The sequence below is a fragment of the Actinomadura rugatobispora genome (assembly GCF_055379765.1).
The window spans coordinates 9,314,437-9,429,779 of record NZ_AP029191.1 but is presented as its reverse complement, the minus strand read 5'-3'; the positions used below and the strand labels follow the sequence as shown (position 1 = coordinate 9,429,779).

At 71.9% G+C, this 115,343-nt stretch carries 91 protein-coding genes, 3 rRNA genes and 1 pseudogene (2 of these 95 only partly in view); 36 read left to right on the top strand and 59 right to left on the bottom strand.

The features are described 5' to 3' along the window. From ACZ466_RS42450 to ACZ466_RS42440, 3 genes are all read right to left on the bottom strand, one after another. On the bottom strand, window positions 1-907 hold the 5' portion of the coding sequence (locus ACZ466_RS42450) for an FAD-dependent monooxygenase (protein ID WP_378282402.1). Its footprint begins 617 nt before the window's first position; only the first 907 of its 1,524 coding nucleotides appear in the window; its start codon is at window positions 905-907; the stop codon falls past the left edge of the window. 79 nt (window positions 908-986) lie between these two features. After that, on the bottom strand, window positions 987-2,606 hold the full coding sequence (locus ACZ466_RS42445; RefSeq protein ID WP_378282403.1) for a long-chain-fatty-acid--CoA ligase: 1,620 nt from the start codon (window positions 2,604-2,606) through the stop codon (window positions 987-989). A 111-nt stretch (window positions 2,607-2,717) separates the two neighbouring features. Further along, window positions 2,718-3,425, bottom strand: a complete 708-nt coding sequence (locus ACZ466_RS42440) for a TetR/AcrR family transcriptional regulator (protein WP_378282404.1) — start codon at window positions 3,423-3,425, stop codon at window positions 2,718-2,720. Window positions 3,426-3,526: 101 nt separating this feature from the next. Between ACZ466_RS42440 and ACZ466_RS42435 the strand changes: the two genes are divergently transcribed. Further along, a complete protein-coding gene (locus ACZ466_RS42435; RefSeq protein WP_378282405.1) occupies window positions 3,527-4,696 on the top strand; it encodes an FAD-dependent oxidoreductase in 1,170 nt (389 codons plus the stop codon). Here ACZ466_RS42435 and murA read toward each other — a convergent pair whose 3' ends face one another. From murA to ACZ466_RS42415, 4 genes are all read right to left on the bottom strand, one after another. After that, the gene (murA, locus tag ACZ466_RS42430; protein ID WP_378282406.1) at window positions 4,697-5,998 is read right to left on the bottom strand and encodes a UDP-N-acetylglucosamine 1-carboxyvinyltransferase; all 1,302 of its coding nucleotides are present in this window, start codon (window positions 5,996-5,998) and stop codon (window positions 4,697-4,699) included. A gap of 289 nt (window positions 5,999-6,287) precedes the next feature. After that, a 5S ribosomal RNA gene (rrf, locus tag ACZ466_RS42425) occupies window positions 6,288-6,404 on the bottom strand. 156 nt (window positions 6,405-6,560) lie between these two features. Then, window positions 6,561-9,666: ribosomal RNA gene (locus ACZ466_RS42420) — 23S ribosomal RNA — on the bottom strand. Between the two features lie 449 nt (window positions 9,667-10,115). Further along, window positions 10,116-11,631, bottom strand: a 16S ribosomal RNA gene (locus ACZ466_RS42415). The 16S, 23S and 5S rRNA genes sit together here, the layout of an rRNA operon. Before the next feature lie 679 nt (window positions 11,632-12,310). On the opposite strand from ACZ466_RS42415, the gene ACZ466_RS42410 reads away from it, so the two are divergent. Continuing rightward, complete coding sequence (locus ACZ466_RS42410; protein WP_378293273.1) at window positions 12,311-13,108, top strand: hypothetical protein; 798 nt, start codon at window positions 12,311-12,313, stop codon at window positions 13,106-13,108. Here ACZ466_RS42410 and ACZ466_RS42405 read toward each other — a convergent pair. The 3 genes from ACZ466_RS42405 to trxA all read right to left on the bottom strand — a co-directional run bounded on the left by ACZ466_RS42405 (window position 13,043) and on the right by trxA (window position 14,939). Beyond that, the gene (locus ACZ466_RS42405) at window positions 13,043-13,876 is read right to left on the bottom strand and encodes a putative RNA methyltransferase (RefSeq protein WP_378293275.1); all 834 of its coding nucleotides are present in this window, start codon (window positions 13,874-13,876) and stop codon (window positions 13,043-13,045) included. The genes ACZ466_RS42410 and ACZ466_RS42405 overlap by 66 nt on opposite strands. Before the next feature lie 50 nt (window positions 13,877-13,926). Then, entirely contained in the window at window positions 13,927-14,298 is a 372-nt protein-coding gene (locus ACZ466_RS42400; RefSeq protein ID WP_378293277.1) for an Hsp20/alpha crystallin family protein, read from the bottom strand. Between the two features lie 284 nt (window positions 14,299-14,582). After that, window positions 14,583-14,939: a thioredoxin gene (gene trxA, locus ACZ466_RS42395; RefSeq protein WP_378293279.1), complete on the bottom strand. Its 357-nt coding sequence runs from the start codon at window positions 14,937-14,939 to the stop codon at window positions 14,583-14,585. Window positions 14,940-15,072: 133 nt separating this feature from the next. Between trxA and ACZ466_RS42390 the strand changes: the two genes are divergently transcribed. Together ACZ466_RS42390 and ACZ466_RS42385 are read left to right on the top strand one after the other, a co-directional pair. Further along, complete coding sequence (locus tag ACZ466_RS42390; protein ID WP_378293281.1) at window positions 15,073-16,113, top strand: sigma-70 family RNA polymerase sigma factor; 1,041 nt, start codon at window positions 15,073-15,075, stop codon at window positions 16,111-16,113. Window positions 16,114-16,357: 244 nt separating this feature from the next. Beyond that, window positions 16,358-17,698, top strand: coding sequence for a class II 3-deoxy-7-phosphoheptulonate synthase (locus tag ACZ466_RS42385; RefSeq protein ID WP_378293288.1), 1,341 nt, complete (start codon window positions 16,358-16,360; stop codon window positions 17,696-17,698). Between the two features lie 286 nt (window positions 17,699-17,984). On the opposite strand, the gene ACZ466_RS42380 is transcribed toward ACZ466_RS42385, so the two are convergent. The 3 genes from ACZ466_RS42380 to ACZ466_RS42370 all read right to left on the bottom strand — a co-directional run bounded on the left by ACZ466_RS42380 (window position 17,985) and on the right by ACZ466_RS42370 (window position 21,136). After that, complete coding sequence (locus ACZ466_RS42380) at window positions 17,985-18,353, bottom strand: ATP-binding protein (protein WP_344588797.1); 369 nt, start codon at window positions 18,351-18,353, stop codon at window positions 17,985-17,987. A gap of 133 nt (window positions 18,354-18,486) precedes the next feature. Beyond that, a complete protein-coding gene (locus ACZ466_RS42375; protein ID WP_378293284.1) occupies window positions 18,487-18,816 on the bottom strand; it encodes an STAS domain-containing protein in 330 nt (109 codons plus the stop codon). A gap of 31 nt (window positions 18,817-18,847) precedes the next feature. Continuing rightward, window positions 18,848-21,136 carry a SpoIIE family protein phosphatase gene (locus ACZ466_RS42370; RefSeq protein ID WP_464041901.1) on the bottom strand — a complete coding sequence of 763 codons (2,289 nt, stop codon included), beginning with the start codon at window positions 21,134-21,136 and terminating at the stop codon, window positions 18,848-18,850. 310 nt (window positions 21,137-21,446) lie between these two features. Here ACZ466_RS42370 and ACZ466_RS42365 point away from each other — a divergent pair, with 310 nt between their 5' ends. Continuing rightward, a complete protein-coding gene (locus ACZ466_RS42365; RefSeq protein ID WP_378291064.1) occupies window positions 21,447-25,685 on the top strand; it encodes a HAMP domain-containing protein in 4,239 nt (1,412 codons plus the stop codon). Between the two features lie 98 nt (window positions 25,686-25,783). Continuing rightward, a complete protein-coding gene (locus ACZ466_RS42360) occupies window positions 25,784-26,467 on the top strand; it encodes a response regulator (protein ID WP_378291062.1) in 684 nt (227 codons plus the stop codon). Window positions 26,468-26,639: 172 nt separating this feature from the next. On the opposite strand, the gene gltX is transcribed toward ACZ466_RS42360, so the two are convergent. Together gltX and ACZ466_RS42350 are read right to left on the bottom strand one after the other, a co-directional pair. Further along, the gene (gene gltX / locus ACZ466_RS42355; protein ID WP_378291060.1) at window positions 26,640-28,067 is read right to left on the bottom strand and encodes a glutamate--tRNA ligase; all 1,428 of its coding nucleotides are present in this window, start codon (window positions 28,065-28,067) and stop codon (window positions 26,640-26,642) included. Window positions 28,068-28,144: 77 nt separating this feature from the next. Further along, window positions 28,145-28,729, bottom strand: a complete 585-nt coding sequence (locus ACZ466_RS42350) for a TIGR03086 family metal-binding protein (RefSeq protein ID WP_378291058.1) — start codon at window positions 28,727-28,729, stop codon at window positions 28,145-28,147. Between the two features lie 127 nt (window positions 28,730-28,856). Between ACZ466_RS42350 and ACZ466_RS42345 the strand changes: the two genes are divergently transcribed. Beyond that, on the top strand, window positions 28,857-29,699 hold the full coding sequence (locus ACZ466_RS42345) for a DUF6597 domain-containing transcriptional factor (protein WP_378291056.1): 843 nt from the start codon (window positions 28,857-28,859) through the stop codon (window positions 29,697-29,699). Window positions 29,700-29,767: 68 nt separating this feature from the next. Then, window positions 29,768-30,394 carry an NUDIX hydrolase gene (locus tag ACZ466_RS42340; protein WP_378291054.1) on the top strand — a complete coding sequence of 209 codons (627 nt, stop codon included), beginning with the start codon at window positions 29,768-29,770 and terminating at the stop codon, window positions 30,392-30,394. 48 nt (window positions 30,395-30,442) lie between these two features. On the opposite strand, the gene ACZ466_RS42335 is transcribed toward ACZ466_RS42340, so the two are convergent. Further along, complete coding sequence (locus tag ACZ466_RS42335; RefSeq protein ID WP_378291051.1) at window positions 30,443-31,453, bottom strand: methyltransferase; 1,011 nt, start codon at window positions 31,451-31,453, stop codon at window positions 30,443-30,445. A gap of 186 nt (window positions 31,454-31,639) precedes the next feature. Here ACZ466_RS42335 and ACZ466_RS42330 point away from each other — a divergent pair, with 186 nt between their 5' ends. Continuing rightward, a complete protein-coding gene (locus ACZ466_RS42330) occupies window positions 31,640-32,272 on the top strand; it encodes a GmrSD restriction endonuclease domain-containing protein (RefSeq protein WP_378291049.1) in 633 nt (210 codons plus the stop codon). Window positions 32,273-32,326: 54 nt separating this feature from the next. Here the strand turns inward: ACZ466_RS42330 and ACZ466_RS42325 are convergent, their stop codons facing one another. Then, entirely contained in the window at window positions 32,327-32,833 is a 507-nt protein-coding gene (locus ACZ466_RS42325) for an HAD domain-containing protein (protein WP_378291047.1), read from the bottom strand. A gap of 98 nt (window positions 32,834-32,931) precedes the next feature. Between ACZ466_RS42325 and ACZ466_RS42320 the strand changes: the two genes are divergently transcribed. Further along, complete coding sequence (locus ACZ466_RS42320; RefSeq protein WP_378291045.1) at window positions 32,932-33,786, top strand: class II glutamine amidotransferase; 855 nt, start codon at window positions 32,932-32,934, stop codon at window positions 33,784-33,786. A gap of 71 nt (window positions 33,787-33,857) precedes the next feature. Then, a complete protein-coding gene (locus ACZ466_RS42315) occupies window positions 33,858-34,676 on the top strand; it encodes a PIG-L family deacetylase (RefSeq protein WP_378291043.1) in 819 nt (272 codons plus the stop codon). Window positions 34,677-34,688: 12 nt separating this feature from the next. Here the strand turns inward: ACZ466_RS42315 and ACZ466_RS42310 are convergent, their stop codons facing one another. The 5 genes from ACZ466_RS42310 to ACZ466_RS42290 form a co-directional block, all read right to left on the bottom strand. After that, complete coding sequence (locus ACZ466_RS42310) at window positions 34,689-35,855, bottom strand: ARPP-2 domain-containing protein (RefSeq protein ID WP_464041900.1); 1,167 nt, start codon at window positions 35,853-35,855, stop codon at window positions 34,689-34,691. Beyond that, window positions 35,852-37,291, bottom strand: a complete 1,440-nt coding sequence (locus ACZ466_RS42305) for a hypothetical protein (protein WP_378291038.1) — start codon at window positions 37,289-37,291, stop codon at window positions 35,852-35,854. The genes ACZ466_RS42310 and ACZ466_RS42305 overlap by 4 nt, the downstream gene beginning before the upstream one ends. 187 nt (window positions 37,292-37,478) lie before the next feature. Further along, window positions 37,479-37,838, bottom strand: coding sequence for a VOC family protein (locus ACZ466_RS42300; RefSeq protein ID WP_378291036.1), 360 nt, complete (start codon window positions 37,836-37,838; stop codon window positions 37,479-37,481). A gap of 52 nt (window positions 37,839-37,890) precedes the next feature. Next, on the bottom strand, window positions 37,891-38,646 hold the full coding sequence (locus ACZ466_RS42295; protein WP_378291034.1) for a TetR/AcrR family transcriptional regulator: 756 nt from the start codon (window positions 38,644-38,646) through the stop codon (window positions 37,891-37,893). Continuing rightward, complete coding sequence (locus ACZ466_RS42290) at window positions 38,643-39,935, bottom strand: acyl-CoA dehydrogenase family protein (RefSeq protein ID WP_378291032.1); 1,293 nt, start codon at window positions 39,933-39,935, stop codon at window positions 38,643-38,645. The genes ACZ466_RS42295 and ACZ466_RS42290 overlap by 4 nt, the downstream gene beginning before the upstream one ends. Window positions 39,936-40,086: 151 nt before the next feature. Here ACZ466_RS42290 and ACZ466_RS42285 point away from each other — a divergent pair, with 151 nt between their 5' ends. Continuing rightward, the gene (locus ACZ466_RS42285; RefSeq protein WP_378291030.1) at window positions 40,087-41,157 is read left to right on the top strand and encodes a phosphotransferase family protein; all 1,071 of its coding nucleotides are present in this window, start codon (window positions 40,087-40,089) and stop codon (window positions 41,155-41,157) included. Between the two features lie 15 nt (window positions 41,158-41,172). Here ACZ466_RS42285 and ACZ466_RS42280 read toward each other — a convergent pair whose 3' ends face one another. From ACZ466_RS42280 to ACZ466_RS42250, 7 genes are read right to left on the bottom strand one after another with little or no spacing between them, the layout of a single operon-like run. Continuing rightward, the gene (locus tag ACZ466_RS42280; RefSeq protein ID WP_378291028.1) at window positions 41,173-41,580 is read right to left on the bottom strand and encodes a DUF1257 domain-containing protein; all 408 of its coding nucleotides are present in this window, start codon (window positions 41,578-41,580) and stop codon (window positions 41,173-41,175) included. A 14-nt stretch (window positions 41,581-41,594) separates the two neighbouring features. Next, entirely contained in the window at window positions 41,595-43,202 is a 1,608-nt protein-coding gene (locus tag ACZ466_RS42275; protein ID WP_378291026.1) for an Hsp70 family protein, read from the bottom strand. Window positions 43,203-43,251: 49 nt separating this feature from the next. After that, the gene (locus ACZ466_RS42270) at window positions 43,252-45,660 is read right to left on the bottom strand and encodes a hypothetical protein (RefSeq protein WP_378291024.1); all 2,409 of its coding nucleotides are present in this window, start codon (window positions 45,658-45,660) and stop codon (window positions 43,252-43,254) included. Beyond that, window positions 45,657-47,714, bottom strand: coding sequence for a hypothetical protein (locus tag ACZ466_RS42265; protein WP_378291022.1), 2,058 nt, complete (start codon window positions 47,712-47,714; stop codon window positions 45,657-45,659). The genes ACZ466_RS42270 and ACZ466_RS42265 overlap by 4 nt, the downstream gene beginning before the upstream one ends. A 3-nt stretch (window positions 47,715-47,717) precedes the next feature. Further along, the gene (locus ACZ466_RS42260; RefSeq protein WP_378291020.1) at window positions 47,718-49,256 is read right to left on the bottom strand and encodes an AAA family ATPase; all 1,539 of its coding nucleotides are present in this window, start codon (window positions 49,254-49,256) and stop codon (window positions 47,718-47,720) included. Next, window positions 49,253-49,873, bottom strand: coding sequence for a 4Fe-4S single cluster domain-containing protein (locus ACZ466_RS42255; protein ID WP_464041899.1), 621 nt, complete (start codon window positions 49,871-49,873; stop codon window positions 49,253-49,255). The genes ACZ466_RS42260 and ACZ466_RS42255 overlap by 4 nt, the downstream gene beginning before the upstream one ends. Continuing rightward, window positions 49,870-50,082, bottom strand: a complete 213-nt coding sequence (locus ACZ466_RS42250) for a DUF2997 domain-containing protein (protein ID WP_378291016.1) — start codon at window positions 50,080-50,082, stop codon at window positions 49,870-49,872. Before ACZ466_RS42250 ends, ACZ466_RS42255 begins: the two co-directional genes overlap by 4 nt. A 205-nt stretch (window positions 50,083-50,287) precedes the next feature. Here ACZ466_RS42250 and qcrB point away from each other — a divergent pair, with 205 nt between their 5' ends. Then, window positions 50,288-51,754, top strand: coding sequence for a cytochrome bc1 complex cytochrome b subunit (gene qcrB, locus ACZ466_RS42245; protein WP_464044046.1), 1,467 nt, complete (start codon window positions 50,288-50,290; stop codon window positions 51,752-51,754). Between the two features lie 16 nt (window positions 51,755-51,770). Here qcrB and ACZ466_RS42240 read toward each other — a convergent pair whose 3' ends face one another. Continuing rightward, window positions 51,771-52,394, bottom strand: a complete 624-nt coding sequence (locus ACZ466_RS42240) for an SDR family NAD(P)-dependent oxidoreductase (RefSeq protein ID WP_464041898.1) — start codon at window positions 52,392-52,394, stop codon at window positions 51,771-51,773. A 304-nt stretch (window positions 52,395-52,698) separates the two neighbouring features. Between ACZ466_RS42240 and ACZ466_RS42235 the strand changes: the two genes are divergently transcribed. Further along, entirely contained in the window at window positions 52,699-53,421 is a 723-nt protein-coding gene (locus tag ACZ466_RS42235) for a DUF2625 family protein (protein ID WP_378293113.1), read from the top strand. 480 nt (window positions 53,422-53,901) lie between these two features. Here the strand turns inward: ACZ466_RS42235 and ACZ466_RS42230 are convergent, their stop codons facing one another. Continuing rightward, on the bottom strand, window positions 53,902-54,012 hold the full coding sequence (locus tag ACZ466_RS42230; protein WP_378293115.1) for an epoxide hydrolase N-terminal domain-containing protein: 111 nt from the start codon (window positions 54,010-54,012) through the stop codon (window positions 53,902-53,904). Beyond that, window positions 54,009-54,404 carry a hypothetical protein gene (locus tag ACZ466_RS42225; protein ID WP_378293117.1) on the bottom strand — a complete coding sequence of 132 codons (396 nt, stop codon included), beginning with the start codon at window positions 54,402-54,404 and terminating at the stop codon, window positions 54,009-54,011. The genes ACZ466_RS42230 and ACZ466_RS42225 overlap by 4 nt, the downstream gene beginning before the upstream one ends. Window positions 54,405-54,515: 111 nt before the next feature. On the opposite strand from ACZ466_RS42225, the gene ACZ466_RS42220 reads away from it, so the two are divergent. After that, window positions 54,516-55,511 (top strand): TIGR03621 family F420-dependent LLM class oxidoreductase, encoded by a 996-nt coding sequence (locus ACZ466_RS42220; RefSeq protein WP_378293119.1) that lies wholly within the window; start codon window positions 54,516-54,518, stop codon window positions 55,509-55,511. A 131-nt stretch (window positions 55,512-55,642) separates the two neighbouring features. On the opposite strand, the gene ACZ466_RS42215 is transcribed toward ACZ466_RS42220, so the two are convergent. Continuing rightward, window positions 55,643-56,605, bottom strand: coding sequence for an AraC family transcriptional regulator (locus tag ACZ466_RS42215; RefSeq protein ID WP_378293121.1), 963 nt, complete (start codon window positions 56,603-56,605; stop codon window positions 55,643-55,645). 89 nt (window positions 56,606-56,694) lie between these two features. Here ACZ466_RS42215 and ACZ466_RS42210 point away from each other — a divergent pair, with 89 nt between their 5' ends. Next, window positions 56,695-57,741: a saccharopine dehydrogenase NADP-binding domain-containing protein gene (locus ACZ466_RS42210; RefSeq protein WP_378293123.1), complete on the top strand. Its 1,047-nt coding sequence runs from the start codon at window positions 56,695-56,697 to the stop codon at window positions 57,739-57,741. Window positions 57,742-57,895: 154 nt separating this feature from the next. On the opposite strand, the gene ACZ466_RS42205 is transcribed toward ACZ466_RS42210, so the two are convergent. Continuing rightward, window positions 57,896-58,705, bottom strand: a complete 810-nt coding sequence (locus tag ACZ466_RS42205) for an SAM-dependent methyltransferase (protein ID WP_378293125.1) — start codon at window positions 58,703-58,705, stop codon at window positions 57,896-57,898. A gap of 277 nt (window positions 58,706-58,982) precedes the next feature. Between ACZ466_RS42205 and ACZ466_RS42200 the strand changes: the two genes are divergently transcribed. Further along, complete coding sequence (locus tag ACZ466_RS42200) at window positions 58,983-59,879, top strand: hypothetical protein (protein ID WP_378293127.1); 897 nt, start codon at window positions 58,983-58,985, stop codon at window positions 59,877-59,879. Here the strand turns inward: ACZ466_RS42200 and ACZ466_RS42195 are convergent. The 8 genes and pseudogenes from ACZ466_RS42195 to ACZ466_RS42160 form a co-directional block, all read right to left on the bottom strand. After that, the gene (locus tag ACZ466_RS42195) at window positions 59,869-60,558 is read right to left on the bottom strand and encodes a cutinase family protein (RefSeq protein ID WP_378293129.1); all 690 of its coding nucleotides are present in this window, start codon (window positions 60,556-60,558) and stop codon (window positions 59,869-59,871) included. The genes ACZ466_RS42200 and ACZ466_RS42195 overlap by 11 nt on opposite strands. 158 nt (window positions 60,559-60,716) lie before the next feature. After that, on the bottom strand, window positions 60,717-61,058 hold the full coding sequence (gene mnhG / locus ACZ466_RS42190) for a monovalent cation/H(+) antiporter subunit G (protein WP_378293131.1): 342 nt from the start codon (window positions 61,056-61,058) through the stop codon (window positions 60,717-60,719). Continuing rightward, a complete protein-coding gene (locus tag ACZ466_RS42185; RefSeq protein WP_378293133.1) occupies window positions 61,055-61,333 on the bottom strand; it encodes a monovalent cation/H+ antiporter complex subunit F in 279 nt (92 codons plus the stop codon). Before ACZ466_RS42185 ends, mnhG begins: the two co-directional genes overlap by 4 nt. Continuing rightward, a complete protein-coding gene (locus ACZ466_RS42180; RefSeq protein WP_378293135.1) occupies window positions 61,330-61,887 on the bottom strand; it encodes a Na+/H+ antiporter subunit E in 558 nt (185 codons plus the stop codon). The genes ACZ466_RS42185 and ACZ466_RS42180 overlap by 4 nt, the downstream gene beginning before the upstream one ends. Beyond that, on the bottom strand, window positions 61,884-63,428 hold the full coding sequence (locus ACZ466_RS42175; protein WP_378293137.1) for a Na+/H+ antiporter subunit D: 1,545 nt from the start codon (window positions 63,426-63,428) through the stop codon (window positions 61,884-61,886). Before ACZ466_RS42175 ends, ACZ466_RS42180 begins: the two co-directional genes overlap by 4 nt. Further along, a complete protein-coding gene (locus ACZ466_RS42170; RefSeq protein ID WP_464044045.1) occupies window positions 63,425-64,588 on the bottom strand; it encodes a Na(+)/H(+) antiporter subunit C in 1,164 nt (387 codons plus the stop codon). Before ACZ466_RS42170 ends, ACZ466_RS42175 begins: the two co-directional genes overlap by 4 nt. Next, on the bottom strand, window positions 64,585-66,825 hold the full coding sequence (gene mbhE / locus ACZ466_RS42165) for a hydrogen gas-evolving membrane-bound hydrogenase subunit E (protein WP_464041897.1): 2,241 nt from the start codon (window positions 66,823-66,825) through the stop codon (window positions 64,585-64,587). Before mbhE ends, ACZ466_RS42170 begins: the two co-directional genes overlap by 4 nt. 82 nt (window positions 66,826-66,907) lie before the next feature. Continuing rightward, a pseudogene (locus ACZ466_RS42160) lies at window positions 66,908-67,195 on the bottom strand (proton-conducting transporter transmembrane domain-containing protein); the annotation flags it as partial. On the opposite strand from ACZ466_RS42160, the gene ACZ466_RS42155 reads away from it, so the two are divergent. Further along, window positions 67,185-67,427, top strand: coding sequence for a hypothetical protein (locus ACZ466_RS42155; protein WP_464041896.1), 243 nt, complete (start codon window positions 67,185-67,187; stop codon window positions 67,425-67,427). The pseudogene ACZ466_RS42160 and the gene ACZ466_RS42155 sit on opposite strands and share 11 nt — an antisense overlap. A 133-nt stretch (window positions 67,428-67,560) precedes the next feature. Here ACZ466_RS42155 and ACZ466_RS42150 read toward each other — a convergent pair whose 3' ends face one another. Continuing rightward, the gene (locus ACZ466_RS42150) at window positions 67,561-72,141 is read right to left on the bottom strand and encodes an SCO7613 C-terminal domain-containing membrane protein (protein ID WP_378291147.1); all 4,581 of its coding nucleotides are present in this window, start codon (window positions 72,139-72,141) and stop codon (window positions 67,561-67,563) included. 249 nt (window positions 72,142-72,390) lie between these two features. Here ACZ466_RS42150 and ACZ466_RS42145 point away from each other — a divergent pair, with 249 nt between their 5' ends. After that, window positions 72,391-76,401, top strand: a complete 4,011-nt coding sequence (locus ACZ466_RS42145; protein ID WP_378291149.1) for a hypothetical protein — start codon at window positions 72,391-72,393, stop codon at window positions 76,399-76,401. A 287-nt stretch (window positions 76,402-76,688) separates the two neighbouring features. On the opposite strand, the gene ACZ466_RS42140 is transcribed toward ACZ466_RS42145, so the two are convergent. Further along, window positions 76,689-77,366, bottom strand: a complete 678-nt coding sequence (locus tag ACZ466_RS42140) for a hypothetical protein (protein ID WP_378291151.1) — start codon at window positions 77,364-77,366, stop codon at window positions 76,689-76,691. Window positions 77,367-77,906: 540 nt separating this feature from the next. Here ACZ466_RS42140 and ACZ466_RS42135 point away from each other — a divergent pair. From ACZ466_RS42135 to ACZ466_RS42120, 4 genes are read left to right on the top strand one after another with little or no spacing between them, the layout of a single operon-like run. Next, a complete protein-coding gene (locus ACZ466_RS42135) occupies window positions 77,907-79,013 on the top strand; it encodes a permease (protein ID WP_378291153.1) in 1,107 nt (368 codons plus the stop codon). Next, window positions 79,010-79,786 (top strand): TIGR03943 family putative permease subunit, encoded by a 777-nt coding sequence (locus ACZ466_RS42130; protein WP_378291155.1) that lies wholly within the window; start codon window positions 79,010-79,012, stop codon window positions 79,784-79,786. The genes ACZ466_RS42135 and ACZ466_RS42130 overlap by 4 nt, the downstream gene beginning before the upstream one ends. Beyond that, window positions 79,783-80,640 carry a patatin-like phospholipase family protein gene (locus ACZ466_RS42125; protein WP_378291157.1) on the top strand — a complete coding sequence of 286 codons (858 nt, stop codon included), beginning with the start codon at window positions 79,783-79,785 and terminating at the stop codon, window positions 80,638-80,640. Before ACZ466_RS42130 ends, ACZ466_RS42125 begins: the two co-directional genes overlap by 4 nt. A 56-nt stretch (window positions 80,641-80,696) precedes the next feature. Further along, window positions 80,697-81,356 (top strand): pentapeptide repeat-containing protein, encoded by a 660-nt coding sequence (locus ACZ466_RS42120; protein WP_378291159.1) that lies wholly within the window; start codon window positions 80,697-80,699, stop codon window positions 81,354-81,356. A 213-nt stretch (window positions 81,357-81,569) separates the two neighbouring features. Here ACZ466_RS42120 and ACZ466_RS42115 read toward each other — a convergent pair whose 3' ends face one another. Next, window positions 81,570-81,965, bottom strand: a complete 396-nt coding sequence (locus ACZ466_RS42115) for a hypothetical protein (protein ID WP_378291161.1) — start codon at window positions 81,963-81,965, stop codon at window positions 81,570-81,572. A 791-nt stretch (window positions 81,966-82,756) separates the two neighbouring features. Between ACZ466_RS42115 and ACZ466_RS42110 the strand changes: the two genes are divergently transcribed. Beyond that, window positions 82,757-83,860, top strand: coding sequence for a winged helix DNA-binding domain-containing protein (locus tag ACZ466_RS42110; protein ID WP_378291163.1), 1,104 nt, complete (start codon window positions 82,757-82,759; stop codon window positions 83,858-83,860). Between the two features lie 52 nt (window positions 83,861-83,912). Here the strand turns inward: ACZ466_RS42110 and ACZ466_RS42105 are convergent, their stop codons facing one another. Together ACZ466_RS42105 and ACZ466_RS42100 are read right to left on the bottom strand one after the other, a co-directional pair. Further along, window positions 83,913-84,449: a GNAT family N-acetyltransferase gene (locus ACZ466_RS42105; protein WP_378291166.1), complete on the bottom strand. Its 537-nt coding sequence runs from the start codon at window positions 84,447-84,449 to the stop codon at window positions 83,913-83,915. A 68-nt stretch (window positions 84,450-84,517) separates the two neighbouring features. Continuing rightward, window positions 84,518-86,041: a long-chain-fatty-acid--CoA ligase gene (locus ACZ466_RS42100; protein WP_464041895.1), complete on the bottom strand. Its 1,524-nt coding sequence runs from the start codon at window positions 86,039-86,041 to the stop codon at window positions 84,518-84,520. A 246-nt stretch (window positions 86,042-86,287) separates the two neighbouring features. Here ACZ466_RS42100 and ACZ466_RS42095 point away from each other — a divergent pair, with 246 nt between their 5' ends. After that, window positions 86,288-86,560, top strand: coding sequence for a hypothetical protein (locus tag ACZ466_RS42095; protein ID WP_378291170.1), 273 nt, complete (start codon window positions 86,288-86,290; stop codon window positions 86,558-86,560). Window positions 86,561-86,819: 259 nt separating this feature from the next. Then, on the top strand, window positions 86,820-88,070 hold the full coding sequence (locus ACZ466_RS42090; RefSeq protein WP_378291173.1) for a DUF2786 domain-containing protein: 1,251 nt from the start codon (window positions 86,820-86,822) through the stop codon (window positions 88,068-88,070). A gap of 197 nt (window positions 88,071-88,267) precedes the next feature. Here ACZ466_RS42090 and ACZ466_RS42085 read toward each other — a convergent pair whose 3' ends face one another. The 3 genes from ACZ466_RS42085 to ACZ466_RS42075 form a co-directional block, all read right to left on the bottom strand. Next, the gene (locus tag ACZ466_RS42085) at window positions 88,268-88,480 is read right to left on the bottom strand and encodes a helix-turn-helix domain-containing protein (RefSeq protein ID WP_344588752.1); all 213 of its coding nucleotides are present in this window, start codon (window positions 88,478-88,480) and stop codon (window positions 88,268-88,270) included. 856 nt (window positions 88,481-89,336) lie between these two features. Further along, the gene (locus ACZ466_RS42080; protein ID WP_464041894.1) at window positions 89,337-90,320 is read right to left on the bottom strand and encodes a class II glutamine amidotransferase; all 984 of its coding nucleotides are present in this window, start codon (window positions 90,318-90,320) and stop codon (window positions 89,337-89,339) included. A 577-nt stretch (window positions 90,321-90,897) separates the two neighbouring features. After that, window positions 90,898-91,785 carry a DUF4184 family protein gene (locus ACZ466_RS42075; RefSeq protein ID WP_378291178.1) on the bottom strand — a complete coding sequence of 296 codons (888 nt, stop codon included), beginning with the start codon at window positions 91,783-91,785 and terminating at the stop codon, window positions 90,898-90,900. A 1,153-nt stretch (window positions 91,786-92,938) separates the two neighbouring features. On the opposite strand from ACZ466_RS42075, the gene ACZ466_RS42070 reads away from it, so the two are divergent. Next, complete coding sequence (locus ACZ466_RS42070) at window positions 92,939-93,634, top strand: hypothetical protein (protein WP_464041893.1); 696 nt, start codon at window positions 92,939-92,941, stop codon at window positions 93,632-93,634. 1,845 nt (window positions 93,635-95,479) lie between these two features. On the opposite strand, the gene ACZ466_RS42065 is transcribed toward ACZ466_RS42070, so the two are convergent. Then, window positions 95,480-96,772, bottom strand: a complete 1,293-nt coding sequence (locus ACZ466_RS42065; RefSeq protein WP_378293588.1) for an IS256 family transposase — start codon at window positions 96,770-96,772, stop codon at window positions 95,480-95,482. Window positions 96,773-97,529: 757 nt separating this feature from the next. Then, entirely contained in the window at window positions 97,530-98,309 is a 780-nt protein-coding gene (locus ACZ466_RS42060; protein ID WP_378291821.1) for a hypothetical protein, read from the bottom strand. Between the two features lie 103 nt (window positions 98,310-98,412). Here ACZ466_RS42060 and ACZ466_RS42055 point away from each other — a divergent pair, with 103 nt between their 5' ends. Together ACZ466_RS42055 and ACZ466_RS42050 are read left to right on the top strand one after the other, a co-directional pair. Further along, on the top strand, window positions 98,413-99,351 hold the full coding sequence (locus ACZ466_RS42055) for an aldo/keto reductase (RefSeq protein ID WP_464041892.1): 939 nt from the start codon (window positions 98,413-98,415) through the stop codon (window positions 99,349-99,351). A gap of 116 nt (window positions 99,352-99,467) precedes the next feature. Beyond that, window positions 99,468-100,337, top strand: a complete 870-nt coding sequence (locus ACZ466_RS42050) for a serine/threonine-protein kinase (RefSeq protein WP_378291816.1) — start codon at window positions 99,468-99,470, stop codon at window positions 100,335-100,337. Window positions 100,338-100,391: 54 nt separating this feature from the next. Here ACZ466_RS42050 and ACZ466_RS42045 read toward each other — a convergent pair whose 3' ends face one another. Continuing rightward, a complete protein-coding gene (locus ACZ466_RS42045) occupies window positions 100,392-101,054 on the bottom strand; it encodes a thiaminase II/PqqC family protein (RefSeq protein WP_378291814.1) in 663 nt (220 codons plus the stop codon). A gap of 147 nt (window positions 101,055-101,201) precedes the next feature. Here ACZ466_RS42045 and ACZ466_RS42040 point away from each other — a divergent pair, with 147 nt between their 5' ends. Both ACZ466_RS42040 and ACZ466_RS42035 read left to right on the top strand, forming a co-directional pair. Further along, window positions 101,202-102,485 carry a citrate synthase gene (locus ACZ466_RS42040; protein WP_378291812.1) on the top strand — a complete coding sequence of 428 codons (1,284 nt, stop codon included), beginning with the start codon at window positions 101,202-101,204 and terminating at the stop codon, window positions 102,483-102,485. Window positions 102,486-102,806: 321 nt separating this feature from the next. Beyond that, entirely contained in the window at window positions 102,807-103,730 is a 924-nt protein-coding gene (locus ACZ466_RS42035) for a hypothetical protein (protein WP_378291809.1), read from the top strand. A gap of 18 nt (window positions 103,731-103,748) precedes the next feature. Here ACZ466_RS42035 and ACZ466_RS42030 read toward each other — a convergent pair whose 3' ends face one another. Next, complete coding sequence (locus tag ACZ466_RS42030) at window positions 103,749-105,119, bottom strand: MFS transporter (RefSeq protein WP_378291807.1); 1,371 nt, start codon at window positions 105,117-105,119, stop codon at window positions 103,749-103,751. Window positions 105,120-105,180: 61 nt separating this feature from the next. Here ACZ466_RS42030 and ACZ466_RS42025 point away from each other — a divergent pair, with 61 nt between their 5' ends. Next, entirely contained in the window at window positions 105,181-105,849 is a 669-nt protein-coding gene (locus ACZ466_RS42025; RefSeq protein ID WP_378291805.1) for a hypothetical protein, read from the top strand. Between the two features lie 180 nt (window positions 105,850-106,029). Here the strand turns inward: ACZ466_RS42025 and ACZ466_RS42020 are convergent, their stop codons facing one another. The 3 genes from ACZ466_RS42020 to ACZ466_RS42010 form a co-directional block, all read right to left on the bottom strand. Further along, window positions 106,030-106,656, bottom strand: coding sequence for a DUF4291 domain-containing protein (locus tag ACZ466_RS42020; protein ID WP_378291803.1), 627 nt, complete (start codon window positions 106,654-106,656; stop codon window positions 106,030-106,032). Between the two features lie 118 nt (window positions 106,657-106,774). Then, window positions 106,775-107,440 carry a response regulator gene (locus ACZ466_RS42015; RefSeq protein ID WP_378291801.1) on the bottom strand — a complete coding sequence of 222 codons (666 nt, stop codon included), beginning with the start codon at window positions 107,438-107,440 and terminating at the stop codon, window positions 106,775-106,777. Further along, window positions 107,437-109,524, bottom strand: a complete 2,088-nt coding sequence (locus tag ACZ466_RS42010; RefSeq protein WP_378291799.1) for a histidine kinase — start codon at window positions 109,522-109,524, stop codon at window positions 107,437-107,439. Before ACZ466_RS42010 ends, ACZ466_RS42015 begins: the two co-directional genes overlap by 4 nt. A 166-nt stretch (window positions 109,525-109,690) precedes the next feature. Between ACZ466_RS42010 and ACZ466_RS42005 the strand changes: the two genes are divergently transcribed. The 3 genes from ACZ466_RS42005 to ACZ466_RS41995 are packed head-to-tail and all read left to right on the top strand — an operon-like array spanning window position 109,691 to window position 112,202. Further along, window positions 109,691-110,590, top strand: a complete 900-nt coding sequence (locus ACZ466_RS42005; RefSeq protein ID WP_378291796.1) for an ABC transporter ATP-binding protein — start codon at window positions 109,691-109,693, stop codon at window positions 110,588-110,590. After that, a complete protein-coding gene (locus ACZ466_RS42000; protein WP_378291794.1) occupies window positions 110,587-111,375 on the top strand; it encodes an ABC transporter permease in 789 nt (262 codons plus the stop codon). The genes ACZ466_RS42005 and ACZ466_RS42000 overlap by 4 nt, the downstream gene beginning before the upstream one ends. Continuing rightward, on the top strand, window positions 111,372-112,202 hold the full coding sequence (locus ACZ466_RS41995) for an ABC transporter permease (protein WP_378291792.1): 831 nt from the start codon (window positions 111,372-111,374) through the stop codon (window positions 112,200-112,202). Before ACZ466_RS42000 ends, ACZ466_RS41995 begins: the two co-directional genes overlap by 4 nt. 589 nt (window positions 112,203-112,791) lie before the next feature. On the opposite strand, the gene ACZ466_RS41990 is transcribed toward ACZ466_RS41995, so the two are convergent. Next, window positions 112,792-113,106, bottom strand: coding sequence for a hypothetical protein (locus tag ACZ466_RS41990; RefSeq protein ID WP_378291790.1), 315 nt, complete (start codon window positions 113,104-113,106; stop codon window positions 112,792-112,794). 454 nt (window positions 113,107-113,560) lie between these two features. On the opposite strand from ACZ466_RS41990, the gene ACZ466_RS41985 reads away from it, so the two are divergent. After that, complete coding sequence (locus tag ACZ466_RS41985) at window positions 113,561-114,463, top strand: helix-turn-helix domain-containing protein (RefSeq protein WP_464041891.1); 903 nt, start codon at window positions 113,561-113,563, stop codon at window positions 114,461-114,463. A 340-nt stretch (window positions 114,464-114,803) separates the two neighbouring features. On the opposite strand, the gene ACZ466_RS41980 is transcribed toward ACZ466_RS41985, so the two are convergent. Further along, window positions 114,804-115,343, bottom strand: the 3' portion of a protein-coding gene (locus ACZ466_RS41980) for an LLM class F420-dependent oxidoreductase (protein ID WP_378291786.1). Its footprint extends 303 nt past the window's final position; only the last 540 of its 843 coding nucleotides appear in the window; its start codon lies off the right edge, out of view — the gene reads right to left on this strand; the stop codon is at window positions 114,804-114,806.

Below are 115,343 nucleotides of genomic sequence, written 5' to 3'. Positions count from 1 at the left end.
CGGTGTTCATGCCCTGGCCGCCCGCCGGGGAGTGCACGTGGGCGGCGTCGCCGGCCAGGAAGACCCGCCCGGCGCGGTACCGGGGGACCTGCCGCTCGTCGCTGTGGAAGCGGGAGGTCCAGCGCGGGTCGTGCATGCCGTGGTCGGTGCCGAGGGCACGCCGGGTGACCTCGCGGATCTCCTCCATGCTGACCGGCTCGGAGTCGGCGACCTGGTGCCGCCGGTTCCAGGCGATCACCCGGTACCAGCCGTCGCCGAACGGCGCCAGGAACGCGAAGGCGTCGCCGACCGCGTTCGCGGTCAGCACCTCGCGCGGCGCGTCGTTCAGCCGCACGTCGGCCAGCATCACCGAGCGCACCACCGAGCGTCCCGGGAACGGGAGCCCCAGCTCGCGGCGGACGGTGCTGGCCGCCCCGTCGGCGCCGACCAGGTAGCGCGCGGTCAGCACGTGCTCGGAGCCGTCGGCCCTCCGGACCCGGGCCCGGACGCCGTCGTCGTCCTGCTCCAGTCCGGTCAGGTCGGTGCCCCAGGCGATCCGCGCCCCGGCGTCCAGGGCCCGTTCCTCCAGCACCCGTTCGGTCTCGTACTGGGGCGTGATCAGCACGAAGGGGAAGCGGCCCGGCAGCCGGTCCATCCGCACCCGGGCCGTGCCCGGGAGCCGCAGCGTGGTGATCCGTTCGCCGGTGCGCAGCAGCTCGTCCGCCACGCCGCGCGCGTCCAGCTGTTCCAGGGTGCGGGCGTGCACCGCGAAGGCCCGGGTGAGGTTCAGCTCGCCGGTGCGTCGCTCCAGCACCGTGCAGCGCACGCCGGAGGCGGCGAGGTCCCCGGCGAGCAGCAGTCCTGTGGGGCCGGCGCCGACGACGAGCACGTCGGCGGGCGCCATGTCGCTCTCGCTCTTGTCGGCCATGGTCGGGACCCTTCCCACCGTGCCGCGTTTCGCACCTGCGCGCCCGTCCCGTCAGGGCGTCCTGGACGGGACACGGCGCTCACCCCCGGGCCCGGCCCTCCCCGGCCGGCCGCTCCCTGTCCCTCAGCCGAAACTTCTGGATCTTGCCGGTGGAGGTCTTCGGCAGCTCCGCCACGAACTCGATGACGTCGGGGACCTTGAAGCGGGCCAGCCGGTCCCGGACGTGCCCGGCCAGCTCCTCCATCTCCACCGCGGCGCCGTCCCGCAGCACCACGAACGCCTTGGGCCGCTCGCCCCACCGCTCGTCCGGCACCGCCACGACCGCCGCCTCCGCGACGGCCGGGTGGGAGTCCAGCGCGCTCTCCACCTCGACCGTGGAGATGTTCTCCCCGCCGGAGATGATGATGTCCTTGGCCCGGTCGCGCAGCTCCACGTACCCGTCGGGATGACGGACGCCCAGGTCGCCGGAGTGGAACCAGCCGCCCCGGAAGGCGTGCGCGGTGGCCTCGGGATCGTCGTGGTAGCCGGCCATGACGTTGTTGCCGCGCATCACGATCTCGCCGAGCGTCGCGCCGTCGGCGGGCACGTCGTCCATGTCCTCGCCGACCACCCGCAGCCCGTCGGTCTGCAGCATGCCCACGCCCTGCCGGGAAAGCAGCCGGGCCCGCTCCCCCGCGTCCAGGCGGGGCCAGTCCGGCTGCGGCTCGCACACCGAGTACGGCCCGTAGGTCTCGGTCAGCCCGTACACGTGGACCAGCCGCGCCCCCAGCTCCTCCATCCGCCCGATGATCGTGGGGCTGGGCGGGGCCGCGGCGGTGGTGATGACGAGCGGCAGCGGCAGCGGGTGGGCGCGCGGCGAGTCGGCGATCATGCGGAGCACGGTCGGGGCGCCGTTGAGGTGGGTGACGCCCTCCTCGTCGATCAGCCGCCAGATCCTGCCGGCGTCCACCGCCCGCAGGCACACCTGGGTGCCGCCGATCGCCGCCAGGGCCCATCCCGTGCACCAGCCGTTGCAGTGGAACATCGGCAGCGTCCACAGGTAGACGCTGTCCGGGGTGTGCCGGGAGTGCACGATCTCGCCGAGCGCGTTGAGGTACGCCCCGCGGTGGGTGTAGACGACGCCCTTCGGCTTGCCGGTGGTGCCGGAGGTGTAGTTGATGGAGATCGGGGCGTTCTCGTCGGCCACGGTCCAGGGCAGCGGGTCGTCGGAGCCGCTCTCGAGCAGGTCCTGGTAGGAGAGGCCGCCCACCGCGGGGTCGGGCGACGCGCCGGACTCGGGGTCGGTCACGGTGACGATGTGCTCGACCGTGGCCAGCCCCCCGGCGGCGGACGGCGCCGCGGCGGGATGCAGGGCCGCTTCCACCACCAGCACCTTCGCCCTGGAGTGGTCGCAGATGTAGCGGACCTCCTCGGGCGCGAGCCGGGTGTTGATCGCGACCAGCACGGCCCCGGCCAGCGGCACGGCGAACTGCGCGACCAGCGACTCGGGGACGTTGGGCGCCAGGTAGGCCACCCGGTCGCCGGGGCCGACGCCGAGGGAGCGCAGCGCGTGCGCGAGCCGGACGGCGTGCGCGGCGAACTCGGCGTAGGTGCTGCGCCGCTCGCCGTAGACGACGGCGGTCTTGCCGGGGAACACCTGCGCCGACCGTTCGAGGAACGAGAGCGGGGTCAGCGGGGTGTAGGCGGGGCCAGTGTCCACGATGACCTCCAGAACCGTCGCGGTGGGGAAGCGGGCTGGGCTGCCGCGCCCTCACATCCTCCCCACGGACGGCCGTTCGCAACGCCGCGGCCCGCCGGACGGTCACCAAAGTCAGACCTCGGCGGGCGGAGGTCGGCCGGCGGAGGGCGGCGGCCCGGCCAGCCCGTTCAGCAGCAGCCGGGTCAGCGTCCCGACGATCTCGCCGTCGTCCGCGTCCGGGCCGTCCTCGCCCGCGGTGAGGACCGCGTACCCGAACATCGAGATCATCGCGCCCATCGCGGCGGCGACCAGCGCCGGATCGCCGGGCAGCGGGTGCCCGCGCTCGCGCGAGTACTCCAGGTGGTCGCGGAAGTCGGCGGTCTCCCGCACCAGGGTCCGCCACGTCCCGCCCGCCCCCGGGTCGTCGGCCATGAGGGCCTGCATCCGCGCGACCACCACGGGGAGGTGGTCGCGGTAGACGTTCCAGGCCACCTCGAGATGCTCCCGGAGCTGGTCGCGGTCGGTGAGGTCGTGCTCGCGCGGGTGCGCGGGGCCGCGCTCCCGGTCGCGCGCGCCGATCTCCTCGTCGGCCTGGGCGCCCATGTCGGCCATGAGGGCCTGGAGCAGCTCCTCCTTGCCCGCGAAGTGGTCGTAGAAGGAGCCGGTGGCGCGGCCCGCCTCGGCCGTGATGTCGGTGATCTTGGTGTTGAGATAGCCGCGCTCCATGAACAGCCGCCGCGCCGCCGCCTTCAGCGCCTCGCGCGTCTCGGCCGCCCGCGCCTTCCGGACCCCCGCCTTGGGGGCCGCCGCCCTCTCGGCTCCCGTCTTCCGTTGGGCCACCCGTCCTCCGCCCTCGCTTGACGCCTCCTGGTCGCGACATCATACTGAACCGAAATTCGCCGAATAGAGATTCGGTGAATGTAGATTCGGGGAGGTTTCCGATGCGCGTGGTCGTGGCGGGCGGCGGCGTGGCCGGGGCGGCGAGCGCGATCGCGTTCCGGCGGATCGGCGCCGAGGTGACGGTGTACGAGTCGCACGCCGACCCGGCGGGACCCGTCGGCTCCTTCATCAGCCTCGCCGCCAACGGGCTGCGCGGGCTGGAGGCGCTGGGCTGCCTCGACCGCGTCCGGGACGCCGGGTTCCCGGTCCCCCGCCAGCGGCTGTGGGCCGGATCCGGCAAGCTGCTGGGCGACCTGCCGCGCGGCCGGCTGTCGGACGACCCGACGCACAGCGTCACACTGTGGCGGGGCCGGCTGGTCGAGGAACTGCGCGCCGAGGCCGTCCGGCTCGGCGCCGAGATCGTCACCGGCGAGCGGCTCACCGGCGCGGACACCGAGCCCTCCGGCGGCGTGCGGGCCAGGTTCGAGAGCGGGCGCACCGCCGAGGGCGACCTGCTGACCGGCGCCGACGGCATCTGGTCGGCCACCCGCCGGATCCTCGCCCCGTCCGCGCCGGGGCCCGTCTACGGCGGCTACTACACCGTCTCGGGAGTGGCCTCGGGCGTGGACGCCGCACCGGGAACCCTCGAACCCGGAACGTTCAACATGGTGTTCGCGCGCGCCGGGACGTTCATCTCCATCGCCGTCCCCGACGGCACCGTGTGGTGGGCCGCGCAGGTCACCGCGCCGGAACCGCCCGGCCCCGGCACGATCACACCCGACTCTCCAGCCCGGCTCTACCGGGACGAGGAGCACCCCTCGGCCGTCCTGCGCGCCGCGACCGAGACGCACCGGCCCGCACCGCACCACGTCCTGGAGTCCGTGCGGGTCTGGCACGGCGACCGGACCGTCCTGGTCGGCGACGCCGCGCACCCGGTCGGGGCCGGGCAGGGCGCGTCGATGGCGGTCGAGGACGCCGTCGTGCTCGCCCGCGCCGCCGCCACCGAGCCGACGGTTCCCACCGCGCTCGCCGCCTACGAGCGCGACCGCCGCGCCCGTACCGCCAAGCTGGTCAGGATGGCCGCGGCCAACCGCGACGCCAAGACGGCCGGGCCGGTGGCGCGGCGCGTCCAGAACATCGTCATGCCGCTGGCCCTCCGCGTCTTCTACGAGCGCTCGACCGCCTGGCTCTACGACCACGACCTCGCGCCGCTCCCGCCGAGCGCGGCCTGATCAGCGCGGGTTCAGGGTGAGGCCGAGGTTCTGGAACTGCTCCACCGGGTGGTGGTAGCCGCGCTCGATGTGGTGGACGCCGCGCAGCGTGGACGGCCCCTCCGCCACCGCGGCGGCCAGGACGGCCGAGAACCCCGCCCGGATGTCGGGCATGGTCACGTCGCCGCCGCGCAGCTTGGAGACGCCGCGGACCACGGCCGAGTGCAGGGCGCTGGTGTCGTGGTAGCGGCAGGCGGGTCCGCCCAGGCACGTGTCGTAGACCTCGATCTCCGCGCCCATGCTCTTGAGCGCCGGCACGTACGCCAGCCGGTTCTCGTAGACGGTCTCGTGCAGCACCGACATGCCGTCGGCCTGCGTGAACAGGACCATCAGCGGGGTCTGCCAGTCGGTGGCGAACCCCGGATGGGTGTCGGTCTGCACGGCGGCGGGCCGCAGCCCCTGCGGCGCCGAGGCCATGATCCAGTCGTCGGTGATCTCGAACCGGGCGCCCATCCGGGCCAGCGTGGTGATCGCCGTGACCAGGCGGTCCTGCGGGCAGCCGTGGACGCGCACCTCGCCCCGGGTGACCAGCCCGGCCACCAGGTAGGAGAACGCCTCGATCCGGTCGCCGGCCAGGGTGGTCTCGGCGCCGTTCAGCCGCGCCACGCCCTCCACCACGATCCGCCGGTCGGGGCTGAAGGAGATCCCGGCGCCCATCCGCTGCAGGAACAGCGCCAGCTCGATGATCTCCGGCTCGGTGGCGGCGTTCCGGATCACCGTCTTGCCCTCGGCGAGCACGGCCGCCAGCAGCACCGTCTCGGTGGCGCCCACACTGGGGTAGGGCAGCTCGATCCGCGTGCCGCGCAACCGGGAGGCGCGGGCGTGGATGCCGTCGGCCGCGATCTCCACCTCGGCGCCGAACGCGCGCAGCGCGTCGACGTGGAAGTCGATCGGGCGGCGGCCGATCGGGTCCCCGCCCACCAGCGGGACGAACGCCTCGCCCGCGCGGTGCAGCAGCGGCCCGAGCATCAGGATGGGAATCCGGTTGAGACCGGTGAAGGCCTTGGGCACGTTCGGCTCGGCGACCGGACCGGTGGTGATCGTCAACTGGTCGGCCGAGCGCTCCACACTGGTGCCCAGATGCTCCAGCATCGCCGCGGTGATCCCGACCTCGCCGACGTCCGGCGCGTTCCGGATGACGCTCGGCCCGTCCCCGAGCATGGCGGCCACCATGTGCTTGCTCACGGCGTTCTTCGCCCCGCGAACGGTGACGTCACCGCGCAGCGGCCCGGACGGCTCGATCTCCCACACCTTTTCGGTCACCCGAGCAGCCTACGGGTGCCCCGGAGGACGACCAACCCGCAGCGCCGCGGCCGCTCCCGGCCGGCGGGCCTCCGCACTCGCCCGGCAACCGGGACGAATCCCCGCAGACCGACCCTCCCCAGCGACGCCGACATCCCCACACCAGATGTACGGACCCGGCCGAGAGGAGCCCACCTTCTCACCGCGGCAGGCCGTCCGGCCGGGGGTTGCCGTCGTACACGAACCAAAAAGGCAGATAAATGAGAAAGGGCCCCGCCGGTAAACCCGGCAGGGCCCTTTCCTAATATGTGTCCGGCGGTGTCCTACTCTCCCACACAGTCTCCCATGCAGTACCATCGGCGCTGAAGGGCTTAACTTCCGGGTTCGGGATGGGACCGGGTGTTTCCCCTTCGCCATAACCACCGAACGACCCACGCACACCAACCCCTGCAGGGCCGGCGGCAAGCTCGTTCGAGCCGTACGGCTCACACTATTCAAGACTCAAACACACGGGGTTCCCGTTTGTTCTCCGGGAACCACACAGGGACGCGAACACCAACCGCAGCAGACCTGCCGATCAGGGTGTGTCAAGCCACTCGGCCTATTAGTACCGGTCAACTCCACCCGTTACCGAGCTTCCATCTCCGGCCTATCAACCCAGTCGTCTACTGGGAGCCTTACCCCACCAAAGGTGGGAGGGAGAACTCATCTCGAGGAAGGCTTCCCGCTTAGATGCTTTCAGCGGTTATCCCGACCGAACGTAGCCAACCAGCCGTGCCCCTGGCGGGACAACTGGCACACCAGAGGTCCGTCCGTCCCGGTCCTCTCGTACTAGGGACAGACCCTCTCAATTCTCCTACGCGCGCAGCGGATAGGGACCGAACTGTCTCGCGACGTTCTAAACCCAGCTCGCGTGCCGCTTTAATGGGCGAACAGCCCAACCCTTGGGACCTACTCCAGCCCCAGGATGCGACGAGCCGACATCGAGGTGCCAAACCATCCCGTCGATATGGACTCTTGGGGAAGATCAGCCTGTTATCCCCGGGGTACCTTTTAGCCGTTGAGCGACACCGCTTCCACACGCCGGTGCCGGATCACTAGGCCCTGCTTTCGCACCTGCTCGACCTGTCAGTCTCACAGTCAAGCTCCCTTGTGCCCTTGCACTCACCACCTGATTGCCAACCAGGCTGAGGGAACCTTTGGGCGCCTCCGTTACTCTTTGGGAGGCAACCGCCCCAGTTAAACTACCCACCAGGCACTGTCCCCCACCCGGATCCACGGGTGCGGGTTAGACGCTCAAAACGACCAGAGTGGTATTTCACCAACGACTCCACCGACACTGGCGTGCCGGCTTCACAGTCTCCCACCTATCCTACACAAGACGCTCCAAACGCCAATGCCAAGCTATAGTGAAGGTCCCGGGGTCTTTCCGTCCTGCTGCGCGAAACGAGCATCTTTACTCGTACTGCAATTTCACCGGGCCTGTGGTTGAGACAGCGGGGAAGTCGTTACGCCATTCGTGCAGGTCGGAACTTACCCGACAAGGAATTTCGCTACCTTAGGATGGTTATAGTTACCACCGCCGTTTACCGGCGCTTAGATTCTCAGCTTCGACCCGAAGGCCTAACCGGTCCTCTTAACGTTCCGGCACCGGGCAGGCGTCAGTCCGTATACAGCGTCTTACGACTTCGCACGGACCTGTGTTTTTAGTAAACAGTCGCTTCCCCCTGGCCTCTGCGACCACCCCCAGCTCCGGCAGCAAGTGCCATCACCGGACGTGGTCCCCCTTCTCCCAAAGTTACGGGGGCAATTTGCCGAGTTCCTTAACCACAGTTCACCCGATCGCCTTGGTATTCTCTACCTGACCACCTGAGTCGGTTTAGGGTACGGGCCGCCGGTACACTCACTAGAGGCTTTTCTCGGCAGCATGGGATCACTCACTTCACCTAAAACGGCTCGGCATCACATCTCACCCTCAACGGCATGCGGATTTACCTGCACACCGGGCTACATGCTTACCCCAGGACAACCATCGCCTGGGCTGAGCTACCCTCCTGCGTCACCCCATCGCTCACCTACTACCCCCTCGGGCCGACCGCTAGGCCCGGAAGAAACCCGAAGGCTCCAACCAGGATTCAGGGTCTTAGCATCAGAGGATTCAGCGTTGGCGCATACCAGCGGGTACGGGAATATCAACCCGTTGTCCATCGACTATGCCTGTCGGCCTCGCCTTAGGTCCCGACTTACCCTGGGCGGATTAGCCTGCCCCAGGAACCCTTGGTCATCCGGCGGGAGAGTTTCTCACTCTCCATTCGCTACTCATGCCTGCATTCTCACTCCCACGCCCTCCACCACACGATCACTCGGCGGCTTCACCGGACGCAGGACGCTCCCCTACCCATCCCAGCCTCACGACTGAAATGCCACGGCTTCGGCGGTGTGCTTGAGCCCCGCTACATTGTCGGCGCGGAATCACTTGACCAGTGAGCTATTACGCACTCTTTCAAGGATGGCTGCTTCTAAGCCAACCTCCTGGTTGTCACGGCAACTCCACATCCTTTACCACTTAGCACACGCTTAGGGGCCTTAACCGATGATCTGGGCTGTTTCCCTCTCGACTACGAAGCTTATCCCCCGCAGTCTCACTGCCACGCTCTCACTTACCGGCATTCGGAGTTTGGCTGACGTCAGTAACCTTGTCGGGCCCATCGGCCATCCAGTAGCTCTACCTCCGGCAAGAAACACGCAACGCTGCACCTAAATGCATTTCGGGGAGAACCAGCTATCACGGAGTTTGATTGGCCTTTCACCCCTAACCACAGGTCATCCCCCAGGTTTTCAACCCTGGTGGGTTCGGGCCTCCACACCGTCTTACCGGCGCTTCACCCTGCCCATGGCTAGATCACTCCGCTTCGGGTCTACAGCATGCGACTCAAACGCCCTATTCAGACTCGCTTTCGCTACGGCTACCCGCCACCGGTTAACCTCGCCACACACCATAACTCGCAGGCTCATTCTTCAAAAGGCACGCCATCACGAACAACCCCCGAAAGGGCTGAGGACGCTCTGACGGCTTGTAGGCACACGGTTTCAGGTACTCTTTCACGACCCCTCACCGGGGCACTTTTCACCTTTCCCTCACGGTACTGGTCCGCTATCGGTCATCAGGAAGTATTCAGCCTTACCACGTGGTCGTGGCAGATTCACACGGGATTTCACGGGCCCCGTGCTACTCGGGAACACACCCAGAAGCCACTCAGATTTCGTCTACCGGACTCTCACCGTCTACGGTCGGCCTTCCCATGCCATTCGACTACCCGAGCAGTTTGTAACTTCTTGTCAGCACGGCAGCACTGACCGGATGGTCCCACAACCCCGCACACGCAACGCCTGCCGGCTATCACACGCGCACGGTTTAGGCTCCTCCGCTTTCGCTCACCACTACTCACGGAATCACTATTGTTTTCTCTTCCTGCGGGTACTGAGATGTTTCACTTCCCCGCGTTCCCACCAACCGCCCTATACATTCAGACGGCGGCGACACCCCATGACGGGTGCCAGGTTTCCCCATTCGGAAATCCCCGGATCAAAGTCTGGTTGCCGACTCCCCGAGGCATATCGCAGGCTCCCACGTCCTTCATCGGCTCCTGATGCCAAGGCATCCACCGTATGCCCTTAAAAACTTGAACACACAAAACGATCAACAAATCGCAACAGAGAACAAGAACCCCCGAAAGGGCCCTCATTCAGAGATGCTCGCGTCCACTGTGCAGTTCTCAAAAAACAACCGGGACCACCAGCCCCCCAGCCACCAACCGGCGACCAGGGCAACCAGCCCCGCAATCCAGAAGAAACAACCCAGCCCCATCACACCCGAGTCGAAGACTCTCGTGTTCAGGGGCTGAAGGGTCCGTTTCCTCAGGACCCAACAGCGTGTCCAGCTCCCCACCCGCCCGACGACCAACGTTCCCACTCCCGACCCCGAAGAGTCAGGCGGTACTAGCCGGCTCGCACGAGCGGCGAGCTGAATAACCAGTGCTCCACATCTATGAGCAGCCACCCGGCAGACACTCGCTGCCGAAGACGGCCACCGACCACAAGCCCCCTAGAGGCACTCGTAGCCGACTGTGCTCCTTAGAAAGGAGGTGATCCAGCCGCACCTTCCGGTACGGCTACCTTGTTACGACTTCGTCCCAATCGCCGGCCCCACCTTCGACCGCTCCCCCCAAAAAGGTTGGGCCACGGGCTTCGGGTGTTGCCGACTTTCGTGACGTGACGGGCGGTGTGTACAAGGCCCGGGAACGTATTCACCGCAGCGTTGCTGATCTGCGATTACTAGCGACTCCGACTTCACGAAGTCGAGTTGCAGACTTCGATCCGAACTGAGACCGGCTTTACGGGATTCGCTCCACCTCACGGTATCGCAGCCCTTTGTACCGGCCATTGTAGCATGTTTGCAGCCCAAGACATAAGGGGCATGATGACTTGACGTCATCCCCACCTTCCTCCGAGTTGACCCCGGCGGTCTCCCATGAGTCCCCACCCGAAGTGCTGGCAACATGGAACGAGGGTTGCGCTCGTTGCGGGACTTAACCCAACATCTCACGACACGAGCTGACGACAGCCATGCACCACCTGTCACCGGCCCAAAAGGACCCCGCATCTCTGCGAGTTTTCCGGCGATGTCAAGCCTTGGTAAGGTTCTTCGCGTTGCGTCGAATTAAGCAACATGCTCCGCCGCTTGTGCGGGCCCCCGTCAATTCCTTTGAGTTTTAGCCTTGCGGCCGTACTCCCCAGGCGGGGCGCTTAATGCGTTAGCTGCGGCGCGGAATCCGTGGAAGGACCCCACACCTAGCGCCCAACGTTTACGGCGTGGACTACCAGGGTATCTAATCCTGTTCGCTCCCCACGCTTTCGCTCCTCAGCGTCAGTACAGGCCCAGAGCACCGCCTTCGCCACCGGTGTTCCTCCCGATATCTGCGCATTTCACCGCTACACCGGGAATTCCATGCTCCCCTACCTGCCTCTAGTCTGCCCGTATCCACCGCAGACCCACAGTTAAGCCGTGGGCTTTCACGACGGACGCAACAAACCGCCTACGAGCTCTTTACGCCCAATAATTCCGGACAACGCTTGCGCCCTACGTATTACCGCGGCTGCTGGCACGTAGTTAGCCGGCGCTTCTTCTGCAGGTACCGTCACGTTAGCTTCGTCCCTGCTGAAAGAGGTTTACAACCCGAAGGCCGTCATCCCCCACGCGGCGTCGCTGCGTCAGGCTTCCGCCCATTGCGCAAGATTCCCCACTGCTGCCTCCCGTAGGAGTCTGGGCCGTGTCTCAGTCCCAGTGTGACCGGTCGCCCTCTCAGGCCGGTTACCCGTCGTCGCCTTGGTAGGCCATCACCCCACCAACAAGCTGATAGGCCGCGAGCCCATCCCCAACCGAAAAACTTTCCACCCTCACACCATGCGATGGAGGGTCATATCCGGTATTAGACCCGGTTTCCCAGGCTTATCCCAGAGTCAGGGGCAGGTTGCTCACGTGTTACTCACCCGTTCGCCGCTCGAGTACCCCCGAAGGGGCCTTTCCGCTCGACTTGCATGTGTTAAGCACGCCGCCAGCGTTCGTCCTGAGCCAGGATCAAACTCTCCATCAAGGTCCGAACGACGACTCCGAAAAGCCGCCAAACCTCAGGAAAAAATCCCAGCAAAACACCAACCCGTACACGGGCCGGTGCACTGCCTCAAAGAAATCCCCACCACGAACCCCCTACAAGAAGGGACCGCGGCCACGGGGTGGTCCGACCTAAACGGTCGAACCTATAAAGGCACTGGCTTTTAACACGCTGTTGAGTTCTCAAGAAACGGACACCCACCGCGTTCGCGCCCACTCTCGCGGGCCCGTCCTCCGGGGCAACCCTTCTAACTTACCAGGTCGTTCTCGGCTGTCAAGTTGATCTGCGAAGATCTTTTCGACATCTGAGAGTGATCCGGTTCCCGCGTACCAAGATCCGGCGTGCCCGAAGGCCGCCTTCTTGATCCTTGGGTAGTGCCCATCGGGCCGGCCACCTTGCGGCGTCCTGCATCCCGTCTCGGGCTGACCGACTCATCGTACAACAGGCCGAGCGGAGCTCGAACCGGTTTTGAGTCGGCCCGCCGGGGCCGTCCGCCTCTCGGCGTCCCGCATCCCCTTGGGCATGGATGACTTTAGGCGCACGGTCCGGACTCGTCAAATCAGTCCCTCGGGTCCCGTCCGTCTCTGGAACATCGCAGGTCACGCCGTACATAGGCGGGGCGCATTCGGGTACCGTGCGCTCCAGTCGGTCGCCTCGTGGCATGACCCCCCGCATCCCCTGGAGGCTCGGCGTGAAGGGAACTTCTTCCACCCGCCGTTCGGCCGAACGCCTGGTCGTCGCGGCGACCATGGGGCCGACCGTGCACAGCGTCCATGCGTGGCGTTTCACGGTGGTGCCCGGGCTGATCGAGGTACGGGCGGATCCGGACAGGTTCCGCGCGACCGGTGACCCCACGGGACGGAGGCTTCATCTGAGTTGCGGCGCGGCACTGGTCAATCTCCGCCTGGCCGCCGCGCAGCTCGGGCGCGAGGCCGTCGTCCGGCTCCTGCCGGATCCGTCGAGCCCCGCCCTCCTCGCGACGGTCCGCGTATCGGGCCGGCATCGTGTCACCAGGTTGGAGCGTCTCCTGTACGCGGCGACGCTCCGGCCGCTGCCGTCCGCGGGCGGTGGTACGGCCGCCAACGATCCGCTGCCGTCCGCGGTGCTGACCGAGCTGGCGGAGTCGGCACGGCTGGAGGGGGTGACCCTTCATCACCTGCCCGCCGACGGCCTCGTTCCGCAACGGGTCGTGCTGACCACCCGAGGCAGCGCCCCCGCCGACTGGCTACGTGCGGGCCAGGCGTTGCAGCGGGTGCTGCTCAGCGCGGCCACGCGTTCGGTCGTGGCGCGGTTCCGTTTCCAGGCGTACGGCGACGTCTCGTGGAACGTCCTGGAGGTGGTGCAGCCCGGCGACGTTCCCCAGGTGTTCCTTGAGCTGCGTCAGGATCGGCGTTCACTGCTCAAGGCGGCGGTACACCGAGAGCACGAAGGACAGCGGCACTGGCAGCGGATCGGGTAGCTCCGCGAGCCGCTTGTCCAGTTCTTCGGCTGGGACGTGGTGGGCGCTGGGCCCCATGCCCACGAGCGTGGCCGCGTCGTCCCGCGTCATCATCACCTCGGTCTCGAGCCCTTCACGGGTCTCCAGGGTGAAGCGGTCAGCGAGTGCCGTGTCCATGCGTTCGGTCTTCTGCTCGTCGACCGTCAGCAGCCCCAGGGAACTCACCAGCGTGCCCAGGTGGCGTTCCGACGGGGTGACGGCGTAGAGCGTCCCGCCCGGTTTCAGGACTCGCTGGAATTCGGCGGCGTTGCGCGGTGCGAAGACGTTCAGGATGGCGTCGGCCGCGGCGGACCGTACCGGCAGGGGGCGCCACAGGTCCGCGACGATCGCGCCTATGCGCGGGTGCGCGCGCGCTGCGCGGCGGGCCGCGTGCTTGGAGATGTCGAGGGCGAGGCCGACCGCCCCAGGCGAACGGTCCAGGACTGAGCGCAGGTAGTGGCCTGTGCCGGCTCCGGCGTCCAGGACGACCTCAAGGGGGCCCGCCACGCGATCGCTGAGCAGTTCCGTGAGCGGGGCGAAGTGGCCCGCTCCCAGGAAGCTCTCCCGTGCGCGCACCATCTCGGGGGTGTCCGCCGTGCCCGGCCGTGCGTGCCCTGAGAGCAGATTCGCGTAGCCCTGCCGGGCGATGTCGAACGCATGCCCGGCAGGGCAGCGCAACGCGCTGGTCTGCAGTGCGAGGCTGTCTCCGCATACGGGGCAGGCGAGGTGTTCGACGACGTCGGCCAGCATCCGTCCATCATCGACGATGCGCCGGCCCCGCCGGTGCGCGGCCCGCCCGGTCAGCGGCGCAGCGGCGAGGGGTCCCGGCCGGCGCCCGGCAGCGCGATCGCCACTTCCAGGACGCCGTTGCTGTAGCGGGTCGTCAGCGTGTCGCCGTCGGCCTCGTCCGGAAGCGTCATCACCCTGCGGAAGAGGCCGTAGGGGATCTCGGCGCGGTGCCGGGCCTTGTGGTCGTCACGGCGGATCGCCTTGATCTCGACGGTGTCCCCGCGCACCGAGACGTCGATGTCGCGGGCGGGGTCGACTCCGGGCAGGTCGGCGCGGATCACGTAGACGCCGTCCTCGACGTAGTCCTCGGCGCGAATGGGGCGCCCGGCCTGGCGGAGGCGGGCTACGGGCGCCGATCGGGCGACCCGGCGGAGTGGTCTCATCGGTCGCTCCTCCCTGACGGGCTTACGGGGTTGGTCTATCCGAAACCCTGGTCGGGTGAACGCGTCCAGGGGGTCGAATGGGCATGCTCCGCCCTCGCGTCTGGGCCTCGGTGGCACGTCCGCTTTCGGTCATCGCGGCGCGCCCCGGGTTCCGGGCCCTCCGGATATGCGGCGGGCGCCCCGCACCATGCGGCCGCACCGGAGAGACCGGGCGGCCGCATCGCGCATGGCACAACTGAAACCGCCCTGGGGAAGGCCGGGGCGGCTTGGAGGAGCAGAATCGGTCAGGAGGACTTGAGGCGGCTGCGGACGTCCTCCATGTCGAGCCCGCGCACCTGCTCGATCACGTTCTCCAGCGTCGGCGCAGGCAGGGCCCCGGGCTCGGCGAACACGATCACCCCGTCCCTGATCGCCATCAGCGTCGGGATGGAGGCGATGCCGAAGCGCTCGGACAGCTCCTGCTGGGCGTCGGTGTCGACCTTGCCGAAGACGATGTCGGGGTGGTTCCCGGCCGCCTTCTCGAACACCGGCGCGAACCGGCGGCACGGACCGCACCATTCCGCCCAGAAGTCGACCAGCACGATCCCGTCGCTCTGGGCCACCTCGTCGAAGTTCTCCGCGGTCAGTGTGACCGTCGCCATGTCATTCGCTCCTCGCTCGGGGTATCAGGACGGGTAGAGCGGTCAACGGCCTCGCAGTATTCCCCACCCGGGAATCACAGAGGGGTAATTAGGCGTTGTGCCTTCAGGGAGATCGCATCGGAGAAGGGTCAGGATGGCTGCAACCCGTACCAAGGGCGACAGGGTCGACGCCCCCGACAAGGATCTCGTCGGGGCGTATCTCGACCGGATCGGCCGCACGCCGCTGCTGGACGCGGTGGAGGAGGTTGATCTGGCGAAGGCGATCGAGGGGGGCCTGTACGCCGAACAGCTTCTGGAGCAGGGGACTCCGCCCGAGGGGGCGACCCTGGAGGAGCTCGAAGAGCTCGTCGAGGCGGGTCTGCGCGCCAAGCGCAGGTTCGTGGAGGCCAACCTCCGGCTCGTGGTCTCGATCGCCCGCAAGTACCCCACCGACTCGCTGCCCCTGATCGACCTCATCCAGGAGGGCAATCTGGGACTGATGCGCGCGGTGGAGAAGTTCGACTATCGCCGCGGCTACAAGTTCTCGACGTACGCGACATGGTGGATCCGCCAGGCGATCGGGCGTGGGCTCAGTCACACCGCCCGGACGATCCGGCTGCCCGTCCACGTGGAGGAGGAGCTGTCCCGGCTGCGCCGCGCCGAGCGGCAGCTGGGCCGCGAGCTCGGCCGCGAGCCGAGCCGGGAGGAGCTGGCCGAGGCGGTCGGCGCCGAGCCCGAGCACGTGGACGAGCTGATGCGGTGGCGCCGCGACCCCGCCAGCCTGGACGCGACCGTGGACGACGCCGGCGAGACGCCGATGGGCGATCTTCTGGAGGACCCGGAGGCCGTGACGCCGGAGGCGGAGATCCTCGCCCTGGACGATCTGGAGGGCCTGGCGCGGCTGCTGGAGCGGCTTCCCGAGCGGGAGTCGGCGATCCTGCGGGCCAGGTTCGGGATGGACAACGGGCAGCCGCTGTCGTACGCGCAGATCGGCGCCCGGTACGGCCTGAGCCACAACCGGGTGCGGCAGATCACCGACCGTTCGCTGCGGCGGCTGCGGCAGCTGGCGTCGGACGCCGACCTCAGCGGCCGCCGGGCGCTGGCGGGCACCGCCGCGGCCTCCGGTCCCGCAGGGGACGGGGAGCCGATGCGCGGGCGGCCCATGCGCGACACCACCCCCTCCAAGGCGGCCTGATCGCCGGATCCGAGTGACATCGATGTCCGTCCAGCCCGTGTGAGCGTTTCCCCCCAGGGACGGTCCGAACGATCTTCGGGCCGTCCCTCGCGCTTTCCGCGGGGGCCGGGGCTCCACGGGGCCGGGGGCGTGCTCGCCACGCCGTGCGCCCCATGCCGCGGGCCCGGCGTGCCATAGCCTTGTCCCGTCCAACGCAAGACTCCGCTCCACCGACCGTTCGCAGGGTAGAGATCTCGACATGGCCATGAACAACACGGGGGACCTCGACGCCTGGCGCGACCTCCCCGCACTCCAGCAGCCCGAGTGGGACGACCCGGCCGAGGTACGGGTCGTCGCCGAGGAGCTCGCCAAGCAACCGCCCCTGGTGTTCGCCGGCGAGTGCGACCAGCTCAGGGAGCGTCTCGGCGAGGTCGCCCGGGGCGAGGCGTTCGTGCTCCAGGGCGGCGACTGCGCCGAGACCTTCGAGGGCTCCAACGCCGACGCGGTCAAGAACAAGCTCAAGACGCTGCTCCAGATGGCGGTCGTGCTGACCTACGCCGCCAGCGTGCCGGTGGTCAAGATCGGGCGGATGGCGGGGCAGTACGCCAAGCCGCGGTCCAAGCCCACCGAGAGCCGGGGCGGCCTGGAGCTGCCCGCCTACCGGGGGGACGCCGTCAACGGCTTCGAGTTCACCCCTGAAGCGCGGCGGAACGATCCCTGGCGGCTGCTGAAGGCCTACCACAGCGCGGCGGTCACGCTGAACCTGTGCCGGGCGTTCACCAAGGGCGGCTACGCCGACCTGCGGCAGGTGCACGCGTGGAACCAGGATTTCGTGGCCAGCAGCCCGGCGGGGCGCCGCTACGAGCAGGTGGCCGGGGAGATCGACCGCGCGCTGACGTTCATGAAGGCGTGCGGCGTCAATCCCGACGAGTTCCACAGCGTGGAGTTCTACTCCAGCCACGAGGCGCTGCTGCTGGAGTACGAGCGGGCTCTGACCCGGGTCGACAGCCTCAGCGGGCTGCCGTACGACGTGTCGGCCCACCTGGTGTGGATCGGTGAGCGCACCCGGCAGCTGGACGGGGCGCACGTGGAGTTCCTGCGGCACATCCGCAACCCGATCGCGGTGAAGCTGGGGCCGACCTCGACGGCCGACGACGCGCTGGCGCTGATCGATCGGCTGGACCCCGGCCGGGAGCCGGGCCGGCTGACGTTCATCACCCGGATGGGGGCGTCGAAGGTGCGGCAGGCGCTGCCGCCGCTGATCGAGAAGGTGGAGCGGAGCGGGGCCCGGGTCGCCTGGATCTGCGACCCGATGCACGGCAACACCTTCGAGGCGCGCGGCGGGCACAAGACGCGCCGGTTCGACGACGTGCTGGACGAGGTCACCGGGTTCTTCGAGGTGCACCGGGCGCTGGGCACCCACCCCGGGGGCATCCACATCGAGTTCACCGGCGACGACGTGACCGAGTGCGTCGGCGGCGGGCACCCGATCGACGAGGACGATCTGCACCAGCGGTACGAGACGGCGTGCGACCCGCGTCTCAACCGCGGTCAGTCCCTCGACCTGGCGTTCATGGTCGCCGAGCTCTACCGCAAGACCCACTGACGGCGGCCGCCTCACCGACCGTCCGGCTCCCCCAGCGAGCCGGACGGTCAGTGGAACGAACGTCTCAGCCGGGCACGAGCCGGGAACGGGCGCCTCACCGGACGTGACCGCCTCAGCCGCCTCCGCGACCGCACAACGACCTCAGGTGTTGCGAGCGCGTCCGAAGGCAGGTTCAAGCGAAGCGAGAACCTGATCGCGGAGCGAGCCGCCAGGCGAGTTCGGAGCGATGCAGCGCTCGCCGTAGGCGCGACAAGCGACGAGCGCCAGCGAGGAGCGCAGCTCGCGCCTACACAGAAACCTCGGCCCAGACGACCTTGCCGCCGGTGACGGGGTCGGCGCCCCAGTCGTTGGCGAAGCGGTCGACGATGAACAGGCCGCGGTGCGATTCGTCCAGCGGCCCGGGGACGGTCAGCCGGGGCATCTGGGCGGCCCGGTCGCGGACCTCCACGCGGACCCGGCCCGGGCTGCGCAGCAGGCGCAGCTCCAGGGCGGTGCCGGCGTGCAGCACGGCGTTGGCGACGAGCTCGGCGACGATCGCGGTCACCAGCTCCTCGCGCTCCATCAGGGCCCAGGTGCGCATGGTGCGGGCCGCCAGCCTGCGGGCGTACTCGACCGCCTCGGTCTGGGGGGCCGCACGCAGTGTGGTCTCGGTCATGGGATCGCTCACCCAGCGCTCGCCGTGCAGGGTCGGGTACTCACCGTACAGGACCCGGCACCCACCGTGCGGGCTTTCGGCTTCGCGGTGCGGGGCCGCCGGGCGGTGCCGCGGCCCCGGGCGCCGTCGCCCATCAGCCGACCCCCTCCCCCGCCGCCCCGCCGATGAGGAAGCGGTCCAGGCCGGTGGTGCGCAGGACGTTCTCGACCCGGCCGTAGGCCCCGGTGACGGTGAGCGTCGCGTTCTGGGCGCGGGCGTGCTTGTAGGCGCGGACCAGCACGTTCAGGCCGGAGGAGTCGCAGAAGTCCACGGCGGTCAGGTCGACCACGACCTCGCGCTCGCCGGAGTCGACGAGCTCGGTGAGCCGCGCCCGCAGCTCGTCCGAAGAGTGCAGGTCGATGGAGCCGCGCGCGGCGATCGTCGCGCGGCCGTCCTGTCGTGTCGTGTGCAGAGCAAGCCCCACGCCACCCCACCTTACCGATTGTTGAGCTCCATCATGACGCCCGGAGAACGATGAGGGCAACGTCGTCGCCCGACGGTTCGGGACCGAAATCACGTACCGCGCGCTGGATCCGGGCGGCCACCGCGCCCGCGCTGAGCCCGGTGCAACCGGACAGAAGTCTTTCCAAACCGTGACCGTCGCCGAGCAGCCGGGCCCCTGAACGGCGTTCGGTGACTCCATCAGTAACACACAACAGCACCTGGCCGCGGCGCAGCTGGACGGTCTCGGTGCGGAACTCCACCCCGTCGAACACCCCCAGCAGCGGCTGCGGGGAGGCGGCCTCGGTGACCTTGCCGTCCGGGTCCAGGACCAGCGGCGGCGGGTGGCCGGCGCTGGTCAGCCTGATCGAGACGCCGTCGCGGCGGGCCCGCGCGGCGATCTCGCCGTGCAGCAGGGTGAGCAGCCGGCCGCGCTCGCCCTCGGCGAGGATGAGCCGGTTGAGCCGGGCCAGCACGTCGGGCACCGACATGTCCTCGGCGGCCAGGATCCGCAGGGCGTGCCGGGCCAGGCCGGTGACGGCGGCGGCCTCCGGGCCGGTGCCGCACACGTCGCCGATGGCGAAGCGCCAGCGGGAGGCCTTCGCGGACAGGGTGGCGGGGCCGGTGGTCTCGAAGACGTCGTAGAAGTCGCCGCCGACCTCGCTGCCCTCGCCGGCCGGCTCGTACACCACCGCGACCTCCAGGCCGGGGATGTCGGGGATGGCGGGCGGCAGCAGGCTGCGCTGGAGCGCGCTGCTCATGGCGGTCTGCTCGGAGTAGAGCCGGGCGTTGTCGACGGCCAGGGCGGCGCGGCGGGACAGCTCCTCGGCCAGCTCGATGGCGCTGCGCGGGAAGCGGTCGCCGGGCGGGCGGCCGATCACGATGGTGCCGATCCGGCGGCCGCGGGCGATCAGCGGGAAGGCGTAGGCCTGGTCGGCGGCGGTGGCCCCGGCCGCGGCCCGCACGTCCGGCGGGGCGGTGGCCAGGCCGTTCCAGGGGCCGGGCGAGTCCATCGGGGGCGCCATGTCGGCGTGCTCCAGCAGCTCGCGCAGGCCGTCGGAGCGGGTCTCGTCGGCGTGCCAGACGTAGGCCAGGCGGGCGGCGCCGGCGTCGGTGACGGTGTAGACGGCGCACCAGGTGGACAGCCGGGGGACGACGAGCTGGGCGACCAGGGCCATGGTGCGCTCCTGGTCGAGGGTGCCGGCGAGCAGGTCGCTGGCCTCGGCGACGAAGCTGAGCCAGCCGCGCCAGGACCGTTCCAGCTCGCCCACCCTGGCCTTCTCCAGGGAGAGCGACATCTCGTCGGCGATGCGGCCGAGCCGGGTCGCGGTGGACTCCTCGAAGCGGCCCGGGGCCGCGGACACGGCGACGACGACGCCGGTCAGTCGCCCCTGGGACTCCAGGGGCGCGGCCGCGAGGGAGCGGGCCCGCAGGGCGGCGGCGATGGGGTCGGAGGCGTCGGAGGACACCCAGGGCGAGCCGGCGCGGGCGTCGGGGCCGAGGTTGACCACCGACAGCTCCCCCAGCGGCACGTCGCCGGGCAGGCCCGCGGAGGCGCCCAGCACCAGGCGCCCGTCGCGCTCGGTGAGCAGGACGGCGGCGGCGTCGGCGTCCAGGACGTCGCGGACGGTGGTGACGGCGGTCTCCAGCGACTCGCGGGCGGCCGGGGAGCGCAGCATGCGGTCGCCGGCGCCGGGCAGCGGGGCGGCGGCGTCGCTCGCGGCCGCGTCCCGCAGGCTCCGCCCGCCCAGCGCGTCGCGGTCGCCGCGCGGGGCGTTGCGGGCGCGTCCGGCGCGGCCGTCCCGCCGGGAGCGGACGCCACCGGCCTCGGCGCCGCCGCGCGGGCCGCCGAACGCCCCACCGGAGCCCGCCCCCGCCCCGGGCTCCTCCGAGGACACCCGGGGCCCCGAGGCGCCGTTGGACGCCCCGGGCCGCGGCAGCCGGAACCACACGCCCTTGGTGCGGCGGTCGTAGGTGACGCCCCAGGACGCCGCCAGCCGCGCGATCGACGGCAGGCCCCGGCCGCTGGAGGCGCTCATTCCGGGCATCGCGACCGAGCGGGTGGGGTGCAGGTCGCGGACCTCGACGAGGATGTCGCCGTCGGCGGTCAGCCGGCAGGCCACCTCGAAGGAGGTCCCGGCGTAGGTGACGGCGTTGGTGGCCAGCTCGCTGGTGGCCAGCACGGCGTCGTCGGCGGCCTCGTCCATGCCCCACTCGGCCAGCACCCGCCGGACGAACTGGCGGGCGTCCGCCACCGAGGCCGCGGCGGACGGGAAGGTGGCCGACACCGTCTGCCGTTCCAACAGTCGATCCTCACTCGTCGCGGTCATCGCCCGCCGCGCACGGCGGGGCGTGGGTCTGGCTATCGTGGCAGACCGGCCGACCACTCGGCCAGAAAAGCCCCGCCGCCAGGGATAAAGCCCTACCGCACGGTAAGCACGACAGACGGTAACACGAAGACTACAAGCCCGCGCCGGCGGCGCAGGCGTCCCATCACGGCCGCCTCCCGCCCCTGTGGCGACGTAGAGTACAGATGCGGCCCCGGAGGAAGGTATCCGTGGTTCCCCTGCACCCATACGCATACCCACATCGCGGGCCAGGAGGTCGAACAGCATGCCCCGTACCGCGTCCGGCACCCGCCACAACGGCGGTTCGTTCCGTGACACGACACCCCGGTACAGTGACGCCGACCTGGCGCCTCTCCTGAAGGCGCTGGCCGCCGTCCGGGACGGCAAGATCCGGACGGAGGTCGACGTGCCCGGGGAGGGCGCGGTGGCGGAGGCGGCGGCGATCCTGGAGGAGATCCGGGACAACGGCGAGCAGCTGGCGACCGGGCTGAGCCGGGTGCGCCGCGAGATCGGCCGGGACGGGCAGCTGCGCGGCCGGATCCCCGCGGGCGCGCTGAAGGGCGCCTGGGGGATGGCGGTCGAGGACGCCAACGCGATCATCGACAAGCTGACCGATCTGGCCACCGGCATGTACCAGGTGGTCGAGGCGGTGGCGCAGGGCGACCTGAACCAGCGGGTGGAGCTGCGGGTGCGCGGCCGTCCCATGCGCGGCGAGCTGCTGCGGATGGCCAAGTCGGTCAACGGGATGGTGGAGCTGCTCGACCAGTTCACCTGGGAGGTCACCCAGTTCGCGCGGGAGGTCGGCACCGAGGGCCGGCTGGGCGGGCAGGCGTCGGCGCGCGGCATGACCGGCCGGTGGCGGGACGTGACCTCCGCGGTGAACGCGATGGCGGGGCGGCTGACCGACCAGGTCCGCGACATCGCCGAGGTGACCACGGCGGTGGCGCGGGGCGACCTGACCCGGAAGGTGACCGTCGAGGCGACCGGTGAGCTGCAGGAGCTGAAGCTCACCGTGAACACCATGGTCGACCAGCTGTCGGCGTTCGCCGACGAGGTCACCCGGGTGGCCCGGGAGGTGGGCACCGAGGGGCAGCTGGGCGGCCAGGCCAACGTGCGGGGCGTGAGCGGGGTCTGGAAGGACCTGACCGACAACGTCAACGCGATGGCCAACAACCTGACCTACCAGGTCCGCAACATCGCCCAGGTCACCACGGCGGTGGCCGAGGGCGACCTGGGCAAGAAGATCACCGTGGACGCGCAGGGCGAGATCCTGCAGCTGAAGCTGACGGTGAACCAGATGGTCGACACGCTGTCGGCGTTCGCCGACGAGGTGACCCGCGTCGCCCGCGAGGTGGGCACCGAGGGGCGGCTGGGGGGCCAGGCCCGGGTGCCCGGGGTGAGCGGCGTGTGGAAGGACCTGACCAACAACGTCAACGGGATGGCGTCGAACCTGACCTACCAGGTCCGCAACATCGCGCAGGTGACCACGGCGGTGGCGCAGGGCGACCTGACCAAGAAGATCACGGTCGACGCGCAGGGCGAGATCCTGCAGCTCAAGGACACCATCAACACCATGGTCGACACCCTGTCGGCCTTCGCCGGCCAGGTGACCCGGGTGGCCCGCGAGGTGGGCGCGGAGGGACGCCTGGGCGGCCAGGCGAAGGTGCACGGCGTGAGCGGGGTCTGGAAGGACCTCACCGACAACGTCAACTCGATGGCGAACAATCTGACCACGCAGGTCCGCGGGATCGCGCAGGTGACCACGGCCGTCGCGCAGGGCGACCTGACCAAGAAGATCGCCGTCGACGCGCAGGGCGAGATCCTGCAGCTCAAGGACACCATCAACACCATGGTCGACACCCTGTCGGCCTTCGCCGCCGAGGTCACCCGCGTCGCCCGCGAGGTCGGCACCGAGGGGCGGCTGGGCGGCCAGGCGATCGTGCCCGGCGCCGGCGGCATGTGGAAGGACCTGACCGACAACGTCAACGGCATGGCCGGCAACCTGACCTACCAGGTGCGCAACATCGCGCAGGTGGCGACGGCGGTCGCGCACGGCGACCTGACCCGGCGCATCGACGTGGACGCCCAGGGCGAGATCCTGGAGCTGAAGACCACGCTGAACACCATGGTCGACACGCTGTCGTCGTTCGCCTCCGAGGTCACCCGGGTGGCCCGGGAGGTGGGCATCGAGGGGCGGCTGGGCGGCCAGGCCGAGGTGGAGGGCGTCTCGGGCACCTGGAAGCGGCTGACCGAGAGCGTGAACGAGCTGGCCGGCAACCTGACCACCCAGGTCCGCGCGATCGGCGAGGTGGCCAGCGCGGTCGCCACCGGCGACCTGAGCCGCAACATCACCGTCGGGGCGCGCGGCGAGGTCGCCGAGCTCAAGGACAACGTCAACCTGATGGTCGCCACCCTGCGCGAGACCACCCGGGCCAACGAGGAGCAGGACTGGCTCAAGACCAACCTGGCCCGGATCGGCGGGCTCATGCAGGGCCACCGCGACCTCATGCAGGTCGCCGAGCTGATCATGAGCGAGCTGACCCCGACCGCCAACGCCCAGTACGGCGCGTTCTACCTGGCCGAGCACTCCGGCGAGGAGACCGAGCTGGCGCTGATCGCCGGGTACGGGGTGCGCAAGAACCGCGCCGGGGCGCTCCGGTTCGCGCTGGGCGAGGGCCTGGTCGGGCAGGCCGCGGCCGAGCACCGCACGCTGCTGATCGCGGACGCCCCGGCCGACTACATCAAGATCGGGTCGGGGCTGGGCGAGGCGGGCCCGGTCAACATCATCGTGCTGCCGATCATGTTCGAGGACTCGGTGCTGGGCGCGATCGAGCTGGCCTCCTTCGCCCGGTTCACCGACGTCCACCTGGCCTTCTTCAGCCAGCTGATCGAGACGATCGGGGTCACCCTCAACGCGATCAGTGCCAACACCCGGACCGAGGCGCTGCTGACCGAGTCGCAGCGGCTGGCCCAGGAGCTGCAGGAGCGCTCGGACGAGCTGCAGCGCCAGCAGGGCGAGCTGCGCAACTCCAACACCGAGCTTGAGGAGAAGGCGGCGCTGCTGGCCCAGCAGAACCGCGCGATCGAGATCCAGAACTTCCAGATCGAGCAGGCCCGGCGCACCCTGGAGGAGCGCGCCGAGCAGCTGGCCATCTCCTCGCGCTACAAGTCCGAGTTCCTGGCCAACATGTCGCACGAGCTGCGCACCCCGCTCAACAGCCTGCTGGTGCTGGCCAAGCTGCTGTCGGAGAACCCGGGCGGCAACCTCACCGACAAGCAGGTCGAGTTCGCCCAGACCATCCACGACTCGGGCACCGACCTGCTGGAGCTGATCAACGACATCCTGGACCTGGCCAAGGTCGAGGCCGGGAAGATGGAGCTGCACCCGCAGCGGCTGGCGGTGTCCGGGCTGGTCGACTACGTCGACGCCACCTTCCGGCCGCTGGCGGTCGACAAGGGCCTGCACTTCGGGGTGGAGGTCTCCCCCGAGGTGCCGGGCCTGCTGCACACCGACGAGCAGCGGCTGCAGCAGGTGCTGCGCAACCTGCTGTCCAACGCGGTCAAGTTCACCGCCGAGGGCGAGGTGCGGCTGCGGATCGAGCGGGCCGGCGACATCAGCTTCACGCTGCCGGCGCTGTGGAACACCCCGGACGTGATCGCCTTCCGGGTGATCGACACCGGGATCGGGATCAGCGCCGACAAGCTGCAGGTGATCTTCGAGGCGTTCCAGCAGGCCGACGGCACCACCAGCCGCCGCTACGGCGGCACCGGGCTGGGCCTGTCGATCAGCCGCAACATCGCCCGGCTGCTGGGCGGGGAGATCCACGCCGAGAGCGAGCCGGGCCGCGGCAGCGTGTTCACCCTCTACCTGCCCGCGCAGTACTCCGAGCCGGACGGGCGGCGCCGCTCGGTGCTGCCCGACGAGCCGGTGCCGGCGGCGGTCACCGCCACCGCGACCGACCCGGGCGCCGCGGCGACCGCGCCGCCGATGGACCCGTCCATGGACCGGGTGCTGGCGGCCGAGCAGTCCGCCCCCGCCGGCGACCGTCGGGGCGAGTCCGAGCCGAGTCTGAACGGGCTGCTGGACGAGCCGCCCGCCGACTTCCTCGACACGGTGCTGTCCGGCCGCAAGGTGCTGATCGTCGACGACGACGTCCGCAACGTGTTCGCCCTGACCAGCGTGCTGGAGGGCTACGGCATGGAGGTGCTGTACGCCGAGGACGGCCATGCCGGCATCGAGGTGCTGCACCGCAACCCGGACGTGGCGCTGGTGCTCATGGACGTGATGATGCCCGGCCTGGACGGCTACGCCACGACCGCCGCGATCCGGGAGATGCCGCAGTTCGCCGAGCTGCCGATCATCGTGATCACGGCGAAGGTGATGAAGGGCGACCGGGAGAAGAGCCTGGCCTCCGGCGCGTCGGACTACGTCCCCAAGCCCGTGGACGTGGACCATCTCCTGGACGTCATGCGCAACTGGCTGCAACCCTCCATCGTCCGCTAGCCGCGCGGCCGACAATGGGGGCGGGCGGGCGCGGTGCGCCCGCCCGGACGGGGTGGCGAGCCGGGACGAGCCGGAACAGAGATGGTAGAAGGGCAAGCGTGGACGACAAGGCGAAGATCCTGCTCGTGGACGACCGCGAGGAGAACCTCATCGCGCTGGAGGCCATCCTCAGCTCGCTCGATCAGGACCTCATCCGGGCCCGTTCCGGCGAGGAGGCCCTCAAGGCGCTGCTGACCGACGAGTACGCGGTGATCCTGCTGGACGTGGTGATGCCGGGCATGGACGGCTTCGAGACCGCCCGCGACATCAAGCGCCGCCGCAAGACCCGCGACCTGCCGATCATCTTCCTGACGGCGGTGAACAGCGATCCCGACTACGCCTTCCGCGGGTACGCGGCGGGCGCGGTCGACTTCATCTCCAAGCCGTTCGACCCGTGGGTGCTGCGGGCCAAGGTGTCGGTGTTCGTGGAGCTGCACAACAAGAACAAGCAGCTGCGCGACCAGACGGTCCTGCTGCGCGAGCAGGCGGCGCTGCTGAGGGAGCAGGCCGCGCTGCTGCAGGCCCGGCCGTCCACCGATCCGAGCCGGGGGCCCGGCACCCTCCCGGAGGCGGCGGCGCGCGCCGCGGCGGAGTCGGCCGCCCGGCTGGCCTCGGTCGAGGAGCAGCTGGAGCGGCTGGGCAAGCGGCTCCCTGGCACGCTCCGCGAGGAGTTCGAGGAGCTGGACCGGCGGGTGGCCGACCTGCGCGACACCGTGGCGGGGCCGGACGACGTCGCACCGTGATCCCGGGTCGCCGTGATCCTGGGTCGCCGCGGTCCCGGACGGTGCCCGCGGGCGTGATCGTCCCCGGGCGGCGCCGCACGGGCCCCGGGTGAGCGCGCGGCCGGTGGCGGGTGCTTCCCCGCCACCGGCCGCGGTCGTTCCGGCGGCCGTCTGCGGTGTTCGCGCCCCGCTGTCAGGAGGCGGGCGCGGCGTCGCGCAGCTTGGCGCGGGCCGCGGCGATCCGGGCGAGGGTGCGCTCCCGGCCCAGGATCTCCAGCGACTCGAACAGCGGCAGGCCCACCGTGCGGCCGGTGGCGGCGACGCGGACGGGCGCCTGCGTCTTGCCGAGCTTGAGGCCCTGCGCGGCGCCGACCTCCTCCAGCCGCGTCTTGAGCCGCTCGGTCTCCCACGGCACGTCCCGGTAGGCCTCCTCGGTCGCGGCGAGGATCTCCGCGGCCGGACCCTTCAGCATGGCCTTGTTCCAGGACTGCTCGTCGTAGGGCGGCTCGTCCAGGAAGGCGAAGTCGACCATCGGCACGATCTCCGACAGCACCGCCACCCGGGTCTGGGCCAGCGGCGCGAGCCGCTCGAACACACCCAGGTCGACCTCGAACGGCGCGTCCTCCAGGAACGGCAGGCACTCGGCGACGAACCGCTCCGGCGGCAGCGCCCGGATGTACTCGCCGTTGAACGCGCGCAGCTTCTTGACGTCGAAGAAGGCCGGCGAGGTGTTGACGTTCTCGATCCGGAACTCCTCGACGATCGCCTCCCACGGCACGATCTCGCGGTCGCCGGAGGGCGCCCAGCCCAGCAGCATCAGGTAGTTGCGCATGGCGTCGGACAGGTAGCCCTCGGCCCGGTAGTCCTCCAGGGCGACCTTGTCGCGCCGCTTGGACAGCTTCTGCCGCTTCTCGTTCACGATCACCGGGACGTGCGCCCACACGGGCGGCTCGGCGCCCAGCGCCTCCCACAGCAGCTGCTGCTTGGGCGCGTTGGACAGGTGCTCCTCGCCCCGCACCACGTGGGTGATGCCCTGGCTGATGTCGTCGACCGCGTTGGCCAGCAGGAACGTCACCGAGCCGTCGGCGCGGGCGATGACGAAGTCCTCCAGGACGGCGTTCTCGAACACCGGCTTGCCGCGCAGCAGGTCGACCACCGTGGTCTGCCCCTCGTCGGGGCTGCGGAACCGCAGCGCCCGCCCGGGGCCGGGCTCCAGGCCGCGGTCGCGGCAGAAGTTGTCGTAGCCCTTGTACTGGCCGCCGGCGCGGGCGATCAGGTCGTCGCGGGTGCACTCGCAGTAGTAGGCGCGCCCGGCGTCGATCAGGGTGCGGGCGGCGGCGGCGTGCTTGTCGGCGTTGGCGGACTGGAAGTAGGGGCCCTCGTACTCGCCGCCGTCCATGCCGAGCCAGGCCAGCGCCCGGATGATCCCCTCGGTCCATTCGGGCTGGTTGCGGGAGGCGTCGGTGTCCTCGATCCGCAGCACGAGCGTGCCGCCCGCCTGCTTGGCCATCACCCAGTTGAACAGGGCGGACCGGGCCCCGCCCACGTGGAACATCCCCGTCGGGGAGGGGGCGAAGCGTACCCGGATGGAAGAACCAGAGGTCGACGGCGTGGAAGACATGCCTCAAGCGTAGAGCGCCCGGCACCCCGCTCGCGCCTGTAATTCGCCCCCCCTTCCCCCAGCGGCGGAGGGGCCGGTCAGGGCTTCCAGTACGGGTCGCGCCCGGAAAGCCCCAAGAGCCGGTCAAGGAGCGGCGCCGACTCGGGGACCTCGACGCGCTCGCCGAACGCCTTGTACTGCCGTCCCATCTCGGCGGTGGGCTGCAGCTGCTCGTAGGCGGCGGCGACCAGGTCCCCGGGGATGACGGCGGTGTCCTGGCCGGTGGCGACGGCCAGGTCCCAGCCGTGCAGGACGCATTCGCCGAGCATCATGCCGCCGATGACGGGGGCGGGCATGCCCTGGGGGTTGCCGGTGAGGCTGGTGCTGCCCTCCCAGGCCGCGGGGTCGGTCCACGCCTCGGCCATGGCGCGGGCGCGCTCGGTGTAGAGGGCGGCCCAGTCGCCGTCCGCGGTGAAGTCGTGCCCTTCGTCCACGCCGGCGGGCGGCTGCTCCTTGCGCGCGGCCGTCGCCGCCGGCCCGGCCCAGTAGGTCATGTGGTTGACCAGTGCCCGCACGTCCCAGCCGGGGCAGGGGGTCGGCGCGTCCAGCCGGTCCGCCGGGACGCCCCGGACGATCCGCGCCGACGTCTCGGCCGCGGGCACCATCAGGCTCCGGAATTCCATCTCGCCCTCGCCTCTTTCTCGCTCATCCGTTCGAAGAGCTTTCCACGCTAGAGCGGGCCCGGCGGCCGGTCTTGTAGAAACGCGACAGGCCGCCGCGGCACCGGCGCGCACGCCCTAGCCTGGGGGAATGTCCCGGATTCTGCCCAGTAGCACGCGCGGCATCCTGAACGCCCGCGCGGCGCTGGAGAGCTTCCAGGTCACCAGGATCGCGCCCGCCGCGGAGCTGGCGCCGTTCGTGGACCACTACTGGGTGCTGGTGTGGGACCTGCGCGGCCGCGAGCCGCACCGGCAGCGGGTCCTGACTCGGCCGGCCGTCCACATGACGTTCACCAGCTACCTGACTTCCGGGACGACCCGGGACCGGGTGGTGGGCGTGGTCCGGGACGGCTTCGCGGAGGAGATCGCCGACGAGGGCCGGGTGGTCGGCGCGGCGTTCCGGCCCGGCGGGTTCCGGCCCTTCCTCGGCGCCCCGCTGTCCACGATCACCGGCCGGACGCCGCGCGTGCACGAGGTGTTCGGCGCGGCGGGGCGCGAGCTGTGCGCGGACGTCTTCGGCAGTCCCGGCGCGGAGGGCGCCGTCGCGCGGCTGGAGGCGTTCCTGCTCGGCCGGCGCCCGGCCGGGGCGGACCCGCGGGCGGGCCTCGCCGCCGGGATCGTGGCGCGGATCGCCGAGCGGCCGGGCCTGGTCCGCGTGGACGACCTGGCGGCCGACGTGGGCGTGGGCCCGCGCAGCCTGCAGCGGCTGTTCCAGGAGTACGTGGGCGTCGGCCCCAAGTGGGTGATCCGGCGGCACCGGATGCTGGAGGCGGCGGAGCGGGCCGCCGCGGGCGCCCCGGTGGACTGGCCGGCGCTGGCGGCCGAGCTCGGCTACGCCGACCAGGCCCATTTCATCCGCGACTTCACCGCCTCGGTGGGCACCTCCCCGGCCCGGTACGCCCGGGACCAGCGCGAGGCCCCCGCGGGCCGCTGACGCGCCGTCCGCGTCCGCGGAGGCACGCCGGGCGAGCGGCCCGCCCGGCAGGCTGAGAAGATCGGTGGATGACGGATCCCCTCGTGAGCCTGCCCGCGTTCCGGGAGGCCGCCGCCGAGCGGCTCGGCGCCTTCGCCCACACCACCGTCCCCGACTCCCCCGGTTCCCGCCGCGCCGGAGTGGTGCTGTGCGTCGTCGAGCACGAGGGCGTCCCCTCGGTGATCCTGATCAAGCGCGCCTACCGGGGCCGGAACGCGGGCCAGTGGGGGCTGCCCGGCGGGCGGATGGACGAGGGCGAGACGCCCGAGGAGGCCGCCCTGCGCGAGTTGCGGGAGGAACTGGGGCTGGCCGTCGGGCCCGCCGAGGTGCTCGGCAGGCTCGACGACTTCCCCGCCGCCTCCGGGTTCTCGATCACCCCGGTGGTGGCGGCGCCGTCCGATCCGGGCCCGCTGCGCCCCAGCCCGGACGAGGTGCACTCCGTCCACCACGTGAGCCTGGCCCGGCTCGCCGCCGACGACACGCCGCGCTGGGTGCCGCAGATCGACGGCGGGCACCTGCTGCAGATGCGGCTGCGCCCCGACTGGGTCGTGCACGCCCCGACCGGGGCGATGCTCTGGCAGTTCCGCGAGGTCGTGCTGCTCGGCCGGGAGGCCCGGGTCGCCGACTTCCTGCAGCCCGACTGGACCCGCAACTGAGCCCCGCGCCCCCGGAAAGGCCGCGGGCTGGGGCCACGCCGCGGATCGTCAGGCGGGCGCGGCCTCGATCACGCGGTACCCGGACGGCGGGAGCGGGCCGGTGATGGCGGTGAGCCCGAACCCGGCGGCGCCGAGCAGGTCGCGGAAGTCGCGCTCGGTGCGCTCGCGCCCGCGCAGCACGACGAGCATGTTGATGTCGGACATCACGTTCCCGGAGTCCTCCGGCGTCACCACTTCCGGCATCACGAACTCCACCAGCAGCACCCGCGCGTCCGGGCGCATCGCCTCGCGGCACCTGCGCAGGATCGCGGCGGCCTTCTCGTCGTCCCAGTCGTGGACGACGCTCTTGAGCACGTAGGCGTCGGCCCCCTCCGGCACGGACTCGAAGAAGTCACCGGAGACGACCCGGCACCGGTCGGCCACGCCCGCCTCGTTCAGGGTCCGCTCCGCGCCCGCGTGCCCGGCGGGGAGGTCGAACAGGATTCCGCTCGCGTCCGGCACGGCGCCCAGGATGGCGGCCAGCAGGGTGCCGTCGCCGCCGCCCAGGTCGGCGATGGTGCGGAAGCGGCCGAAATCGCCGTTCTCGACGACGGCCGGTGCGACCGCGCGGGTGTGCTGGGCCATGGCGGTGTTGAACGTTCCCGCCAGTTCCTCGTTCGCCGCCATGAATTCGAACGATGTCATTCCGGTGACGCGTTCCCAGGCGGGTTCACCGCTGCGCAAAGTGCCGACAAGATCGCCCCAGGAGTTCCACACCTCCGGCCCGCAGAAAAGCCTGACGAGCCCGCGCACCGATCCCGGGTCGTCGCTTTTCAGGCCCGCGCCCAGCGGGGTGAGCTCGAAGAGGTCGGTGTCCCGCTGCTCCACCACCCCCAGAGAGGCGAGGGCGCGCAGCAGCCGCCGCAGTGAGGGCGCGTGGGTGCCGGTCTCCTTGGCCAGGTCCTCGCCGGTGCGGGGCCCGGCGGCGAGCGCGTCGGCCACCCCGGTCTCGGCCGCCGCGTACAGGACCTGCGCCGGCATGAAGCCGTAGGCCAGGTCGAGAAGCGGTGATCGGCCCATGGTCGTCTCCCTTCGTCGGTCGTCGAAGGGGACGTTAGACGGCGCCGCGACACGCCGTATTGGACGAATGTGACCGCCCCGGCTCGTAACAAACCCGTGATCTTGCCGGAAGCGAACAGACATTTCCGGTTTATCCAGCTAACTAACGCTTGAACGGAGGATGCTCCCAAGCTGGAGGAGGAACCCGTGAAACGCACGGGCATCACCGTCACCGCTCTCGCCGCCGCGCTGACCGCCACCGCGGCGCTCGCGCCCGCGGCCCACGCCGCACCGCCCGCCCCGCCGGGGAAGGCCGTCACCCTCGAGCACCTGGCGGCGCTGACCGTCGCCGCCGAGGGGTCGTCCACGGGCTACGACCGCGACAAGTTCCCGCACTGGAGCACGGTCTCGGGCGCCTGCAACACCCGCGAGATCGTCCTGCAGCGGGACGGGACCAACGTCCAGACCGACTCCAGCTGCGCCGCCGTCTCCGGGAGCTGGTACAGCCCGTACGACGGCGCCACCTGGACCCAGGCGTCCGACGTCGACATCGACCACATGGTCCCGCTGGCCGAGGCCTGGCGGTCGGGGGCCAGTTCCTGGACCACCGCGCGCCGGGAGGGCTTCGCCAACGACCGCGCCAGCTCCCAGCTGTGGGCCGTCACCGACAACGTCAACCAGTCCAAGGGCGACCAGGACCCGGCCGAGTGGGTCCCGTCGCGCACCGCCTTCCGCTGCATGTACGCGCGGTCCTGGACGGACGTGAAGTACCGCTACGGCCTCACCGTGGACTCGGCCGAGAAGTCGGCCCTGACCAACCTGGTCAACAGCTACTGCTGACCCGCCCGCGGCCCCGGGCCCGGCCCGGGGCCGCGCCGGCGGAGATGACGATCATCAGGCGTCGGGGGTCCGGGCGCGGAGCCATTCCAGGGCGCGCTCGATGTGCTCCTCGGTCAGCCCCGCCTGAGGCTCGACGGAGACGAGCAGGTGATCGCCGACGCCCGGCTCGGCGGCGATGCGGTCGGTCGCGTCGGGCTCGTCCTCGAACCACACGAACGGGCGGCCGCCGGTCCAGGCGGCGACGTGGCGGGCCTTCCAGGAGCCCAGCGAGACGCCCTCGGTGATCCCCGGGAACCGCGGAATCGGGACGAACGGCAGCTCGGGCAACCCGACCCTGGGCCCGATCCAGGTGTTGGCGTGGTCGCACCAGTAGCTGGCCCAGGCCAGCTCGGCGCCCGCGGCCTCGACCAGGTCGAGCAGCATGCGCCCGTGGCCGGCGTTCAGCCACAGCTTGTAGGTGATGCCGTTGGGCGAGCACCGCACGCGCCGGAACCCGCGATGCGGCCGCTCGAACGGGTTGAGCACGCCATCGACGTCCAGCAGCACCACCGGGGACCCCATATCCGGACCGTACGCCATCACCGGCCGCCCGTCGAAGACCTTTCCGCGCGCCGGGGGGCGGCCTGGTCGCGCCGCGGCGCGTGGGTCATGGTGGAAGCATGTGCCGACTCTTCGGGATGACCACCGGCGGGCCCCGGGTGCGGGCCACGTTCTGGCTGCTGGACGCGCCCCAGAGCATGCGCGCGCAGAGCCGCAGGATGCCCGACGGCACGGGGCTGGGATGGTTCTCGCTCGGCGACGAGCCCGTCCGGGACCGGGCCCCGGTCGCCGCGTTCGAGAACACCGACTTCGCCTCCGAGGCGCGCAACGTCGTCTCCCACACCTTCGTCTCGCACGTGCGGTACGCCTCGACCGGCCGGGTCAGCGTCCACAACGCGCACCCGTTCGACATGAACGACCGGCTGTTCGCCCACAACGGGGTGGTGCAGGGGCTCGGCGTGCTGGAGTCGTGGCTCACCGACGTGGACCTGGCGCTGATGGAGGGCCAGACCGACTCCGAACTGGTCTTCGCCTACATCACCGCGGAGATCAGGCGGCACGGCGACACGACGGCGGGCCTGATCGCGGCGATCCGGCGGATCACGGCCGAGCTGCCGGTCTACTCGCTCAACATCCTGCTGGCCGAGGCGCACCGGATCTGGGCGCTGCGCTACCCCGAGCCCAACGAGCTGTGGGTCCTGGCGCCCGAGCTGGAGCGGAGGGCCCGGCACCTGCACGCGGGGCACCAGCCCGGGAGCCTGGACGTGACGTGCGTGGACGGCGAGCGCCACACCCCCGCGTACGTGATCGCCAGCGAGCGGATGGACGAGGACCCCGGCTGGCGGCTGCTGCGGTCCGGGGAGCTGCTCGTCGTGGACGGGCTCACCGCCACGTCGCTGTACCCGTTCGAGGCCCCGGCGCGTCCCCTCACCGCGGCCGACCTGTCCGCCGCGGAGGCCTCGTCGCAGGCGTGAGTCCCGGCGGCCGTGGGCACTGTCGGTGGCGGGCCATAGAGTGGGCCGGGCGATTCGGTTGAGGAGATCAGATGGAACCCCAGCTCACCCTGATGGCGGTGCACGCGCACCCCGACGACGAGGTGCTCGGCACCGGCGGCCTGCTGGCCCGCTGCGCGGAGGAGGGCATCCGCACCGTCCTGGTGACGTGCACGAACGGTGAGGCGGGCGACGACGCGGGCGGCCTCAAGCCGACCGATCCCGGTCATGACGCGGCCGGGGTGGCGCGGCGGCGGCTGGCCGAGCTCCAGGAGTCGGCCGGGCTGCTGGACATCGGCCATGTCGAGCTGCTCGGCCACCGCGACTCGGGAATGGAGGGCTGGGACACCAACGGCCATCCGGAGGCGTTCGCGAACGTCCCGGTGGAGCAGGCGGCCAAGCGGCTGGCGGAGCTGATGGAGCGCTACCGCCCGCAGGTCGTGGTCACCTACGACGAGAACGGCGGCTACGGGCATCCCGACCACATCCAGGCCCACCGGGTCGCGGTCGCCGCGGCCGAGTCCACCGGGATCCCCGACAAGCTCTACTACACGGCGGTCCCGCGCTCGGGCGCCCGGCAGCTGATGGAGTTCCTCAAGCTGGCCGGCGAGGACCTGGCCGGGGTCGAGCTCCCCGACGACTTCGGCGTCCCGGACGAGATGATCACCAGCGTGGTGGACGTGTCGGCGTACGTGGAGCGCAAGGTCAAGGCGCTGGAGGCGCACGCGAGCCAGGGCGAGAACATCTTCCTGCTGCGGCTGCCGGAGGAGGCCCGGCGGCTGGCGCTGGGCGCGGAGGTCTTCATCCGCCACTTCTCCCGGGTCGACGCCCCCGACCACGAGGACGACCTCTTCGCCGGCCTGCGCGGCTGACCCCCCGGCGGGTCAGGTGCCGGGGGCGGGCATGCCGCGGCGGGCCTGGGCGCGGTAGTGGTCCAGGACGTCCTGCCGCAGTAGGTAGCCGAAGCCCGCGCGTTCCAGGCGCAGGCCCAGACCGGCGGCGTCGGTGCCGAGGGCCTTCGCGGTCGTCTCCAGGTTCCAGCCGTGGGCGGCGAGGCGGGTGAGGAGGTAGCCGCGGCGGACCTGGGTGTCCGACAGCCGGAACGACTTGAGGTAGGCGATCCGGCCCTTCCTGCGGGTGATGACCTCGCCGATGTGGTTCTCGCGGCGCGGTGAGAAGGCGGGCATGAAGCGCCCGAGCTCGAAGCCGTTGAGATGCTGGACGGCCCGGTAGCCGCCGTCCGGGTCGAACAGGCCGCCCGCCATGACCGTGTCGTGGAACGACGCCCACTCGTCCTGCCGCAGCCCCGCCTGGGCCCGCAGGTCCGCCAGGGAGCCGACCCGGGTGTCGTCGATGCGCACGCTCATTTCGGCGGCGGGCAGGTTGAGCAGCCCGTACTGGTAGATCGTCTCGCCGAACAGGTCCTCCACCAGGGTGGCGTGCAGCGCCCGGTAGTCGTCGGGGTGCGGGACGACGAAGGCGCTGGCCAGGGCATCGGCGACGTACACCATGACGCCGCACTGGCCGGGGTGGACCTCGAACACGCCGAGGGCGTCCTCCAGGCCCCGCACGTGCAGGCCCAGGAAGGTCCGCTCGGCCCGGGGCGACAGCCCGCCGCGCAGCGCCCGCTGCGACCATTCCTCCCAGGCGATCTCCGGGCCGCCGAAGTGCAGCGCGAGGTAGCCCTCGACGGCCAGGTGCAGCGGCAGGAACCGCAGCCGGTCCTTGGCGACGCGGCGCGCCATCCGCCGCCGGACCCTGACCGGCAGGGACGCCGGGGCGATCCCGGCGTCGTCCTTCTGCAGCATCCGGGTGCCGTACGAGGCCGCGGGCCCCTCGGTGTTCGCCCAGGTCGCGACGTAGGCGTGGGGGATGAACGCGGTGTAGACGGTGCGGTCGCCCACGGCCACCACCGAGGGGTCGTCGTAGACGTGGCGGTGCAGCCGCAGGTTCTCCACCGGCTCCTCGCGCACGAGCGGGACGAGCCGGACCGACCCCCAGGCCTGGGCGGGCCGGGTGGACAGGCCGGCCAGCGTGAGGTTCTTCATCATCGGCTCCCGGTGAACCGCGCGACGCGCTCGTCGAGGTAGGCGCGGACGTCCCCGAGCCCGGCCCGGCCCTCGGCGAAGCGGGCCAGCTCGACCAGGGTGGGCAGGTCCTCGGCGTCCCGGATGCCGGCGGTGGGCACGGTCGGCGCGAGCCGGCGCACGTCGAAGTCGTCGGCGTCGTACACCGGGTTGAGATGGGTGACGGCGACGCGGCGGCCGGGGTCGAGCCGGGTGCGCCACACCCGCAGGACCTCGGCGGCCAGGCCGGGCGGGGCGTTGTCCCAGCCGTCGGAGACGATCACGAGGCGTTCCGGGGCGGTGTCGAGGGCGTCCAGGATCCGCTCCCCCAGCGGCGAGGGCCCGAACGGGTACAGCAGCAGCTCGTCGGTGCGTCCCGAGACCCACAGCGGCGTGTACCGGGACGCGAGGGCCCGCAGGAGGTGGTGGCAGGCCAGCGCCACGGCCAGGGGGCGGCGGCGCTTCTGCCCGGAGCCGGTGGTGGAGAAGCTGTCGTCCAGGACGGCGGTGACGCGGCCCCACTGACCCGCCAGGGGCCCGGCGGCGCGGCGGGCGGCGGCGCGCAGGGCCGTGGTCAGCTCGTCGCGGCGCCTGACCCGGTCGTCGAGGGGCAGCGCCAGGACGTAGGTGGCGAGCCTGGTCAGCGGCATGGCCGACAGGTCGGCGGCGACGGCGTCCGCCTTGTGCGCGCGGGCGTTCTCCTGGAGGCGGAGGCGCTCCAGGCGGGTCATGCGCGGCTCGATGCGCTCCAGGAAGACCTTGCGGGGGATGCCGTGCTTGGCCGCGAAGCCCTCGGCGACCGTGTAGGGCAGGTCGTACAGGGCGGCCTGCTCGTAGTGCGCGCGCCGCCAGGTCTCGAACATCGGCGTGCGGAACCTGCCGCCGCGGCGCGGCGCGAACAGGAACGCGCCCAGCTCGCCGCGGGTCGCGCCGTCCTCGGGCAGGCGGAGGTGGGCGTGGCGGACGACCTCCCGCACCGCGCCGCGGTACTTGACGGCGTCGAAGGCCGGGTCGGGGCGGGAGGCCATCCACTCGCGGAGGATCGCGCGGGTGCGGCGGTTGTTCACGCCGACCTGGCGCAGCTCGCGGAACACCCGCAGCACGCGCTGCGGCGGCAGCAGCCGCAGCCGGGCGGAGATCAGCCGCCCCTCGGCGCGGCGGCGGTCGGCGGGGACGTCGGAGGCGTACACGAGCAGGTTGCGGACGATCAGCGCGGCGTTGTGGTCGTTGACGTCCAGCGCGAGCGCCGCCGCGTACAGCTCGCGGTAGTTGGCGAGCATGTACTCGTGCAGGAAGTCCAGCGAGAGCCGCTGGCCGTGCTCGTCGTGGTGGAACTCGCGCTGGCCGGTGGAGGTGATGGCGGCGTTGACGAACATCAGCACGTCCTCGCAGGCGACCAGGTCCGCCAGCGTCTCGCCCATGCCCCGTCCCCGCCCCCGCCTCGCACGATCCCCGGGTGCCGGCCGGGGAATGGGGGCGCGAACAGCGAATCACCGCTTGTAAAGAACGAGTTCCGGAAGTCGCACCGGAGTCCCGCGGCCGGCTCACGCACCGTAGCACCGCCGAGCGGGGCGAATCCGCCCATTTTCAACGGGCCGAGGGGATCGGTCAGGGGCGGTAGGTGCCGAAGTACCAGATGTTGCCCTCCAGGTCGCGGGCCGCGTAGTCGCGGGAGCCGTACGGCTTGTCGGCGAGCCCCGCGGTGATCTCCGCCCCGGCCGCCCGCGCCCGGTCGTGGTGCGCGTCCGGGTCGTCGACGGCCACGTAGATGCCGACGCCGCCGGCCTCGGCCTGCGAGATCATGACGATGCCGGTGTCGTAGCGCATCTCGGCGTGCACGATGCGGTCGCCCTCCCTGGCGACCTCGTGGGTGACGAACCCGAAGGCCCGTTCCAGCCACTCCATGGCCTTGGCCGGGTCGGTGTAGTGGACGAGCGGGTAGAAGGTCTGCCTGGGCATGTCGGTCATGTCGTTCCCCCTGGTCGTAGCGGATGACATGCCCAGTCTGCGGGACGCCCCCTCACCCCGTCTTGGACGAATGTGACCCGGGCGAAGGCGACCCGGGCGAAGGCGATCCGGGCGAAGGCGATCCGGGCGAAGGGGAGCGGGCGGCGTCGCGTTCGGCGGCCAGGCGGCGGGTCTCGGCCGAGACGGGCGCGCCCAGGATCGCGGTGACCACGTCGATCAGGTAGCTGGTGAACAGGCGGTCGTCGGTGCGCGGCCCCGAGCGGGCGCGGCGGCCCAGCTCGATCGAGGCGTGCAGCAGGGCGGTGAAGCGCCGGTGCAGGCGCGCCGCGTCCTCCTCCAGCAGCGGCAGCACCAGCATCCGCCACCGGTAGATGCTGTCGGAGGGGTCCTCCAGCGCCGCCGTGGACAGGAGCGGGTCGGGACGGTTGTGGACGGCCGCCCAGATCTGCAGGAAGTCGCGTCCGCCCTCGTCGGCGAGGAGGGCGGCCAGCGGCCGCACCAGCGCCGCCGCCAGCGCCCGCGGGTCGTCCAGGCCCGCCGACTCGTAGGCGTCCAGCAGGGCGTGCCGGCGCGCCTCGATCTCGGGGCGGTGCCGGGCGACGATCGCGCGGACGATCCCCGGCCGCCCGCCGAAGTGGTACTGGACGGCGGTGGCGTTGCGCGCCCCGGCGGCCTGGTTGATCTCGCGGAGGCTGACCGCGTCCAGGCCGCGCTCGGCGTACAGGCGCTGGGCGGCGTCCAGCAGCCGCTCCCGCGTCGACGCGGGAGCGGCCGCGGAGGCCGCCGGGCCGGAAGGCGTGTCGGTCACTCGTTCCCTACGGCTCGTTCCAGGGCGTCGGCGTAGCGCGCGCGGGCCGCCTCGCGCCGGGTGGGCAGGTGGCCGCTGGGCCACAGCCCCTCGACCGGCTCGTAGTCTCGCAGAATCTGCCGGGCCACCGTGATCTTGTGGACCTCGGTGGGCCCGTCGGCGATCGCCATCGACTGGGCGCCCAGCAGCATGCCGGTGAACGGCATCTCCCCCGACACGCCGAGCGCGCCGTGCAGGTGCATGGCCCGCTGGACGACGTCGTGGAACACCTTGGGCATGGCGGCCTTGACGGCGGCGATGTCCTTGCGGACCTTGCGGTAGTCCTGGTGCTTGTCGATGAGCCAGGCGGTGCGCAGCACCAGCAGCCGGAACTGCTCGATCTCGATCCAGCTGTCGGCGATCTTCTCCCGCGTCATCTGGAGCTTGGACAGGGGGCCGAACCTGGTCTGCCGCGACACCGCCCGCTCGCACATCATGTCGAACGCCTTGCGGACCTGGGCGATGGTGCGCATGGCGTGGTGGATGCGGCCGCCGCCGAGCCGGGTCTGGGCGATGGCGAACGCGCCGCCCTCCTCCCCGAGGAGGTTGCCGGCGGGCACCCGGACGTCCTCGTAGCGCAGGTAGCCGTGGGAGCCCTCGCGGCCCGTGCCGACGCCGACGTTGCGGACGATGGTCAATCCCGGCGTCCCGGCGGGCACGATGAACATCGACATGCCCTCGTAGGCGTTCACGTCCGGGTCGGTCACGGCCATCACGATGATGAAGGCGGCGTGCTTGGCGTTGGAGGAGAACCACTTCTCGCCGTTGATGACCCAGCCGTCGCCGTCGCGCTCGGCGCGGGTGGTGAACATCGTGGGGTCGGAGCCGCCGTGCGGCTCGGTCATCGAGTACGAGGAGGAGATCTCGCCGTCCAGGAGCGGCGCGAGGTAGAGCTTCTTCTGCTCCTCGGTGCCGAAGTGGGCGATGATCTCGGCGTTGCCGGAGTCGGGGGCCTGGCAGCCGAACACCGAGGGCGCGAAGCGGGAGCGGCCCAGGATCTCGTTCAGCAGGGCCAGCCTGACCTGGCCGTAGCCCTGGCCGCCGAGGTCGGGGCCGAGGTGGCAGGCCCACAGCCCGCGCTCCTTGACCTGCTGCTGCAGCGGGCGGACCAGTTGCCTGAAGCTGGGGTCGGCCTTGTCGTACGGGTCGCCGAGGACCAGGTCGAGGGGCTCGACCTCGTCGCGGACGAAGGCGTCGGCCCAGTCGAGCAGTTCCTGGTACTCGGGGTCGGTGTCGAAGTCCCAAGCCATGCCGGCCTCCCTCTCTGATGCGGCGCCGCGGGTGCGCCGCGGGCGTCTCCCAACGATAATGTGCCTATCTGAATGATTAATGCAAGTGCATCACTGTTACTCTCCGCATCGAGGGGCACACCCCCGTATGGCCTTGCCTAGGAGGAACGCCGTGCAGCAGCCCGCAGAGATCGAGCGCGCGCTCGTGGACTTCGACGTGCTCGACGCCTGGATGACCGGGCGCGACCTGCCCGGCGGCCCGTTCGAGGACGTCCGGCTGCTCAGCGGCGGGACGCAGAACGTGCTGCTCCGCTTCCGCCGCGGCGGCCGCGACTACGTGCTGCGCCGCGGTCCCCGCCACCTGCGCACCCGCACCAACGACGTGCTGCGCCGCGAGGCGCGGGTGCTGACGGCCCTGGGCGGCACGGACGTCCCCGCACCGCGCGTGATCGCCGCCTGCCCCGACGAGAACGTCATGCACGGCGCGGTCTTCTACCTCATGACGCCGGTGGAGGGCTTCAACGCCACGGTCGCCCTGCCCGAGCCGCACGCCTCCGACCCGGTGATGCGGCACGCGATGGGCCTGCACGCCGCCACGGCGCTGTCCGCGCTGGGCGCCGTCGACCACGAGGCGGTGGGGCTGGCCGACTTCGGCAAGCCGGAGGGGTTCCTGGAGCGCCAGGTCGGACGCTGGATGTCGGAGCTGGAGGGTTACGGCTCCCTGGAGGGCTACCCCGGCCCCGAGATCCCCGGCCTGGAGCGGGTGGCGTCGTGGCTGGAGGCCAACCGCCCCACCACGTGGCGGCCGGGCATCATGCACGGCGACTACCACCTGGCCAACCTGATGTTCTCCCCGACCGGCCCGGAGGTCGCCGCGATCGTCGACTGGGAGATGTGCACGATCGGCGACCCGCTGCTCGACCTGGGCTGGCTGCTGGCCACCTGGCCCGGCCACGGCGACGAGAGCGCCTCGCTGGCCGGCCCGCTCGGCGCGGCGGGCGGCCTGCCCGGGCCGGGCGAGCTGGTCACCGCCTACGCCGGGCGGGCCGCCGCGACCGCGGGCCGCGACCTGGCGTCGATCATCTGGTACGCGGTGCTCGCCTGCTTCAAGCTCGGGATCGTCCTGGAGGGCACGCACGCCCGCGCGTCCGCGGGCAAGGCGCCCAAGGAGACCGGCGACCTGCTGCACTCGATCACCCTCGGCCTCTTCCGCCGCGCCGAGGCCTTCATCGCCTCCGAGTAGGTCGCGGCAGGGGGCTCAGACGGTGCGGCGGAGCGTGATGCGGCGGGTGCCGTCGCGGTCGACCTCGTCGGTGGCGATCTCGAAGCCGTGCGTCTCGGCGTACCGGACGGTCGCGGCGTACCCGTAGGCGCGGGCCACCTCCGTCAGCCACGCCGCCCCGTACCGGGTCCGGTCGTACTCGCTGACGATCGCCTCGAACGCCCCGTCGCCACGGCGCGCGAAGCCGATGTCGTTGCTGGCGCTCCCGACGTGCCGGCGGCGGACGATCACCTCGGCCCGTTCGGGGCGGGCGTCGCCCCGGTAGCCGTACAAGGTCTGCGGGGCGTCGTGCACCTCCACCTCACCGAACCCGACGGCGGCGAGGGCGGCGGCGAGCAGGTCGGGTTCGCGGAGCGCGGTGCGGACGCGGGTGAAGTGGGACATCGGCGGGGAACCTCTCAGGCGAGTCGGACGACCGGGTGCCCCTCCAGCACCCAGACGCGGCGGACGAGGTCGAAGGCGGAGACGGTCAGCCGCTTCTGCGGGTCGACGCGGAAGTCGAGCCGGAACCGGTCGGCGCCGGCCGCGGCGGGCGGGTCGGCCTCCAGGAACGTGGGGGTCTCCTCGTTCAGCCAGACCATGGCGCGCTCCTGCTTGCGCTGCGCGGTGACCTGCACGGCGCGCGCCCCGCCGGCGGCGTCGAACACGATCTCCAGGTCGGCGGCGTCCCGGTGGGTGGCGTGGGCGAGCTCGTAGATGGCCAGGCCGAGGCGGCGCTGGCCGTCCCGGACGGCCCGGATGCCCAGCGACCTGACCGGTTCGGGCGTCGGGTACGGGGTGCCGGACTCCACCAGCGGCTCGAACCCGTAGACGCCGGTCTCCTGGTCGACGTGCCGGATGACGTAGTCGTGCTGGATGTGGTCATGCAGCTCGTGGCCGCCCGCGATGCCGGCCGCGCCCGCCGCGACGGCCTCCAACGGCCGGTCCAGATGCACCGATTCCGGGTCGAACTGCAGCGCGATCGCGTCCCGGACGGCCGGGATCAGGCTGCTGCCGCCGACCAGGAACATCCCCGCCATCTCCCCGGCCGGGTACCCCTTGGCCGCGGCGCCGTCGAGGACCTTGCGCAGCGTGCGGGTGACCCGTCCCAGGACGTCGCGCTCGCGCAGCATCCGGTCGAACGCGCTGCGGGTGATCTCCGCGGCGTAGCGGCGCCCGGTGACCGGGTCCACGGCCCCGATCTCCGCGGCGTCCTCGCGGGCGAGGGCGACCTTGGCGGACTCGGCCGAGGCCAGCAGCGCCCGGAACACCCGGTTGCGGGCCACCGCGTCGGCGTGCGACAGCCCCGCCTCGTCGGCCGCGTGCTCGGCCAGCAGCGCGTCGATGTGGTTGCCGCCCAGGTCGACGCCCGCCTTGGCGACGACCCGCACGCCCGGCCCGCCGCCGGCCAGGCCGCGCTCGGGGTCCTGGACGCGGACGGCGGAGACGTCGAGGGTCCCGGCGCCGAAGTCGAACACGCAGAAGACCTGGCCGGGGTTCATCCGGGCGCTGTAGCCGACGGCGGCGGCGGTGGCCTCGTCCACCACCCGGATCCGGGCCGGGCCGTCGGCCACCTCGCGGACCAGCCAGTCGCGGTAGGTGTCGAAGGCCTCGACCGGCGCGGTCGCCACGATCTCCAGGTCGTCGGCGCCGGCGGCGAGGGTGGCCAGCGCCATGACGTCGCCCAGGAAGCGGGCGGCCGCCTCCCGCCCGGAGATCTTGCGGTCGCCGACGGGGCGGGGGATGTCGGCGGCCCGCCCGGTGAGGTTGCTCTTGGTCGACTGGAAGACGGTGACGCCGGGCCGCGCCGCCAGCTCCGGCGTGACCTGCGCGCCCAGCCAGCGCCGTTCGCCGTCGGCGTCGTAGGCCAGCAGCGACGGCACGACCCGCTGCCGGACGCCGCGCGTCCCCTCGCGCAGCAGGTCCGCCCCTTCCAGCGGGACGGGCTCGCCCCGCCCCAGGGTCTCGTCCCAGCGGGCGACGACGGTGTTGGCCGTCCCGAAGTCGAGGCCGATCCGCGCTGTCATGTCTCCCTCTCCCCAGGTGCGTTCTCGCCGGCGGCCGGACCAGTGTGCGTCATGGCCGCGCCTCCGGTCTCCCCAAGGCGATGTCGTCGACGGCGCCGATGTCGTGGGCGGCACCGCCGGGAAGGCCCAGCGCGATGTCGTCCCCGAACCGCACGCGCAGGCACAGCCGCAGCAGCCGCAGCGGCTCGGCCACCGAGTCGGCGAGGGAAGGGAAGGCCAGCACCTCTTCGACCTTCGCCAGATCGGACGGTGTGGCCTCGGCCAGCGGACGGTGCAGCAGGGACCCGAGCCGGTCGCCGAACCACTCGTCCACCCGGATCTCGTTGTGCAGGTCCGAGACCAGGCGCTCCCCCATGGGCGTGGCCGACAGGCGCCATCCGGCGTCCGCGTTCCGGCCGTGATCGGTCACGGGCGAGGGCGCCTCCAGCAGCGAGGCGGCGTCGGCGAAACGGGGGTGGGCGCCGGTGGTCCAGGCGACCAGGCCCTGCAGCGGCAGCGCCCGGAGCTGGTAACCCGGGCTCAGGGGCCTGCGGTCCTCCTCCACGAGGGAGTTCCCGGAGATCAGCCACCGGTGCATGTGTTTGCCGTCGGCGGTCACCAGCTCCCTTTCCGACACGAAGGCGAACTCGCGGGTGCGCGGGACTTCCGGCACCGCCGCGAACGCGATCCTCTGGCCGGTCTCCCCGTCGAGGACGGCGATCCCGCCGGGGCCCGCCACGGCGATGCGGCCCGACCGCCACTCGACCCCGAACGCGAAGGGCCCCAGCCGAGGAAGCCCCAGCTCGCCGGCCTCGACGGTCAGGGACGGGTGGGTGTAGGGCGGCCGGAACAGCCGGACGCCGGAGAACGAGACGACCGCCACCCCGCCCGGCACGGGCAGGATCTGGCCGACTCCGCGGTCCTCGGTGGCGATGAGGTGCCGCTCGCCGTCCGCGTACCGCACCAGCGGCCCGAGCGAGTCGCCGACGACCGCGAGGACGGCGTCGCCCGTGTGCGCGAAGAACCGCCACCCCCGCTCGTGGACGATCGGCTGGTGCCCGGGGTGGTCGACGGCGGCCGTCTCGTACTCGGCGAGGGTGTCACCGCTGGGCAGGGCGATGTCGAGCAGGCGGATCGGCCGGAAGGTCGGGGGGAGAATGAGGGTCACGGCCAGCCGCCTGCCGTCCGGCGAGATGGCGACGCGGCGGGTCTGCGCCCCGCCGCCGAGGGCGATCTCCATGGCGGGGGCGTGGGTGAGGAGGGCATCGCGCAGGACGGCGGGCCCGCTCGGGCCTGGATCGCGCAGCCGCCGGAACAGCTCGTCGCGCTCGTCGTGCGTGCCACCGGCGGCGGCGTCCTCGCCCGACGGGCGCCAGCTCGGGGAGATCCGGCGGGCCACCTCGCCCGCCTCCAGCGGCGCCACGTCGAGCGCCAGCCGCCACAGCCGCGGCCAGTCCTCATCGGCGGCCAGCCGGTCCACCAGCCGGGTGCGCTCGCGCACGCCGCGCGGCCGGGCGGAGGGCCGGGCCGCCAGGTCGCGGATCCGCTCGAGTTCGCCCGCCTCGGTGAGCGCCTCCAGCACCCGGGCGCGCAGGGCGTCGCCGGCGCCCGCGTACCCGGCGGCCAGCAGGGAGCCGTCGGGGTCGGACGCGCGGAGCTGCTCGATGTCCCCGAGGAGCAGGCGGAAGACGGCGCACTCCCCCGGATCGTCGGGCAGCAGTTCGCGCTCACGGCAGGTGCGCGCCAGCCGGGGCAGGAGGTGGCCGGGAGTGGCGTCGTCGAGGAGGCCGCGGCACAGGGCCTCGGCGGAGGCCAGGCCGAGCGCCAGCATGCTCAGCGCGTGCTCCGGCTCGGCCTGCTCGGGGGCGGGCCATCCTGCGCCGAGCAGGTAGCCGCCCAGCGGTTCCGACGGTTCGTCCAGCCACCGGCTCCAGAGGAACTCCAGCGCTCCGTCCGACGGGCGGTGCGGGTTGCGGAGCAGTTCCCGCTCGAGCGGACCGGGGTCGGAGAGCTCGTGCACCAGGCGCCAGAGGGCTTCGAGCAGCGCGCCGTCATCGGTGGCGCAGAAGCGGGCGGCGTCCGCGCGTACGGCGTCGTCGCCGTCCAGGAGGAGGCCGGGCACGCAACGGACGTCGGCGGGCCCGCAGACCTCCGCCAGGCGGCCCTGCAGGGCGGCCGACTCCCATCGGGACTCGCCCCACGCCGCGGGGACGTCGAGTGCGCGGGCCACCTCGCGCAGCTCCGGGTCGCGCCGCCGCGCCCAGGCTTCGGCGACGAACTCCTGCGCCTCCACGCGGCGCACGTGGCCCGCGTGCTCCTCATCGGATGCCAGCCGGAGGAGGGCGGGCTGCACGGGGCCGAGAGGCCCCCTCGCCACGAGGCGCCTCCAGGCGCGGTCGGCCCCGCGGGTCGGCGCGCCGTCCTCGCCCGTGCGGCCGGTCGCGCGGATCCTGCGCTCGCGGGCGTTCCGCCCCATCATCGCGTCCCCTCCCGCGTGCCGAGGGCGATGTCGTCGTCGCCGCCGGGCCCGGGCGGGACGGCCGAAATGTGGATCTCGGTGGCCAGCCGGTGCTCCAGGCGCAGCCACAGCACCTCGGCCAGCGGGCGGGCCGCGGCCGTCGCCGGGTCGCCGCGGACCAGCTCGATCCGGCGGAGATCGCGGGAGCCCAGCTCGCCGGGCCACCGCCGGGCCATGATCGCGACGTCGACCGCGTGCGGGGCGTCGGCGACGGCGATGTCGCCGCCCGCGGTGAGCGCGTGCACGGCGCCGTCCGGGCTGCCCCACAGGGCGTCCCCGGTCCTGCCGTCCAGCTCCCGGACGCCGCCGGCGGGGCCGAGCGTCGCGGCGTCGAGGTAGCACACCTGGGCCGGACGCTCGTGGCGTCCCGGCTCCAGGACGGCCAGCTCGCCGCGGCCCCTGATCGAGACCGGATGGCGGCGCCCGGACAGCGGCTCCAGCGCGGCGGACGCCTCGGTCTCCAGCCCGCCGCCGGGCACCACGCGCATGCTCTCCACCCGAGAGGTCGCGGCGGACACTGCCACGATCCGGTCCGGGCCGAGGAAGCAGACCTCGTGCTCGCCCTGGACGGCCTCCGACCTGGCCAGCCGTGCGTACGGCCGCGTCCCGATGATCTGGAGGCGGGGGCCGTCGAGCACGAGCCGTCCCGTGCGCGGCTCGGCCGCCATCCGGTACGGCGCCGCCCCCTCCTGCAGCGGGGTGTTCCAGAACAGCTCGGTGTAAAGGGGGAACCCGCCGCGCGCCCCGCCGGAACCGTCGAAGTACAGGACCCTGGCGAGCGCCTCGCCGCCCGGCGCGCCGCTCACCTCCAGGGCCGCGAACCGGCCGTCGCCGAGCGCGGCCATCGCCGGGACCGTCCCCTCGAGTCCCCGCAGGACCACCTCGCGCATGTCGTCCTCGTAGCGGGTGATGCCGCGGCCCCTGACCGCGTCGGCCCGCCCCTGCCACGCGGCGGCGAACAGGGCGTCGCCGGTGTGGACGAGCGTGGCGGGGTGGCAGCGGTCGAGCCGTTTGTGCAGCAGCCGGTTCCCGCGCGCGGTGAGGTCGAAGACGTGCAGATGCCCGGGCCCGTCGCCGTCCTCGCGGGAGGAGACCGCCAGCCGCCGCCCGGACGGGTCGATCGACACCTCGGCGATCCGGCCGGGCACCGACAGCTCCAGCGCGCCCACCGACGCCAGCGCGCGCAGGCCCTCGGCCGCGGCCTGCGGGGTGAGCCGCGCGAGCGCCCCGAACACCTCCAGATCGGCGTCCCGGGGCCGCCACGCCGCCGCCTCCGCGCCGCCGCCGGTGAACAGGCGCATCGCCTCGACCGCGTGGACCAGCGGCAGGGTCGCGACGAGCCGCCACAGGTCGTCCCAGCGGCCGTGCCGAGCGTACTGCCCGGTGACGTGGCCGATCTCCTCGCCGCTCAGGCGCGTGCTGCGGTCCATCACGATCCGCAGCAGGTCCAGGTCGCCGTCGCCGATCACCGCGGTGCGGATCCGGGCGCGCTCGCGTTCGCCGGCCGCCTCGTAGGCAAGGGCCAGCAGCGACCCGTCCGGGTCGGCGGCCCGCCGGTCCTCCGGCCGCCGCGTCAGCAAGAGGAACACGCCGCGCCGCACCGGGTCGGACGGTACGAGGCCGTGCCGCGCGCACCACGCCGTGAGGCTCCCCACACGCCGGTCCTCGTCGGCGAGCGCGGCCTCGCAGACGGCGTCGACCACCTCCGGGACCGGATCGGCGAGGATCGCGGAGCGCGCCGCTTCCGCCACCGGGTGAAGGTGGCGGCGGGCGGACTCGGCGAGTGCCTCCGCCAGGTCCGCGCCGCGCTCCCCCAGCGCCACCCGGCTGAGCCCGCGCAGCGGCTCGGCGGACGCCGGACGGCCCGCCCGGACCAGGGCGTGCCGGATCCGGGCGGACTCGGGGCCCGCGCCGTCCTCCAGCCACCTCCGCCACAGCTCGTCCACGGCCGGCTGCGCGCCGCGGCGCGCCGCCCACAGCAGGCGGGCGGTGCGCAGCCTCCCGGTCGCTCCCATGGATCAGTCCAGCTCCAGCCGCACCTGCGACTTCTCGGCCACCGCGATCTCGGCGAACGACGCCGACTGCGCCCGGCCCTCGTGCAGCCACGCCCGCAGCCGCTCGATCACCTCGCGCTGGGAGCGGCTCAGCGGCACCGTGCGGCCGATCGCCGCCGTGAGGTCGGCGGTGCGCACGTCGCGCTCCTCGGCGAACGCGGCGTACATCGCGTCGATCACCGCCTGCTCCAGCTCGGCGCCGACGAAGCCGTCGGAGATCTGCGCGAGATGGTGGACGTCGAAGGCGCCCGGGTCGCGCCGCCGCTTGCGCAGGTGCACCCCGATGATCTCGCGGCGCTCCTCCTCGGTCGGCAGGTCGAGGAAGAACACCTCGTCGAAGCGGCCGCGGCGCAGCGTCTCCGGCGGCAGCGCGGTGATGTCGTTGGCGGTGGCGACCGCGAACACCGGCGCGGTCTTCTCCTGCATCCAGGTCAGCAGCGTGCCGAACACCCGCTGCGAGGTGCCGCCGTCCAGGTCGCCGGCGCCGAAGCCCTTCTCCAGCTCGTCGATCCACAGCACGCACGGCGCGATCGTCTCGGTGAGCTGCAGCGCCCGCCTGATCCGCTCCTCCGACTCCCCCACCAGCGAGCCGAACAGCGCGCCGACGTCCAGCCGCAGCAGCGGCAGCCGCCACATCCCGCCGATCATCTTGGCGGTGAGGCTCTTGCCGGTGCCGGGGATGCCGATCAGCGCCAGCCCCTTGGGCGCGGGCAGCCCGTAGTCGGCGGCCTCGGCGCTGAAGGCGCGCTCGCGCAGCGCCAGCCACCCCTTGAGGGCGTCCAGGCCGCCCACGTCGTCGATGGTCTCCTCGACGGAGAAGTACTCCAGCGCGCGGCTCTCCCGGATGACGGCCTTCTTCTCCTCCAGGACCGCGTCGATGTCGCGGTCGTCCAGAACGTCGTCCCGCACGATCGCCTTGGCGAACGCCCGCTTCGCCTGCGACGCGGTGAGCCCCAGCGCGGCCTGCGCCAGCTTGGCGCGGCCGTGCGGGGTCAGCTCCGACCGAACGCCCCGGGTGCCGCCGACCAGGTCGTCGAGCTCGCGGCGCAGCGCGTCCTCGGCGGGCAGCGGCAGCTCGACCACCACCGCGTCGTCGCGCAACTCCCCGGGGACGGTGTCCGCGGGCGTGGTGACGACCAGCGAGGAGCCGGTGAAGACCAGCTGCTGGGCCAGGTTGCGCAGCCGCCGCCGGATCCGCGGGTCCTTGCCCCAGAACTCGTGGAAGTCCTTGAGGACGTACAGGTCGCGCCGGTCGGGGTGCTTGAGCGCCAGCTCCTTGATCTTCTCCAGCGCGGTGCCCGGATCGGCGGCGTCGGGCAGCGGCCGGCCCGCCTTGGAGTCGAACCGGTCGGCGACGTCCCACACGACCAGGTCCGAGCCGGGGTCCCGGCCGCGGCGCACCTCGTCCAGGATCCGCAGGGCGCGCTGCTCCTCCACGGTGACCAGCACGATCAGCGACACCCGCGCCCGCAGGTAGAGCCCGATCTCGTCCCGTACGCTCATCGCAGCCCCTCCGCCGCCCTCGCCGCCATCGCCGTCGCCGCCCGCATTCCGGTGACCACCAGGCCGCCGTCGGGCGCGATCACCATCTCCGTCTCGGGCACGTCCTCGAAGTCGGCCGCACGGTAGCGGCCCGTCCGCGCCCAGTACATCTTGTTGGCCGACCCGCGCAGTCCGGCGCCCAGGTGGAGGCGCGGGTTGTAGCGTCCCGCGACGACCATGTCGGCGTCGGCCACCGCCGCCAGCCGGCCGGGGTCGGCCTCGATCTCCTCCCGGGTGAAGCCGGTGAGGATCACCACCCCCAGGCCGCCGCGGGCGGTGACCTCGGCGCAGAACGCGGCGACCGCGGCGGGCTGCTCCAGCGGCTCGCCGCCGGTGAGGGTGACGCCCTCGATGTCGCCGGCGGCGGCCAGCGCGGCGGCGGCCAGCTCGCCGGCCGTGCGGACCGGCCCCTCGGGACGGTGCGTCTCGGGGTTGAAGCATCCGGGGCAGCCCAGCGAGCAGCCCTGGCTCCAGACGGTGAACCGCAGGCCGGGGCCGTTGGCGCGGCTGCGCGCGAGCACGCCGTGCACCCGCCACGGCACCGACCGGGGGGCACCGGTGCTCCCGGGCGGGGTCACCCCCACACCTGGTCGCGGCGATCCTGGCCGGCCTCCGCCTCGTCCTCGACGTACGCCTCGGCGGTCATCTCCCGGGTCTCCACGTCGCCGCCCAGCATGCGGACGAGGTCCTCGGTCTCCTCCAGGCAGCCCATCCCCGCGATGCCGTCGACGTGCATCCCGACCGTGCCGTCCGGCGCGATCGTGACCTCGATGTTCTGCTCCGCCATGCGCGTTCTCCTCGTACCCGGGCCATATCGGGGCGTACGGCCCCCGAGGGTTGGACGAACGGAAGATCGGCGAGGTTCGGACCGGTGCGGCGCCGGGGGCGGGCCCGGCCGGATTCGGCCACGACCCCTTGTAGTACTACATGCTGTCGTACTACGGTCGGTCGTAGTGATCGACGACCGACCGGAGGCGGGCGCGATGGCGGGCATGACCGGTGCGGCGAACGCCCTCGACACCAGGCTCGGCGTCGCCGGCTTCGCACGCCGCGCGGCCCGCAAGGTCTTCCCTGACCACTGGTCCTTCCTCTTGGGCGAGATCGCGCTCTACTCCTTCGCGGTGCTGCTGCTGTCGGGCGTCTTCCTCACCCTGTTCTTCAAGCCGAGCATGGCCGAGGTCGTCTACGACGGCTCCTACGCGCCGCTGCGCGGGATAGAGATGAGCGAGGCGTACGCCTCCACGCTGCACATCAGCCTGGAGGTGCGCGGCGGCCTGCTGGTGCGGCAGATCCACCACTGGGCGGCGATCGTCTTCGTCGCCGCGATCATGGCGCACATGCTCCGGGTGTTCTTCACCGGAGCGTTCCGCAAACCGCGGGAGCTGAACTGGCTGCTCGGCTTCACCCTGTTCACGCTGGCCCTGGTCAACGGCTTCACCGGCTACTCACTGCCCGACGACCTGCTGTCGGGCACCGGGCTGCGGCTGGTGCTGGGCGCCGTGCAGTCGCTGCCGCTGGTCGGCTCGTACGCGGGCTTCCTGCTCCTGGGCGGCGAGTTCCCCGGCACGGACCTGGTGCCGCGCCTGTACATCCTGCACGTGCTGGTCGTCCCCGGGCTGATGCTCGCGCTGGTCCCCGTGCACGCGATCGTGCTGCCGTGGGTGCAGAAGCACACCGACCACCGGCGCGGCCTCAGCACGGAGAAGACCGTGGAGGGCAAACCGTTCTACCCGGTCTTCATGGCCAAGACCGCCGCGTTCTTCCTGTTCGTCGCGGGCGTGACCGCGCTGCTGGCCACGATCGCCCAGGTCAACCCGATCTGGCTGTACGGGCCGTACTCCCCCACCGCGATCAGCGCCGGCTCCCAGCCCGACTGGTACCTGGCCTTCGGCGACGGGGCGCTGCGGCTGATGCCCGGCTGGGACGTCACCGTCGCCGGGCACACCCTCGCGTTCGGCGTCATCGTCCCGCTGCTGGTCGTCACCGCCTTCATGACGGCGCTCGCGCTGTACCCGTTCATCGAGCGGCGGCTGACGGGCGACCGGGCGGTGCACCACGTCCTGGACCGCCCGCGCGACGCCGCCACCCGCACCGGAGCGGGCGCGGCGGGGATCGCCTTCTACGGCGTGCTGTGGGCCGCGGCGGGCAACGACATCATCGCCGAGCGGTTCCACCTGTCGCTGTTCGCGACCACCTGGTTCTTCCGCGCGGCGCTGTTCGTCGGGCCGGTCGTCGCGTTCGCGGTGACCCGCCGCGTCTGCCTGGGGCTGCGCCGCCGCGACATGCTCCTCCTCAAGCACGGGGTCGAGACCGGCATCATCGTCCGGCGCCCGTCCGGCGGGTACGTCGAACGCACCCGCCCGGTGCCCGAGGAGACCAGGATCAGGCTCGGCGCCCTCGAACTGGAGACGGCGCGGGAGGCGGCCGAGGATCCACAGGGCATCGCGGGCCCGCGCTGAGCCGGCCCCGCCCGCGTCAGGCGACGCCCTGCAGCCGCGTGAGCGGCGTCAGGCCGGCCAGGCGGGCGACGTCGCCGGGCGCGACGACCTCGCAGCGGATGCCGTACTCGGCCAGTTCGCGGCCCAGGCACCGGGTGAACTGGACGGCCGTAGCCCCGGACGCCGCCCCGACCGACAGCCGCGGGCGCGGCACCCGGACGGCCGCGTCGGAGGCCACCGTCACGATCGCGCCCGAACGGCGCGGCACCATGCGGCGGGCGACGGCCCGGGAGACCAGGAAGACGCCGGTCGCGTTCACCGCGAAGGTGTCGGCCCAGCCGTCCTCGCACAGCGCGGCGGGAGCGGGGCCGGGACGCAGGATGCCGGCGACGTTGACCAGGACGCCGATCGGGCCCAGGTCGCGCTCGGCGCGCTCGACGGCGTCCTCGACCGCGTCGCCGTCGAAGACGTCGCCGGGGCAGGCGAGGGCGCGGCCCGGTCCGAGCGCGGCGGCCAGCGCCCGGGCGGCGGCCGCGTCCCGGTCCAGGACGGCGACCCGCGCCCCGGCGGCGGCCACCGCGCGGGCGATGTCGGCGCCGGCGCCGCGCGCCGCCCCGGTCACGAGCACGACCGTGCCTGGCGGGGTCCGGGTGCGGTCCATGCGGTTCCTCCACTCGGGGCACGACGGGCCGGCCGTCAACTTAGGAGTACCTAACTTAGGTGACCCTAACTCAATGCGAGCCGGACGTGCCCGTCAAGGTCCCGGCGGGAGTGAGCCTGATCACCCGGACCGCCGGGGAGCCCTTGCGCGGCGCTCCTCCCGGCCGCCGAGTTCCGGGGTTCCCGCTCGCGCGCCCCCGGTGATCTGGCAAGATCGCCCGAATTACCCGTGAACGCCCCGGAGCGCGGAGCCCCGGAGCCCGGCCGCCCGCACCGGCCCGTACCGATGGGAGGACGCACGACCCGTGAGTGATCTCCGCTCGATCGCCGAGCTCAAGGACGTCGCCGATCCCGCCTGGCCCGAGCTGCGGGAGCTGCTGGGCCGCGCGGACGGGCACCAGACGGCCGAGATCCTGCCCGTCGCCCCCGAGGCCGGCGAGAAGGCGCTGCACGGGATCCAGGTCAGCGCCGGGTCGTTCCTGGGCGCGCTGGCCCTGCACACCGGCGGCGTGCTGGTCGACCACGGCTGGGTGCGGGTGCTGGGCGGCGGCTCGCCGGAGCTGGGCCTGCCGAGCCTGGCCGAGGCCAACCCCGCCCTCGCCGAGCGCCGCGGCCCGGCGCCCGCGCTGCTGGTCGGGTACGACGTCCTCGGCGGCCGGTTCGAGATCAACGGCTCCGACCCCGCCCGCGACGGGCGTCCCGGCGAGCCCGGCCAGCTGTGCTACTTCCAGCCCGAGAACCTGGAGTGGAAGCTGCTGGAGACGCCCCAGCGGGTCTTCGGCCACAGCATGTGGCTGCGCTTCCTCATCCTGGGCAACCTCACCGACTTCTACTGGACGCTCCGCTGGCCCGGCTGGCAGGACGACGTCGCCGCCCTCCGCCACGACCAGGGCATGAGCTTCTACCCGCCGCTCCCCACGCTGGACGGCGCGGACGAGATCGCCGCGGCCGACCGCAGGCCGGTACCGGTGAGCGAGCTGTTCTCCCTGTACGAGGAGTACCGCACGGCCGGCATCGGCACCGGCTGACGCCCGCCCTGCGGGACGCCGCGCAGGCGAGGGCCGTCCCGGCGGCCGGCTATCCCCGGCGGAAGGGCCGGAAGAACTCCCGAACGTCGGCGGTGAAGAGGTCCGGGCACTCCAGGGCGGCGAAATACCCGCCGCACGGCAGCTCGCTCCAGTGCACGATGGAGTGAACAGCGTGTTGAGGTGGATCGCGGCCACGCGGTCACCGTCCACGGCCGCGAGCCTGCGCGTGATGGCGTGCCCCCAGTCGCCGCCCTGCGCTCCGCACCGGGTGTAGCCGAGACGGCGCATCAGCTCGGCCCAGGCGCGCGCGATGCGGCCGACGTCCCATCCCGTGCCCGGGGTGGGGCCCGACAGCCCGTACCCGGGGATGTGCGGCAGGACGAGGTGGAAGTTCCGCGGGATCGCCGCCGTGCGAGCGCGGATCGGTGAGCGGCCCGATGACGTCCAGGAACTCCACCACGGACCCCGGCCACCCGTGCGTCAGACCAGGGGAAAGGCGTCCGGCTCGGGAGAACGGACGTGCAGCAGGTGGACGTTCGCACCGTCGATCACCGTGGTGTACTGCGGATGCCGGAAGGGCCGCACGGTCACTCGCCGTCCTCGGGGCGTCGGCCGGCCAGGTCGCGCTCGCGCACCGCCTCGGCCTCGTCGAGGCCCCAGTGGCCGCGGTCGCGCCGCTGCTCGGCCTGCTGCTCGATCCACCGGTTGTGGGTCTCCCAGGCGGTCTGCTTGCTGGTGCCCAGGGCCCGGCCGATCTGCGACCACGAGGCGCCCCGCTCACGCGCGGTGCGGACCGCGAGCTGGCGGCCGTAGCGCGCCTTGCGGGCGATCACTTCCCCCAGGGCGATCATCTCCAGGGCCTCGGCGCGGCTGAGCGGCTCGTGGTCGTCGTCCTCCTCGAACAGGTCGCGGGTGCGCAGGTCCTCGTAGCGGGCGAGCGCGGTGCGCAGGGTCAGGGCGGTGTCCAGGTCATCGGGCGACATGTCCCCATCGTTCCGTCAAGACAACCTGACGTCAAGTTTGCCTGACGCCCGCGGAACCTGATGTCGGATTCCCGCCAGCGCGGGCGGGGCGCGTCCCGCGAGGCTGAACGCATGAGTGCATGGAAGGACCGGGCCGCGCGGCCGTTCCGCTTCGGCGTGGTGGCCGAGTCGGCCCGTACGGCTCAGGAGGTGACCCGCCTGGCGGTCCGCGCGGAGGAGCTGGGCTACGCGACGCTGACGCTGCGGGACCACCACCTGACCGAGCCGTTCGGCGACCAGCTCGCCCCGATGATCGCGCTCACCGCCGCCGCCCTGGCCACCCGCGCTCTCCGGGTCGGGACGCTCGTCCTCGCCAACGACCACCGGCACCCGGTCATGCTCGCCAAGGAGGCCGCCACCCTCGACCACGTGTCGGGCGGGCGCTTCGAACTGGGCATCGGGGCGGGCTGGCTGCGCGAGGAGTACGAGCGGGCGGGGATGCCGTTCGACCCGGCCGGTGTGCGGGTCGGCCGCCTGGAGGAGTCGCTGCGGATCCTCCGGGGCCTGCTGCGCGGCGAGAAGACCACGTTCTCCGGGGAGCACTACAGCGTGCGCGACCTGGCGGTCTTCCCGCGCCCGGCACAGGCGCCGCCACTGCTCGTCGGCGCCGGCGCCGGCCGGATGCTGGGCATCGCCGGACGGCACGCCGACATCGCGGGCATCCTCCCCCGCGCCCTGCCCGACGGCACCATCTCCGAAGAGATCTCCGAACGGATGCCGGACACCATCGCGCGCAAGGTCGACCACGTCCGGCGGGCCGCGCAGGAGGCCGGACGGGACGGCGTCGAGCTCAGCATGCTGGTGTCGCCGACGTTCGGCCCCGACCCGCGCGCCGCCGCCGCGCGCACTGCCGTGCTGCGCGGGTGGGGCGCCTCGTCCACCGACCTGGTGCTGGACATGCCGTCACAGTTCGTCGGCCCGCCCGAGCACATCGCCGAGCAGATGACCGCCCGCCGCGAACGCTACGGCTTCACCTACTACGTCGTCCCCGACCGCGCCATGGAACGCTTCGCCCCCGTCATCGATCTGCTCACCTCACCGTCAAAGCCCCGAGACCCGAGACCTTGACAGCGGGCGCTCGGCCACGGCGCGGCGAGGCACCGCCTCCCGCAGCCGGACCATGCCGACCCCGTAGCGGCGGAGCTCCAGGATGTCGATGGTGCCCGGTACCCGCAGCGCCCTTGCGCCCGCCCGAAGCGCTACGAAACGGAGCGCTCCGAATCCGACCGGGACATCGGGGACGGCGCGCTTTCGACGATGCTCGTGGGCGCGGTGCGGTAGCGGCCCGGCGCGATCCCGTACTCGCGCTTGAACGCGTTGGCGAAGGCGTACTCCGAGCCGTACCCCACCTGCCCGGCGACCGCCGCCAGCGGCGCGTCGCCGTCGCGCAGCAGCCGCGCCGCCGTCGTGAGGCGCCACCAGGTGAGGTACGCCAGCGGCGGCCGCCCGACCAGCGCGGTGAAGCGGCGGGCGAACGCGGCCCTCGACAGCCCCGCCGCCCGGCCCAGCTCCTCGACCGTCCACGGGCGGGCGGGGTCGTCGTGCAGGGCCCGCAGCGCCGCGCTGATCTCCGGATCGCCCAGCACCCCGGCCCAGCCCGTTCGCGGCTGCTCCTCGTACCAGGCGCGCAGGATGAACAGCAGGAGCGTGTCGAGCAGCGCGGGCACGACGGCGTCGGTTCCCGGCCCGGGGCGTTCCATCTCGGCGGCCAGCAGGTCGATCGCCCCGCGCAGCGGGGCGCCGCGGCCGAGCCGGGCCGGCAGGTGGATGATCGGCGGCAGCTCGTCCAGCAGCGGGTGCGACCGGGTGCCGTCCATGCGGTACGCGCCGCACAGCATCACCGCCGAGGCGTGCGCCTCCGCCTCCGGATCGGTGGGCCTGATCTCGTTCAGCACGATCGGCTCGGAGGCCGTCAGCGGCGTCGACGGGCTGTCGGCCAGCCCGTGCGCGGAGCCTCGGGCGGCGAAGACCACGTCCCCCACGCCCAGCCGGACCGGCTCGCCCTCCTCCGGGAGCAGCCAGCTCGACCCGGCCAGCATCACGTGGAACCCGGCGGCCGACGAGGCGTGGAACCACGCGCCCCACGGGGCCCGCTCCGCGGTGCGCGACGAGTGCGGCCGGCCGGTGCGCACGGAGGCGATCACGTCGCTGAGCACATCCATACGCGAACGATAGTAACCGAAGACGATCGAGTATCTACAGAAGCGTCTGGATTATTCAGCATCTTCATCGGCCGCCCTAGATTCGAGCCATGAAGATCGTCATCTATGGCGGGCACGGCTACCAGGGCCGGCTCGTCCTCGCCGAACTCGCCCGCCACGACACCGAGATCGTCCTCGCCGGCCGCAATGCCGGACGGCTCGAGGCGGCGGCCGCCGCCGCGTCCCGGAACGGCACCGGCACGGTCACAGCCACCCGCGTCGCCGACAGCGCCGACCACGACGCTCTTGTCGCCGCGTTCCGGGACGCGGACGCGGTCATCAACTGCGCGGGGCCGTTCACCCCGCAGGGCGCGGCCGTCGCGCGCGCCGCCGTCGCCGCCGGCTGTCACTACACCGACACCTCCGGCGAGCAGTTCCACGTCAAGGAGGTCTACGACGCGTGCGCGGCGGACGCCGAACGCGCCGGCGTCAGGGTCACCCCCGCGATGACCGACGGCGGCGTCCCCGGCGACCTCCTCGCCCGGATCCTCGCCGAACACCTCGGCGGCGGCCCTCTTGAGGAGGTCCTCGCCGGGCACCTCGTCACGGGCGCGAGCGGCATGTCGCGCGGCTCGCTGCGCTCCCTGTCCGGCACCGCCGACGTCCTGAGAACGGGCGGGCTCGCCTACGAGAAGGGCGAATGGCGCGGCGACGCCGAGCCCCGCCTCACCGCCATCGACTTCCCCGGGAGGCCCGGCACACCCGTGATCAGGTTCGCCCTCCAGGAGGTCGTCACCGTGCCGCGCCACCTGGACGTGACGCGCGTCCAGGGATTCGCCGAGGCCGGTCTGGCCGAGTTGTTCGCCACCACCGTCTCCGAGGAGGCCATCGCCGCCATGCCCGAGGGGCCCTCGGACGAGGAGCGGCGCGGCGACCACTGGACGATCGTCGTCCAGGCGGTCGCCCAGAACGGCCGCCGTGCCCGAGCCAGCGCCCAAGGGCCCGACACCTACGGCACCACCGGCGTCATCGCCGCCCTGGGAACCCTCCGCATGAACGGTCCCGCCGGGGGGCGCACCCCCGCCGAGGTCCTCGACCCGGCCGGTTTCCTGGACGCTCTGGCGCCCTACGGGATCACCTGGACGGTCGACGGCTAGGCACAGCCCCGGCCTACGGCACGGCGCTCGCCTGGCGGCTCGCCCCTCACCGGGTCTTGGCGAGCGCGGCATCGCTCCGCGATCTGGCCGGTGACGCTCGCCTCCGGCATCGCACCACGGCAAGGCCCGGTAAGGCGGGACTCTGAGCCACGGCCTAGACCTTCCGGGCGACGCCCCCGTACAGGTGGACGTGCGCGTCCGACTCCACGGCGGCGTCGTCGTCCGGACGCCAGTGGTGGACCAGCACGACACCGGGCGGAAGCAGGTCCAGACCGTCGAAGAGGCCCTCCACCTCCGCCTTGTTGCGCGCCTTGAGCGGGATGCCGCACGTGCTGAAGGCCGCCACGCCCCTCGCGACCTGCTCGGGGGCGCTGTCGGCGGTCACCGCCGACAGCGCCAGCACGCTCCCCGCGGGCAGCGGCTCCATCAGCCGGTCGATCACCCTCTTGGCGACGCCGTCGTCCACGACGTACTGCAGGATCGCGATCAGGCTCAGCGCGACCGGCCGGTCGAGATCCAGCGTGTCCCGCAGTTCGGGGGCGGACAGGATGGCCTCCGGGTCGCGGACGTCGGCGTCCAGGCAGGCGACCCTGCCCTCCGGACGGCCCGAGGTCAGCAGCGCCCGCGCGTGCACCAGCACGACCGGGTCGTTGTCGACGTACACGACCCGCGACTCGGGGGCGGCGCCCTGCGCGACCTCGTGGAGGTTGGGCGGTGTCGGCAGGCCCGTCCCGACGTCCAGGAACTGCCGGATCCCCTCCTCCACCGCCAGATGCCGGACCACCCGCCGCATGAACCGCCGGTTCGCCCGCATCGAGTCGCGCAGGCCCGCCCAGCCCCGGCCGATCTCCTCGGCGGCCAGGCGGTCCGCCGGATAGTTCTCCTTGCCTCCCAGCAGGTAGTCGTAGATGCGGGCCGGGTGCGGCCTCCCCGTCCTCAGGTCGGCCGGCTCCTCCGCCACCATCTCCCCCTCACGCCTACACCGATCCTTACCCCACAAGTTAGGCGGGCGGGGCGGGAAGGAGACCGATCTTGCCGACCCCGGCCAAAACCCATGCCGGGTGTGACGAATCGCGTTCGGTTTCCTCGCCCGTATGCCGACGCGGGGGTTACGCGGCGCCGATCCCGTGTCAGCATGGAATCGTCCCGCGGGGACCGGGCAGATGGTAACGCCCTTAGCTGGGAAGAGTCCCAGACACCGCGCCGTCCGCCCCGGCCCCGCGGGCGGTTAACGTGTCGGCATGGGCGGCGGTCATGCGCATTACGTCATCGTGGACGGCAAGGAGCTCGGTGTCTGGTGGCGCCGGCGGGGCGCGCACACCTTGTTCCACGACGTGATGTGGGGTCCGGATCGGACCATCGATTTCATCCGGAGCCAGTCCGGCGGCACTTCCGCCTCGTGGATGAATTCCGTCTGGTGGGAAGGCGTGGCACTGCTCGACCTCCGGCGGCGCCGGATGCTCGTCCATTCCGGGCAGGACGTGGCGGGCCCGCAGCGAGATACCTCCGTCCTCGAAATCCGTGCCTGGCTCCGCGTCGCCCACGCCCTGTGGCCCCGCTGGACGGTCACCTGGGCCGCGCGGGAACTGTTCGAGGTGATGGATTACCTGGGACTCCCCTACGACACCGTCCTCTACCTGGACGAACCGCCCCGGCCGCAGCGCGTCCAATGGGCGCTGCCACCAGCCGAGGACGACGACCTCTCCTGCGTCGCCCTCACCCTGGTCGCAGTGCGGGACGCCTCGGGGCGCCTCTCCTTCTCCGGCCTGTGGTGCGACGGGATGGAGGGACCGCTGCTCGCCGGACCGGAGATCATGCTCGTGCCGCAGGAAGAGTCGGTTCCCTTCGCGGCGCTCGAATCCGTCCCGCGCAACGGCGTGTACATCGATGCCACCACCCGACGGCTCGACTGGTGGTCGCTCGACGCCCCGCACGACCCGCGCACGGCGGCCCGGACCTGGACGGGCTGGACCCTGATCGATCACGGCGACGCGTTCGAGGAGGTCATCGACCTCATCGGCCCCGAGATCCTGCTCCAACCCCCGTCAGGGGAGCGCCGCATCGCACGCTGGTTCGACGAGGACACTCGCGATCCGGCCGACCGCCGGGCCCTGAGAAAGGCGCTGATCACCCCTTGACCTTCTGAACGGCGAACGCGGCCCCGTCCACGGGCATTCCGTTGAAGAAATAGCCGAGGTGGGCGAGGAAATTACCGGTCGTTCCCTGGCAGGCGAAGTCGTCCTTGACGCAGTAATTCTGGATGCGGCTCGCATACACATCGAACACCCCTTTGACACGAGGCGCCGCGGCCTGTTCGGCGGGGTCGAAGTCACCGACGTTGAACGGCTCGCCTGCCGTGAATCCCGGGTCGCCGTACAGCAGCACCGCCGCGATCCTCCCTCCGGCGGCGGCGGAGATCTCCCCGGCCTCCTTCCCGGCACGCCGCCTGTCCGGCGGAACCAGCGCGTCGCCGGTGACGATGGCCCCCTGCGAGTACCCCATCAGCACGTACTTCTGCCCGGGACACTGCTGCGCCTCAGCGTTCAGGAGGTTCACGAGGTTGGTGACGCCGGTGCCGGGACTCCCACCGGAGAAGTCGGCCGGGTAGGTCAGTTCGGTGAACTCGCCGTCGGGGACCTCGGCCAGGATCCGGTCCCCGATCGGCTTCTGCAGCCAGCTTCCGCTCTGGGGTTCGGTCGTTCCGCGCGCGGAGATGACACTGACCGCCTTGCACTCGGCCGCGGCCGCGCCCGGGGCGAGCCCAACGCCCCCGGCGAACGCGAGCGCAGCGGTCAGCCCTGCGGAGATCCAACGCATGTCGTCCGGCTCCTCGACTAGACGGGGTGGTGCGGCATGTGTAATCGCCACCCCCGCCCAACCGCTACACGCCCCTCGACAACTTCCCCCACCCCCGTACGAACCGCCCCACGAGAACAGCACACACCGAACTCGCGGCTCGCTGGACGCCTCCCAGCTCAGGGGGGCGGGGGCCGCTCTTCGAGGGCTTCGGCGAGTTCGTCGACGTGGAGGTGTTCGGGACGGAAGCGGCCGGTGCGGTACGCGGCGCGGCCGATGATGTGGGCGGCGACCGGAACGGTCATGATCTGCAGGAGCGCGACGAGGAGCACCGTGGTGATCACCGCGCTGGTGGGGAACTGGACGCAGAGGGCGGCCAGCACCAGCAGCAGGCCCACCGCCTGCGGCTTGGAGGCGGCGTGCATGCGGGTCAGGAGGTCGGGAAGGCGCAGCATGCCCAGCGCAGCACCGAGCGTGCTGCCCGCCCCGGCCAGAAGGAAGATCGCCGTCACGACGGTCACGTGTCACTCCCCTCGGGCTGCTCCCGCAGAACCAGGAAGCGGGCGATCGACACCGAGCCGACGAAGCCGACCAGGGACAGGGCCAGGAGCGTCGGCAGCGCCCACGAATCGCCGACGGCGATGGCGTGCACGCCGAGTGCGGACATCGTGATGGCGACCAGCACGTCGAGGGCCACCGCCCGGTCGAGCATGGACGGGCCGCGGATCAGCCGGGCCAGGGTGCAGACCGCCGCCAGGAACAGGGCGCCCGTGGCGAGGGCGATGACGATGCTCACGAGACCTCCACGGCGCGGCGGTCGGCGCGGGTGCCGAAGGCCCGTACGACGCGGCGTTCCAGGGCCAGCACGTCGGATCGCGCCTTGGCCACGGCGCGTTCGTCGGAGCCGCCGAGGACGTGCAGGAACAGGGTGGACGTCTCGCGTCGCACGTCGAGCACGAGGGTGCCGGGCACGGCGGACAGTGCGATGGCCGTGACCGTCAGGATCAGGTCGGACCGGGTCCGCAGGGTCACGCCGAGCACCGAGTTGACGATGCCGCGTTCGGCCGTGCCGAACGCCTGCCAGGTCAGCGGCCCCGCGCTGCGCAGCAGGTCCAGCCCGAAACGGGTGGCGAAGCAGGCGAAGCCCCAGGGGTGGAAGCGCAGGCCGGGGTCGATCGGCGGCAGCGGGAACACCACGACCAGCCCGATCGCGAGGAGCAGCCCCGACAGGGCGTTGGCGATCGAGAACCGGTCGCCCATCAGCAGCCAGATCACGGTGAGCCAGATGACCAGCGGGAACTGGATCACCCGGCGGCCGACCCGGACGCTCAAGGGCGGGAGATCGTTCACGGTGCTCCTTCCGGTGCGACGGCGCGCACGTAGTCGCCGGGCTCGGCGAGCTCGGCGGCGGCACGGTCGGTCAGTGCGAACAGCGGCCCGCCGCCGACGGTGTAGGCGAGGCTGAGGACGGCGAGCGCGACGGTGGCGCCGACCATGGCGGCCGGCAGCCGGACGGTCGTGGGCATCTCCGGCTCCTCCTCGGTCTCGTCGGACTCGGGCCGGACGGCCGTCGAGGGCGCCCTCCAGAACACCTGGTTCCACACTTTGACCAGGGCGTACAGGGTGAGCAGGCTGGTCACGACCGCCGCGGCGACCAGGATCAGCGGGAGGACGCCGCCGTCCCGCAGGCCCGCCTGCAGCAGCCCCAGCTTGCCGAGGAAGCCGGACATGGGCGGGATGCCGCCGAGATTCATCGCGGCGACGAAGAACAGGATCCCAACGAAAGGGGCGGTGCGGGCCATCCCGCCCAGGGAGCGCATCGAGGTGCTCCCACCGCGCCTCTCGATCAGCCCGCTGACCAGGAACAGCGTGGTCTGGATGGTGATGTGGTGCAGGGCGTAGAAGACGGTGGCGGCCAATGCGATCACCGATCCCAGCCCCACCCCGAAGATCATGTAGCCGATATGGCCGACCAGCGTGAACGACAGCAGCCGTTTGAGGTCGACCTGCACCATCGCGCCCAGGACCCCGACCAGCATGCTGAGCAGCCCGGCGACCAGCAGTGTGGTGCGCAGGGTGTCGCCGGGGAACAGCAGCGTCTCGGCCCGGATCACGCCGTACACGCCGATCTTGGTGAGCAGTCCGGCGAACACCGCCGTGACGGGCGCGGGCGCGGTCGGGTAGGAGTCGGGCAGCCACATCGAGAGCGGGAACACGGCGGCCTTGATGCCGAACGCGGTGAGCAGCATCAGCTCGGCGAGCAGCGCCACACCGTCCGGCAGGGGGGCGATCCGCACCGCCAGCTGGGCGAGGTTGACCGTGCCGGTCGCCGCGTACAGCACGGCGATCGCGGTGAGGAACAGCATCGACGACAGCAGCGCCACGACGATGTAGATGGTCCCGGCCCTGATCCGCGCGGCCGTCCCGCCCAGGGTGATCAGGACGTAGCTCGCCATCAGCATGATCTCGAAGCCGACGAACAGGTTGAACAGGTCGCCGGCCAGGAACGCGTCGGCCACTCCCGCGGCCAGGAGCAGGTAGGTGGGATGGAACACCGACAGCGGCGTGATCGGTCCCCGCTCGGCCATGTCCTGCCCGATCGCGTACACCATGACGGCGAGGGTGACGGCCGCCGACACCACGAGCATCAGCGCCGAGAGGCGGTCGGCGACCATCGTGATCCCGATCGGCGCGGGCCGCCCGCCGAGCTGCACGGTCAACGGCCCGGAGCGGTCGGCGGCCACCAGCAGCGCGACCGCGATCCCCAGCACGATCGCGAGCACCGTCACGCTGATCGCGCGCTGCAGCATGGGACGGCTCGGCCCGAGCACGATCTTGACGCCCGCCGCCAGCAGCGGAAGCAGCACGGGGAGCGGCACCAGCTGGTTCACCGACCACCCCCCGGCGAGCCCTCATCGTCCCCGCCGTCCTCCGCGGCCGACGGCTCAGCCGAATCCGCATCACCCCCGAGCAAGCCACCCCCAGGCGTCCGGTCAGCAGACGCGGCGTCATCAGCCGCAGGCTCAGCAGGCGTGCGCTCGGCAGGCGTGGGACCAACAACCGTTTGGTCCCCGGACGCTTGACCAGCGGACGTCTGGTCGCCCGACGTTGGGTCACCCGACATTTGATCGCCCGACGTTTGCTCCCCGGGCGTTCGGTCCCCGGACGTTTGGTCCCCGGGCGCTCGGTCGCCCGACGTTTGGTCCCCGGGCGCTCGGTCGCCCGACGTTTGGTCCCCGGGCGCTCGGTCGCCCGACGTTTGCTCCCCGAGCGCTCGGTCGCCCGACGTTTGCTCCCCGGACGTTTGGTCGGCGGACGTGGGGTCAGTGGACGTGGGGTCAGTGGACGTTTGATCGCCGGATGTTTGCTTGCCGGGCGCTGGGTCGGCGGACGTGGGGTCAGTGGGTGGGGTGTTGCTGGGCGGGGTGTTGCTGGGCGGGGTGTTGCTGGGCGGGGTGTTGCTGGGCGGGGTGGGGTTGGGCGGGGTGGGGTTGGGCGGGGTGGGGTTGGGGGGTGATGGGTTCGAGGTGGATGGGTCGGGGTCGGCGGGGTCGTCGAGGGCTCGGCGTTGGCGTTCGGCGTGGATGCCCTCGCGCAGTTCGGCGCGGGCCTGGCGGACCTCGGCGCGGCGGCGGCGGCGCCATTCGCGGAACTCGCGGCGCTGGGCTCGGACCTGGACGCGCAGATCGTGGCGGCCGCGGGTCACGCGGCGGTCCTCGGTGTCGTCGCGGACCTCGTCGTCGCCGCTCAGACGGCCGTCGCGGTAGGCGATGGCCAGGACGAACGCGGCGGAGCCGAGCGCGATCACGATCGCGGTGAGGATCATGGCCTGGGGCAGCGGGTCGGCCATGGGCCGGTGCGCGGACGCTCCGTCGTCCAGGATGGGGGCGCGTCCGGCGGGGCCGCCCGTGGTCAGGATGAGCAGGTTGACGCCGTTGCCGAGCATCAGGAAGCCGACCAGAAGCCGGGTCAGGCTGCGCTCCAGGAGCAGCGAGACTCCGATGGCGATGAGGAGGCCACCGGTGGTGGCCAGGGTGATCGAGGCGGTCATGCGGCGGCCTGCCGGTCGACCTCGGCACCCAGGGCGTTGAGGATGTCGAGGATGAGGCCGAGGACGATCAGGTAGACGCCCACGTCGAACAGCAGCGAGGTCGTCACGTGGAGGTGGCCGAGCAGCGGGAGGTGGAGGTCCCAGGCGGCGCTCTCCAGGATGGCGTCGCCCCAGACGAGGCCGCCGAACGCGGTGCCGGAGGTGATCGTCACGCCCAGGCCCAGGAGCAGGCCCACCTTGACCGGCGCGGCCTCGGCGAGTTCGAACGGGCCGCCGGCCAGGTAGCGGATGGCCAGCGCCAGCCCGGCGACGATGCCGCCGACGAAACCGCCGCCGGGCGCCGAGTGCGCGGTGAACAGCAGGTACAGCGAGAACAGCAGCACGGTGTGGAAGGTGATCCGCGCCACCACCTCCATGACGATGAGGCGGCGTTCTGCGGCGAGGGTGCGGCCCGCGGCCAGCCAGCGCCTCTCGCCGGGCCCGGTGGGCGGGGACGGGCCGTCGCGGCCCAGCGAGGACATGCCGGGCACAGCCCACATCGCCGTGCCGGCACCGGCGTCGGCCGCGCGCGGCGGCGGCGCCACCCGGCGGCGGGCGTAGATCATGCTGGTGACGCCGAGCGCGGCGAGCGCGACCACGGCGCTCTCCCCGAGGGTGTCCCAGGCGCGGATGTCGACCAGGACCATCGCGACGACGTTCGTGCCGCCGGCGTCGAGCGCCGCGTCCGGGTAACCGGTGGAGATGGGCGGGGCGTCGCGGGCCTGGACGGCCAGCAACGTGACGGTGGCGGCGAGCAGGCCGGTGAGGGCGCCGACGGTCACGTGCAGGCGGCGCCGGAACGACGGCGCGGTGCGCGGGAAGTCCTCGGGCAGCCCGCGCAGCACCAGGACGAAGACGATCAGGCTGGCGGTCTCCATCAGGATCTGGGTGAGGGCCAGGTCGGGCGCGCCCTGCAGTGCGAACAGGACGGCGACGCCGTAGCCGGAGGCTCCCGCGATCACCACCGTCTGGGCGCGGGCGCGGGCCCGTACGGCCGCGGCCGCCGCGGCGACGGTGAGGACGGCGGCGGCGACCTGCGGCAGGCCGTCCCAGAGGTGCCAGGCCGCCGGGGTCGGCCAGGGGCTCTCGACGAGCAGGACGACGCCGGTGAGCGACACCGCGGTGAGGAGGATGACCACCAGGTATCCGGGCAGCGACCCCCGCTGCACGAAGCCGGTCACCTGGAGGGCGAAGTCGTTCAGGCCCTGCATGGCCCGGCGGTAGACGGTCTCGGGCTCGAAGAGGGTGAGTTGCCGCTGGAGCCGTGCGACGGATCGTCCGGCGAGGAACAGGAGCGCGCCGACGCCCAGTGACAGCGCGGTGAGCTGCAGCGCCTCGCCGAGGCCGTGCCAGGGGGCGAGGTGGTAGTCGTAGGGGCCGCCCGGGAACGGGGCGGCCTCGCGGGAGAGCGGGGCGTCCATCAAGGACGCCAGCAGGCCCAGCACCACCCCGCCCGCCGCGAGCAGCGCCGGGGGAAGGAGGAAGAGCGGTCCGGGCCTCGTGGCGGGCGTCGGCTCCCCGACACCGGCGAAGGCTCCCCACACGAAGCGCAGGCTGTAGGCGGCGGTGAAGGCCGAGCCGAGGACGAGGAATCCGAGCAGCACGGGCCGTCCGCCGATGAACGCCTCGTAGGCGGCCTCCTTGCCGGCGAAGCCGAGCGTGGCCGGGATTCCGGCCATCGAGGCCGCGGCGGCGATCGCCACGGCGCACAGCCACGGGGCCGTGCGCGCCAGCCCGTTCAGCTCGCGCAGGTCGCGGGTGCCGGTGCAGCGGTCGATGATGCCGACGACCAGGAACAGCGCGGCCTTGAACAGCGCGTGCGCCAGCAGGATGGTGAACCCGGCCAGCGCGGCGACGCGCCCGCCCTCCCCCAGCAGGACGGTCATGAACCCGAGCTGGCTGACCGTGCCGTAGGCGAGCAGCAGCTTGAGGTCGGTCTCGCGCAGCGCCCGCCATCCGGCCAGCACCATCGCGGCGGTGCCGAGGACGAGCACGGCCGGTCTCCACACCGCAGCGCCGGAGAACGCGGGCGAGAGCCGGGCCACCAGGTAGACCCCGGCCTTGACCATGGCCGCGGCGTGCAGCAGGGCGCTGACCGGGGTGGGCGCGGCCATCGCGGCGGGCAGCCACAGCCCGAACGGGACGATCGCCGACTTCGACAGCGCCCCGGCGAGGACGAGCACCAGCGCGACCGACACGGCGGTGCCCTCGGGGGGGACGCTCCAGGAGCTCCGAGAGCCGGTAGGTGCCCGCGGTGCCGCCCAGGATCAGCAGGCCGACCAGCATCGCCAGCCCGCCGGAGGTGGTGATGACGATGGCCTGGGTGGCGGCCCTGCGCGCGGTCGAGCGCTCGGCGTCGTAGCCGATGAGCAGGTAGGAGAAGACCGTGGTCAGCTCCCAGAACACGTAGAGCAGGATCAGGTCGTCGGCCAGGACCAGGCCGAGCATCACGGCGGCGAAGGCGATGAACTCCCCCGCGAAGGCGGGCAGGCCGGGCTCGGAGCCGGTGAAGTAGCGGGCGCAGTAGGCGACAATGAGCGCGCCGACGCCTCCGACGATGAGGGCCATCATCCAGGCGAGCGGGTCGGCGCGCAGGGCGAGGTCGAGCTGCAGGGCGGGGATCCAGGGGAGGGTCTCGGCACGGGGGGCGGCGCCGTGCAGCCAGGGCGGGAGGGCCCAGACGGCGGCGGCCGCGGGCACCGGGGCGAGCAGCAGGAAGGCGTTGCGGCCGACCCGCCGCACCAGCGGCGGGGCCAGCATCGCGGCCGCGCAGTGGACCGCCAACAACACCAGCAACTGATGCCCCAGAGCAATCGATCAACAACTCTCGGTAACCATAGCGACGGGGTCGGACGGTTTTCGCACCGCCCCGCGGCGGCGGCCTCCGCGCACGGACGTCGCACGGCCGGGCGAGTCCGGTTTGTCCGGGCTGCTCAGCGCATTCCGGCGATGGATCTGCGGACGCGGCGGATGTCGCGCAGGCGGTGCTCGTAGGTGGCGCCGGTGAAGAGGAGGGCGGCGCCGGTCAGGGCGATCGGCAGCCAGCGCGGGCCGTTTCCGACGAGGTCTGCCAGGGCCGGGAAGAGTTCGTGTGCCGCGTTCACCACGAGCACCGCCCCGCCGAGCAGCAGCAGGGCTTGGAGGCGGGTCCAGGCGCCGGCGAGGGTCACGGCGAACGCGGTCAGTCCCAGCAGCAGCGGGCGTATGAGGCCGTCCTCGTTCCAGGCCGCGACGAGACTGGGGAGGAGTGTGAGCGCCAGGGCGGGCCCATAGGCGGTCCAGGAGGAGAGCGTGTCGTCGCGGCGCCGCAGCCATCGGCCGCCGAGAAGCAGCAGGAGGCTCACCGAAGTCGTGTACGCCTCCGGCGCGGTGACCGCGGTGTCGCCGAGGAGCAGCCACAGCGCCAGGTGCAGCAGTACCGCCCCCGCTCCCAGGCCGGGGAGGCGACGGTCAGCGCGGGTGGCGACGCCCAGGGCGAGGGCTCCCGCAAGGGTCAACGCCAGGCAGGCGTACGGGACGCTGGCGCACGCCAGGCCCACGCCGACGGCGGCTACGGCATAGCCCGCGAACTCCACGGCCGCCCCCGCCGTGCGGTGGCGGTGGCCGATCTCCCATGCGCCGAACGCGGACGGCGCCGCCACGGCCGCGAGCACCGCGAGCCCTGCGAGTTCGACGCGGAAGCCGCCCGCGAGCACGCCGGTGGCCACGAGCCCCGCAGCGGCCAGGACGGCGGTCGCGGACGACGCGCAGCGCATCGCTTCGTGACGCGCGGCCACAGCGCAGCCGGTCGCGAGCGCGGCGACGCCTCCCGCGACGGCGAGCGTCGGAGCGGTCATCGGCAGCGACCACGCGACGGCGAGCGTGGTCAGCCATAGGGCCATGCCGCCCGCGAACCAGTCCATGGTGCGGGAAAGGGCCGTCCGTACGGCGAGTGCCGCGACCAGTGCGCACACCATGGCCAGCCCGGCTCCGTGGGGGAGGTCGGCGGTCCAGGGCAGTACGAGCACGGCCGGGGGCACGCCGAGTACGGCCGCCCTGTAGGCGCCGCGCGGCCCGTCCAGGAGGCGGGCGCTCGCTATGGCCGTCACGGCGGCGAGTCCTGCGGCCGCCGCGGCGGCCGGTGGCACGCTCACCCCGAGGTCGTTGAGAAGAGGCGATTCCCGGAAAGAGCCGAGGTCCTCGGACCATGCCCGGCCCACCCATGCGTAGGGCGCGAGGAGTGACAAGAACAAGCGCGGCAGATGCAGCAGCAGGGCGAGCCCTGAGATGACCCAGGCGAAGATGAGCACGGCCAAGCGCGCTTGGCCGTGCAGCCGCGCGGCCGCCATCACCGCGGTCAGGCCGCCTAGCCCCAGGACGAGTGTGACCTGGTGGACGTGGCCCCCGGTCATGCCGAGGGCGCCGCCCCAGAGCGCGAGCGCCCCCGCGTTGAGGGCGTGTGCGAGCCGGGGGCGGTGTTCCCCGATGAGCGCCCCAGCCCGCACCGCGAGTGCCGCTGTCGCCAGGACCACGAACGCGGCGTACCGCGCGGGCAGATCCCCGGCCAGCGCCGCCGCGGCGCCCTCCGCGCCCACGGCCAGCGTCGTGACGGCCGATGCGGCGGACGCGACGGGCGAGTTCCCGCCGCGCAGCGCGCACACCACGCCTGCCAGGGCCAGGGCGGCGAGCACCGCAAGCGTCGCGGTCTGGTCGGCCAGTGACCAGGAGACGGCGAGCGTGGCCGTCCAGAGGGCCGCTCCTCCCGCGGCGGTACGGTTCATGGCCGCCCACAGGGCGAGCGCCGCAGTGAGTGCGACGAGGAAGGCCAGCGCAGCCCAGTAGGGAAGGTCGGCGGCCAACGGCACGGGGGCGAGCGCGACCGGGACCGCCACCTGGGCGACCCCAAGTGCGGCCCAGCGGCCCCGGTGGACCCCGGCCGCGCACACTGCCGCGATGGCCGCCAGCACCAGGATCGGCATGAGCATGGGCCGTACGGTCCAGGCCGCTTCCGGTGTCAGGGCGCCCCGCGCGCTCTCCGTCGTGCCGGTCCACGTCTTGGCGAGCCATCCGTACGGCCCGAAGAGCGCGGGGAAGAACGCGTCGCTCAGCGGCAGTGGCGCCAGGAGTGCGAAGAGGTAGGACTCTCCGATCGCCCCGGACGACGGCAGCCCGACGCGCCGCAGCGACCATGCCGTGGCCGCGCCGAGGAGCGCCGTGACGGCCAGGGTGAGGCCGAGGACCCCCGCCCAGGTCGACCCGATCCCCTCTGACGGCAGCCAGGCGACGCCGATTCCCACCGCGACCAGGGAGAGCACCGCGGAGGCGATGTCGAGGGCCACCGCTTGGGCGGGACGGTTCGCTCGTAGCGCCGCCCCGGGCGGGACGACGCGGACGACAGCGAACCCCGCACCGAGCAGAACCGTGCGGACCGTCCGGCGGGAGTCCACCACGGCTCGCGCAAGCGCGCGCGGCGGGTCTCCTGTCGGCAGTGCGACGGCCAAGGCGATGAGCCGTACGCCCAAGAGCGCGAAGGGGAGGAGTTGCAGGGACCAGGAAGAGGTGTTCCAGAGCGCGATGAGGAGGGCTCCGCCGCCCAGGACCGTCCCTGCCCCCATCGCAACCTGCGCGACCGTCGTACGCGCCGGGCCCGCCAAGGCGAGGAAGGCCACCGCCACGACGACCGCCGCCACCGGCCACAGGGAGTCGTCCCCCGCGGGCCACATGAACGCGAGCGCAGCGGAGTGCACACCGAGGGCCGTGGCCACGGACGCGAACGCCACGTCCCTGGACAAGGAGGCGATGGCGAGCAGCACGACGGTCAGCGCCAGCACCACGGCGACCGACGCGGCGTAGGGCATGCCCGTGGCCGCGGGAAGGACCAGAACGGCCGAGGCGGCGAGCACCAGAGCGACGCCACGCGTCACAACCCGCAACACGGCCCGCGGTACCGCATCGGCGACGATGTCAAGCAGATGCTTGGGCAGGATCAGGGCGACGATGGACGCGGCCACCAGCACGAGCGGCGACGCGGGCGTTCCCGTCTCCGCCATCTGATCGAGCCCGGTTCCAAGGGCCGCGCGAGGCCCTTCGGTGTTCCAGATGGCGGCGTCGACGTTCCCGGAGAGGGGCGCGACGGCCGTGACCAGTACCTCCGGCATCACCCACACGACGGTCAGCGCGAGAGCGGCCACCCCAGCCGCGCCCGCTCCCAGTCGCAGCCGTTGGGGCGTCCAAGCGCTCCCCACCAGGACCAGGCACGCGGACATCGCGTATGCAGCCACCGACCATTCGCCAGGAAGCACCTCTTTCGCAGGAGTCGCACAAGCCGCCACGGCACAGACGCCGGACAGACCCGACGCGACGCCGCGCCACACCTCGTCCTTCAGAAACCAGCCGCAGGCGGCCGTGACGAGCGCGGCCAGGACGAGCACGCCGGAAGCCCGCAACGCCTCGTCCAGAGAGGCGACCTGGAAGGACTCCGCCAGTGCGGTGGCGGTCCCGGCCGCCCCCGTCCCGAGCCCGGCGACGGCGGCGACGGCCCGCTCGGGCGTGCGGGAGGCCCGCGTCCAGACGAGCACGTCGAACGCCGCCGTAAGAACCAGGGCCAGCGCAAGACCGGTCGGCGTGGGCCCCAGGGCGACCGCCCCCAACGGCAACGGCACCTGGGCGAGCGCGAGCGCGGTGGGGGCGGGCAGCCGGAGCGGTGCGATCCGCGCGTAACCCGCCCAGAGCAACGCCAGTACGGCCGAACCCACTGCGGCGGCCCAGAAGCCGGTGTCGTCCGAGCCGGGCAGGTCCAGCTCTTCGGGAGCCGTTGAACGACCTGCGACCGCGTTGGCGACGGCCACGCCCGTCAGGGGAAGGAACACCAATCCGATGTAGGCGACGGTCTCGGCCGTGGAATGCAGTCGCCGCCGTACGAGCAGCCAGGGAAAGGAGAGGGTGCCCACCGTGATGGTGGCCAGGATCGCCGCACGGATGCTCAGGTGCCCCCAGCTCACCACCGTGAAGACGACCGCCGCTATGCCGAGCATCAGGCCGCCCAGGAGCAGCAGAAGATTCTGCACCGCATACCGGGATAGGTCGCGCCTGGGCCCGCGCGGGGCCTCTGCACGCCCGACGGCATGTCCGCGAGCCCCCGGCTCGGCGGCGCCGACCGGTGCAGGCGGATCTCCCTGGACGGCGGCCGTGCCCCTGGCGCCCGCCTCGGCGCGGGGTTCGGCGCGGGGTTCGGTGGCGGCTGTTTCCTGAAGGCTCCCGGCAGGAACCCCGGCGGCGGCTGTCTCGGCCGTGGCGGGGACGGGCGGCGCATGCTGCTGCTGCCGCAACAGCGTCAGCAGCCGGATGCGGTGCTCGTCCAGTTCAACGCGCCGCGCCGCCAGGCCGCGCACCGCGGCGTCTATCTCGATGATCTCTGCCTGGACGCGCCACAGTTCCTCGGTCGGCGCTCCCGCCAGCGGCAGCCCGCACGTCCTGCACGCGGGGCCCCGATCCCCGATCACATTCCAGCAGCCGGGGCAGTTCCGCCGATCCACCGGCGACACCTCACTTGGCTTGGGAACGGACCCAGGACCCTAGGCACCCCGCGATGACATTCACGACATCCGTGACCGAACCGGTACGGAATCGATCGCGGACGGTTCGCCCCCGGCGAAGGTTGTGATCATGGAAGACCCTGGGGGTTCGACCCTTCCGGAGGCGGCACCGTTCCGTGACATGTCCCTCACCCTGCGATCGCCCTGAAGGGTCCCGTTTCGTCGGAGGCCGGGGCCAGGATGTGCGGCATGCACAGCTCCCCAGAACTGCCCGGAGACGGGCCCGACGACCTCCCGGAGGACATCGCCGCCTGGCTCGCCGAGCACGAGCTGGCGTGCCGCCGCACGGCCCGCCGCTGGATCGCGCACTCGGCCGCCGTCCCCGTCCGCGTGCTGCGCCGCCTGTGGCCCGATCCGGCCTGGCGCCAGGTCCTGCGCGGCACGATCGTCGGCACCCGTCGCGACGGCGTGCACGGCTCCCCCGTCACCGTGGCCGGCCTGCTCGTCGCGGTCGGCGAGGCGCCCGGGGCGCACACCGAGATCCTGACCCTGGAGGGGGGCACCCGGCGGATCGCCGACGAGCACCTGGTCTTCGCCCACCACCAGGACATCCCCGACCCCGAGGCTGCCGGGCGCGTCGCCGACGAGCACGGGCTGCGGCTGTGGCAGGTGCAGCTCGACAGCGACGGCTTCCCGTGGCGGCCCCACGAAACGCTGCTGGCCGCTCAGTTCGACTGGGTGCGCGACTGGCAACTCCGCAACGCCCTCGCGCCCGTGGGTCCCGCCACTGCGAACGCTCTGGACGCCCCCGGTCACCCCGGCGAGCAGGCGGTGCGCACCCGCGTCCACCGGCATCCCGCGCTCGGCGAACGGCCGGTGGTCCGTCTGCTGGCCGACACCGAGGCGGCCGGCGCCGACCTGCTGGCGAGCGCCCTGGGCTGCCCGCCGCCGGAGGTCGGGCCCGCCCTCCTGGCCGCCGCCCGGCACCCGCTGCTGGGCTACCCCGCGTGGGCCCTGGTGCACGATCCGGACGCGTCCGGCGCCGCCCTCGCGGGTCTGAAGGTGCTGAACGAGGCGCGCCGCGCGGCCGCCGGGAGCCCGCAGACGGCGTTCGAGAAGCTGCGGCGGCACGCGTCGGGCGGCGCTCTTCCCGCCTCGCACGCGCCCGCGTTCTGGCTGGAGGCGGCCACGGTGTTCGGGCAGCCGGGAGTGCCGGCCTCTCCGGGGGCCGACCTGGCCCGCCGCTGCCGGGCGCTGGCGGTTCCGCCGGCCGACCGACTGCGGAAGGATGCCGGGCTGTGGCACGCCCTGGTCCGGGTGGGCATGGTGGACGGCGAGGAGTTCTGCCGCGACCTGGCCGCGCGCGAGGACCCCGAGGCGGCGCACGAGGCGTTCCGGGAGATCGCCCTGCACAGGATGACCGGCGCGCCGCGGTTCAGGACGCTGCGGGAGTTCGCCGTGGCGGCCGGGCGCGACGGCGTGGAGCAGGACGCCCGCGACCTGGGCGACATCATCAAGCGGCAGGGAAGCCTGTACGAGTTGCCGGACGTGGCGTTCAAGGGCAAGCGCAAGGCCTTCGTGCACCTGGCGCGGACCGACGACTGGTGCCTGCGGCTGCTGTTCGGGTTCCGTTCCCAGCTGGAGATCCTCGCCTGGCACGGCCTGCTGGAGCCGCTGCTGGCCGACGCCGAGGTGGCCGGGCGGCTGCGCGGCGGCGTGCTGTGGCCCGGTTCGTCGGCCACGCGCTGGGTGAACGAGACCTACGGCCGCGAGTGGGGCGCCTGGAGCGCGAAGGTCCGGCAGCGGCTACTGGACTTCCTCGCGCCCGTCCTGGTGGAGGAGGGCGAGGGGGTCGCCATCGAGGGCGGCGAGTGGACCGACCTCAACGCGCTCGACGTGCTCTGCGAGCACGGGGTGCCGCTGGCCGCGCCGGTACGGGCGATCTCGCTGACCGCCTGGTACCGCACCGGCGAGGACCGGCGGCGGCCGCTGGAGCACGTGGCCGCCGATCCGCGCTTCCGGGAGCTGCTCAAGGCGGAGGTGGCGGCGTTCGACGGCGCGCCCGAGCCGGCCCCGCCGCCCCGCAACCAGCCGCCGCCCGCGCCGTTCGCCCGCGAGCAGCTGCTGGAGTTCCCGGCGCTGGCCCCCGTCGTCGCCGAGGTCTTCCCTGACCTGGCCGACGCAGTGGGGAGTCCGGCCGACCCGGTGCTGCGCAGGGCGCTCCAGGACTTCGGCGTGTGCTTGGACGGGGCGCCCTCCGGTCGCCTGGGAACGCTGCGTTCCATGCGCGCCGCGGCCGCCCGCCTGCGCGGCGAGAGCGCGGCCCCCGTCCCCGTGCCGGGCGTCCACTGGGCGCTGCTGATCGAGCACGTGGGCGCCATCGCCGTGCGCGCGGTCTCTCCCGCGACCTCGGACGAGGAACGCCGGGCCCTCGCCGACTTCCTCGGTGTCTGGGCCGGGATGCCCTTCATCGCCGAGCCGGAGCGGGGCTGGCAGTACGGCACGCTGAAGCACGGCACGCTGACGGGCACGGGGCTTCCCGAGGAGGTGGGCGAGGCGGTCCTGCTCTACCGGGGCGATCAGGGCCGCAGCGGCACCGCGCTCGGAGCCGCGGGCGACGCTGTGTGGTTCGTCCGGCCCACCCCGCGCGCCGGGAAGCCCGATCCACTGCACGGCCGGATCGGTGTCCTGCGCGACATCGACCCCGGCTGGGCCACTCCCGAACGGATCGGGGCGTTCACCCGTACGCTCGCCCGGCGCGGCCCGCTGACCTGGGGGAAGCCGGTGCAAGAGGCGGCCGGTGAGCTGGCCGGCGAGCTGGCGCCCGACCATCCGGATCGGATCTGGACTCTCACACGGGCCGACGCGACGCTGATCCTCGCCGGGTTCCCGGGAGCGGCGGGCGGGCTGTCCGGCGAGCGCCGCAAGATCCTCAAGCTCAGGGCCTCCGAGGAGCCGGACGCGCAGGGCAGGCTGGCGGTGCTCGACGGGCCGCAGCGGCTCCGGCTCGCCGCCGCTGTGCCGCCGCCCGATCCCGCGTCGTGGTGGCGCAAGGACGGCTGGAACGGCGCGGCCGCCCGGGTCGCCGCCGCCTGGCATGGGCCCGACCCTGGCCCGGCGGCCTTCTCCCCGGCGGCGACGTACGACCTGATGGGCTTCCTTTACACGCACCGGCCCGGCGCCCCGCATGTGGACGCGAAGCTCGCCACCCTGGGACGCCCCGATCGGGCCGCGGTCCTCACCACGGACGGCGGACACACCTTCCGCTGGAACCGCTTCCAGAACAGGCCCGAGCTCGTGCCCACCGCGATCACCGCGGAGCTGGAGCAGGTCCAGCTGGTCGCCTGGGCGGCGACGCGGCTGCCGATCGGGCACCCGGCACTGCGCCGCCTGCCGGAGCTGCTGCGGCTGCTGCGCGAGCGGCTGGAGCATCCCGATGTGGTGATCGCGGCCACGCGGCGCTGGCGTGGCACGCCGCACGACTCCAGGGGCGGCGGCGCCCCGCCGAAGCCGGAGGAGCTGTTCGGCCCCGCCTCCCGGCTCCCGGTGGTGGGCGGGGAGGTCCATGACGACGGGGTGTTCATCGCCGTCCCCTACCCCCAGGCCGCGGACCCGGCGCCGCAGGTGCTCTTCCGTCCGGCGGCGCTGCGCGCGGGGGGCTCCACCGCCGCGCGTACGGCCCTGGCCTCCACCGATCCGGACTTCGCCCGGTGGGAGGCCCTGCTCGAGCTGGCGTTCGCGGACGATCTCGAGCGGCTGGCCGAGCGCGCGGCCTCCTCCCCCGTCCCGGACGGCGAGTACGAGGCCAATCCGGCCTTCAGCGCCCCGGAACTGGTCGAGGTGGTGGGGGCCGAGCTGTCGGTGAGCCCGGACGCGGCGGCGCTGTACCTCCAGCTGGCCGCCATGACCGATCCCACGGACCGGCTCGTCCGCCGCTGGAACCGGTGGGGCGCCGAACGCCACGAGCGGGCCGGGCGCGAACTTCTCGGGGCGGGGGCCGTCCTGCCCCGTCCGGAGGAGAAAGAGGAGGGGAGGCAGTTGCACGGCCGGTCCGCCGTCCTCCCCGGGGCACTCACCGAGTGCCGCGCCATCGGCGCCCCGGATAAGGGCGGGTGGGTGATGGAGGCTTACAAACGACGCCTGTATCCGGCCCTGGAGGCCCCTAAGGGTGGCGTGGATCTCATTATGGCGAGGGGGCTCGTCCACCGTCCGCCGCACGAATTGTTCGCGCTCGCCTGGGACGAGGTACGGCCCGCTTGAAGCGGGTCAGGAACGCCGGATCGGCGCCAGGGCAGTACCGGAGCGGCGTAAGGGAGAGCGTGATGCGAGAACGGGAACGCCCCGATGATCAAAATGGTCATCGGGGCGTTCCCGTTCGCTCGGGCGGAACGGCGGACATCGCCGCCGAACACCTTGGGAGATCCTTGGGAGATCCCTGGGAGAACCCGGGGGGCACCCTACGCGGGCTGTCATGAGACCCCTATGAGGGGCCCACGTTCGGTGGGTTCAGGGAAGGAGGGTCGGAATTGATCGGATGATGGGAAGGGTCAGGAGCCGAAGGGCTGGGGCTTGCCCTTCCCCGGGCCGTCGCCCCACTTGAGAACCTCGTACTTGAGGCCCTTGATGTGGCCCTCGCCACTGCCGGCGTTGTACTTGCTCGCCGGCTTCTTCCCGTCCAGGAGGTAACGGAAGGTGTAGGTGTCCAGGTCCAGCATCACGCCCCTGTGGGAGGGCTCGCCGGGGCCGCGGTCGCCCACGAAGCCGGTGATGCTGCGGCCGTTGGCGCTGACCTTGACCTTGGTGTGCATGGGCCAGCTCGGGCTGGCGAACAGGCCCTTCTGCATCGGCTTGCCGCCGGCGGGGGCGCCGGTGTCACCGTTGATGCCCGAGCCGTCGTCCCAGAAGTAGGACGCGGTGGTCGTGCCGGTGAGCAGGGCCTTGGTCTTCTTCTCGCCCGGCTTGGCGGCCTTCTTCTCGGTCTTGCGGGCCTCCTGGGCCTTCGCCTGACCGGTCTGGGGCCGGGTGTTCTGGGGCTGTCCGGCCTTCCCCGCGAGGGTGCCGGGCTGCTCGGCGTCCTGCCGAGCCACCATCGCCTGCTGCGACGGCGTCTTCTGCTGCTGAGCGGTGTCATCGCTGCTGGCGGCGGCCACTCCGGCCACCAGCATGCCGGCCAGGCAGGTGCCCGTGGCGGCGGTCATGACGACGTTGATCGCTCGCTTCTGCATGTGAGTCCTTTGTTCGGCGGTCAGGGCAGCCGTTTCACGCCGGAACAGGGGGATCCCGTGTGGCAGGGGAAACGGCCCCGAGAGTCGAGCTCGGGAAAGAACGAGACGCCGCGCGGAGGGACCCGCGAATCGGTGATCCGGCGATTCCGCGCATGGGCGGACCGCGTTCGTGTCCGGTCGCGCATGACCGGCTCCCGGGCACGCGCGCAACACGAACTGGATCAGCGGGAGATTGCCGACCGGGGGCTCGTCGGCCCATCCGGTTGACGGCCTAGCATGGGAAGGCCGCTCGGCGAGAGAAGATCCCGCCTGGCGGGCGGGAACGCGACGACTCTGTGTTCAGCCAGGTCAAGTGGTCTTTGACCGTGACCTGGCGTCGAGTATATGCGCCATTACCACGTCTAGACCAAACCACACTTTTCTTTACCTTTTGCCAGGTAGATCTTTTATGTCCGGCTCATCCTGCTGTGTCGTGGAATGCCGTTGCAGCAAGGGGATCCGGCGCGTGCCGGGCCGCTCCGGCGGGGCCGCTGTGGCACGATGACCCGCATGACCGAGCCCGCCGACCTCCGAGCCGACGACGTCACCCCGGGCACGGGGACCGCCCTGGGCAAAGGAACGGTGAAGCCGCCGCGGGCCGGCCTGGACGAGACGCTCCCGCCCGCCGACTGGGGCGCCCGGCGCCCTGTCGCACCGGGCACCCGCGCCGCCTGGGGGTTCGCCGCCCTGGCCGCCGTCCTGGTCGCCGGACGCCTCTGGGCGGCCCCGCTGATCGGCGCCCGCGCGCTGGACGCCTGGACCACGATCTTCGTCGCGATCTGCGTCCAGGCCCTGCCCTTCCTGGTCTTCGGCGTGGCCCTGTCGGCGGCGATCACCGCGTTCGTCCCGGCCTCCTTCTGGAACCGGGTGCTCCCCCGGCGGCCGGGCGCGGCCGTACCGGTCGCGGGCGCCATGGGGGCCGTGCTGCCCGGCTGCGAGTGCGCCTCGGTCCCGGTCGCGGGCGGCCTGATGGCGCGCGGGGTCGCGCCCGCCGCCGCGCTGACGTTCCTGCTGGCCGCGCCCGCCGTCAACCCGATCGTGCTGGTCGCCACCGCCGTCGCCTTCCCCGACGCGCCGGAGATGGTCCTCGGGCGGTTCGCCGCGTCCATGATCGTGGCGGTGCTGGCGGGCTGGGCGTGGCTGCTGTTCGGCCGGGGCGAGTGGATCAGGATCCCGTCCCGCCCGCCCTCCGGCACCGGGGCCGCCGCGCGCTGGGAGGCGTTCCGGCAGGCCATGCGGCACGACATCATGCACGCGGGCGGCTTCCTGATCGTCGGCGGCGCCGCGGCCGCCACCATCAACGTGGCCGTGCCCTCCGAGTGGGTCGGCGGCGTGGCCGGGATCCCCTGGCTGTCCGTCCTGGTCCTGGCCGTGCTGGCGGTGCTGATGTCGATCTGCTCGGAGGCGGACGCGTTCGTGGCGGCCAGCCTCAGCCAGTTCTCCCCGACCGCCAAGCTGGCGTTCCTGGTCGTGGGGCCCATGGTCGACCTCAAGCTGATCGCGCTGCAGGCGGGCTTCTTCGGCCGCCGGTTCGCCGTGCGCTTCGTCCCCCTCACCTTCGTTCTCGCCGTGGCGGTCAGCGCGATCGCCGGAGGAGTGCTGCTGTGACCAAGGCCGCGCAGAACCTGCTGCTGATCGCGATCGGCGCCGCCGTGCTCTGGATCACGCTGGCGACCGACGAGTACCTCAACTACGTCAAGCCCTGGTTCCGCCTGCCGCTCGTGGCGGCGGCCGCCGCCATGGTCGTGCTGGGCGGCGCGGGCCTGCGCCGGGAGTGGCGGGAGAAACCTGAGGACGCCCACGGGCACGACCACGAGGACGGGCACGGGCACGGGCACGGGCACGACCACGGCGGGCACGACCACGGCGGGCGCGGCCCCCGGGTCGCGTGGCTGATGTGCCTGCCCGTGCTGGCGATCTTCATCGTGGCGCCCCCGGCGCTGGGGTCGTACACCGCCTCCCGCGACACCGGCCGCCAGGCGCAGCCCCCGCCACCGCCCGCGGCGGGCTTCGGAGAACTGCCGCGCACGGGCGGGCCGGTCCCGATGACCATGGGCGAGTTCATCGGACGCTCCTACGAGGCCCAGACCGGGCAGTCGCCGTACCTGCGCGGCGTCCCGGTGCAGCTGACCGGGTTCGTGACGCCCCGTCCCAAGGGCGGCGGCTGGCAGGTCACCCGCCTCAAGATGGCCTGCTGCGCGGGCGACGCGGTGCCGTTCCCGGTGGTGGTGCACGGGTTGGAGCGGCCGCCCGCCGACGCCTGGGTACGGGTCGTCGGCACCTGGCGTCCCCCGGCGGGCGGCGAGGCCGTCTCGGGCGTGCACGAGCTCCAGGGGCAGTCGGTCACGCGGATCAAGAAGCCCCGGAACCCGTACGAATGACCGGCGCGAAGGACGGCGGCAGGGCGCTGGTGCTGGGCGGCGGCGGTATCACCGGCATCGCCTGGGAATGGGGCATCCTGTCCGGGCTGGCCGAAGCCGGGATCGGCCTGCACGAGGCCGATCTGGTGGTCGGCACCTCCGCCGGATCGATCGTGGGCGCGCAGGTGGCCTCCGGCATCGATCCCGAGGCGCGCTACCAGGTGCAGCTGGCCGGGGCCAATGGCGAGATCCCCGCGCGGGTCGGCCGCGCCGTCATGGCCCGATGGGCCTGGGCGGCGCTGCGTTCGCGGACTCCTGAGCGGGTCGGGGCGCGGATCGGGCGGCTGGCCCTGATCGCCCGTACCGTCCCCGAGGCCGAGCGCCGGGCGGTGATCGAGTCGCGGCTGCCGGTCCGGGAGTGGCCGGAGCGCCCCTTGAAGATCACGGCGGTGGACGCGGCCACGGGCGCGTTCACGGTCTTCGACCGCGACGCGGGCGCCGGGCTGGTGGACGCCGTCGGCGCCAGCTGCGCGGTGCCGTGCGTCTGGCCGCCGGTGACGATCGCGGGCCGCCGCTACATCGACGGCGGCGTCCGCTCGCCCGCCAACGCCGATCTGGCCGCGGGGCACGCCGCCGTGGTCGTCCTGGCGCCCAGCGCCGGGGGTTTCGGACCGGTCGCGAGCGTCGGCCGCCAGGTCGCGGCGCTGCGCCGGGCCGGCGCCCGGGTCGCGGTGATCACGCCCGACCGGGCGGCACGGGAGGCGTTCGGCGGCAACTCACTGGACCCGCAAGGGCGCGCCCCGGCGGCCCGCGCCGGACGCGTCCAGGCGCCCTCGGTCGTGGACGCGGTGAAGGCCGTCTGGGGGCGCGCGTGACGGGCCCGTCCAGGCGGGGCGGGCGGAGAAGGACCCCTGGAAGGTCGAGGGCTCCCGTGCCGTCGACGCTGGAAGAGCTGCCGTTCGCCGAATGGCTCGTCCCGCACGACGGTCCCTGGGAGCCGGACGGCGATCACGACACGGTGCGCTTCGGGGCGGTGCGCGTGCCGGACGTCAACGCCCCCGGCTCACGCTTCCTGGACTGCGCGTTCACCGGCACGGCCCTGGAAGGCGGCGGGCTGCGGCGGGCACGCTTCATCAACGTGTGGGCGCACGAGCTGCGCCTGGTGGGCACGGACCTGACCTCGACCGAGTGGCAGGACGCCGCGCTGCTCGGTTCGGTGATCGCGGCGCTGCCGTTCTCCGGGGCGCGGCTGGACCGGGTGACCTTCCGGGGATGCAAGCTCGACGGGATCAACTTCCGCGACGCCGAGCTCACCGACGTGGCGTTCGAGGACTGCCTGCTCCGGGAGGTCGACTTCGGCGGCGCCGCCCTCACCCGCACCGCTTTCCCGGGCTCGCGCCTGGAAGCGACCACGTTCGCGGGAGCGCGGCTGGATCAGGCCGATCTGCGCGGCGCCGAGCTGAGGATCACCATCGAACCCTCGTCGCTGCGCGGCGCCATCGTCTCGCCGGACCAGCTGCTGGATCTGGCACCGCTCCTGGCCGAGGCACTGGGCATCATCGTCGAAGCCCCCTCCCGACCACGCACGTGAGGCCGTCCCGAGCCGCCCAGGAGGAGGTTGCCTGAAGCCGTTTCCCGGCCCGCGGTCCACGGACGGGTGACCGGCTTCGCCTGTTCTCCGCCCGTTCGTTCCCGGCCCGCGACTCCTCGCGGGACCGCTTCCGCTCCGGGGCCGCGCCCCGGTCCTGTTCCGTTCCCGCGGGAGGCGGGAACGGACCGGCGAGACTCGCGGCCCGGAATCGCGTCAGCGAATCGGGAAGGCGGAGGGGAGCAGAGGGGCGGAGGCCGCCCCGGTGTACGCGGGAGCCGGGGAGAAGTCGGCGGCCGTGGGCGGCGGCATATGCCGCTGCGGAGGCACCGCGGCGGCGGGCTCCGCGGGCGGCGGAACGTGGGTGCCGTCGGCGCGGCGCGGTTCGGGGAACCGCTGGGCCTGAGCACGCTGCTCCGTCAGCACCGCCATGAGGGCGCGCGCGGTCTCCTCGTCCATCCTCATCAGGACGCTAGGCCGGCCCGTGGGGTCGACGAACGGGGAGACCGAAGGTGCGGCGGCCTGCTGAGGCAGGGCCTGCCGCATCTCTTCGCGGAGGTCGTGGGCAAGCCGCAGCGCCTGTCGGTCGCTGTCGCTCAAGTGTGCGTTCATCGCGATCTCCGGGGAGTTCACGTGCGGGGGTCCGGGGCAATCCTGCTAGGAATGGCGTGCATGTGCAAGGGCCGATGCACGTGCAGGAGACGGGGGATCGGCCATTTTCGCCGCCTCGCAGCCCCCTCCCGACCACCATCCCTGCCCCGCCCGCGCGGCCGTAACCTGGCCGTGACCGGCAGGGTTTCATCACCCTCACAGGGCCCACGGGACTCTCCTGCGACCCGCCACCCGATCCTGGAGATTTTTCTAGAATCTCCTTCCGGTCCAGGAGAACGCGACAGCGCGCGTCGGCACCGCTACGCAGCGGCGCGGTGATGATCACAGCGTGGCGCCGTGCACCTCCGCATGGTGACGACAGCCCGGGCGGCACGCTCTCAACCCGGAATACCGGCCATCCTCAAGATCAACACCACCATGGGGCGGCTCGGCCCCCGGAGCGGGGATTTCACTCGACAGTGTGAGCGAATGACGGGCACTCGGAGGGCGCGGGGCGCCCGGTGGTGCCGGAGGCATGAGCGAGCAGCAGCCCCAGAGGCGACAGCGCCGACATGGCAAGATCTGTCCTCAGGCGGTGGTGCCCTGAGGGAGGGCGCTGCCGCTCCTGAGGCGGGGCACTCCTAATACAAAGGTGCCCGTTGGGCGGGAACGCTCCTCAGGCAAGGGCACCCTTGAGCAAGAGCATCGTCAAGCAAGGGCGTCTCTAGGCAAGCCGTCACGGAGGCGAGGGGGCTCCTTCGCCGGGGGTGCCCCTGAGGCGAGCGGACGGTCTCTGGAAGGGTGGGCCGACGATGACCGAGACCCTGACGCTGCGGGCGATCAATCGGGCGACGCTGGCGCGGCAGATGCTCCTGGCGCGCGAGGAGACTTCCGTCGCCGAAAGCACGGCGCGATTGTGCGGTCTCCAGGCGCAGGAGCCCAAGCCCCCGTTCCTGGGGTTGTGGACCCGCATCAAGGGTTTTCAAGCCGAGGACCTCCACACGGCCCTGGACGAGCGCAAGGTGGCACGGGCCACGATGATGCGGGGCACCCTGCACCTGATGGCGGCCCCGGACTACCTGTCACTCCGCTCGCCGCTCCAGCCCGTTCTGGACGCGGGCCTCAAGGTGCTCGGCCCTCGCGCCAAGGGACTGAACGTAGAACAGGTTCTTCCGGTCGCCCGCGGCCTGCTCCAGGAGTCTCCCCGCACCTTCAACGAGATGCGCTCTCTTCTCCAGGCCGAGTTCCCTGAAGTCAACGAGCGCGCTCTCGGCTTCGCGGTGCGCATGTGCCTCCCCCTGGTGATGGTGCCGACCCAGGACCGCTGGGGGTTTCCGCGCAACGCGGCGTTCACCCTGGCGGAAACGTGGCTCGGGGAGGCGCCGTCCCCCGACTCGCCCTCCGCCCTGGACAACCTCGTCGTCCGCTACCTGGCGGCGTTCGGGCCCGCTTCGGCAGCCGACGCGCAGGCCTGGTCCGGTCTGCCCGCGCTCAGCGGGGTTCTGGACCGCCTAAGGCCACGGCTGCGCGTCTTCTCCGACGAACGCGGCCGCGAGCTGTTCGACCTCCCGGACGCCCCCAGGCCGGACGAGGCCACGCCCGCCCCGGCCCGGTTCCTTCCAGAGTTCGACAGCCTCGTCCTGGCCCACTCAGACCGCCGGAGGGTCATCTCCGACGAGCACCGTCCCGGCCTCACGACCAAGAACCTGCGCGTGCGCGCGACCTTCCTCTGGGACGGCTTCGCGGCAGGCACCTGGGAGACCGAGCGCAAGCGCAAGACCGCGACGCTGCGCCTCCGCCCCTTCGCCCCCTTGCCGCGCGCCGCCCTGAAGGAACTGAGCGCCGAGGCCGAAACACTCCTCGCCTTCACCGACCCGGACGCCGCCGACCTCCACGTCACCACCGAACCCGGATAAGAGGAACGCCTGGAAGGACTCGGAGGTCTCATGCGCCGAGGGGGCTGCGCCTCTACGAAGCCTCGGCGTCGTGGACCCATGTGAGGAGCGTGTAGTCCCTCCCCTTGTCCCTCACAGGCGCGGGCGCCCTGTCGGTCAGGCGGAACCCGGCCGCACGCGCGACACGGCTGCTCGGATGGTTGTCGGGCTCGATCTCCAGATAGACGCGCGCCAGGCCGAGTTCCCCGTGGGCGTAGTCGGTCAGGACCTGGACGGCGCGCACCGCCAGGCGCTGCCCCCGGTGCGCACTGCCGATCCCATAGCCGATGGTGGCCGCGCCCCGGTCGAGGAGGGCCTCCCCCAGGGGTCGGTCGTCCCCGGCGGTGATTGCCAGGTGGATGCGCAGACCCGATGCGAACGACCGTTGCGCGCGCTCCAGGTAGTTCCTCGCGGCGCCCAGGTCGAACGGGGACGCGATGGGCGTCCGGTGGGCGATGTCGGGGTCGTCGAACAGCTCCACCATGTGGACGAGGTCGTCCTCTCTCCACGGCCTCAGAACGAGCCCCTGCCCAGCGAGACGGAACGGCGCCGCCGCCTCGGGCTCACCCACTCGTTCCTCCGACACCCCTCACACCCCTCACTCAGTCGTCCTGCCCCTGGGCCGCGGCAAGGAACGTGTCAGGCGATCGTGCGCCCCATGCCCTCCCAGTAGGGCGCGCGCAGTTCCCGCTTGAGGATCTTCCCGCTGGGGTTGCGCGGCAGGGCCTCGACGAAGTCCACCGAGCGGGGCCGTTTGAAGCCGGCGAGGCGTTCCCTGGCGTAGCGCAGGATCTCCTCCTCCGCCGGCGAGGCGCCCGGCCTCGGCACGACCACCGCCTTCACCGTCTCGCCCCAGCGTTCGTCCGGCACGCCGATGACCGCGACGTCCACGATGTCCGGGTGGGACGCCAGGACCTCCTCCACCTCGATCGGGTACACGTTCTCCGCCCCGGTGACGATCATGTCCTTGATCCGGTCGGTGAGGAAGAGGTAGCCCTCGGCGTCGAGGTGGCCGGCGTCGCCGGTGCGCAGCCAGCCGTCCCCGGCGAGCAGCGCGGCGGTCTCCGCGGGCCGGTTCCAGTAGCCGGGGGTGTTCTGGGACGAGCGGACCAGCAGCTCCCCCGGTTCCCCGGGCGCCCGCTCGGCGCCGGTCGCCGGGTCGACGATCTTCAGCTCCACCCAGTCGTACGGGCGGCCCGCCGACCGCATCAGGTGCCGCCGCGGCCCGTCCGGATCGTGGTCCTCCGGCTCGAGCTGCACGATCGCGCCGGTGGTCTCGGTCATCCCGTACAGCTGGAACAGCGGGGCCCGGAAGGTCTCCAGCGCGCGCCGCAGCACCTCCGAGGTGATCGGCGACGCGCCGTAGGTGATGGCCCGCAGCGCCGAGTAGTCGCGGCCGCCGGCGTCCGGGACCTGGCACATGAACTGCAGCACGGCCGGCACGATGAAGGCGTTGGTGACGCGCTCCCGTTCGACGGTGTCCACCAGCGCGGCCGGGTCGAGGTCGCGCACCAGCACCTGGCGGCAGCCCGCGTACAGCCCGGCCAGCGCCCACCCGGTCCCGCCGATGTGGAACAGCGGCATCGGGACCAGGCTCACCGAGGAGCCGTCCAGCCGCCAGCGCCGCGCCATCCGCTCGCCGATCGCGAAGTTGGCGTTGGTGAGCTGCACGCCCTTGGGAACGCCGGTCGTCCCGGAGGTGTAGAGCTGCACGACGACGTCGTCCGGCGTGCCGGTGTGGCCGGGATCCGAGGCGGGGCGGGCGGCCAGCCACTCCTCGTACGCCTCGCCGGTGACGACGGCCCGGCCGGGGAGCCGGGACGCCAGGGCGGCGAACTCGGCGTCCACCACGGTCACCGCCGCCCCGCTGTCGGCGATGATCGCGGCGATCTCCTCGGCGGTGAGGCGCCAGTTCACCGGGGCCAGGACCGCCCCGAGCTTGGCGGCGCCGAAGAGGAGGTCGAAGAACTCGGGCGCGTTCTTGCCCACGTACCCGACCCGCGAGCCCGCGCCGAGCCCGGCGGCGCGCAGCCCCTGGGCGGCCCTGCTGGACCGCGCGTCGAGTTCGGCGTACGTTACCGTCCGGCCGTCCCCGGTCACGGCGGGAGCTCCGCCTCGCTCCCTGGCGTGATCGCGGACGATCGAGACGACGCGATACTCCACCACCGGCCCCTTTCCGAACGACATTCGGTTACCGCACGTGACCCTATCCGCCGCCGACCGCCCCCGGAAGGGCCAGCCCACAAGGCATAACGCTACGAGCGTGGCCGACTCCGAATAGTGATCAATCCGATATCTGCGCTGATTGAAAGATCCATCAAACCGGCGCAAGCTATCCCTCACACCCGGAAAGCCCCGCGAATCCCTTATCCGGCCCGAACCCATCCCTATCGCCGACAGGACGCGACCATGTTCGAGATCTGGGAGACGGGCGATCCCGCCCGGCTCATCAGCGATGCCGGAAGCCTCAAGGTCGCGCTCGAGAAGGTCGACACGATGTGCCGCCTCCGCCACGACCAGGCCGTCGCGCACATCGGGGAGGCCGCCGCCGAAGAGGGCTACCACTTCGAGATCCGGGACCAGGACGGCCGGGCGCTGGCCCGGCTCACCTACGTTCCCGACACCACCCGGGCCTACCAGAGCGTGGTCGTCGAGGAACTCCACGGCGGAGACCCGAGCTGAGGCCATCCTCCGTTCCCTTCAGGGCAGGGCTCGTCCAACCCGGGACACTTCCCGGCCCATGACGGCACTGCCCTGCTGGCGCGATCTGAGCCGCTCGCAGGCAACCGGGCCCGTGCCGCCGCACGAGGCCCGCTGACCTCGTACCATTTCTCAGGCTTCGGGCTCTGCGTCCAGAAACTCCCGATCTGGAGGAGGTCTCGGCCACCGGCCGGGGCCGGGCGTGGCAGGATGCCGGGAGGCTTCGCGAAGGGAGGGACCTGTGGGGGCGTCCCGATGGTGGAACGGCTTCGGCAAGAAGTCGGCCTACCCTCCCCCTCCGTCCTCTCCTGCCCCAGAAGAACTCATAGCGGAGGCCCTGCGCCTGCGTTCACAGGGGGCGGGGCCCTCCGAGGAGCACCTCGCCGCGCTGGCGGCCGACCCCCGTACGACCAGGGCGCTCATGAAACGGCTCCAGCGAGGCGTCACCACCGCGTGGGAGCGCGGCTGGCAGCCCGCCGACCTCTCCCGGTACATCGCGCGCGGGGTCGGCGACCTGCACCAGAGCCTCGCGCTGGACGTCATCGCCGCCGAGATGCGCGGCTACGCCGCCACGACCGTCGACGACCGCTGGCGCGACCAGCTCGCCGAGATCGACGCCCGGATCTGGTGGGACGGCGACCACGCCGCGGCCTGGTGCGAGGCCGAGAACGCCGATCCGGAGACCCTCGTCGAGTGCGCCTTCGAACTCCTCGAACTCCTCCTGGCGCTGCCCCGGCTGGCGACGATCGGACCCCGTCCCGGAACGGCGGGCGCCCAAGCCTCGCGCCCCCGTACCGTCGAGGTGAACAAGCGCATGCTCGGCAAGGTGCGGGCACTGCTGGCCAAGGCCGAGTCGACCGAGTTCCCCGAAGAAGCCGAGGCGCTCAGCGCGCGGGCACAGGAGCTCATGGCCCGGCACAGCATCGATCAGGCGCTGCTGGACGCCGAAGCCGGCGGCCCCGCCGAACCCGCCGGGCGCCGCGTCCCCGTCGACACGCCGTACGACGGTCCCAAGGCGGCGCTGCTCACCGTGGTCGCCGACGCGAACCGCTGCCGGGCGGTCTGGCATCGCGAACTGGGCTTCTCCACGGTCCTGGGCTTTCCCGCCGATCTCACGGCGGTCGAGATGCTCTTCACGTCGCTGCTCGTACAGGCGACGACCGCGATGGTCCACGCCGGGCCGCGACGCGACGCGGCGGGCAGGTCCCGGACGCGCTCGTTCCGGCACGCCTTCCTCAACGCCTACGCCTCCCGCATCGGGGAACGGCTCCGCGAGGCCGCCGGCCGGGCCGCCGCCGACACCGGAGGCGACGATCTCCTCCCGGTCCTGGCCGCGCGCGACCGGGCCGTCGACGATGTCGTCGCGACCTTGTTCCCCAATCTCACCAAGGGGCGCGCCCGCTCGGTCTCCAACCATGAGGGCTGGGCCGCGGGCCGCGCGGCGGCCGATCTGGCCACGCTCAGCGCCCGCTCCGAGGTATCGGCCCCCTGAGCCGGGCCTGGAGGCGCGTCTCTTCCTGCGGCCTCAGGCCGCACGAACCCCCACCGGCGCCATGGCCGCCTCGTTCCAGGTGCCCGCCGTCCGGGCACCGCCCCCTGCGAGAGGTCCGGCACCGGCACCTCTTCCAAGCGTGTCCGCCGCCTTCCGCGACGGCCGCGTCCCCCCTGGGAGCCTGGGGGGACGCTACGTCAGGCCTTCCTGCGCCGGGTGTTGCCACCACGGCCGCGCAGCGGAACGCCGGCTTCCTTGAGCACGTTGTAGATGAATCCGTAGGACCGGCCGGTTTCCGCGGCCAGGTCACGAATGCTTTCTCCTGCCGCGTACCGGGGGGCGAGCTCCGCCGCCAGCCGGGTGCGCTCGGCACCCGTCACACGGGTGCCCCTCGCCAGAGTGCGGGCCACGAGTACCTCCTGACTCGACGCGTGAGCTGAGGCGCTGGGATCACGGGACCGGGATCGCCGAGATCATTTCCGCAGCTCACAGCACTGTTGATCTACCCAACGTACACAATCCCCGAAAATCTGCCCGCAATGCCGCGCGAAACGACACAAGACCGGCCACTGGTGGACTTTTCCATGGCGAACGGCGTGTCGTTACCAGGCCCAACACGCACTCCACACCCACGAACCCCAGGCCACGGCCCGCCCCCGGGCCCTTCGAGGCCCGCGTTCGGGGCGTCCGCGGGCCCCAGGAGCCTCAGAAGCCCCAAACGGTCATCATCGTCTAAATCCACAGCAAATTCTCAGCTATCCAGCCCGCACGGAACCTCGTCCCGCGGCCGGAACAGGCCTGCCCGGCACCGTCCACCACCCACCGTCCAGAAGCGGCCATACCCACGGCGGCCGAGCCGCGCCCGAACGCGCGAAGACGGCCCAGGTACAAGCCCCAGCACAGGCCGGACGGTGCAGCCTCAGAGGGCCGATACCTCGGAGCAGGCGCTGAGAGTGGCCAGATCGGCTTACGCGCGACCCGCGACCCAGCCCTCATGGTGAGATTCCGGCGCGAACAGGGCCGCACTCCACCCTGCCCCTGACAGACGGCGCCACCCCCTCGATGACGAGCAACGCACCCATCCAGAGCAGCGCCCTTCAGGGCCGGTCGACGCCACCCCGCCCGTGATCGGAAACGCCCCCTCCACAGCCGGTCACGTCACCCGTCCGAGACAGACGGCCCACTACGCCCATAACGACCGGCGCCACCTGCCCACCACAAACAGCTCCGCTCCGTCCATGACGGGCGGCGGCATCCCGTCGCTCCTCAGGCCTGCAGATCCGCCGGAACCTCCTCCACGGCGCCCGCGAACTCCTCTCCGATTTCGGTGGGCGCCTCCGGCCCGCACGACGCCGCCACCAGCTCCGTCACCTGCCGTCCTGTCGCGTCCTCCGCACCGGACAGCGGCGCGACCCCCTGCGAGGCGGCCTCGCGCAGCGACAGGTCCGCGCGTGTCAGCGGACGGCGCAGTGGCGGGAACGGGAACAGCGAGGTCTCCTCCAGGCCGTCGACGACCAGCAACTCGCCCGGCGCCAGAGGCCGCCACCCGGCGTGGTCGTCCATCGGCTCGCTGGCGATCACAACGGCCGGCACAGGCCTGTCCGCGGCGACCCCGCCGCTCCCGGCCTGCCCCGGCTCGACGCCGCTGAGACCGCCATCGCGGGGCGAAAGCACCCACAACTCGTTCGACTCCGGATACCGGGCCGCCCACATGCGCCCGGCCTCCGCCATGAGGAAGTTGAGCGAGAACACCGGCAGCTCGGCGCCGATCCGGCCCAGCGCCTCGACGATCCCCCGCGTGGTGTCGCCCTGGCGGCGGATCTCGGCGGTCAGGTAGGCGAACATCAACTCCGAGTCGGTCTCCCCCGCCACAAGGGCGCGGTCGATCTCCGTCAGCCACGACCGGAGCGTGGACCACTCCTGGATCACCCCGTTGTGGGCGAAGAGCCGGTCGTTCATCACGAACGGATGGCAGTTGTGCACGGTGAGGCCGCCGACCGAGGCGTCGCGCACGTGCGAGACGAAGGTCTGCGAGACGACATTGCGGGCGTGCAGGGCGAAATCCGGATTCTCGAACGCGGCGAGCGGGGCACGGTCACGCACCGGTTCATGCCCGAGCGAGAACCAGCCGAGGCCCGCGCCGTGCGGCATCCGATGACTTTGCGCGCGCAGGCTGCGCGGCGCGTCCATCAGCCAATGGGCGGCCCTGGCCCTGGTGCCTCCAGTGCTCATGCCGAAGAGTCGGCACATGCCGATCACCTTTCTCATCGGTCAGCACGTGTCGTCCCCGGCTCGGAGCCTCGACCGTACGGCGACCGCGCCTTCCCGGAAGCCCCGCCGCCGGTACGGACCATCCGGCCGAACGCCGTCATGCACGACCATTCGGTTGAGAACCCTGCGGACCCGGATCCGGCTCGCCCCTGCGGCAGTGATCGCTCCCAAGGCATGCCAGGGCATGACACTGCAGGGGATTAACTGCGGGTGGCGGTGACCTTACCCAGTGCGTTCACCTCCTGTCCGGCACTTCCCCACAACCAGCCCTCCGATCCCGCACCCCTTACCCCGCCCTCAGAGCCCACACTTCACATCGAGCGCCCGGACGCACCGAAAGCCACGGCACCAGGACCGAAGCCGCAAAATTCGTCACCGGTCCGGCCTGTAAGTCCGGACTCGAAGTGTCCTCACCAACGCGCGGGCGCGTTACCTGGCCGGTGATCCGACACGGGAGGCAAGCGTCACCGGCCAGCCCGCGAAGCGATGCCGCGCCCACAGGCCCGGTCAGTAAGCCGACAGGCGAGCGCTGCAGGCCAGGACTTTGCGACGCAGCCTAGGAATGCTCCGCGGGGACATCCCGCCGGGAAGCACTGTGACCGGCCTCAGGCAGCGAGCGTCCCGAGGAGCCCCCGCGGTGGCCGCGCCGTCGCGCGAGTGTGAAGGCCAGGCCGTAGACGGTCAGCGCGAGGGTGCCGCCGCAGATCGTCCCGATGACTCCGCTCGCAAGGGTCATGTGGATGGTCCGAGGGAGGTCCGGCTGGTTGATCAGGGTGATGGAGCCCAGCGTCCCGCCCGCGATCGCGCAGATGAGGATGCCTCCGCATATGGCCGCCGCCGTCCTGGCCGACACGCCGGGCGCGGCCTCGCGCGTGCCGGGCGCCCTGCGCAGCCACCGGTACAACCATGCCGCGATGATCATGACGCCGAGCAGGCCGCTGCCGTACTGCAGCCAGCGGTAGAGCTCGAGACCCGCCACCGACGTCGTCACCAGCCACGGCATGGCGTCGGCGAAGCTGTGACGGCGATGGGTGAACGCGTCCCAGAGAACATGGGTGACCGTCCCCACCAGGAGGGACGGCGGCACCCAGAGGATCATGGACCGCCGGAAGCCGTTCGCCGGCCCGGTCAGCTTCCGGCGCGCCCAGGCCGGTGCCAGGGCGACGAGCGGGCGCTTCCACATCAGATGGAACGCGGCGAACAGGGCGAGGCCCAGCGCGATATCGATCGTGACGATCCCGAGCGGATCATGAGTGGCGCCCCGCTGCTCGCCCATGGAGAAGAAGTACGGCAGATCGGGCGCCATCGAGCCGACCACCAGCGCCGAGGGGACCATGCGGCCGCGGGCGAGGGGGATCACGGCGGCCGGATGACTGAGGGTGAAGGGCACCGCCCCAGCTAAGCCATCGCCGCTCGCCCGATCAACCCGGTTCCACTCGAACATCGAGAGTTGGAGGATCGAACCTTCACGACGTCCGGCTGGATTGCCGGGGCCCGGGTCGTGCCATTGTGCGCTTGTGCCACGCGTTTCGCACGCCGACGCCATCCTGCCCTCACCACTCCCGAGAGGATGAAGCAGCAGAGGGACCGGGCGAGACGAAGCTCATGACCACGACGTCCCCGGCGCGCTGCGAAGCCGTGCCCCTTCCAGGAGACCGCCTCAGCAACGGATCTCGCTTCCGATCCTCGTTCGCCCGCCCCTCGAATCACCCCGGTGCGAACGCGAACTTCCACCCCTCCCGCCGAACCCGCTCTGTCCCCCCGCCCGCGTCGTCGCGCCCCACATGACGCCTCTGTCGAACGAGTTGCCCGGTCACCCCCCTGACCACCGCTGTCGCCGCACGGCGGCGACACTCGGCCATACCTGCGAGGACGATGGACGGACTAATTGAGATATTCACCAAACGTGATGAGCTGGGACACAATTGCCGGAATTTCCCAAGCAGCCTCACCGGTAGGGCTTTTGCCTTCTCGTGAGAGTCGTATGACCGCCACGAGGTATAGCCGTTCCAACATGAGACGACTGTGACCAAACGTCAACGCTCCGTAGCCAGAGTGGCTATGATCGGGCCATCTGACGCTTACCACCGCGATCCCCCGGGGCGAAGATGAACCGATTGCTGCCAGACGCCAGACACACCGGCTCGATCGGTGGAGTCGTCCGTTGCGCGGGCGGACTGGTGGGGGGCCTGGCCGTGGTCGGCGCCACCTCGCTCAGCACGGCCGCGCCTGCCGAGGCCGCCGACGGGCCGCGACCCCGCAGCTCACTTCCCGTGGAGTGCCGCCTGGCCCTGCGCGGCGGCGATTGGCACACTCTGCGCAAGTGCCGGGAGGCCTGGCAGGCGGTGTACGAGGCCCGGCACCGCGGCAGACTGGAACGGCAGTTCAGGGAACGCTATACCGACCGCCCGAAAAAGCAGCCACAACGCGTACAGGCCTCCCCTCCTCCTAAGACACCGAACAAGCCGTCGTCGCGTCCCGCCACACCACCCCCCGTTCGCACTCCCCCGCCTCCCACTCCCCCGCCCCCCACTCCGCTGCCGTCCACCACCCAAGGGCTGGCACAGGAGGCATCCGAGACGGCGTCCCTCCAGCCTTTGCTGCTGCTCGGGCTGCTGCTGCCGGCCGTAGCCGCGATCGGTTATCCGATGCGGCGCCGCATCTACGCCATGGCCGGCGCCTCCTTCATCTCTCCCCTGCCGCCGCCCGCCGAACGTAAGGCGAGCTTCACCTATCGGCCCGCGATCGACCCCTTCGCGGTGCCACTGCTCGGCCTGAGCGGCGGCGGAGCGTCCGCCACCGCACGCGTGTTCACGCTCATCGCCTTGGAGGAGTTGGGCAACACCGCGTTGGTGGTGATCCCCCGTCCCGATGCCACGGTCCTGTTCGGACTGGCCGAAGACGACCTGCTCGACGAGACCGGCGCCAACCTGTTCATCCCGGGCAACCTCGACGCGGCCCTCGCGTACATGGAGACCGAGCTGGCGATCCGCCGCAACACCGGCACCACCGGAGCGCCTCGCCTGCTGCTGGTCGCCGACGGCGGCACGGAAACCGACCGGATCGAGGAGCTACAGGGCCGGCACCCGGAGGAGTTCGCCGCCGTGCTGCTCGGCGACTGGCCGGGCGAGTCGGCCTCGGTGGACGAGGACGGCCTGGTGCAAGCACCCCCCGCACTGGCGGCCGCCCTGCCTGAACGCCTGCCGGCGATGTCTCGTACCGAGGCCCGCGACCGCCTGAACGCAGCCGCCCAACGCCACCAACCCACCCCCCGCCGCCCCCGCCGCCGCTAACCCCAGCCCCCTTCCCCCCAGAGTCCGATTTTGTCGGCTCAGGCCCCCCACTCACCATGATCTCCGTCGACCCGAGCACCACGCGCATCGCGACGACCACGGCTCCGAGGCCAGGACGGACCAACCCAGCACCAACGGACGGCCCGCAACCGCCGCGACACCCGAGCAAGGACGCCCCACGGCGGGCCGATGACCACCCCGAACACCACGGACATCCCGACCAACACAGCATCGAGAGCAAGGCAGTCCAACCCGGCACCGACAGCCCGGCCGCCGACGCCCGGCCAAGGACAGCCCACGGCGGGTCAATGACCGCCCCCAAATCGCGCATCCCGACGAACACGTCGTCGAGGCCAGGGCGTGCCAACCCGGCACCGACGGACGAACGGCCCGCCGCGACGCCCGGTCAAAAACAGCCCACAGCGCGTCGATGACCGGCCCGAGCACCACGCGCGTCTCGACGAACACGACGTCGAGAGCAGGACAGTCCAACCCGGCGGCGGACGGACCGAGGCGCCACCGAGGACGGCCCGCAGCGGTTCGATGACGTCGGCAAAGGCCCGGGCCCCTGTACCCCAAGCGTCGCCAGACCCGAGCCGGCTCGTCACCTGGCAGGCGGGACGGACCGCGTCGGCGCAGGGCGGCCAGCAGCTTTCGTGCTGGCCTCCCGGTACGGCGCGGCGCCGACCGCACCGAAGCCCCCGACGGGCCGTTCGCGACGGAGGGCCTGCGGAGCCGCCGCCACCCGGCCAAGGACGACCCACGGCGGTCGATGACCAGCCCCAACACCGCGCGCATCCCGACGAACACGACGTCGAGAGCAGGACGGTCCACCCCGGCGGCGGACGGCCCGCGGCGCCACCCGGCCAAAGACGGACTGCAACGGGTCGATGACGTCGGCAAAGGCCAGGGCCTCCCTACCAAGGGCCGACAGGCCCGAACCGGCCGGTCACCTGGCAGCCGGAACGGATTGCGTCGATACAGGGCGTCCAGCAGCATTCGTGCTGGCTTCCCGGTACGGCGCGGCGCCGACCGCACCGAAACCCTCGACACGCCGTTCGCGGCAATCCCACCCGCGACGCGACAGAGCTGGGCGTATCGCCACCACCCCACGGGCCTAACCCGAACCTGCACGAGCCCTCGCACCCACGGATGAGCGAGACGGCCTCCACGAGCGCGGCGCCAACCACGCCGAAGCCCTCGACACGTCGTTCGCGGCACTTCCACCCACGACGTAACAGAGCTGGGCGTACCGCCACCACCCCCACGGGCCTAACCCGAAGCTGCGCGAGCCCTCGCATCCACGGACGAGCGAGACGACCTCCACGAGCGCGGCGCCAACCACGCCGAAGCCCTCGACACGTCGTTCGCGGCACTTCCACCCACGACGTAACAGAGCTGGGCGTACCGCCACCACCCCCACGGGCCTAACCCGAAGCTGCGCGAGCCCTCGCATCCACGGACGAGCGAGACGACCTCCACGAGCGCGGCCCAACCACGCCGAAGCTCCCAAACGCGGCGCTATCACCATCTCAACAACACGACAGAGCCGAACGCATCGCCACCACCCACATGGGCCTCTTCGAAAACAGCACGAGCCCCCGACCCACGGGCGGGCAAGACGGCCTCCAGGAACGCGGCGCCGACCACGCCAAAGCCCCACACGCGGCGTTACCGCCTTCCCACCCGTGACGCAACGGAGCCGAACGTATCGCCACCACTGCCATGGGCCTGACTCGAACGCGAGCCCGCGTACCCGCGGGTGGAGGGAACGGCCTCCGGGAGCGCGGCGGCGGGCGCGGCGGGGGTCTGTCCAGTTAACGGTGTGACTCGATATTGCTGAGGTCAGCTGCCGGCGGTGGTGAGGCGGCCTTCGAAAGCGATGTCGAAGGCGTTGAGGGCGGCCTTCCACCGGGCGATCCAGCGTTTGCGGCCGGTGCCGGTGGGGTCCAGGCTCATCACCGCGAGGTAGACGCACTTGAGGGCGGCCTGCTCGTTGGGGAAGTGCCCGCGGGCCTTGACCGCGCGGCGGATCCGGGCGTTCACCGACTCGATGGCGTTGGTGGAGCACACCACCTTGCGGATCTCGGGGTCGAACTGCAGAAACGGCACGAACTCGGCCCAGGCGTTCTCCCACAACCGCACGATCGCCGGGTACTTGGCGCCCCAGGTCTCGGCGAACTCCAGCCACCGCTCCATCGCCGCCGACTCGGTCGGTGCCGTGTAGACCGGCTTGAGCGCCTTGGCGATCTTGTCCCAGTCCTGCCGGGCGGCATAGCGGAAGGAACCGCGCAGCAGATGCACGATGCACGTCTGGACCAGGGCCTGCGGCCAGACGTGGGCGACGGCGTCGGGCAGCCCGGTCAGCCCGTCGCACACCACCATGCAGGCGTCGTCCACGCCCCGGTTGCGCAGCTCGGTGAGGACCTGCAGCCAGTACTTGGCGCCCTCACCGCCGCCGTCCCCGGCCCACAGCCCCAGGATGTCGCGGGTGCCCTCGGCGGTGACCGCCAGCGCCACATAGATCGGGCGGTTGGCGACCTGCCCGTCGCGGATCTTGACCTGGATCGCGTCCAGGAAGATCACCGGATACACGGGGTCGAGCGGCCGGTTCTGCCACTCGATCATGCCGTCGATGACCTTGTCGGTGATGGTGGAGATCGTCTGCTTGGACACCGAGGCGCCGTAGACCTCGGCCAGGTGCGCCGAGATCTCGCCATGGGTGAGGCCCTTCGCGCTCAGCGACAGCACCATCTCGTCCACCCCGGTCAGCCGCCGCTGCCGCTTGCGGACGATCTTCGGCTCGAACGTGGCGTCCCGGTCCCGCGGCACCTCGATCTCGACCCGGCCGACCTCGGTGGTGACCATCTTGGAACGGTGACCGTTCCGGACGTTCCCGCCACCCTCGCCCGTCCGTTCGTGGCGGTCCCGGCCCAGGTGATCGGTGATCTCGCCCTCGAGCGCCGACTCCAGCACCCGCTTGGTCAACTCGGCCAGCAAGCCCCCCTCACCGGTCAGCTCCAGGCCCTGCTCGCGGGCCTGGGCCACCAGTCGGCCGACCAGCTCCTGCTCGACCGCGGCCGTGGTCGGCTTGTCGGACTCGGCCACCACAGCCTCCGTGCTCGTTCCGGTTGTCATGTGTCACTCCATGATCAGGAGTTACACCGAAAACCGTACAGTCCCCGCGGCGGCGACGATCCGGCGCGCATGAGCGGCGCGGCTTTCGGGTCGGGACACTTGTAACGCCGCGCGGCGTTCTTACCGCTTTGGTCTATCTGGCTCCCACGATCTGTAATTCAACGGTGGCTGACCCAACCCATGTACGGCCCCGCAGCCCGACGCCCCCGGCAACCTCGCCCCCACCGGCGGCGTCCCCCGCCGCATCCCCGGCTCGGACGACAGCGCTGACGGGGTGGCGGTGGTTGCTGCATCGTTTGTGAGGGCATTTTTGGACTTGGTCGCGGGCTGGGGTCGTTGCGGGCGCATGATCGGGTTGGACAGGAGTCGGGGACGGCGGCTGGCCGATGAGCATCGGCGGGCAGCGTTGCGGGCGGTGTTCTGTGCGTTGGTCCGCTCGGCTGCGGGCTGTGGCGCTACTGGTGCTCGGCGTCGGGTTCAGTTATCACCTCCGAGATGGGAGCCCGCTGCGACGAGGGCGTCCGGGAGGCCGTGGCGGGCAGCGACGGGGGCCGTCCCACCGCCTGCTCTCCGGGGTGCTTCCGCAGAAGGTGCCGTCCATGGTCGCCGGCATGCTGGTCCGGCTGGATGCAGCGTCGCCTGCAAGCTCGTTGGCGACACGGGTGTCCGGGCGGCGTGGTTCGTAAGGGTTCCGGGCGGCGCTGGGTGGAATCTGGGTGAAGCGCATTGCGTCCGGAGCGAAGGATGGTGCTGGGGGCTACGCGGCTTGCGCGTTGACTGTGGAGCGGGCGGTTGTGAGGGCGCGTAGTGCGCGGGTGGCGGTTGCGGGGTTGGGCGGCGTCTCGGCGGCCCGGTCGAGGTAGGCGCTGCAGTGCAGCATCCATTTGCGCAGGGTGTCTGCGTAGCGCTGCTCGTTGCGGCGGGCCTGGGCCACCGCCTGGTCGTGCCACTCGGCGTGGACTCGCGCGGTCAGGTCGGTGTCGGCGGCCAGGGCGCGTACATCGGCCAGGGCATAGCGGGAGAGCTGGTCGGTGGGCAGGGCCCGTTCGGCCGCGATGCGGCCGAAGACGCCTTTCGGCCAGCCGAGGACGAGCGCGGCTCCCTTGGCCTCGACGCGGTCGAGCAGTGGGCCCTTGCGTGCGGCGACGACCTCGGCGACCCGGTCGGCGAGCGCCTCCACCTCGTGGACCAGGTAGACGGGATACTGCTGGTAGCGGCCGACCACCCTGAGCTCGCCCCGGGCGACCAGGACCTCGACGTCGGCGCGCTCGACGTCCAGGCGCACCCGCACCGCCAGCAGTTCGGCGGCCTTGCCGGCGCCGATCGGCGGCTGGTCTCCGAAGGCCGCGATGATCCGCGCTTTGTCGCCCTGGCATCGCTCGACCAGCTCTGCCGACCACCGGCCGTTCATGTCGGGCTCGGGGATCAGGCCGTGCCCGCGGGCCAGCCGCAGCTGCCAGTCGGCGAGTCCCAGGCGGGCGGCCAGCTGGCGAACGCCCAGATCGACCCGGAGATTGCTGTCGGTTTCCATGATCATGCCTTTCTGCTCGCGGATACGTACGGCAATATCGTTCTCGACGCAGCGTGACCGCGATAGTAGAACGGGATTCTGTGGAAAACCCGCGTGCGAGAGTGGGGGCATGACTGCTGTTCGACGTCTGGGGCTGGGGCTGGCCGCGTTGGGACGGCCCGCGTACATCAATGTTGGCCGTGCGGAGGACTTGCCGCCGGAGCGCGGGGTGGACGACCTCCGGAAGGCGACCTGGGACGTCCTGGACGCGGCCTACCGGGCCGGAGTCCGCTGGGTGGACGCGGCGCGCTCCTACGGGAAGTCCGAGGAGTTCCTGGGCGGCTGGCTGGCTGAGCGCGGCCACGACGACGTCACCGTGTCCAGCAAGTGGGGTTACGCGTACGTGGGCGGATGGCGGTTGGACGCCGACGTCCACGAGGTCAAGGAGCACAGCCTCAAACGCTTCCGCGAACAGTACGCGGAGACCAGGCGGTTCCTGGGGGACGGCGTGGCCGTCTACCAGGTGCACTCCCTCACGGCTGACAGCCCGTTGTTCGGCGACAAGGCGTTGCAGAACGCGCTCTCGGAGATCGCCGGGGACGGTGTGAGGCTCGGGTTCTCGACGTCTGGGCCGCGCCAGGCCGACGCCGTTCGGCAGGCCCTGGAACTGGAAGTGGACGGGCGGCGCCTGTTCAGCACGGTTCAGTCCACGTGGAACCTACTGGAGCCTTCAGTGGGCGACGCCCTCCGTGAGGCCCACGATGCCGGCGCCCACGTGCTCGTGAAAGAGGCCCTGGCCAATGGCCGTCTTGCCGTTGACCCGGCCGAGCCCGTGCGGCGGGTCGCGAGCAGGTATGGCGCCGGGCCGGATGCCGTCGCTCTGGCGGCGGCACTGAGCCGGCCTTGGGCCGACACCGTTCTGATCGGAGCGGTGAGCACTGCCCAACTGGCCTCCAATCTGGAAGCGCTCGACCTTGCACTGGACGCCTCCGATCAGGAGGCCCTGGCGTCCCTCGTCGTCGCGCCGGAGCGCTACTGGGAGGAACGGGCCGCTCTTCCCTGGACTTGAGGGCTCGGAAAGGGTTCGGAGCGGGTGTGAAGCCTGGTACGTGGCACCATTAGACGGCCTCCCTGTCGCGATCGGAATCGGTGCCCATGCAGCCTCTGCCCCCAGACGCCCCTCAGATGATCGGCCCTTACCGGGTCGCGGCCAAACTGGGCGAGGGCGGTATGGGGCAGGTGTTTCTCGCGAGCTCTCCCAGCCGAAGGCTCGTGGCCGTGAAGGTGATCAGGTCCGAGCTGCTGGACGATCCCCACTGGAGGGAGCGTTTCCGGCGCGAGGTGGTGTCCGCACAGTCGGTCAGCGGCTTCTACACCGCGCCCGTGGTGGATGCCGATCCGGACGCCGATCACCCTTGGCTGGCGACGCAGTACATCAACGGCGTCAGCCTCTCCGCGGCCGTAACGGAAAAGGGGCCGCTTCCAGAGCAGGCGGCGTGCCGTCTTGGGGCCGGCCTGGCGGAAGCGCTCATCGCCATTCACCGGGTCGGGATCGTTCATAGGGACCTGAAACCGTCCAACGTGCTGCTGGCTGCGGACGGTCCTCGCGTCATCGACTTCGGCATCGCCCGTCCCCTCGACGCCGTGCCTCTGTCGCGGTCCCAGATCCTGGGCACGCCCGCGTACATGTCCCCGGAGCAGGCATTGGGCGAAACCGTCACACCCTCAAGCGATGTCTTCTCCCTCGGTGCCACGCTGGTGTACGCGGCGATCGGCAGGGCTCCGTTCGGTTCCGGCCGGAAGGTGCGCGGCCGCATCGTGTACGGGGAGCCCGACCTCACCGACCTGCCCGATCCGATGCGGGGCCTGGTGACCCGGTGCCTTTCCAAGGAGGCCAACGAGCGGCCTTCCCCAGAACAGGTCCTCACGGCCCTGTCGACGTTGCTCGATGCGCATTACGGCGAGGAGTGGCTGCCTGCGGCCGTGGCGACCCTGATCGGGGAACATGAACAGACCGTGACCGAGGCCACAGCCATACTGCCCTCGACGTACTGACCCCTGGAGGGCCGCGGTGCGCGTCCTTCGTGAACCCTGGAACTCGGGCTCCCGTCAGGAAAGCCCCTCCGCGAGGGTGTCCCAGAAGGCCGTCTCGTAAGCGTGGAGGAGCCGCGCGGCTCGCACCATCTCTTCCGGGTCTTCGCCTGAGGTGAGCCCTGCGGCGATGACGGCGACGGCCCGTTCAGGGAAGCCGGGTGGAGATTCGGCGAAGAAGCTGAAGAAGCCCACGGCGGCCTCGTCCAGGCCGTACCGAGCACGCAGCGCCGCGGCGGCCCGGCCGCAGTAAGCGCCCCACTCTTCAAGGTTGGCCAGCATCGCCAGGGCGACCTCGCCCGCGGTGCCGAATGCGGCACGTTGTGCGAGAAAGGCCGGGTAGGCCTGCGCCATGGGGCGGGGCTCGTACGTGTTGAGATCCTTCTCACTCAGCCCCAGCGCGGCCGCGAAGTCCTGGAGGAGGGTGAGCGCCTGCGTCTCGCCCTGAGCCAGCGACAGGAACATCTCGCCGGCGGGGGCTTCCGGGTAGCGGGAGGCGAGCAGCGCGAAACTGCGCCGGTCGCTCCCGACGATGCGGTACTCCTCCCCCGCGAGCCAGGCGAGGCGTTCACGCGGCACGGCACCCGCCTCGAGCAGGTCCAGGAACCGGTTGCCGGTGGCCGCGGCCGAGATCTCCTCACGCGCGCGCGTCGCCAGTTCCCTGGCCGGTCGGTCTCCCATCCACCCACCGCAGCATCTGCCCCGCCCCGCCGTCAAGCACCCCTGTCAACCTCGGGCAACCCCAGGATCAAGCTGCATGATCGCGTGGATACGATGAGGATCGGAACGTCTACGCGGGTGTGGACGGAGTTGGGAGCGAGAGAGAGTATGTCCGATTTCGAGCTCAACCATGCGAGCGGCCGAATGCCCCTCGAGGTGACGCAGGCCACCGAGGGCCCCTCGGGCCTCGGCATTGGCAGCCTGCTCAAGGAGACGGGCCATGTCACCCTGGACACAGGGTTCACCAACACCGCGTCCACCACATCGGAGATCACCTATATCGACGGTGACGCGGGGATCCTGCGCTACCGCGGCTACCCCATCCACGAACTGGCGGAGAAGTCGTCCTTCCTGGAGGTCGCCTACCTCCTGATCTACGGGGAGCTTCCGACCGCCGACGAGCTCTGGTCGTTCAGCGACGCCGTCCGCAACCACACGCTCCTGGACGAGAAGTTCCGGGCCTTCTTCTCCGCCTTCCCCCGTCGTGCCCACCCGATGGCGGTGCTCTCCTCGGCCGTGAGCGCGCTGTCCACCTTCTACCAGGACAGCCTGGACCCCTTCGACGCCGAGCAGGTCGACCGGTCCAGCATCCGGCTCATCGCCAAGCTCCCGACGATCGCCGCCTACGCGTACAAGACCTCCATCGGGCAGCCTCTCCTCTACCCGGACAACTCCCTCGGGTACGTGGAGAACTTCCTCCGGATGACCTTCGGGCTGCCCACCCAGCCGTACGAGGTCGACCCGGAGATCGTGCGGATCCTGGACATGCTGTTCATCCTGCACGCCGACCACGAGCAGAACTGCTCCACGTCCACCGTGCGGCTGGTGGGCTCCAGCCACGCCAACCTGTTCTCGTCCATCTCGGCGGGGGTCGACGCGCTGTTCGGCCCGCTGCACGGAGGCGCCAACCAGGCCGTCCTGGAGATGCTGGAGCGCATCCACGAGAGCGACGACAACGTCGACTCCTTCGTGGAGCGGGTCAAGAAGAAGGAGCCCGGCGTCAAGCTGATGGGCTTCGGCCACCGGGTGTACCGCAACTACGACCCGCGCGCCGCCGTGGTGAAACAGGCCACCCGCCAGGTCCTCGACACGCTCGGGAAGTCCGACCCCCTGCTCGACCTGGCGATGCGCCTGGAGGAGGTCGCGCTCAACGACGACTACTTCATCGAGCGCAAGCTGTACCCGAACGTCGACTTCTACACCGGCGTCATCTACAAGGCGATGGGTTTCCCCACCAACGCCTTCACGGTCCTGTTCGCCCTGGGCCGGCTCCCCGGGTGGATCGCCCAGTGGCGCGAGATGATGAACGACCCCAACACGAAGATCGGCCGCCCGCGTCAGGTGTACGTGGGCCCGAGCGAGCGCCACTACGTGGATCTGGGCTCGCGCTAAGGAACGCGCCCCACGCCCACCGAGCGAACCGCCGCCGAACCGGGCGCGGGGGCGAACGTCACGCCGTCGGGGCCGGATGCAGAGGAACTCCTCCGCATCCGGTCCCGATCGCATTTTCCAGGGCGCCAGACGAACCCCTCAGAGGCAACGGCCCCCAGCACTGGTCTCGCGTACCGCCGGGCGGTCGGCCCTCGCGTGGCCGCCCGCCGCCTTCTGATCATCCGCGCCGGGTTTTCCACAGAATCCGGTTCTACTACTTCTGCCCGCCTCCCCCGGCCAGCCTGGACGAGTCGTCCCGCAACGGCCCGAGGAGACCCTGTCATGTCCGAGTCCATCAGCTTCACCGTGCCCGACCAGACCACCTCGTGCTTCGTCATCGCCGCCGATCAGGCTCCCGGCGAGCTGCCCCTGCCCGCCCTCCGCCGGCTGGCGGCCCCGTTCGCGCTGGAGGCGATCGAGCGGCTCGGCACTCCGCAGCTCGCCATCACCTCCTATCCCGCCGCCCACTCCCCCTGGCGCCTCGACCACGCCCTCGTCGTCGGCGACGAGGACGACCCCGGGCTTGAGGGCCTCGCGCTCGACGCCGCCCACCACATCGGCGTCACCGCGGCTCTACCGTCCACGGACCGGCCGTACGGCATGCGTCTCGCGCGTGCCGTCGCCAGGTGCATCGCCGAATATCTCGCCGGCGTCCCGGTCGACCTCGACACTGGGCAGATCCTGTCCGCGCGTTCCCGCGAACCGTCCTCCTTCCGCCTCGCGGACGACTGGCTGGGGGCCTGGCTCCCGCCGTACCGCGACGACGGCCGCTGCACGACCTCCGATGACGAGGTCGACGGCTGCGCCTGCGTCGGGCTCACCACCCGGGGCCTGACCCGTTTCGGCCTTCCCGAGCTGCAGATGACACAGGTCTCCTGCCCCCACGACCTCGCCGCCCTCAACATCCTGCGGACGACGGCGCAACGGTTACTGCCCATGGCCAACCAGCCGGGCGGTCACACCTTCCCCCGGGTGCTGTCCCTCACCGGGGGCGACTTCGGCGGCTACTGGGGTGTGCGCGACCCCATCTGGGCCGACGAGCCCGTACCCGTCCAGCTCACTCCCAGCGGCCCCTGCCTTCTGGGCGTGGGTCCCCCGGAGGATTTCCCGGGCACCCTGAACGAATGGCTCTGGGACGACCTGCCGCCCGTCCTGTACGACCTGCTCAGTTGCGGCCGGGACGCCGTCCGCTCCGACGCGGGCTGATCGGGGACTCCGATGGGCTCAGGCCGGATCCGCGACGGTGGCGTCGCGCGACTTGCGCAGGGCGTTGAGGCGCTCTGCCGAAAGGTCGTACTGCAACGTGCAGGCGATGGCGATGGACAGCAGCAGCGCCGGGGCGAGGGCACCACCGAAGAGGATGGCGTCGATCGCGCTGTCGGGCTGGGAGACCGGCTCGTCCGGCTGGGAGGAGACGAAGCCGGACGCGGCCAGGATCCAGCCCAGCACCAGCGCGCCGAAGGCCATCATCACGGTCTCGGCGGCCGTCCAGAGCCCGGTGAAGACCCCGGCGCGGCGCTTGCCCGAACGCAGCTCGTCGTAGATGAGGGTGTCGGCCAGCATCGAGAACTGCAGCAACTGCAGACCGGCGTAGCCGATCCCCGTGAGCATGACGCAGCCGTGCGCGTACACCTCCCCGAACGCCGGGGTGGCCGACAGCGACATCCCGCCGATCATGAACAGGAGGCTGGCGGCCAGCATGCCGCCGCGCTTGTCGAACCTGCGGGACACCCGCACCCAGACGGGCATGATCACGATCATCGGGCCGATGAGCGCCAGGAACATCGTGGTGATCGCGCCCGTGTCCTCCAGGATGTAGGACGCGAAGTAGGGGGAGCCGGCGAGCATGATCCCCACGGCCAGCATCTGCGCGCAACTGAGTCCCAGCAGCAGCATGAAGGGGCGGTTGCCGCGCGCCGCGGCCAGTTGGGCGCGCACGGTGACGTGCTCGGTCTCGGCCCGGTCGATGTGGGGTGCCCTGGCGGTCCCGAAGAAGGTGGCCACCATCGCGAGCAGCACCACCGTCCCGATGACCATGGCCATCAACCGGTAGCCGCCGAGCGTCGGCTCCCCGCCGTCGATGTTCACCAGGGCGGGCGCCAGCCCGCCCGCCAGCAGGATCGCCAGTCCCAGGAAGCCCATCCGCCAGGTCAGCAGCGTCGACTGCTCGTGGTAGTCGTCGGTCATCTCCGCCGGCATCGCCTTGTACGGCACCTCGAACAGCGCGTAGGCCGTGGCGGCGAGCAGAAACCATCCGCCCACGTAGAGCGCCGCCGTCGCCCCGGTCACCGGGCTGCCCGCGAAGGTCATGACGAACGTGGGCGGAAGCACCACCGCGCCCGCGAGCAGCCACGGCCTGCGGGCGCCCATACGGGAGACCGTGCGATCCGACCAGCGCCCCACGACCGGGTTGACCACCAGATCCCATGCCTTGGGCAGGAAGACCGCCAGCCCCGCCAGCCCGGCGGGCACGCCGAGGGAGTTGGTCATGTAGTAGAGGAGCAGCAGTCCCGGAACGGTGCTGAACGTTCCGGCGCAGAACGATCCGAGGCCGTAGCCGATGCGCAAGGAGCGGGGAAGGGGGGCGGTGGGCATGCGTTATTAGAACCTGTTTCGGCCCGGTGGCGGAAGATGCGAGGGGCTACCGTCGTGCGCCATGGAGAACGACGAGACAGCCGCTTCGCTGCAGCGTGTGCTGGACGATGTCGCCGCCGAGCGCGCGGCGCAGGATCGGCTCTGGGGCGTGCAGGAGTTCTCCGACGGGACCGGGGCGGCGTATGCACCCAGGGCGCGGGAGGCCAAGGAGGAGTGCGCCGCGGCCGCACAACGCGGCGAGCTGACCTGGCGGCACATCCTGGCCGAGGAGTTCTTCGAGGCCCTGGCCGAATCCGACGCCGTCCACCTGCGCACCGAACTGGTCCAGACGGCCGCCGTGGCGGTGAAGTGGATCCAGTCCCTCGATCGCCGCGCCGGGATGCCTCCCCACCGGACGAAGGAGGCCGGTGGATCCTTCGAGAAACTGGTCCGCGATCGGATCCCCGAGATCATCCAGAAGCACGGCGGAGTCCCGCGGGCCCGCACCGCCCGCGACGGGGAGTACGGCGCCCTGCTCCGCACGAAGCTGTACGAGGAAGTCGGCGAGTACGTGGCGGCCGGGGATCCGTCCGAACTGGCCGACATCCTGGAAGTCGTCCACGCGCTCGCCGCGCTGCACGGCCTCACCCCGGCGGACCTGGAACGCCTCCGTGCGGGCAAGGCGGTCGAACGGGGCGGATTCACCAGGCGCCTGGTCCTCACGCTTGGCGACCCGGCCGAGAGCACGTAAAGGTCCTAGGGCCTGCCTCGAAGTGCCCTCAGGTCCCGCGCGAGCGCGTTACCTGGGCGGTGGCGCGATGCCGGAGGCGAGCGTCACCCGCCAGATCGCGGAGCGATGCCGCGCCCTCACAGGACCGGTTAGGGGTGAGCTGCCAGGCAAGCGCCATGGGCCGGGGCTTTGAACAAAGCCCTAGGCCTTCCGAGGGTCCGCATGGTGGCCGCCTGGTGCGGGAGCATCGGCGGCCACCGTACGGGCCAGATGTAGAGAAAGGGGGTACGGGCGTTCGGGTGGAAGAAGGTGCTTGGCCTTGGCGGTCTGCCCGTCTTGGAGGAGCCGATGGATCCTTCGGACCAGCGGGGTCCGGTCCTCGATGGCGAGGGTCCACTCGTCGACGTAGCGATCGACGATGTGGCGGCTCAACCCGATCTGGATGCTTCTGGCCTCGAGTTTCTGCCCGCGCAGCGTGCGTTCCGGATCCCACTGGACATGGACCAGGGCCTCGGCGAAGCGGGCCCGCCACTCGTCACTGCCCGCGAAGATCTTCCGGTCGGGATCCGTCGGAACGGCCTCGGCCAGGGCCTCCTCCCAGCCCGCACGCGTGATCCGGACCGCCAAGATCATCTCCTGCCCGGGCTTGCGGGCCCAGTTGCTGCGCGCCATCAACCACAGGAAGGAGGGTTTGATCCAGGTCATCCGGCCACGCGAGAACGGGGGCACGAAACGGCCGTGCTCCACAGCGGGCACGCCGATCTGGGGGCTGTACGCCTGGTAGACCGTGATCGAGTCGCGATCGAACTCGGCGCGGATCTGCCTCATCGGGCTCCTCGTCCGGGAAGTGGGCGGTACCCACCGTCGGGCGTCGAGCGGCAGACGATCAAGTGGTTTTCCGGCGGGGATGCGCTTGATCGTCGATGTCGGGCGATGTCGCCGGGTCTCAGGGGCGGGGGCGGACCAGGCCGGTTTCGTAGGCGACGATGACCAGCTGGGCTCGGTCCCGGGCGTGGAGTTTGGCCAGGAGATGACCGATGTGGGTCTTCACGGTCGCGACGCTCAACTGGAGGTGGGCGGCCAGTTCGGTATTGGAGAGGCCGCGTGCGATGAGGGCGAGGACCTCGCGTTCGCGGCTGGTCAGGGCCTCCAGCTCGCGGACGGGCGGGGCGGAGGTTTCGGGACGGCTCGCGAACTCGGCGATCAGGCGGCGGGTCACGGTCGGGGCCAGGAGCGCCTCGCCGGACGCGACGACCCGGACGGCCGCCAGGAGGTCGGCGGGAAGGGTGTCCTTCAGCAGGAACCCGCTGGCCCCCGCGCGCAGTGCGGCGTAGACGTAGGCGTCCAGGTCGAAGGTGGTGAGGATGAGCACGCGGACGGCGGGGGCGTCGGAGCACACGCGGCGGGTCGCCTCGATGCCGTCCATTTCCGGCATGCGCACGTCCATCAGGATGACGTCGGGCTTGGTGCGGGCTGCCAGGTCGACCGCCTCGGCGCCATCGCCCGCCTCGCCCGCGACCTCGAATCCCGGGGTCGTCTCGAGCAGCACGCGGAGGCTGCCGCGCAGAAGCACCTGGTCATCGGCGATAAGAACACGGACGGGTTCGGTCACGAAGCACTCCGGTCGTACGGCAGGCGGGCCCGCACCGCGAAGCCCCCCTCGGGACGAGGGCCGGCAGTGAGCTCTCCGCCGTACATCATCGCCCGCTCCCGCATGCCGATCACGCCGTGGCCGGGCGTCGCCCCCGGCAGCACCCGGACGCCGGGCCCGTCATCGGTCACCTCGATCCGCACCTCCCGCTCGTCCTGCTCGACGACGACGCGGCTGCGCGCCGGGGCCGCGTGCTTGACGACATTGGTCAGCGCCTCCTGGACGATCCGGTAGACCGCGAGCGCCACCCCTTCGGGCAGCTCGCCCGCGCGGAGCCGAAGGTCGACCCGTACACCGGCCATCGCGGCGGTGTCCGCCAGCCTGGGGATTCCGGCCAGTCCCGGGACGGGTGCAAGCTCGTTCTCGGTCAGTCCGGAGAGCGCCTGTAGACCCACCGCATGAGCGTGGCCAAGGTCGGCCCCTGGGACATGGCCACGCTCCGCCCCCTGAGCATGGCCGCGGACGGCCCCTCGAACATGGCCACGGTCAGCCCCTTGGAAGCGGCCACGCTCGGGCTCGGGCTCCTGAGCGTGGCCGCGCTCGGCACCTTGGACGTGGCCGCGCTCGGCCTCTTGAGCATGGCCGCGGGCAACCCCTTGGACGCGGCCGCATGCGGGCTCCCGAGCGTGGCCGCAGTCAGCACCTTGAGCGTGGTCGCGGGCGGGGGCTTGGACGTGGCCGCAGGCGGGCTCCTGAGCGTGGCTGCGGGCGGGGCCTTGGACGTGCCCGCAGCCGGGCTCCTGAGCGTGGTCGCGGGCGGGGGCTTGGACGTGGCCGCAGGCGGGCTCCTGAGCGTGGCTGCGGGCGGGGCCTTGGACGTGGCCGCAGGCGGGCTCCTGAGCGTGGCTGCGGGCGGGGCCTTGGACGTGCCCGCAGCCGGGCTCCTGAGCGTGGCTGCGGGCGGGGCCTTGGACGTGCCCGCAGCCGGGCTCCTGAGCGTGGTCGCGGGCGGGGGCTTGGACGTGGCCGCGGGCGGGCTCCTGAGCGTGGCTGCGGGCGGGGCCTTGGAGGTGGCCGCAGCCGGGGTCTTGAGCGTGGTCGCGGGCGGGGCCTTGGAGGTGGCCGCAGCCGGGGTCTTGAGCGTGGTCGCGGGCGGGGCCTTGGAGGTGGCCGCAGCCGGGGTCTTGAGCGTGGTCGCGGGCGGGGCCTTGGAGGTGGTTGCGGGTGGGGTTTTGAGCGTGGCTGTGGGGGGTGGACGGTTGGAATGCTTTGCTCTCGGGGTTCTGCCCGGGCGGGGGGTTGTCGGCGGGGACCTGGTGGGCGGTCGGGAAAGGGGGATAGGGAGGATCCGACGGGGCGGTGCGTAGGACGCCCAGGAGGTGACGCATTTCGGTGAGGGCGCTCCGGCTCGTGGTCTCGATGACGCGCAGGGCGTCCAAGGCCTCCTGGGGGCGGGCCTCCGCCACGTGGACGGCGACACCCGCCTTGACCGCGATGAGGCTCATGCTGTGCGCGACGACATCGTGCAGCTCGCGGGCTATGCGGAGGCGTTCGTCGGCGACGGCCTGGTCGGTGAGCTGGCGGGCTGACTGGGCGGCGTACTTGCGGCGTTCGCGGACGGCGCGGCCGATCGTCCAGGAGGCGCCGAGCACGGCCAGGCTGAACAGCAGGCCGCCGATCAGGCCGATGACCGCGTCCCGGGGCCCCGCCAAGGGGCCGAGGATGATGACGAAACCGCTGAACGTGCCGATCAAGGGGGTGGGGATCCAGCGGCGCGGGCGGCTCGCCAGGGCCACCGGGTAGAGGGCATACGCCGCGGCGAGGAAGGAGTCGCCGGGGAGCCGCAGCACGAACGTCGCCACGATCGACATGGTCAGCACCAGGGCCAGCACCCGGGACGGCCATCGGCGCCTGACCGCGAGCGGCGGCCCGACCAGGAGCACCGCCAGGAACTCCACGGGCGGCGGCACCACGTGGGTGTCGCGCCGGGCGGTCAGCACCAGCATCAGGAAGGTGTACGCCAGTGCGGCGCAGGCGTCCAGGCCCATCAGCTGGTGCCGGTCGAGCCGCCGGACCAGCAGGGGGCGCAGCTCGGGATCGTCCACGTTCAGACGGTATATGCCCAGGCCGGGTGGCGCCTCCGGCCGTGGCATGTCATCCCTGGGTAGGAGAACGGTCCCGGCGGCCGGGCGCGGTCGGACCGAGGGCGTAGGGGGAGGTCCCGTCCCCGCTCCGATGTGCCGGACGGGCCGGGCCGGGACCGTTGACGACATGATCGAAATACACGAGCTGACCAAGCGGTACGGGCGTTCCGTCGCGGTCGACGGCCTGTCGTTCGGGGTGCGGCCGGGGACGGTCACCGGGTTCCTCGGCCCGAACGGGGCCGGGAAGTCCACGACCATGCGGGTCCTGCTGGGCTTGGACGCGCCCACGTCCGGTACGGCGCTGGTGAACGGCCGCCGCTACCGCGAGCTGCGCCGTCCAATGCACGAGGTCGGCGCGCTGCTGGACGCGAACGCCGCGCACGGCGGGCGCAGCGCGTTCGACCATCTGCGGTGGATGGCGCGCAGCAACCGGATCCCGGTGAGCCGGGTGACGGCGGTGCTGGAGCATGTCGGGCTGGCCGGTGTGGCCCGGAAACGGGTCGGCGGGTTCTCCCTGGGGATGCGGCAGCGGCTCGGGATCGCGGCGGCGCTCCTCGGCGATCCCGGGGTGCTGATGTTCGACGAGCCGGTGAACGGCCTGGACCCCGACGGCGTCCGCTGGATCCGCGAGCTGATGCGGTCGCTGGCCGCCGAGGGCCGCACGGTGCTGATCTCCAGCCATCTCATGAGCGAGATGGCGCTCACCGCGGACCGGCTGGTCGTGATCGGCCGGGGCAGGCTGATCGCGGACACGTCGGTGCGGGAGCTCGCGGACCGGTTCCGGCAGGGCGTGCTCGTGCGGTCGCCGCGCGCACCGGAACTGTCGGCGGTCCTGGTCGCGGCCGGGGCGACGGTGGACGCGGGCGCGGGCGGGGAGCTGTCGGTGCACGGCCTGGAGGTGGACGCGATCGGCGACCTGGCGGCGGCCGAGGGCATCCCGCTGTACGAGGTGACGCCGCGCAGCGCCTCGCTCGAGGACGCGTACATGGAACTGACCGCCGGAAGCACGGAGTACCGCGCCTCATGAACGCACTCCCTATTCATGTGTTCGCGTCGGAGTGGCTGAAGCTGCGCTCCGTCCGGTCGACGTTCCGCACCCTCGGGGTGGTCGTCCTTTTCGTACTGCTCTGCGGCCTCTGGTCGTGGTTCGCGGCGAGCTCCTGGGATGAGATGACGTCCGAAGAGCAGGCCATCGCCACGATGGCACCCGCCGTCCAGCCGCTGGTGCTGGCGCTGCCGATCTGCGCGGCGGTCATCGGCGGCCTCGCGATGACCTCGGAGTACGCGACCGGGATGATCCGTACCAGCCTGGCCGTGGTGCCCCGCCGGGGGCTGCTGTTCGCGGCCAAGGCGGCGGTGGCCGCCACGGTCACGCTGGTGACCGCGCTGGTGGGCTTGTCGGTCGCCCTGGCGTTGGGACGGTTGATCGTCGGGGATCGGCCGATCTCCACGTTCGAGCCGTCCGTGGGCGAGCAGGTGCCGCACCTCCTCACGCTGAGCGCGGCGGCGGCGGTGATCGCGCTGGTGACGTGCGGGACGGGCGCAGTGCTGCGGTCCACCGCCGGGACGCTGACGGTCGTGATCGTGCTCGTAGCCGTCCTGCCCCAGGTCGCCAACCTGGTGCCGGCTCCGTGGGGCGAACGGCTCCTGTCGGTGCTGCCGCTCATGCTCCCCTTCCAGATCGTGGCGGCGCCGGGTGCGTCCCAGGATCTGGGCGTGCTGTCACCTGCGGCGGCCTCCGCCGTCCTGGCCGCGTACGCGATCGTCGCGCTCGCGATCGGCGCCTTCTCATTCGTACGGAGGGACTCATGACCGTCACGACGGAGGCGCATGCGCCGCGCACGAGCAAGGGACTCGCACTGCCGGACGCGGCGGCGGCCGAATGGCTCAAGCTCCGATCGGTCCGCTCGACCCAGGTGGTGCTGGGTGTCGTCCTGGTGTTCCTGCTGCTGGGAGTGCTGCTGGCGTGGCAGACGACCGCGATCTGGGACGGCCTCTCCCCCGAGCGCCGTACCCGCTTCGCGTTCACCGGGCCCGCGGCCCTGGTGTCCTGGGCGGCCGCACTGTGCCTGGGCGTGCTCGGGGTGCTGCAGGTCACCTCCGAGTACCGGACGGGGATGATCCGTACGACGCTGGCCGTCATGCCGCGCCGTCCCGCCATACTCGCCGCCAAGGCCGGGGTCCTCGCGGCGCTCGCGCTGGCCGTCGGCAACGCGGTCACGCTGGCGTCCTTCTTCACCGAACGCCTGATCGTCGGCGACCGGCCGATCCCCGGTCACCGGACGGCCGTCGCGCAGGAACTCCCGGAACTGCTGGCCAGGGGCTCGATGGTCGTGGTGTACGCGCTGCTGGGGCTCGGGCTGGCGGCCCTCCTCCGCTCAACGGCGGGCGCGATCGTCGGGCTCGTGCTCCCCTGGTACATGCTGCCGATCTTCACCGGGTTCCTGCCCGCCCCGTGGGACAAGCGGGTCTCGTCGTTCATGCCGGACGCACTGCCGGAGCAGATCGTGGGTGGAGGCAACACCCATTCCGTCTACGGCGACCTGCTCCCTCCGGTCGCCGCCGTGGCGGTGGCGGTGGCGTACGCGGTCCTGCCGGTCTGCGCAGCCGCCTTCGTCCTGAACCGCCGCGACGCCTGACCAGCGGGCCGCGCTCCGCACAACGCCCCACCCCAGCCGCCTGGGCAGGCGGGCCTCTCCCCCGTCTGCCCAGGCGCAGCCAACGCGCCCGAAGGGACCACTCCCGCCTCACGATGCCGCGACCTGGCCGCCTTGCCGCCGAGTACGCGGACGCAGCCCAACTACCCGGCAGTCTGAGCCGCGCGGCCTCGGACGAACGACAGCCCGAGTCGTCCCCCCGCACACGGGCACACCCCAGTTGCCCAGCGAGCCCGGCCCGTCTGCCACGTTCAGGCTGCCGCCAGCAGGGCAGTCCAAGCCGCCGAGCACGCGAGTCCGGCCTGCACACCGCGTGCAGGACGCCCGGACCTCTATCGGAACGGGTGCCTCCAACCGCCTTACAGGGGCCACAGTTGCTCGGCGTGCCGGCCATACCGCCGTCGGAACGGCGGTGCGCCTGCTCCGGGCTTATCCCAACGGTCTGCGGGTCGTTCGGGGCCTTGGCTGGACGAAATTCGGCCTGATCCGTTCGGGGTTAAGGACGTCCGCCTGTGGCCATATTTCCCGTCCAGGCAGTGGCGCGGGAGTCTTGGTCACGGAACCGCGTGGGTCAGGTGGTTCGTAGATGCGAGGTTCGGACGGTGAGGCGGTCGCGTAGCAGGGCGATCGCCTCAGGGAGGGTACGGGCCGCGGCCTGGGCGCGGACCTTCCGGCCGTCGATCTCGACGACGGTCTGGACGAGCGCGGGACGTGGCAGCGCCTCGTCGGCGACGACGCTCAGCGTCAGCCCGGCCGAGGCGATCGAGCCGCGCACACCTTGGAGGGCCGTGCGGAGGGCGTGCTCCGCTGCGGCGCGCTCGTCCTCGGTGACGCGACCGGACGTGAGGAAACGGACTTCTGGCAGTTCATGAACGGTCGAATGCATGATTCCCCCAATCTGCGATCTCTTCACCGGAGGGCCCCGCACGGAGCGGCGCGCCGCGCGGTGGCCGCCCCGTCGCGCGTGCGGAAGGAGCGCGACGGGCGGACTGAGCCCTCCGTAGATAAAGACTTGGTAGCGGTTCGCGGCGTTTGCCGGTTCCGGCGAGAGCTTCATCACGCGTCACTCCGCGTGCCCGTTCGCGCGTTGTCTGGCAAACTACCTGCGGAGCCACAGTCGACCCCATAGACTGCGGACGTCGACCTCGGCCCCACGCAGCACAGGTGACCAGGCGTGACCGCCCGCTCTTTACCACGGCTCGCCGCCCTCGCCGAGGCTGAAATTTTCACACTTCCCAAATACGGGCCCCGATCCTCTAGCATGTTGCAGTGCCGTTCCGCCCTGTGAACGGTCCCGTCGACTGGCTGGTGACCCCTTGCCCCAGGATTCAGCTGCACAGATGTCGTCGGCCGAGAGTATTTCGGCCGGAGGCCGGCTCCTCGATTACCCGCGCCATGGCGGGCCGACCGTCCTGCGCATCCTGCTCGGCGCTCAGCTTCGCCGGCTGCGCGAGGCGCGCGGGTTGTCGACCGAGGAGGCCGGTTACGAGATCCGCGGCTCGCACTCGAAGATCAGCCGGATGGAGCTGGGTCGGGTCGGGTTCAAGGAGCGGGACGTCGCCGACCTGCTGACGATCTACGGCGTCACCGACCCCGAGGAGCGCGAGGCGCTGCTGCAGCTGGCCAAGGAGGCCAACACTCCTGGCTGGTGGCACCAGTACGGCGACGTGCTGCCCGGCTGGTTCGAGACCTACCTCGGCCTGGAGGGCGCCGCGTCCCTCCTGCGCACCTACGAGGTGCAGTTCATCCCGGGGCTGATGCAGACCGAGGACTACGCCCGCGCGGTCGTACGGCTCGGCTACACCGACGCCGCCGATGAGGACGTGCAGCGCCGCGTCGGCCTGCGGATGACGCGGCAGGAGCGCTTCAGCCGGCCCAACGCCCCGACGCTGTGGGCGGTGCTGGACGAGGCGGTGCTGCGCCGCCCGCTGGGCGGCCGCGAGGTGATGCGGGGGCAGATCCGGCATCTGATCGAGATGACCGCGCTGCCGAACGTCACCCTGCAGATCGTGCCGTTCGGGGCGCTGGAGCACGCGGCGGTGGGCGGCCCGTTCACCATCCTGCGGTTCGCCGAGCCCGGCCTGTCGGACGTGGTGTTCATGGAGCAGCTGACCAGCGCGCTCTACCTGGACAAGCCCACGGACGTCGACACCTACATGCGGGCGATGAACAACCTCTGCATCGCGGCCACGCGTCCGGACGACACCGTGAACTTCCTGGAGCGGGTGCTCGCCGACTTCTGACCGCCGGACGGACGCGCCGGTGCGTGATCATGGGCCCGTCGCGGGCGGAACGCTGTTGGGCGATACAGAGCATGAGGTTCTCGCGCTGACGCGAATGCCCAGGTAGAGGGAATGCCTGGGATCTGACCGCCGCATCCGGCCAAGCGAATTCACGTTGTCAGAATTCGTCACGCTCCGTGAAACGGCGGCCCGGTGGCCTTGACCGCCCGGCGCCCGGTCGCCCGTGCGGGGCGACAAGATCGGGGGCCGCGTTCACATTCCATCGCCATGGGCCATCCCCCGGGGCATGCCTTGCAAGGCATGCCCCGGGGAAGCCTGCCCGGGGGTCCAGTCTCGTCCCTTAGTTCTTGGCCAGTGGGGCCAGTTCGCGCCACTGGGGCAGCGGGACGTCCTGGGGGGTGGAGGTGATCACCTGGAGGGGGAGGTGGTCGGCGCCCGCGTCGAAGTGCTCGGTGACGCGGCGGGCTATGGCGTCCAGGTCGCCCCAGGCGAACACGGAGTCGATGAGGTGGTCGCTGCCGCCGCCGGTCAGGTCGTTCTCGGAGAAGCCGAGCCGCAGCAGGTTCTTGGTGTAGTTGGGCAGGCGCAGGTACATCTCCAGGTGGGCGCGGGCCGTCGCGCGGGCGCGGTCGGGGTCGCGTTCGAGCACGACCTTGACCTCCGGGGCCAGCAGCTTGCCCTCCCCCAGGACCTCGCGGGCCTTCTGCGTGTGCTCGGGGGTGATGAGGTACGGGTGGGCCCCGGCGGCGCGGTCGCGTGAGGCGGCCAGCATCTTCGGGCCGAGCGCGGCCAGGACGCGCCTGTCGGCCGGGGAGCCCGCGGTGTCCAGCCGGTCCAGGTAGTCGATCATGGCGCTGTACGGGCGGGTGTAGCGCTCCCC

Coding starts and splice junctions, on each gene's coding strand:
- ACZ466_RS42435 (WP_378282405.1), top strand. CDS start 3,527: ATGCGCGTGGTCGTGGCGGGCGGCGGCGTGGCCGGGGCGGCGAGCGCG.
- ACZ466_RS42410 (WP_378293273.1), top strand. CDS start 12,311: ATGACCCCCCGCATCCCCTGGAGGCTCGGCGTGAAGGGAACTTCTTCC.
- ACZ466_RS42405 (WP_378293275.1), bottom strand. CDS start 13,876: ATGCTGGCCGACGTCGTCGAACACCTCGCCTGCCCCGTATGCGGAGAC.
- ACZ466_RS42400 (WP_378293277.1), bottom strand. CDS start 14,298: ATGAGACCACTCCGCCGGGTCGCCCGATCGGCGCCCGTAGCCCGCCTC.
- trxA (WP_378293279.1), bottom strand. CDS start 14,939: ATGGCGACGGTCACACTGACCGCGGAGAACTTCGACGAGGTGGCCCAG.
- ACZ466_RS42390 (WP_378293281.1), top strand. CDS start 15,073: ATGGCTGCAACCCGTACCAAGGGCGACAGGGTCGACGCCCCCGACAAG.
- ACZ466_RS42385 (WP_378293288.1), top strand. CDS start 16,358: ATGAACAACACGGGGGACCTCGACGCCTGGCGCGACCTCCCCGCACTC.
- ACZ466_RS42380 (WP_344588797.1), bottom strand. CDS start 18,353: ATGACCGAGACCACACTGCGTGCGGCCCCCCAGACCGAGGCGGTCGAG.
- ACZ466_RS42365 (WP_378291064.1), top strand. CDS start 21,447: ATGCCCCGTACCGCGTCCGGCACCCGCCACAACGGCGGTTCGTTCCGT.
- gltX (WP_378291060.1), bottom strand. CDS start 28,067: ATGTCTTCCACGCCGTCGACCTCTGGTTCTTCCATCCGGGTACGCTTC.
- ACZ466_RS42350 (WP_378291058.1), bottom strand. CDS start 28,729: ATGGAATTCCGGAGCCTGATGGTGCCCGCGGCCGAGACGTCGGCGCGG.
- ACZ466_RS42345 (WP_378291056.1), top strand. CDS start 28,857: ATGTCCCGGATTCTGCCCAGTAGCACGCGCGGCATCCTGAACGCCCGC.
- ACZ466_RS42340 (WP_378291054.1), top strand. CDS start 29,768: ATGACGGATCCCCTCGTGAGCCTGCCCGCGTTCCGGGAGGCCGCCGCC.
- ACZ466_RS42335 (WP_378291051.1), bottom strand. CDS start 31,453: ATGGGCCGATCACCGCTTCTCGACCTGGCCTACGGCTTCATGCCGGCG.
- ACZ466_RS42325 (WP_378291047.1), bottom strand. CDS start 32,833: ATGGGGTCCCCGGTGGTGCTGCTGGACGTCGATGGCGTGCTCAACCCG.
- ACZ466_RS42320 (WP_378291045.1), top strand. CDS start 32,932: ATGTGCCGACTCTTCGGGATGACCACCGGCGGGCCCCGGGTGCGGGCC.
- ACZ466_RS42315 (WP_378291043.1), top strand. CDS start 33,858: ATGGAACCCCAGCTCACCCTGATGGCGGTGCACGCGCACCCCGACGAC.
- ACZ466_RS42310 (WP_464041900.1), bottom strand. CDS start 35,855: ATGATGAAGAACCTCACGCTGGCCGGCCTGTCCACCCGGCCCGCCCAG.
- ACZ466_RS42305 (WP_378291038.1), bottom strand. CDS start 37,291: ATGGGCGAGACGCTGGCGGACCTGGTCGCCTGCGAGGACGTGCTGATG.
- ACZ466_RS42300 (WP_378291036.1), bottom strand. CDS start 37,838: ATGACCGACATGCCCAGGCAGACCTTCTACCCGCTCGTCCACTACACC.
- ACZ466_RS42290 (WP_378291032.1), bottom strand. CDS start 39,935: ATGGCTTGGGACTTCGACACCGACCCCGAGTACCAGGAACTGCTCGAC.
- ACZ466_RS42280 (WP_378291028.1), bottom strand. CDS start 41,580: ATGTCCCACTTCACCCGCGTCCGCACCGCGCTCCGCGAACCCGACCTG.
- ACZ466_RS42275 (WP_378291026.1), bottom strand. CDS start 43,202: ATGACAGCGCGGATCGGCCTCGACTTCGGGACGGCCAACACCGTCGTC.
- ACZ466_RS42270 (WP_378291024.1), bottom strand. CDS start 45,660: ATGATGGGGCGGAACGCCCGCGAGCGCAGGATCCGCGCGACCGGCCGC.
- ACZ466_RS42265 (WP_378291022.1), bottom strand. CDS start 47,714: ATGGGAGCGACCGGGAGGCTGCGCACCGCCCGCCTGCTGTGGGCGGCG.
- ACZ466_RS42260 (WP_378291020.1), bottom strand. CDS start 49,256: ATGAGCGTACGGGACGAGATCGGGCTCTACCTGCGGGCGCGGGTGTCG.
- ACZ466_RS42250 (WP_378291016.1), bottom strand. CDS start 50,082: ATGGCGGAGCAGAACATCGAGGTCACGATCGCGCCGGACGGCACGGTC.
- qcrB (WP_464044046.1), top strand. CDS start 50,288: ATGACCGGTGCGGCGAACGCCCTCGACACCAGGCTCGGCGTCGCCGGC.
- ACZ466_RS42240 (WP_464041898.1), bottom strand. CDS start 52,394: ATGGACCGCACCCGGACCCCGCCAGGCACGGTCGTGCTCGTGACCGGG.
- ACZ466_RS42225 (WP_378293117.1), bottom strand. CDS start 54,404: ATGTCGCCCGATGACCTGGACACCGCCCTGACCCTGCGCACCGCGCTC.
- ACZ466_RS42220 (WP_378293119.1), top strand. CDS start 54,516: ATGAGTGCATGGAAGGACCGGGCCGCGCGGCCGTTCCGCTTCGGCGTG.
- ACZ466_RS42215 (WP_378293121.1), bottom strand. CDS start 56,605: ATGGATGTGCTCAGCGACGTGATCGCCTCCGTGCGCACCGGCCGGCCG.
- ACZ466_RS42210 (WP_378293123.1), top strand. CDS start 56,695: ATGAAGATCGTCATCTATGGCGGGCACGGCTACCAGGGCCGGCTCGTC.
- ACZ466_RS42205 (WP_378293125.1), bottom strand. CDS start 58,705: ATGGTGGCGGAGGAGCCGGCCGACCTGAGGACGGGGAGGCCGCACCCG.
- ACZ466_RS42200 (WP_378293127.1), top strand. CDS start 58,983: ATGGGCGGCGGTCATGCGCATTACGTCATCGTGGACGGCAAGGAGCTC.
- ACZ466_RS42195 (WP_378293129.1), bottom strand. CDS start 60,558: ATGCGTTGGATCTCCGCAGGGCTGACCGCTGCGCTCGCGTTCGCCGGG.
- ACZ466_RS42170 (WP_464044045.1), bottom strand. CDS start 64,588: ATGACCGCCTCGATCACCCTGGCCACCACCGGTGGCCTCCTCATCGCC.
- ACZ466_RS42155 (WP_464041896.1), top strand. CDS start 67,185: ATGAGGGCCATCATCCAGGCGAGCGGGTCGGCGCGCAGGGCGAGGTCG.
- ACZ466_RS42145 (WP_378291149.1), top strand. CDS start 72,391: ATGCACAGCTCCCCAGAACTGCCCGGAGACGGGCCCGACGACCTCCCG.
- ACZ466_RS42140 (WP_378291151.1), bottom strand. CDS start 77,366: ATGCAGAAGCGAGCGATCAACGTCGTCATGACCGCCGCCACGGGCACC.
- ACZ466_RS42135 (WP_378291153.1), top strand. CDS start 77,907: ATGACCCGCATGACCGAGCCCGCCGACCTCCGAGCCGACGACGTCACC.
- ACZ466_RS42125 (WP_378291157.1), top strand. CDS start 79,783: ATGACCGGCGCGAAGGACGGCGGCAGGGCGCTGGTGCTGGGCGGCGGC.
- ACZ466_RS42115 (WP_378291161.1), bottom strand. CDS start 81,965: ATGAACGCACACTTGAGCGACAGCGACCGACAGGCGCTGCGGCTTGCC.
- ACZ466_RS42110 (WP_378291163.1), top strand. CDS start 82,757: ATGACCGAGACCCTGACGCTGCGGGCGATCAATCGGGCGACGCTGGCG.
- ACZ466_RS42095 (WP_378291170.1), top strand. CDS start 86,288: ATGTTCGAGATCTGGGAGACGGGCGATCCCGCCCGGCTCATCAGCGAT.
- ACZ466_RS42080 (WP_464041894.1), bottom strand. CDS start 90,320: ATGTGCCGACTCTTCGGCATGAGCACTGGAGGCACCAGGGCCAGGGCC.
- ACZ466_RS42075 (WP_378291178.1), bottom strand. CDS start 91,785: ATGTTCGAGTGGAACCGGGTTGATCGGGCGAGCGGCGATGGCTTAGCT.
- ACZ466_RS42065 (WP_378293588.1), bottom strand. CDS start 96,772: ATGACAACCGGAACGAGCACGGAGGCTGTGGTGGCCGAGTCCGACAAG.
- ACZ466_RS42060 (WP_378291821.1), bottom strand. CDS start 98,309: ATGATCATGGAAACCGACAGCAATCTCCGGGTCGATCTGGGCGTTCGC.
- ACZ466_RS42055 (WP_464041892.1), top strand. CDS start 98,413: ATGACTGCTGTTCGACGTCTGGGGCTGGGGCTGGCCGCGTTGGGACGG.
- ACZ466_RS42050 (WP_378291816.1), top strand. CDS start 99,468: ATGATCGGCCCTTACCGGGTCGCGGCCAAACTGGGCGAGGGCGGTATG.
- ACZ466_RS42045 (WP_378291814.1), bottom strand. CDS start 101,054: ATGGGAGACCGACCGGCCAGGGAACTGGCGACGCGCGCGCGTGAGGAG.
- ACZ466_RS42040 (WP_378291812.1), top strand. CDS start 101,202: ATGTCCGATTTCGAGCTCAACCATGCGAGCGGCCGAATGCCCCTCGAG.
- ACZ466_RS42035 (WP_378291809.1), top strand. CDS start 102,807: ATGTCCGAGTCCATCAGCTTCACCGTGCCCGACCAGACCACCTCGTGC.
- ACZ466_RS42030 (WP_378291807.1), bottom strand. CDS start 105,119: ATGCCCACCGCCCCCCTTCCCCGCTCCTTGCGCATCGGCTACGGCCTC.
- ACZ466_RS42025 (WP_378291805.1), top strand. CDS start 105,181: ATGGAGAACGACGAGACAGCCGCTTCGCTGCAGCGTGTGCTGGACGAT.
- ACZ466_RS42020 (WP_378291803.1), bottom strand. CDS start 106,656: ATGAGGCAGATCCGCGCCGAGTTCGATCGCGACTCGATCACGGTCTAC.
- ACZ466_RS42005 (WP_378291796.1), top strand. CDS start 109,691: ATGATCGAAATACACGAGCTGACCAAGCGGTACGGGCGTTCCGTCGCG.
- ACZ466_RS42000 (WP_378291794.1), top strand. CDS start 110,587: ATGAACGCACTCCCTATTCATGTGTTCGCGTCGGAGTGGCTGAAGCTG.
- ACZ466_RS41995 (WP_378291792.1), top strand. CDS start 111,372: ATGACCGTCACGACGGAGGCGCATGCGCCGCGCACGAGCAAGGGACTC.
- ACZ466_RS41990 (WP_378291790.1), bottom strand. CDS start 113,106: ATGCATTCGACCGTTCATGAACTGCCAGAAGTCCGTTTCCTCACGTCC.
- ACZ466_RS41985 (WP_464041891.1), top strand. CDS start 113,561: ATGTCGTCGGCCGAGAGTATTTCGGCCGGAGGCCGGCTCCTCGATTAC.